The sequence below is a fragment of the Agrobacterium sp. 22-226-1 genome (assembly GCF_053522345.1).
Genome location: NZ_JBNWCP010000004.1, coordinates 56,987 through 171,473, shown reverse-complemented (window position 1 = coordinate 171,473; position 114,487 = coordinate 56,987). Strand labels below are relative to the sequence as shown.

The 114,487-nt window shown below is 60.4% G+C and carries 104 protein-coding genes and 2 other RNA genes (2 of these 106 cut by a window edge); 39 read left to right on the top strand and 67 right to left on the bottom strand.

The window, feature by feature from the left end:
- The 8 genes from ACQZ5K_RS08835 to ACQZ5K_RS08800 form a co-directional block, all read right to left on the bottom strand.
- Nucleotides 1-744 carry the 5' portion of an SDR family oxidoreductase gene (locus ACQZ5K_RS08835; protein WP_448740161.1) on the bottom strand. 6 nt of this gene lie to the left of the window's left edge, so 744 of the gene's 750 nt are visible here — the first part of the coding sequence; its start codon is at nt 742-744; its stop codon lies off the left edge, out of view.
- Nucleotides 745-834: 90 nt separating this feature from the next.
- Complete coding sequence (locus ACQZ5K_RS08830) at nt 835-2,379, bottom strand: Do family serine endopeptidase (RefSeq protein ID WP_065655840.1); 1,545 nt, start codon at nt 2,377-2,379, stop codon at nt 835-837.
- A gap of 212 nt (nt 2,380-2,591) precedes the next feature.
- Nucleotides 2,592-3,479, bottom strand: a complete 888-nt coding sequence (locus ACQZ5K_RS08825) for a DMT family transporter (protein ID WP_448740160.1) — start codon at nt 3,477-3,479, stop codon at nt 2,592-2,594.
- 131 nt (nt 3,480-3,610) lie between these two features.
- Nucleotides 3,611-4,534 (bottom strand): protease modulator HflC, encoded by a 924-nt coding sequence (hflC, locus tag ACQZ5K_RS08820; RefSeq protein ID WP_448740159.1) that lies wholly within the window; start codon nt 4,532-4,534, stop codon nt 3,611-3,613.
- Between the two features lies 1 nt (nt 4,535).
- Nucleotides 4,536-5,654, bottom strand: coding sequence for an FtsH protease activity modulator HflK (hflK, locus tag ACQZ5K_RS08815; RefSeq protein ID WP_003522368.1), 1,119 nt, complete (start codon nt 5,652-5,654; stop codon nt 4,536-4,538).
- A gap of 143 nt (nt 5,655-5,797) precedes the next feature.
- The gene (locus tag ACQZ5K_RS08810) at nt 5,798-6,325 is read right to left on the bottom strand and encodes a dihydrofolate reductase (protein ID WP_142779453.1); all 528 of its coding nucleotides are present in this window, start codon (nt 6,323-6,325) and stop codon (nt 5,798-5,800) included.
- Nucleotides 6,322-7,116: a thymidylate synthase gene (locus tag ACQZ5K_RS08805; protein ID WP_448740158.1), complete on the bottom strand. Its 795-nt coding sequence runs from the start codon at nt 7,114-7,116 to the stop codon at nt 6,322-6,324. Before ACQZ5K_RS08805 ends, ACQZ5K_RS08810 begins: the two co-directional genes overlap by 4 nt.
- A gap of 99 nt (nt 7,117-7,215) precedes the next feature.
- The gene (locus tag ACQZ5K_RS08800; RefSeq protein ID WP_003522365.1) at nt 7,216-7,524 is read right to left on the bottom strand and encodes a DUF2853 family protein; all 309 of its coding nucleotides are present in this window, start codon (nt 7,522-7,524) and stop codon (nt 7,216-7,218) included.
- A 142-nt stretch (nt 7,525-7,666) separates the two neighbouring features.
- Between ACQZ5K_RS08800 and ssrA the strand changes: the two genes are divergently transcribed.
- From ssrA to ACQZ5K_RS08775, 5 genes are all read left to right on the top strand, one after another.
- Nucleotides 7,667-8,041, top strand: a transfer-messenger RNA (tmRNA) gene (ssrA, locus tag ACQZ5K_RS08795).
- A gap of 229 nt (nt 8,042-8,270) precedes the next feature.
- Entirely contained in the window at nt 8,271-8,783 is a 513-nt protein-coding gene (locus tag ACQZ5K_RS08790) for an SspB family protein (protein ID WP_127757242.1), read from the top strand.
- A 44-nt stretch (nt 8,784-8,827) separates the two neighbouring features.
- Nucleotides 8,828-9,031 carry a DUF4169 family protein gene (locus tag ACQZ5K_RS08785; RefSeq protein WP_127757243.1) on the top strand — a complete coding sequence of 68 codons (204 nt, stop codon included), beginning with the start codon at nt 8,828-8,830 and terminating at the stop codon, nt 9,029-9,031.
- A 113-nt stretch (nt 9,032-9,144) separates the two neighbouring features.
- Nucleotides 9,145-9,354: a ribbon-helix-helix domain-containing protein gene (locus tag ACQZ5K_RS08780; protein WP_003522362.1), complete on the top strand. Its 210-nt coding sequence runs from the start codon at nt 9,145-9,147 to the stop codon at nt 9,352-9,354.
- A gap of 231 nt (nt 9,355-9,585) precedes the next feature.
- A complete protein-coding gene (locus ACQZ5K_RS08775) occupies nt 9,586-9,915 on the top strand; it encodes a hypothetical protein (RefSeq protein WP_448740157.1) in 330 nt (109 codons plus the stop codon).
- Between the two features lie 292 nt (nt 9,916-10,207).
- Here the strand turns inward: ACQZ5K_RS08775 and ACQZ5K_RS08770 are convergent, their stop codons facing one another.
- From ACQZ5K_RS08770 to ACQZ5K_RS08755, 4 genes are all read right to left on the bottom strand, one after another.
- Complete coding sequence (locus ACQZ5K_RS08770) at nt 10,208-13,933, bottom strand: AsmA family protein (RefSeq protein WP_448740156.1); 3,726 nt, start codon at nt 13,931-13,933, stop codon at nt 10,208-10,210.
- A gap of 91 nt (nt 13,934-14,024) precedes the next feature.
- Entirely contained in the window at nt 14,025-15,437 is a 1,413-nt protein-coding gene (locus ACQZ5K_RS08765; RefSeq protein WP_448740155.1) for an FAD-binding oxidoreductase, read from the bottom strand.
- A 133-nt stretch (nt 15,438-15,570) separates the two neighbouring features.
- Nucleotides 15,571-18,720 carry an efflux RND transporter permease subunit gene (locus ACQZ5K_RS08760; RefSeq protein ID WP_448740154.1) on the bottom strand — a complete coding sequence of 1,050 codons (3,150 nt, stop codon included), beginning with the start codon at nt 18,718-18,720 and terminating at the stop codon, nt 15,571-15,573.
- The gene (locus ACQZ5K_RS08755; RefSeq protein ID WP_003522358.1) at nt 18,717-19,868 is read right to left on the bottom strand and encodes an efflux RND transporter periplasmic adaptor subunit; all 1,152 of its coding nucleotides are present in this window, start codon (nt 19,866-19,868) and stop codon (nt 18,717-18,719) included. The genes ACQZ5K_RS08760 and ACQZ5K_RS08755 overlap by 4 nt, the downstream gene beginning before the upstream one ends.
- Before the next feature lie 239 nt (nt 19,869-20,107).
- Between ACQZ5K_RS08755 and ACQZ5K_RS08750 the strand changes: the two genes are divergently transcribed.
- From ACQZ5K_RS08750 to ACQZ5K_RS08730, 5 genes are all read left to right on the top strand, one after another.
- On the top strand, nt 20,108-20,518 hold the full coding sequence (locus ACQZ5K_RS08750; RefSeq protein WP_448740153.1) for a carboxymuconolactone decarboxylase family protein: 411 nt from the start codon (nt 20,108-20,110) through the stop codon (nt 20,516-20,518).
- 101 nt (nt 20,519-20,619) lie between these two features.
- Nucleotides 20,620-23,094, top strand: coding sequence for an ATP-dependent helicase (locus ACQZ5K_RS08745; RefSeq protein WP_142779460.1), 2,475 nt, complete (start codon nt 20,620-20,622; stop codon nt 23,092-23,094).
- Nucleotides 23,095-23,196: 102 nt separating this feature from the next.
- Entirely contained in the window at nt 23,197-24,009 is an 813-nt protein-coding gene (locus ACQZ5K_RS08740) for a glycosyltransferase family 25 protein (RefSeq protein ID WP_003522355.1), read from the top strand.
- Nucleotides 24,010-24,281: 272 nt separating this feature from the next.
- Entirely contained in the window at nt 24,282-24,764 is a 483-nt protein-coding gene (locus tag ACQZ5K_RS08735; protein ID WP_080816515.1) for a DMT family transporter, read from the top strand.
- Nucleotides 24,761-25,186, top strand: a complete 426-nt coding sequence (locus ACQZ5K_RS08730; protein ID WP_448736606.1) for a DMT family transporter — start codon at nt 24,761-24,763, stop codon at nt 25,184-25,186. The genes ACQZ5K_RS08735 and ACQZ5K_RS08730 overlap by 4 nt, the downstream gene beginning before the upstream one ends.
- 53 nt (nt 25,187-25,239) lie before the next feature.
- Here the strand turns inward: ACQZ5K_RS08730 and ACQZ5K_RS08725 are convergent, their stop codons facing one another.
- A complete protein-coding gene (locus tag ACQZ5K_RS08725; protein WP_448740152.1) occupies nt 25,240-26,526 on the bottom strand; it encodes a tlde1 domain-containing protein in 1,287 nt (428 codons plus the stop codon).
- 457 nt (nt 26,527-26,983) lie between these two features.
- Between ACQZ5K_RS08725 and pncA the strand changes: the two genes are divergently transcribed.
- Complete coding sequence (gene pncA, locus ACQZ5K_RS08720) at nt 26,984-27,610, top strand: bifunctional nicotinamidase/pyrazinamidase (RefSeq protein WP_137003763.1); 627 nt, start codon at nt 26,984-26,986, stop codon at nt 27,608-27,610.
- Between the two features lie 117 nt (nt 27,611-27,727).
- Here the strand turns inward: pncA and ACQZ5K_RS08715 are convergent, their stop codons facing one another.
- Complete coding sequence (locus ACQZ5K_RS08715) at nt 27,728-27,964, bottom strand: DUF2164 domain-containing protein (protein WP_448740151.1); 237 nt, start codon at nt 27,962-27,964, stop codon at nt 27,728-27,730.
- A 183-nt stretch (nt 27,965-28,147) separates the two neighbouring features.
- Here ACQZ5K_RS08715 and ACQZ5K_RS08710 point away from each other — a divergent pair, with 183 nt between their 5' ends.
- On the top strand, nt 28,148-28,867 hold the full coding sequence (locus ACQZ5K_RS08710; RefSeq protein ID WP_448740150.1) for an AzlC family ABC transporter permease: 720 nt from the start codon (nt 28,148-28,150) through the stop codon (nt 28,865-28,867).
- Nucleotides 28,864-29,178, top strand: coding sequence for an AzlD family protein (locus tag ACQZ5K_RS08705; RefSeq protein ID WP_448736603.1), 315 nt, complete (start codon nt 28,864-28,866; stop codon nt 29,176-29,178). Before ACQZ5K_RS08710 ends, ACQZ5K_RS08705 begins: the two co-directional genes overlap by 4 nt.
- Here ACQZ5K_RS08705 and ACQZ5K_RS08700 read toward each other — a convergent pair.
- Nucleotides 29,175-31,016 (bottom strand): aminopeptidase P family protein, encoded by a 1,842-nt coding sequence (locus tag ACQZ5K_RS08700; RefSeq protein ID WP_448740149.1) that lies wholly within the window; start codon nt 31,014-31,016, stop codon nt 29,175-29,177. The genes ACQZ5K_RS08705 and ACQZ5K_RS08700 overlap by 4 nt on opposite strands.
- A 293-nt stretch (nt 31,017-31,309) precedes the next feature.
- Between ACQZ5K_RS08700 and ACQZ5K_RS08695 the strand changes: the two genes are divergently transcribed.
- Entirely contained in the window at nt 31,310-31,483 is a 174-nt protein-coding gene (locus ACQZ5K_RS08695) for a hypothetical protein (protein WP_003522343.1), read from the top strand.
- 146 nt (nt 31,484-31,629) lie between these two features.
- Here ACQZ5K_RS08695 and ACQZ5K_RS08690 read toward each other — a convergent pair whose 3' ends face one another.
- The 3 genes from ACQZ5K_RS08690 to ACQZ5K_RS08680 form a co-directional block, all read right to left on the bottom strand.
- Nucleotides 31,630-32,508, bottom strand: coding sequence for a 50S ribosomal protein L11 methyltransferase (locus tag ACQZ5K_RS08690; protein WP_448740148.1), 879 nt, complete (start codon nt 32,506-32,508; stop codon nt 31,630-31,632).
- A gap of 94 nt (nt 32,509-32,602) precedes the next feature.
- Nucleotides 32,603-33,202 (bottom strand): cytochrome oxidase assembly protein Sco, encoded by a 600-nt coding sequence (sco, locus tag ACQZ5K_RS08685; protein ID WP_003522341.1) that lies wholly within the window; start codon nt 33,200-33,202, stop codon nt 32,603-32,605.
- Between the two features lie 141 nt (nt 33,203-33,343).
- Nucleotides 33,344-33,640 carry a hypothetical protein gene (locus tag ACQZ5K_RS08680; RefSeq protein WP_246666937.1) on the bottom strand — a complete coding sequence of 99 codons (297 nt, stop codon included), beginning with the start codon at nt 33,638-33,640 and terminating at the stop codon, nt 33,344-33,346.
- 87 nt (nt 33,641-33,727) lie between these two features.
- Between ACQZ5K_RS08680 and ACQZ5K_RS08675 the strand changes: the two genes are divergently transcribed.
- A complete protein-coding gene (locus tag ACQZ5K_RS08675) occupies nt 33,728-34,195 on the top strand; it encodes a chemotaxis protein CheW (RefSeq protein ID WP_003522339.1) in 468 nt (155 codons plus the stop codon).
- A 36-nt stretch (nt 34,196-34,231) separates the two neighbouring features.
- Here the strand turns inward: ACQZ5K_RS08675 and ACQZ5K_RS08670 are convergent, their stop codons facing one another.
- From ACQZ5K_RS08670 to gcvA, 3 genes are read right to left on the bottom strand one after another with little or no spacing between them, the layout of a single operon-like run.
- Nucleotides 34,232-34,723 (bottom strand): CreA family protein, encoded by a 492-nt coding sequence (locus tag ACQZ5K_RS08670; protein WP_448740147.1) that lies wholly within the window; start codon nt 34,721-34,723, stop codon nt 34,232-34,234.
- 46 nt (nt 34,724-34,769) lie between these two features.
- On the bottom strand, nt 34,770-35,378 hold the full coding sequence (locus ACQZ5K_RS08665; protein WP_448740146.1) for a 3'-5' exonuclease: 609 nt from the start codon (nt 35,376-35,378) through the stop codon (nt 34,770-34,772).
- Nucleotides 35,379-35,421: 43 nt separating this feature from the next.
- Nucleotides 35,422-36,324, bottom strand: coding sequence for a transcriptional regulator GcvA (gene gcvA, locus ACQZ5K_RS08660; RefSeq protein ID WP_448740145.1), 903 nt, complete (start codon nt 36,322-36,324; stop codon nt 35,422-35,424).
- 197 nt (nt 36,325-36,521) lie between these two features.
- On the opposite strand from gcvA, the gene ACQZ5K_RS08655 reads away from it, so the two are divergent.
- Nucleotides 36,522-37,448 carry a DMT family transporter gene (locus tag ACQZ5K_RS08655; protein WP_198939092.1) on the top strand — a complete coding sequence of 309 codons (927 nt, stop codon included), beginning with the start codon at nt 36,522-36,524 and terminating at the stop codon, nt 37,446-37,448.
- A 292-nt stretch (nt 37,449-37,740) separates the two neighbouring features.
- Complete coding sequence (locus ACQZ5K_RS08650) at nt 37,741-38,277, top strand: GNAT family N-acetyltransferase (protein ID WP_448740144.1); 537 nt, start codon at nt 37,741-37,743, stop codon at nt 38,275-38,277.
- A 6-nt stretch (nt 38,278-38,283) separates the two neighbouring features.
- Here the strand turns inward: ACQZ5K_RS08650 and ACQZ5K_RS08645 are convergent, their stop codons facing one another.
- The 9 genes from ACQZ5K_RS08645 to ACQZ5K_RS08605 all read right to left on the bottom strand — a co-directional run bounded on the left by ACQZ5K_RS08645 (nt 38,284) and on the right by ACQZ5K_RS08605 (nt 50,572).
- Nucleotides 38,284-39,177, bottom strand: coding sequence for an aminoglycoside phosphotransferase family protein (locus tag ACQZ5K_RS08645; protein WP_448740143.1), 894 nt, complete (start codon nt 39,175-39,177; stop codon nt 38,284-38,286).
- Nucleotides 39,178-39,241: 64 nt separating this feature from the next.
- Nucleotides 39,242-41,416, bottom strand: a complete 2,175-nt coding sequence (gene ligA / locus ACQZ5K_RS08640) for an NAD-dependent DNA ligase LigA (protein WP_448740142.1) — start codon at nt 41,414-41,416, stop codon at nt 39,242-39,244.
- A 114-nt stretch (nt 41,417-41,530) separates the two neighbouring features.
- Nucleotides 41,531-43,204: a DNA repair protein RecN gene (gene recN / locus ACQZ5K_RS08635; protein ID WP_448740141.1), complete on the bottom strand. Its 1,674-nt coding sequence runs from the start codon at nt 43,202-43,204 to the stop codon at nt 41,531-41,533.
- A 15-nt stretch (nt 43,205-43,219) separates the two neighbouring features.
- Nucleotides 43,220-44,086, bottom strand: a complete 867-nt coding sequence (locus tag ACQZ5K_RS08630; protein ID WP_003522209.1) for an outer membrane protein assembly factor BamD — start codon at nt 44,084-44,086, stop codon at nt 43,220-43,222.
- Nucleotides 44,087-44,319: 233 nt separating this feature from the next.
- Nucleotides 44,320-45,279, bottom strand: coding sequence for a UDP-3-O-acyl-N-acetylglucosamine deacetylase (gene lpxC, locus ACQZ5K_RS08625; RefSeq protein WP_003522208.1), 960 nt, complete (start codon nt 45,277-45,279; stop codon nt 44,320-44,322).
- Between the two features lie 265 nt (nt 45,280-45,544).
- On the bottom strand, nt 45,545-47,305 hold the full coding sequence (ftsZ, locus tag ACQZ5K_RS08620) for a cell division protein FtsZ (protein ID WP_137003770.1): 1,761 nt from the start codon (nt 47,303-47,305) through the stop codon (nt 45,545-45,547).
- Between the two features lie 92 nt (nt 47,306-47,397).
- Nucleotides 47,398-48,729 (bottom strand): cell division protein FtsA, encoded by a 1,332-nt coding sequence (gene ftsA, locus ACQZ5K_RS08615; protein WP_003513208.1) that lies wholly within the window; start codon nt 48,727-48,729, stop codon nt 47,398-47,400.
- Nucleotides 48,726-49,658, bottom strand: coding sequence for a cell division protein FtsQ/DivIB (locus ACQZ5K_RS08610; RefSeq protein ID WP_448740140.1), 933 nt, complete (start codon nt 49,656-49,658; stop codon nt 48,726-48,728). The genes ftsA and ACQZ5K_RS08610 overlap by 4 nt, the downstream gene beginning before the upstream one ends.
- Nucleotides 49,646-50,572, bottom strand: coding sequence for a D-alanine--D-alanine ligase (locus ACQZ5K_RS08605; protein WP_059756663.1), 927 nt, complete (start codon nt 50,570-50,572; stop codon nt 49,646-49,648). Before ACQZ5K_RS08605 ends, ACQZ5K_RS08610 begins: the two co-directional genes overlap by 13 nt.
- A gap of 543 nt (nt 50,573-51,115) precedes the next feature.
- Here ACQZ5K_RS08605 and ACQZ5K_RS08600 point away from each other — a divergent pair.
- Nucleotides 51,116-52,420 (top strand): MFS transporter, encoded by a 1,305-nt coding sequence (locus ACQZ5K_RS08600; protein WP_003522203.1) that lies wholly within the window; start codon nt 51,116-51,118, stop codon nt 52,418-52,420.
- Nucleotides 52,421-52,495: 75 nt separating this feature from the next.
- Here the strand turns inward: ACQZ5K_RS08600 and ACQZ5K_RS08595 are convergent, their stop codons facing one another.
- The 19 genes from ACQZ5K_RS08595 to ACQZ5K_RS08505 all read right to left on the bottom strand — a co-directional run bounded on the left by ACQZ5K_RS08595 (nt 52,496) and on the right by ACQZ5K_RS08505 (nt 73,130).
- Nucleotides 52,496-53,305, bottom strand: a complete 810-nt coding sequence (locus ACQZ5K_RS08595) for a GGDEF domain-containing protein (protein WP_448740139.1) — start codon at nt 53,303-53,305, stop codon at nt 52,496-52,498.
- A 182-nt stretch (nt 53,306-53,487) separates the two neighbouring features.
- Entirely contained in the window at nt 53,488-54,453 is a 966-nt protein-coding gene (murB, locus tag ACQZ5K_RS08590) for a UDP-N-acetylmuramate dehydrogenase (RefSeq protein ID WP_065655815.1), read from the bottom strand.
- Entirely contained in the window at nt 54,450-55,865 is a 1,416-nt protein-coding gene (gene murC, locus ACQZ5K_RS08585; protein WP_003522200.1) for a UDP-N-acetylmuramate--L-alanine ligase, read from the bottom strand. Before murC ends, murB begins: the two co-directional genes overlap by 4 nt.
- Complete coding sequence (murG, locus tag ACQZ5K_RS08580) at nt 55,862-56,998, bottom strand: undecaprenyldiphospho-muramoylpentapeptide beta-N-acetylglucosaminyltransferase (protein ID WP_448740138.1); 1,137 nt, start codon at nt 56,996-56,998, stop codon at nt 55,862-55,864. The genes murC and murG overlap by 4 nt, the downstream gene beginning before the upstream one ends.
- 6 nt (nt 56,999-57,004) lie before the next feature.
- Nucleotides 57,005-58,159 carry a putative lipid II flippase FtsW gene (gene ftsW, locus ACQZ5K_RS08575; RefSeq protein ID WP_003522198.1) on the bottom strand — a complete coding sequence of 385 codons (1,155 nt, stop codon included), beginning with the start codon at nt 58,157-58,159 and terminating at the stop codon, nt 57,005-57,007.
- A 5-nt stretch (nt 58,160-58,164) separates the two neighbouring features.
- Nucleotides 58,165-59,574, bottom strand: coding sequence for a UDP-N-acetylmuramoyl-L-alanine--D-glutamate ligase (gene murD, locus ACQZ5K_RS08570; protein WP_448740137.1), 1,410 nt, complete (start codon nt 59,572-59,574; stop codon nt 58,165-58,167).
- 3 nt (nt 59,575-59,577) lie between these two features.
- A complete protein-coding gene (mraY, locus tag ACQZ5K_RS08565; protein ID WP_003522196.1) occupies nt 59,578-60,678 on the bottom strand; it encodes a phospho-N-acetylmuramoyl-pentapeptide-transferase in 1,101 nt (366 codons plus the stop codon).
- 23 nt (nt 60,679-60,701) lie between these two features.
- Nucleotides 60,702-62,135: a UDP-N-acetylmuramoylalanyl-D-glutamyl-2,6-diaminopimelate--D-alanyl-D-alanine ligase gene (locus ACQZ5K_RS08560; protein ID WP_448740136.1), complete on the bottom strand. Its 1,434-nt coding sequence runs from the start codon at nt 62,133-62,135 to the stop codon at nt 60,702-60,704.
- Nucleotides 62,132-63,601: a UDP-N-acetylmuramoyl-L-alanyl-D-glutamate--2,6-diaminopimelate ligase gene (locus ACQZ5K_RS08555; RefSeq protein WP_448740135.1), complete on the bottom strand. Its 1,470-nt coding sequence runs from the start codon at nt 63,599-63,601 to the stop codon at nt 62,132-62,134. Before ACQZ5K_RS08555 ends, ACQZ5K_RS08560 begins: the two co-directional genes overlap by 4 nt.
- A 57-nt stretch (nt 63,602-63,658) precedes the next feature.
- Nucleotides 63,659-65,401 (bottom strand): peptidoglycan D,D-transpeptidase FtsI family protein, encoded by a 1,743-nt coding sequence (locus tag ACQZ5K_RS08550; RefSeq protein WP_003522193.1) that lies wholly within the window; start codon nt 65,399-65,401, stop codon nt 63,659-63,661.
- Nucleotides 65,401-65,955, bottom strand: a complete 555-nt coding sequence (ftsL, locus tag ACQZ5K_RS08545; RefSeq protein ID WP_020811527.1) for a cell division protein FtsL — start codon at nt 65,953-65,955, stop codon at nt 65,401-65,403. The genes ACQZ5K_RS08550 and ftsL overlap by 1 nt, the downstream gene beginning before the upstream one ends.
- A 1-nt stretch (nt 65,956) precedes the next feature.
- Nucleotides 65,957-66,982: a 16S rRNA (cytosine(1402)-N(4))-methyltransferase RsmH gene (rsmH, locus tag ACQZ5K_RS08540; protein WP_003522191.1), complete on the bottom strand. Its 1,026-nt coding sequence runs from the start codon at nt 66,980-66,982 to the stop codon at nt 65,957-65,959.
- A 14-nt stretch (nt 66,983-66,996) separates the two neighbouring features.
- Nucleotides 66,997-67,437 carry a division/cell wall cluster transcriptional repressor MraZ gene (gene mraZ, locus ACQZ5K_RS08535; protein WP_448736590.1) on the bottom strand — a complete coding sequence of 147 codons (441 nt, stop codon included), beginning with the start codon at nt 67,435-67,437 and terminating at the stop codon, nt 66,997-66,999.
- 401 nt (nt 67,438-67,838) lie between these two features.
- Nucleotides 67,839-68,240: RNase P RNA component class A (gene rnpB / locus ACQZ5K_RS08530), an RNA gene on the bottom strand.
- Between the two features lie 56 nt (nt 68,241-68,296).
- Nucleotides 68,297-69,487 carry an FAD-dependent oxidoreductase gene (locus ACQZ5K_RS08525; RefSeq protein WP_448740134.1) on the bottom strand — a complete coding sequence of 397 codons (1,191 nt, stop codon included), beginning with the start codon at nt 69,485-69,487 and terminating at the stop codon, nt 68,297-68,299.
- 59 nt (nt 69,488-69,546) lie between these two features.
- Nucleotides 69,547-70,734, bottom strand: a complete 1,188-nt coding sequence (locus ACQZ5K_RS08520; RefSeq protein ID WP_448740133.1) for an FAD-dependent oxidoreductase — start codon at nt 70,732-70,734, stop codon at nt 69,547-69,549.
- Between the two features lie 92 nt (nt 70,735-70,826).
- Entirely contained in the window at nt 70,827-71,366 is a 540-nt protein-coding gene (locus tag ACQZ5K_RS08515) for a lytic transglycosylase domain-containing protein (RefSeq protein WP_003522187.1), read from the bottom strand.
- A gap of 247 nt (nt 71,367-71,613) precedes the next feature.
- A complete protein-coding gene (locus ACQZ5K_RS08510) occupies nt 71,614-72,393 on the bottom strand; it encodes an N-acetylmuramoyl-L-alanine amidase (RefSeq protein ID WP_448732753.1) in 780 nt (259 codons plus the stop codon).
- On the bottom strand, nt 72,390-73,130 hold the full coding sequence (locus ACQZ5K_RS08505; protein WP_003522185.1) for a J domain-containing protein: 741 nt from the start codon (nt 73,128-73,130) through the stop codon (nt 72,390-72,392). The genes ACQZ5K_RS08510 and ACQZ5K_RS08505 overlap by 4 nt, the downstream gene beginning before the upstream one ends.
- 319 nt (nt 73,131-73,449) lie before the next feature.
- Between ACQZ5K_RS08505 and ACQZ5K_RS08500 the strand changes: the two genes are divergently transcribed.
- The 7 genes from ACQZ5K_RS08500 (at nt 73,450) to ACQZ5K_RS08470 (ending at nt 81,080) form a co-directional block, all read left to right on the top strand.
- Nucleotides 73,450-74,661, top strand: a complete 1,212-nt coding sequence (locus tag ACQZ5K_RS08500) for a pyrophosphate--fructose-6-phosphate 1-phosphotransferase (RefSeq protein ID WP_448740132.1) — start codon at nt 73,450-73,452, stop codon at nt 74,659-74,661.
- A 52-nt stretch (nt 74,662-74,713) separates the two neighbouring features.
- Nucleotides 74,714-75,349: a LysE family translocator gene (locus ACQZ5K_RS08495; RefSeq protein WP_448740131.1), complete on the top strand. Its 636-nt coding sequence runs from the start codon at nt 74,714-74,716 to the stop codon at nt 75,347-75,349.
- A 136-nt stretch (nt 75,350-75,485) separates the two neighbouring features.
- A complete protein-coding gene (locus ACQZ5K_RS08490; RefSeq protein WP_448740130.1) occupies nt 75,486-76,571 on the top strand; it encodes a transglycosylase SLT domain-containing protein in 1,086 nt (361 codons plus the stop codon).
- 198 nt (nt 76,572-76,769) lie between these two features.
- The gene (locus ACQZ5K_RS08485) at nt 76,770-78,020 is read left to right on the top strand and encodes a DUF3419 family protein (protein WP_448740129.1); all 1,251 of its coding nucleotides are present in this window, start codon (nt 76,770-76,772) and stop codon (nt 78,018-78,020) included.
- Nucleotides 78,017-78,736: a class I SAM-dependent methyltransferase gene (locus ACQZ5K_RS08480; RefSeq protein ID WP_448740128.1), complete on the top strand. Its 720-nt coding sequence runs from the start codon at nt 78,017-78,019 to the stop codon at nt 78,734-78,736. The genes ACQZ5K_RS08485 and ACQZ5K_RS08480 overlap by 4 nt, the downstream gene beginning before the upstream one ends.
- A gap of 215 nt (nt 78,737-78,951) precedes the next feature.
- The gene (locus ACQZ5K_RS08475; protein WP_035239183.1) at nt 78,952-79,731 is read left to right on the top strand and encodes a glycoside hydrolase family 25 protein; all 780 of its coding nucleotides are present in this window, start codon (nt 78,952-78,954) and stop codon (nt 79,729-79,731) included.
- A 122-nt stretch (nt 79,732-79,853) separates the two neighbouring features.
- Nucleotides 79,854-81,080, top strand: coding sequence for a lytic murein transglycosylase (locus ACQZ5K_RS08470; RefSeq protein ID WP_003522178.1), 1,227 nt, complete (start codon nt 79,854-79,856; stop codon nt 81,078-81,080).
- Between the two features lie 466 nt (nt 81,081-81,546).
- On the opposite strand, the gene metF is transcribed toward ACQZ5K_RS08470, so the two are convergent.
- The 3 genes from metF to ettA form a co-directional block, all read right to left on the bottom strand.
- Nucleotides 81,547-82,440 carry a methylenetetrahydrofolate reductase [NAD(P)H] gene (gene metF / locus ACQZ5K_RS08465; protein ID WP_003522177.1) on the bottom strand — a complete coding sequence of 298 codons (894 nt, stop codon included), beginning with the start codon at nt 82,438-82,440 and terminating at the stop codon, nt 81,547-81,549.
- A gap of 1 nt (nt 82,441) precedes the next feature.
- Nucleotides 82,442-83,455, bottom strand: a complete 1,014-nt coding sequence (locus ACQZ5K_RS08460; RefSeq protein ID WP_448740127.1) for an ArsR/SmtB family transcription factor — start codon at nt 83,453-83,455, stop codon at nt 82,442-82,444.
- Between the two features lie 159 nt (nt 83,456-83,614).
- Nucleotides 83,615-85,264 (bottom strand): energy-dependent translational throttle protein EttA, encoded by a 1,650-nt coding sequence (gene ettA, locus ACQZ5K_RS08455; RefSeq protein ID WP_003522791.1) that lies wholly within the window; start codon nt 85,262-85,264, stop codon nt 83,615-83,617.
- Nucleotides 85,265-85,412: 148 nt separating this feature from the next.
- Here ettA and ACQZ5K_RS08450 point away from each other — a divergent pair, with 148 nt between their 5' ends.
- The 4 genes from ACQZ5K_RS08450 to ACQZ5K_RS08435 all read left to right on the top strand — a co-directional run bounded on the left by ACQZ5K_RS08450 (nt 85,413) and on the right by ACQZ5K_RS08435 (nt 90,257).
- On the top strand, nt 85,413-86,363 hold the full coding sequence (locus tag ACQZ5K_RS08450) for an alpha/beta fold hydrolase (protein ID WP_448740126.1): 951 nt from the start codon (nt 85,413-85,415) through the stop codon (nt 86,361-86,363).
- A gap of 100 nt (nt 86,364-86,463) precedes the next feature.
- Entirely contained in the window at nt 86,464-87,666 is a 1,203-nt protein-coding gene (gene caiB / locus ACQZ5K_RS08445; protein WP_448740125.1) for a succinate--glutarate CoA-transferase, read from the top strand.
- A complete protein-coding gene (locus ACQZ5K_RS08440) occupies nt 87,663-89,315 on the top strand; it encodes a thiamine pyrophosphate-binding protein (protein WP_448740124.1) in 1,653 nt (550 codons plus the stop codon). Before caiB ends, ACQZ5K_RS08440 begins: the two co-directional genes overlap by 4 nt.
- Nucleotides 89,316-89,504: 189 nt before the next feature.
- Nucleotides 89,505-90,257 (top strand): HugZ family pyridoxamine 5'-phosphate oxidase, encoded by a 753-nt coding sequence (locus ACQZ5K_RS08435; RefSeq protein WP_448740123.1) that lies wholly within the window; start codon nt 89,505-89,507, stop codon nt 90,255-90,257.
- A 204-nt stretch (nt 90,258-90,461) separates the two neighbouring features.
- Here the strand turns inward: ACQZ5K_RS08435 and ACQZ5K_RS08430 are convergent, their stop codons facing one another.
- From ACQZ5K_RS08430 to ACQZ5K_RS08420, 3 genes are all read right to left on the bottom strand, one after another.
- On the bottom strand, nt 90,462-90,803 hold the full coding sequence (locus ACQZ5K_RS08430) for a RidA family protein (protein WP_003494829.1): 342 nt from the start codon (nt 90,801-90,803) through the stop codon (nt 90,462-90,464).
- A gap of 48 nt (nt 90,804-90,851) precedes the next feature.
- Nucleotides 90,852-91,190, bottom strand: coding sequence for a protein tyrosine phosphatase family protein (locus ACQZ5K_RS08425; protein WP_003522797.1), 339 nt, complete (start codon nt 91,188-91,190; stop codon nt 90,852-90,854).
- Nucleotides 91,191-91,307: 117 nt separating this feature from the next.
- Nucleotides 91,308-92,141, bottom strand: a complete 834-nt coding sequence (locus tag ACQZ5K_RS08420) for an aldose 1-epimerase family protein (RefSeq protein ID WP_448740122.1) — start codon at nt 92,139-92,141, stop codon at nt 91,308-91,310.
- Between the two features lie 155 nt (nt 92,142-92,296).
- Here ACQZ5K_RS08420 and ACQZ5K_RS08415 point away from each other — a divergent pair, with 155 nt between their 5' ends.
- Nucleotides 92,297-93,688 carry a L,D-transpeptidase family protein gene (locus ACQZ5K_RS08415; protein ID WP_448740121.1) on the top strand — a complete coding sequence of 464 codons (1,392 nt, stop codon included), beginning with the start codon at nt 92,297-92,299 and terminating at the stop codon, nt 93,686-93,688.
- A gap of 70 nt (nt 93,689-93,758) precedes the next feature.
- On the opposite strand, the gene ACQZ5K_RS08410 is transcribed toward ACQZ5K_RS08415, so the two are convergent.
- Genes ACQZ5K_RS08410 through ACQZ5K_RS08400 form a run of 3 tightly spaced genes read right to left on the bottom strand, consistent with a single transcriptional unit; the run spans nt 93,759 to nt 96,250 of the window.
- On the bottom strand, nt 93,759-94,964 hold the full coding sequence (locus ACQZ5K_RS08410) for an MFS transporter (protein ID WP_020813639.1): 1,206 nt from the start codon (nt 94,962-94,964) through the stop codon (nt 93,759-93,761).
- Between the two features lie 46 nt (nt 94,965-95,010).
- Nucleotides 95,011-95,658 (bottom strand): TetR/AcrR family transcriptional regulator, encoded by a 648-nt coding sequence (locus tag ACQZ5K_RS08405; protein ID WP_448740120.1) that lies wholly within the window; start codon nt 95,656-95,658, stop codon nt 95,011-95,013.
- Between the two features lie 37 nt (nt 95,659-95,695).
- Complete coding sequence (locus ACQZ5K_RS08400; protein WP_003522802.1) at nt 95,696-96,250, bottom strand: Crp/Fnr family transcriptional regulator; 555 nt, start codon at nt 96,248-96,250, stop codon at nt 95,696-95,698.
- A gap of 57 nt (nt 96,251-96,307) precedes the next feature.
- Between ACQZ5K_RS08400 and ACQZ5K_RS08395 the strand changes: the two genes are divergently transcribed.
- Entirely contained in the window at nt 96,308-96,826 is a 519-nt protein-coding gene (locus tag ACQZ5K_RS08395) for a Spy/CpxP family protein refolding chaperone (RefSeq protein ID WP_448740119.1), read from the top strand.
- A 48-nt stretch (nt 96,827-96,874) separates the two neighbouring features.
- On the opposite strand, the gene ACQZ5K_RS08390 is transcribed toward ACQZ5K_RS08395, so the two are convergent.
- The 7 genes from ACQZ5K_RS08390 to ACQZ5K_RS08360 form a co-directional block, all read right to left on the bottom strand.
- Entirely contained in the window at nt 96,875-97,591 is a 717-nt protein-coding gene (locus ACQZ5K_RS08390; protein WP_448740118.1) for a ParA family protein, read from the bottom strand.
- A 161-nt stretch (nt 97,592-97,752) separates the two neighbouring features.
- Nucleotides 97,753-98,127 (bottom strand): hypothetical protein, encoded by a 375-nt coding sequence (locus ACQZ5K_RS08385; RefSeq protein ID WP_448740117.1) that lies wholly within the window; start codon nt 98,125-98,127, stop codon nt 97,753-97,755.
- Nucleotides 98,128-98,145: 18 nt separating this feature from the next.
- The gene (locus tag ACQZ5K_RS08380) at nt 98,146-99,291 is read right to left on the bottom strand and encodes an iron-containing alcohol dehydrogenase (protein ID WP_448740116.1); all 1,146 of its coding nucleotides are present in this window, start codon (nt 99,289-99,291) and stop codon (nt 98,146-98,148) included.
- Nucleotides 99,288-100,676 (bottom strand): aldehyde dehydrogenase family protein, encoded by a 1,389-nt coding sequence (locus ACQZ5K_RS08375; RefSeq protein ID WP_448740115.1) that lies wholly within the window; start codon nt 100,674-100,676, stop codon nt 99,288-99,290. Before ACQZ5K_RS08375 ends, ACQZ5K_RS08380 begins: the two co-directional genes overlap by 4 nt.
- 18 nt (nt 100,677-100,694) lie before the next feature.
- Nucleotides 100,695-102,062: a glutamine synthetase family protein gene (locus tag ACQZ5K_RS08370; protein ID WP_448740114.1), complete on the bottom strand. Its 1,368-nt coding sequence runs from the start codon at nt 102,060-102,062 to the stop codon at nt 100,695-100,697.
- Between the two features lie 64 nt (nt 102,063-102,126).
- The gene (locus ACQZ5K_RS08365; protein WP_448740113.1) at nt 102,127-103,641 is read right to left on the bottom strand and encodes an amino acid permease; all 1,515 of its coding nucleotides are present in this window, start codon (nt 103,639-103,641) and stop codon (nt 102,127-102,129) included.
- 213 nt (nt 103,642-103,854) lie between these two features.
- The gene (locus tag ACQZ5K_RS08360; RefSeq protein ID WP_448740112.1) at nt 103,855-104,628 is read right to left on the bottom strand and encodes an N-formylglutamate amidohydrolase; all 774 of its coding nucleotides are present in this window, start codon (nt 104,626-104,628) and stop codon (nt 103,855-103,857) included.
- A gap of 174 nt (nt 104,629-104,802) precedes the next feature.
- Between ACQZ5K_RS08360 and ACQZ5K_RS08355 the strand changes: the two genes are divergently transcribed.
- The 6 genes from ACQZ5K_RS08355 to ACQZ5K_RS08330 all read left to right on the top strand — a co-directional run bounded on the left by ACQZ5K_RS08355 (nt 104,803) and on the right by ACQZ5K_RS08330 (nt 111,055).
- Nucleotides 104,803-105,681, top strand: a complete 879-nt coding sequence (locus ACQZ5K_RS08355; protein ID WP_448740111.1) for a MurR/RpiR family transcriptional regulator — start codon at nt 104,803-104,805, stop codon at nt 105,679-105,681.
- A 291-nt stretch (nt 105,682-105,972) separates the two neighbouring features.
- Nucleotides 105,973-107,079 carry an ABC transporter substrate-binding protein gene (locus ACQZ5K_RS08350; protein WP_003522812.1) on the top strand — a complete coding sequence of 369 codons (1,107 nt, stop codon included), beginning with the start codon at nt 105,973-105,975 and terminating at the stop codon, nt 107,077-107,079.
- 101 nt (nt 107,080-107,180) lie between these two features.
- The gene (locus tag ACQZ5K_RS08345; protein WP_003522813.1) at nt 107,181-108,065 is read left to right on the top strand and encodes an ABC transporter permease; all 885 of its coding nucleotides are present in this window, start codon (nt 107,181-107,183) and stop codon (nt 108,063-108,065) included.
- Nucleotides 108,062-108,844 (top strand): ABC transporter permease, encoded by a 783-nt coding sequence (locus tag ACQZ5K_RS08340; protein WP_142779502.1) that lies wholly within the window; start codon nt 108,062-108,064, stop codon nt 108,842-108,844. The genes ACQZ5K_RS08345 and ACQZ5K_RS08340 overlap by 4 nt, the downstream gene beginning before the upstream one ends.
- A 13-nt stretch (nt 108,845-108,857) precedes the next feature.
- Nucleotides 108,858-109,916, top strand: coding sequence for an ABC transporter ATP-binding protein (locus ACQZ5K_RS08335; RefSeq protein ID WP_448740110.1), 1,059 nt, complete (start codon nt 108,858-108,860; stop codon nt 109,914-109,916).
- A 95-nt stretch (nt 109,917-110,011) separates the two neighbouring features.
- Entirely contained in the window at nt 110,012-111,055 is a 1,044-nt protein-coding gene (locus tag ACQZ5K_RS08330) for a zinc-dependent alcohol dehydrogenase family protein (RefSeq protein ID WP_448740109.1), read from the top strand.
- Between the two features lie 28 nt (nt 111,056-111,083).
- On the opposite strand, the gene ACQZ5K_RS08325 is transcribed toward ACQZ5K_RS08330, so the two are convergent.
- A complete protein-coding gene (locus ACQZ5K_RS08325) occupies nt 111,084-111,731 on the bottom strand; it encodes a hypothetical protein (protein WP_448740108.1) in 648 nt (215 codons plus the stop codon).
- 342 nt (nt 111,732-112,073) lie between these two features.
- Here ACQZ5K_RS08325 and ACQZ5K_RS08320 point away from each other — a divergent pair, with 342 nt between their 5' ends.
- Complete coding sequence (locus ACQZ5K_RS08320; RefSeq protein WP_448740272.1) at nt 112,074-112,850, top strand: AAA family ATPase; 777 nt, start codon at nt 112,074-112,076, stop codon at nt 112,848-112,850.
- 78 nt (nt 112,851-112,928) lie between these two features.
- Complete coding sequence (locus ACQZ5K_RS08315) at nt 112,929-114,260, top strand: MFS transporter (RefSeq protein WP_448740107.1); 1,332 nt, start codon at nt 112,929-112,931, stop codon at nt 114,258-114,260.
- Nucleotides 114,261-114,331: 71 nt separating this feature from the next.
- On the opposite strand, the gene metH is transcribed toward ACQZ5K_RS08315, so the two are convergent.
- Nucleotides 114,332-114,487, bottom strand: partial view of a methionine synthase gene (metH, locus tag ACQZ5K_RS08310; protein ID WP_448740106.1) — the end only. The gene runs 3,618 nt beyond the window's last position; only the last 156 of its 3,774 coding nucleotides appear in the window; its start codon lies beyond the right edge, outside the window; the stop codon is at nt 114,332-114,334.

The window sequence follows — 114,487 nt, the reverse complement described above, 5'->3', positions numbered from 1 at the left end:
CACCGCGGCATTGCCGCCATCGGCGAACAGAGCGGCACCGGCGACGAAGCTCGCCATGGGGCTCGCGAGGAAAAGCGCTGCCCGCGCAATTTCCGGCGGCTCAGCGATACGTTTCATCGCGTGCAGGCCGGCGGCCCATTCCTTCTGGGCGTCATCTCCTGCGGCAGGTGTATCGACCCCGCCGGGCAGCAGCGCATTGGCGCGAATGCCCTTCACGGCATAATCGGCGGTGATGCCTTTCACCAGCCCCATCAACCCCGCCTTGGCCGCGCCATAAGCCGCCATGCCCGGTATGCCTGCACTGGTGCCGACAAAGCTCGAGGTAAAGACGATGGAGCCGCCACCCCGCATCAACATCGGCGGTACTTGGTAACGCGCGCCCAGAAAGGCGGAGGTGAGATTGACGTTGAGCGCATGATCCCATTCCGCAGGCGAAATCTCCGCCAGCGGTTTCATGGCTCCCACCGCTCCGGCATTGTTGACGGCGATATCGAGGCCACCGAAGACGCTTATGGCCTCATCCGCCAACCGTGAATGGGTTTCCGTAATACCGGCATCGCCGGCAACCGTGTGGACACGGCCGCCGGCCTCACGAATGTCTGCGGCAACCTCATGCAAGGCCTTTTCGCCGCGCGCATTGATGACAACGGCCGCACCTTCGGCGGCAAACAGCATCGCCGTCGCCCGGCCGATGCCGGATGACGCGCCGGTGATGATGGCAACCTTGTTTTCGAGTAATTTCATATTCTTGGCCTCCGTTCGATGGAGACCAAGAATTAGAGAGCGGCCGGTATCACAACCACCCGATTCCTGCCTGGCCGGGCGGAGAGCGCCTTATTCCAGCGGCAGCGCCACGACGCGCAGATTGCCCTGCGCATCGGCCACCATCATATGCGCATTCTTGCGGCCTTCGGATTTAAGGCCGTTGACGCGCACCAGCACGTCGCCCGGAACTTCCATGAAATCCTGCCCGACCTCGACGATGATATCGCCGGCCTTCATGCCCTTCTGCTCGGCGGGCGAGCCCGGATCGACGCTCGCCACCAGCACGCCTTCGACGCTTTCGGCAATGCCCTTTTCGGTGCGCAACTCGTTGCTCAACACCACGAGGTTCATGCCAAGCACGCTCTGCGGCGCCTCGCGAACTTCCGGAGTCTGGTCCTGCGCCTGATCGTCGGCGCCGCCATCATCTTCCGGTGCAACCACACCGCCATCGCCGTCTTCACTCTGCTGATCTTCGGCCGAGGCCTTTTCGTCGGTCGTATCCTGCAATTGCCCAAGCTTGACCTTGACGGTTTCCTCCTTGCCGTCTCGCAGGATCACCACATCGACCTCCTTGCCGACCGGGCTTTCCGCCACGATCCGCAAGAGGTCGCGCATTTCATGAATATCCTTGCCGTCGAATTTCAGCACGACATCGCCGGCCTGGATCGGGCCGTTCTCCACCGGTCCGCCCTTGGCGACGCCGGAGATCAGCGCACCCTTGGCGCTGTCCATGCCGAGGCTTGCCGCCACATCGTCGGTGACCGGCTGAACACGAACGCCGAGCCAGCCGCGGCGCGTCTCGCCGAACTCGATGAGCTGCTGGACGATATTCTGGGCAAGCTCCGTCGGCACGGCGAAACCGATGCCGATCGAACCGCCGCTCGGAGAAATGATCGCCGTATTGATACCGATAACCTCACCCTTCATGTTGAAGAGCGGACCGCCGGAATTGCCCTTGTTGATGGCCGCATCCGTCTGGATGAAATTGTCATAGGGACCGGCATTGATGTTACGGCCCCGCGCGGAAATGACGCCGACTGTCAGCGAGCCGCCAAGCCCGAAGGGGTTGCCGATGGCCATCACCCAGTCGCCGATGCGCATGCTGCGCGAATCGCCGAACTTTACGGCCTTCAGCGGCGTTTTCGGCTCCACCTTCAACACCGAAAGGTCGGTCTTGGTATCGGTGCCGACCAGCGTTGCCTTGAGCTTCGAGCCGTTCGGGAAAATCACCTCGATGGCGTCGGCGCCCTCGATGACGTGGTTGTTGGTGACAACGTAGCCGGCCGGATCGATGACGAAACCCGAGCCCAGCGAACTCACCTTTTCGCCACCCTCGGGCTTCTGGCTGTCGAAATAATCCTTGAAGAATTCCTGAAAGGGCGAGCCCTCCGGCAGACGCGGCGGAACCGGGCCCTTGCCCTCGGTCTTGACGTTCTGCGACGTGGAAATATTCACCACCGCATCGAGAAGCGGCTCGGCGAGATCGGCCACCGATTCCGGCCCGTGGCTCTGCGCTCTCGCAGCAACCGGTGCCGTCAGGCTACCTGCCACAAGCGCGATGCCCGCGACTGCGGCGATGCTGCTGCGAAAAGGCGAAAGAAGGGTCACGGCCATAAGCGTCCTCGCGTTTCAAATAGTCTTGCCCTGCATATATCGGCAAAGCATAAGGCGGAATGATGAAGTGTAAAAATACCTTTTCGTGAACAGGCAATTGATTCCGGCACCTCTTCGCGCACCTCAAAGCCGTACAGAAAAGCGCGCACGAGGCAAACACCTATTGTCGATTGTGATTGTTTCCAGAGAAAAACGCAGAGGATATGCGGAAATCATCGTACGGACGAAGCCTTCCGGCTGGCTATTACCCCAACGGCACCGCTCACGAGAACAAGACAATAACCCACCCACAAAACCGGAACGGGCCGCTCCGAGAAAAATAGGTAGCCGAATAATAAACTCCAGAGCAATTGGGTATATTGAACTGGCGCGATGACAGAAGACTGCGCCATCCGGATCGAAAGCGTCAGGCACAATCTTCCGATTGCGAGCAACGCACCTGCCCCAATGTAAAAGAGCCATTCGATCGGTGTCGGAGGCGTGTAGCGTTGCGGGAGAAGGATTCCGGTGATGAGAACGAGAATGACGACAGGCAGTAGGGTATCGGCCAGCGGAGTCGACTGGGCCCTCCATCGTCTCACCATGATCGTCGATGCGGATTGTGCAAAAGCGGCAGCAAAGGCTAGGACAACGGCCAAGCTGTCCATTGCGCCACTCGGCTGCAGAACGAGCAGGACGCCGACAAGGCCGAGACCGGCGGACAACCATTGAAGGCTGACAGGACGCTCGTTCAAAAACACCAGAGCCAGCAATATCGTGATGATCGGACTCGTAAAGCGGATCGAATAAACATCGGCGATTGGCATACGCGCGATCGCATAGAGCGTCAGCCATATCATGGCAACGGACATGAGCCCCCGCGCGGACACCACCGCCCATCCCTTCACCGAGTTAATTTTGAATCCACCCAATGGCTTGGCAAGCAACAAACCAAAAAAGACGGCAAAAACTCCGGAGAAAAAAAGCACTTGAGGAATAGAGTGCAAACCGCTGAGAATTTTTGAAGCGGCGTCCATCAATGAAAAAGCTGCAAATCCAAGTATGGTAAAAGTAAAAGCAGCTATATAATTGTCTCGATCATGCCCAAGTGCGCGCAGCATCTTCCATTCTTTCAGACTATTAAAGATCGAAGATTATTGTCGCTGACTCACAATTTTATGAACGTCACACCGCAAAGGCTCAAAAGAAAGGGCCGGTAAAACCGGCCCCTCCAAAATCATTTTTTCCGCTATCAGTTCGCCGGCGCTGGCGCAGGGACAGCCGGAGCGGCCGGGGCCGCACCGTCGATATTGTTGAAATAACGGAAGAAGGTCGAGTCCGGGGACAGAACCAGCGTCGTGCCGTTGCCGTTCAGCGCATTGGCATAAGCGGACATGGAGCGATAGAACTCGAAGAAGTTCGGATCGCGCTGGAAAGCCTCACCGAACACCCTGTTGCGTTCGGCATCGCCTTCACCGCGCAGCACTTCGGACTGACGGCGCGCATCGGATTCGAACTCGACAACCTGACGGTCGGCGATGGCGCGGCGGCGCTGCGCCTCTTCGTTGCCGCGGGCGCGGATCAGTTCGGCCTCGGCCAGACGTTCCGACTTCATGCGCTCGAAGGTCTGCTGCGAGACTTCCTGCGTCAGGTCGGTACGGCGGATGCGGACATCGACGATGCTGATGCCGAGCGATTCCGCATCGGGACGCAGATCGTCACGCACTTCCTGCATCATCGATGCACGGGCGTCCGAAAGCGCCGATTCGAAACCGCGCAGACCGTAGACCCGGCGCAGCGATGCGTCGAGACGGGTACGCAGGCGCGATTCCGCCGACATCTGGTCACCCGAGACAGTCTGCCGGAAGCGCCGCGCATCCGTGATGCGATAGACCACGAAGGCGTCGACCTCGTAGAACTTGCCGCCGGAAACCTGAACACGAATATTGTCGTGATCGAAGCGCAGCGCCCGGTTCTCGATATATTGCACCCGGTCGGCATCCATGAAGGCGAAGGGCAGCTTGAAATAGAGGCCCGGCGCGGTTTTCACATCCTGAATTTCACCGAAGCGGACGACGATGGCCTGCTGGCGCTCGTTGACGACGAAGATCGACGAATAACCGAGGAAAAGCACGACGGCGAGGCCGACGAGAATGGCAGAAAGACGGTTACCCATATCAGTTGCCTCCCTGCTGTGCTGCGCCCGGATTGTTGCGCATGATCTCGTTCAGAGGCAGATAAGGCACCACGCCCTGTTTTTCGTCGATGATGATCTTGTTGGAACCCTTCAGGACCTGTTCCATCGTTTCCAGGAACATGCGCTGGCGGGTCACGTCCGGCGCGGTGCGATACTGGTCATAGATGGAGACGAAGCGCTGCGCCTCACCCTGCGCCTCGTTGACGACGCGCGACTTGTACGCGTTCGCTTCTTCGAGGATCTGCGCGGCCTGACCGCGAGCGGCGCCGAGCTTCTGGTTGGCGTACTGGTTGGCTTCCTGAACGAAGCGGTCTTCGTCCTGTTCTGCACGCTGCACCTCGTCGAAGGCGTCGGCCACTTCGCGCGGCGGCGCCGCATCTTCGATGGCCACGGCATTGATGGAAATGCCCGCGCCATAACCGTCCATGGTGGACTGGATGATGGTGCGCACATCCGCCGCAATCGCCTGACGGTTATCGCGGAAAATGTCCTGTGCCGGACGACGGCCGACGACTTCGCGCATGGCGCTTTCGGAAACCTGCTGCAGGGTTTCGGCCGGGCTGTCGACGTTGAAGAGATAGGATTTCGGATCCGAAACCGTATAGAGCACCGAGAACTGCACGTTGACGATGTTCTGGTCGCCCGTCAGCATCACGCCGCTCGACGAAGACGACGAGGCGCGCGAACCGATATTCTGCTGCTGCTCGGTAACCTTGACGATTTCAACCGTCTCGATCGGCCACAGATGGAAATGCAGACCGGGCATCGAGATTTCGTCCTTCGGACGGCCGAAACGCAGCTCCACGCCGCGCTCGTCCGGCTGGACGGTATAGATGGACTGGATGCCGAGGAAAACCAGCACGACGAGAACCACGATGGCAACCGCGCCGCCGTTGAAGCCGCCGGGCAGTACATTCTTGAAACGGTCCTGGCTGCGCCGGATGATCTCTTCGAGATCGGGCGGGCCGCCATTGCCGCCGCCACCGCCGCGAGGCCGGTTAGGCCCCTGCCCCCATGGGCCGCCACCGCCGCCCTGGTTGTTTCCTCCACCGCCGCCGCCCCAAGGGCCGCCGCCGCCATTCTGATTGCTCCAGGGCATCAATACCTCTTTATAAAAGCCTCTCCCGGTTCCGTTCGAAAGCGATTGCTCGCGTGCGGCGGGAATATCGACCCGTTATAGGAAGGAGAAGCGTCCGTTTCAACGCAGAGGTGGTAACTAAATACCCAATCAGGGTAAATAGTTCACTTTGACGCGGCTCTTCGCACATAAGTGGTAAACAGAACCGGATAATTGTCCTTTTCCCCTGCGGGAGCTGGGATTTCCTCGGTTTTCTCAAAAACGGCAGGATCGATTTCCGGAAAAAAAGTGTCGCCATCGAGCTTTACCGCGACATGGGTGACGGAAAGTTGATCGGCGAAGGGCATGGCCTGACGGTAAATCTCACCGCCACCGGCCACGAAGACCTCATCCACACCCAGCTCCGCAGCCTTGCTTCTGGCAAGCTTCAAAGCCTCCTCCAGCGAGGAGACGACATCCACGCCTTGCGGCCGGTAATCGGCATTGCGGCTGACGATGATATGCGGGCGGCCCGGCAAGGGACGCTCGCCGACGGATAAAAATGTCTTGCGGCCCATGATGAGCGGCTTGCCCATCGTCATCGCCTTGAAGCGCTTGAGGTCGGTGGAGAGTTTCCACGGCATGTCGAGATCGCGGCCGATGACGCCGTTTTCGGACACCGCAACGATGATGGTGACGCGCGGCTCGCTCATACCGCGATCGGCGCCTTGATGCTTGAATCGGCCTCGTAGTTTTCCAGCGTAAAGTCTTCGAACTTAAAGGCGAAAAGGTCCTTCACATCCGGGTTGAGGCGCATCGTCGGCAGGGCCTTGGGCGTGCGGGTCATCTGCAGCTGCGCCTGTTCGAAATGATTGGCATAGATATGCGCATCGCCGAGCGTATGGACGAAATCGCCCGGCTTCAGGCCGGTGACCTGCGCCACCATCAGCGTCAGCAGCGCATAGGACGCGATGTTGAACGGCACACCGAGGAAAATGTCGGCCGAGCGCTGATAGAGCTGGCAGGACAGCTTTCCATCGGAAACATAGAACTGGAACAGGCAATGGCAGGGCGGCAGCGCCATTTCATCCACCAGCGCCGGGTTCCAGGCCGAAACGATGTGACGGCGGGAGTTCGGATTGGTTTTCAGGCCCTCGATCAAAAGCGCGATCTGATCGACATGGCGACCGTCCGGTGCGGGCCACGAGCGCCACTGCGCACCATAGACCGGACCGAGATCGCCGTTCTCGTCGGCCCACTCGTCCCAGATGGAAACGCCGTTTTCCTTGAGATAGGCGATATTGGTATCGCCCTTCACGAACCACAGCAGTTCATGAATGATGGAGCGCAGATGCAGCTTCTTGGTGGTGAGAACCGGAAAGCCTTCGAAGAGATCGAAACGCATCTGGTAACCGAATACCGAGCGCGTACCCGTGCCGGTGCGGTCTCCGCGGTCGGAGCCGGTTTCCATCACGTGCCGGAGAAGATCGAGATATTGTTTCATGCGTTCTGCCGCCGATTCCCTGATATCGAGGGAATATAATAGCACAGGGCGGCAGAACCAATCACCGGGGAAACGCTTATCCCCGCCTTTCAGGAAAAATCAGAGAGATTGCAGTTTCCCGAGTTCCTTGGCGACCAGGTAATAAAAGGTCACGCGCGATTTGGAGCGGTCCGCCGCCATGGCCTTGGCAACGGCATCGATTGCCTGATCGGCCGTACCGTCGGTCACGCCGAGCTTCTTGCCGCACCAGCTCGCCTTCACACGTGCAAGCTCTTCCGGATCGGAAGCGGACACCAGCGAGGAATCCCGGTTGCGCAGGGCGATGCCGAGATGCTTGACGATCTTGCCGACCACGGCTTCGTCGGCTGCTGCGTCGTATTTCTTCACATCTGCGAGATAGTCAGTCATGTCCACTCCTTCGTGTGTCCCCGGCCCGGTGTTGCTTCTGGTGACCGGTTGCATGGACAATGGGACAGCAATCCCTCGTCGTCAAGAATTGTCTAAAGTGCGGGCCGCAATCACGAAACCTTTTCATGGAATTGTCATCACCCCCCTTTTCTCAGGCGGTCGAAACGCCTATATGAGCCTTGCTGGGGCAACCCGGCTATGGCGATAAACGGTCGGTGTAATAAACCTATTGGACCCGGGGGCGGTACCCGGCGCCTCCACCAAAAACCGGCGGGCTTTCATGAAACGAAGGCCGGCTTTTGATGGGGGCGAAATAGGATCGACAAGGGCGTAAAGATCGAACTTTTGCTCGGCATGATACCGCCGTTATCGGGTCACAAGTGTAGTTGCAAACGACAACAACGCTAAGGAATATGCTCTCGCTGCCTAATGGCGGTGCGGGAATTCCGCTCTAAAGTCCTCACGGTTAGCCCCGTGAGGCGGGGTTCGGAGGTACCTGGCAACAGAAACCTCCACCTTCTCCATTTTGCCTGAATTGGTTATATGATAGCTGACTCGCAATCGGCATCGGCTTTTCCGTTGCTGCCGTTCAGGACATTGCGTATACTTGGCCAACGCGTGAGCGTCAGGATCGAAAATGATCCCGGCTCAAGGATTACGCGAAGATTCAAAGTGTTACAGCGTCCTTGGCGCGCAAGCCGCGCCGTGCATGAAAAGACGTTCGAATAAGGGAAAGACAGGACCGCATGGGGCAGGATCATATCCGTTACGACATTCTCGCACAGGATGCCCTTCGCGGCGTTATTCGTAAGGTTTTGGGTGAAGTGGCAGCAACCGGCCGTCTGCCCGGCGACCATCACTTCTTCATCACCTTCCTGACCGGCGCGCCGGGCGTGCGGATTTCCCAGCACCTCAAGGCGAAATATGCCGAGCAGATGACCATCGTTATCCAGCATCAGTTCTGGGACCTGAAAGTAACCGAAACCGGCTTCGAAATCGGCCTGTCCTTCTCGGATACGCCGGAAAAGCTGGTTATTCCCTATAACGCCATTCGTGGTTTCTACGATCCTTCCGTCAATTTCGAGCTCGAGTTCGATGTGCCTCTGGCCGAAGAGGAAGAAATCGAAGACGCGGAGATCACCGCTTATCCCGTTTCCCATGAGGCAAAGCCCGCTGCCGCTGCCGAGACGCCCAAATCCGGCGAGGAAAAGAAGGAGGGCTCGGTTGTTTCGCTGGATGCCTTCCGCAAGAAGCAATAACGGCTTTTACGCCGAGCTTACGAAACCCGAGGAGACATATCCCCATGGCGGCCGATATCGTCAATCTGCGCCAGTTTCGGAAACAGAAAGCCCGTAGCGAAAAAGAAAAGCAGGCGGAGCAGAACCGCCTGTCCTTCGGCCGCACCAAGACCGAAAAAAATCTCACCTCGGCCCTGAACGAAAAGGCCGGAAAGGCGCTCGATCAGGGGCGGCTCGAAAAAAACGATGACGGGACCGGCAAAGACTGACCTGCCGGCCGGACGTCGCGGATTTCGGGACTATCGGAAAAGAATCGCAAAACAGGGACTTGCCGGGGAGACATGATTCAGACCTCCAACCGGTTTCACCGGAGACCGATCTGATGATCCGCAAGCACTCCGCGACGCTGCACGGCCACCGCACCAGCATTTCACTCGAGGACGCCTTCTGGGACGAGCTGAAAACCATTGCGGAAAGACGCAAGATCAGTTTCGCGGCCCTGCTTGCCGAAATAGACGACAACCGCTCCGCCGACAGCAATCTGTCCTCGTCCCTGCGGGTCTATGTGCTGAACTGGCTGAAAACCCGCTGACCTTCCGCAACCTGTCTGTCAAAGAGGCTGCTGCCACGAGCGGGCATCTCGCCGCCGGATTTTACCCATCAGCCACTACGAAAAATTCCGCCGAAAACTCGTAACGCCGTGAAAGTATTCATTAAACATTAGCGGCATAATCTGCGCTCCAAGGCATCCCCGTATTGCGTAGCCTTGCTTCCAGATTTTGTTTCATATCCTTCCATTCCACATATCCGCCACGAGGCGACCATGGTTTCTGCCGTTTCGGGAACGAGCGCCGCCGTTTCCCTGCTTTCTTCTTCATCCACATCGTCTTCAAACGTCTCCGAACTGAAAGCACAGATTGCCGAAAAGCAGTCGGAGCTTGCCCAAACCACGGAAGCGAAAGCACAGGAAGAGCTGAAGAGCGCAATCGCGTCGCTCAAGGCTCAGCTCGAGGCGCTCGAAAACAGCGCCGACAAATCGGCATCGTCGAGCGAGAATGCGGAAAAGCCAAGCCTTTCCGGCGAAAGCGCCAGGATCGGCGCCAAAAATTTCGACGCCGACACACCATTCGGCGAACGCGAAACCTGGGTTTGACAGTTTCGTCGGGATTTTTCCGTCAAAGCGATTGACGGGCAGCGCAAAATGCTCGCCTCGGAAGACCGCAAATCTTTTGCGAGATTTGGCCTTATCGCTAGGTCAAGCCATTGCTGTCCGGCGCCCTTAAAGTCGCCGGTGAAGACCCCATATTCGTTCGACGTCCTCGGAACTGCGCCAAAAATCTAAACGCATCAACAAACAGGCCAGAGCATGATGCGGCATACGGAGGGAAGCCCCGCGCCGTCCGTCAACTAGCTTAAAGGGAAATCGGCCTCCCTGCCACGCAAGCTTACGGCGTGGCGGGAGCGTTTTCCGGCGCCAGTTGCCGGATGGCGTTTTCCGTCGGAGGCACCACCAGAACAGGCGCGGATTGCCGCTCGGGCGTCGGCTGTTGCCCCTGTTGCTGTTGCTGCTGTTGCTGTTGCTGTTGCAACCGCTCCTGCTGTTCCTTTTCCTGACGCAGACGTTCTTCGGCCGCAGCCTTTAAACGCGCCTCTTCTTCCGCCTTGGCCTTGGCTTCCGCCTCCGCCCGTTCCTTCTCGGCCTGCCGCTCGGCCGCCTGAGAGCGATAAAGCGCCACTTCCCGGCGCAGGCGCTGCTTTTCGAGAACGCTGGCCTGCATGGCCTCCACCCGGCGGCGCTCCTTTTCGAAAGCCCGGAGCGACAGGTAATTGCTGAGCGCCGAAACGTCGGTCGTCAAAGCCGGCGCGGCAAGCGGGCCGTTATAATTCAGACGCACCGAAGGCTCGGCCCCCGCAACCGTTTCGGTGCCGGGATTGAACAGGAGATCGAGGTCGCCATTCACCGTCGAAGCCGCAAGATCGACCGTCGCATCGGCCGTCAGCGTTACCGGATCGATCCCCGCCCGCAGATTCTTGAAATGAAGCGCGCTGCCATTCAGCGAGAACGGCAGGGCCACATCGCCGAGACCGATTTCACCCTGCCACAGGCTCTGGTCCACCAGCGGCCGCACCTTGGGCGCGTCGATCGGTTGCTGCAACCCATCGGCCGCCTGCAGGATCGGCGGCAGGGCACCGGGATTTAGCCCCTTCAGCACCAGCCCACCGACCCGGATTTCACCCGAACCGCCTGCCGACTTCAGCATTTCACCGACGCTCTTGCCGGTCGATTCGGCCGTCAGGTCGATGGCGACCCGGCCTGCCGCGACCGGCCCGTTGGCATTCGCCCACAGGATCGGCTCCGGATTGGCGTCGGTCACCGCGATCTTGGTGCGGAAAATGCCCGCCCCCTCGCCCGTCGACATTGCGAGCCGTCCCGTCAGCTTGCCGCCCATGAAGGTGCCGGCAACATCATCGAGCGAGAGACTGCCCGCATCATGCGTGACCTTGGCCGAAACACCCGTGACCGTGCCGAAGGGCCCGGCCTCGAAGCTTTCCGCTTTCAAGGCAAGCGAAGCCTTGAGCTGCGGGAACGCGGCCATGGCCAGCGGCTTGGCATTGAGCGCCCCGGTTTCCGGATCGATCACCGGCCCATAGATCGCATCGCCCAGCCAGGCGAGATCGGCCGTTCTAACCGCAAGATCGCCGGTGACGGGATAGGGCGCGGCGCGCTGGAAGGTCAGATTGCCCGAGAACGGATTTCCGCCCGCCTGCCCGCCTATCGAGGAAAGCGCGATCTTTTGCCCATCCACCGCCACTTTCGCATTGGCCTTCAACGCCATGCCGCCGCCAAGCTGCGGCAGGCCGACGGCGTTCATGATGAGATAGGGCTCGATGTCAGCGCTTTCGAGCGCCACGTCGGCGCTGCCCTCACCGAAATTGGCGGCCGCAACGGCAAAGGAACCATTCATCGAAAAATGCGTGCGCTCCGTCGAGAAGCGCAGTTCCGTCTGGGCGGGCGAGCCGAGCGTGCCGTTGAGCTTGACGGATAAAAGCCCCTCGCCATCCGCATCGAAGGGCAGTGGATCGAGCCCCGCCTGCCCGAACAGGATGGCCGTCGACTGGTTTTTCAGAACCGCTTCCAGCGACATGGCGGTATCATCGGTGATCGACAGGAAATCCGGCATCTTGGCCACGGCCGACAGCCGGCTGCCATTGACGGTGCCGGAAACGGCGACATTGGCGCCGCCATTTTCGCTATTGACCGAAACATCCATTGAGAGATCGGAATTGGCGTACCACGGCGCGCTCGCCGCCAGACGGTTGAGGAATGGATGGTTCGGCAATTTCTGTTGCAGCATGGTGAAGAACGGCTGCATATCCGCCGCATGCAGGTTCACCGTGCCCTTGCCCGCATATTTCAGCAGCGAACCCTGCAGCTCACCCCTTGCCCTGACCTCCGCACCGGCGATGTCTCCGGCCGTCATGTTCTCCAGCGAGAGAACGCCGCCCGCCATGGTGAAGGCGGTCTCGACATGATTGGCGGTCACACCGGCCATATTGAACCGGTCGGCCTTGAATTTTGCGGTAATGCGGTGGTCGAGGACGGAGCTGCCGACCTGATCGCCAAGCGCCAGACTGCCGAGCGCCTTCAGCGCATCGAGATCGATTTCGTTACCGGCAAGATCGATGGAAAGATTGGAGGTCTTGCCGTCGGAACGTCGCTCCAGCTCACCCTTCAGCGACGCATCGCCAACTGCAAGCTCCAGATTGTCGAAACGCTGGTTGAGCGTCGTCAGCGAGACATCGGCAGAAAAACCGGCGGCATTGAGCTGGCGGATCGCCGGATCGACGGAACCGGAAAGCCAGTTCGCCAGACCCGAGGGCTGGTTTGAGGCGAGAAGCAGATTGCCGTTGAAGGCGGGGCCGCCGAGAAGCGTCAACGATCCCTTGGCTTCGAGCTGCGTCCTGCCCGGCAGGGTCGCCACGGCATTCACCACCTGCCAGCCGCTGCCTTCAGGGCGCACATCCAGCCTGATGTCACGAATGGTCGTGTCATCGGAAACGAGCGCCGGAAGGCTGATGCTGGCCTTGCCCGGCACCGGCGGCACCGGAATGCGGGCCACCATGGCCGCAAAGGCCTCGATACGCTGGCGAACCGAGGCGGTGGGCTGGCGCGAGGTCTTGCCCGCCTGCACGACGGGCGGCGCAAAGCGGGCGACATCGATCTGCTGGCCATCGGCGGTCAGCAGGAATTCCGGCTTGGCGCCGGTATCGAGCGTCGCTTCCCCGGTCACGACATAGGGATTTTCACTGCCGCCGAGCTCCATTCGGTAGCTCGGGATACGCACGCTCTCATTGGTGAGTTCAAAGCTGCCGCGGGTGCGCGGCGAGGAAAACAGCGATTGTCCGGCCTGCTGCTTCTGCTTTTCGTCTTCGCGGAAACTGAAAGCGAAAGAACCGCTATAGGCAGGCTTGCCCGCTGTTGCAGCAATCGCCCCATCGAGATCGACCTCGACCGGATGCTCATCCGGCACCACCCGCACCCTGAGCCCCATGCGGCCGGCGGCATAATCCGGCTCGCTGCTGGAGAGCGAAAAGGAGCCCGGATGGCCATCGACGGCGGCGCGTCCCTCCGCCTTCCACGGCCCGGCCAGCGAATTGGCGGACATGTCGGCACTGAGGCCGGTCATGACACGGTTGCGGCCGGATTGTTCATCGATGAATTCGATCTGCCCGCCTTCGATCTGTACGCTTTCCAGAACCACGGTGCGGGCGGGAATTTCCGCCCGGCTGCCGCGCATCCAGTCCAGCGTGCCGTCCTTCAGCAGCCTTATCCTGGCCTTGGGTTCCTCGATGCGCATGTCGAAAATGCGCGCCTCGCCGGAGAGGAAAGGCGCAAGCTCGGCATCCATGGAGAAACGCGCAACCTGAATGAGCGGCGATCCATCCGCATCCGTTCCGGCGCGCACATCGTGCAAAGTTACCGAAGGGAAAGGCAGGATACGGGCTTCAACCCGGCCATGCACCACCACCTTCTTGCCGAGAATACGGCTCGCCTGATCCTCGAAATCGCGGCGGAAATCCGTCCAGTCGACGAAATAGGGAATAAGCAGCGCCGAAAACAGCACCACGGCCAGCAGTCCGCCCAGAAAAACCAGAATACGTCCGAGCACTGACCTGCATCTCCCTTCGCGAACGCTGCAAACCTATTCTTTTCTGCCTTAACGGCAAGCAGCCTTTTGTACCAATCAATTGTGAGAATGATCAGACAAGCCGGAACAACTTGCCCGGATTGAAGATGTTATCGGGATCGAGCGACGTTTTGATGGCGCGCATCAGATCCAGTGCATTACCGGCCTCTTCGGCGAGGAAACTCATCTTGCCCTGTCCGATGCCGTGTTCGCCGGTGCAGGTGCCGTCCATGGCGATGGCGCGGCGGTTGAGACGGGCGACGAAGGCTTCGGTTTTCGCCACACTTTCCGCGTCCTTGCCATCGAACAGAATAAGGACGTGGAAGTTCCCGTCGCCCGCATGACCCACGATCGGTGCGAGAAAGCCGTTTTCCTCGATATCCCGCTGTGTTTCCACAACGCAGTCGGCAAGACGCGAAATCGGCACGCAGACATCGGTGGAAAGCCCGTCGAGATGGGGGGCAAGCGCCCGCGAGGCCCAATAGGCGTCGTGCCGCGCTTTCCATAGCCTGTTGCGCTCGGCCGCATCGCCTGTCCAGCGGAAGTCGACGCTGCCGCATTCGGCCGCGATTTCGGCGAACTGCTGCGATTGCAGCGCCGCCGTTTCCTCGGTGCCGTGGAACTCCACAAAGAGTGTCGGCTTCTCCGCATAGTTCAGGCCGGAATAGGCGTTGCAGGCCCGCACCTGCACTTCGTCCAGCAATTCGATGCGGGCGACCGGAACCCCCATCTGGATCGTCATGATGACGGCATCGCAGGCCGCCTTGATGCTGTCGAAAGTGCAGACCCCGCCGGCGATTTTTTCCGGAATACCCTGCAAGCGCAGCGTAACGGAGGTAATGACACCCAGCGTTCCCTCTGCACCGACGAAAAGCCGCGTCAGATCGTAACCGGCGGACGACTTGCGGGCGCGGCGGGCAGTGCGGATTTCCTCGCCAGTGGCGACGACGGCGGTGACGGCCAGCACATTGTCTTTCATCGTGCCGTAACGCACGGCATTGGTGCCGGAGGCCCGCGTCGAGGCCATGCCGCCGATGGAGGCATTGGCGCCGGGATCGATGGGGAAGAACAGGCCGGTATCGCGCAGATAGACATTCAGGTCCTCGCGCGTCACACCCGGCTCCACCGTCACGTCAAGATCTTCGGCATTCACCTCAATGATGCGATTCATCCGGCTGAAATCGATGCAGATTCCGCCGTTCGGCGCATTCACCTGCCCTTCCAGCGAAGACCCCGTTCCGAAAGGAATGACCGGCACCTTATATTGCGCGCAGACCTTTACCACGGCCTTCACATCATCGGCGCTCTCGGCAAAAACGACGCCGTCAGGGGCCTGCAGCGTCAGATAGGTGGTGGTGTGGCCGTGCTGTTCGCGGAACGCCTGTCCGGTCTGGAGCCTGTCTCCAAGCTGCTGCTTCAGCACCGCGAGTGCCGACGCGATGCCCTCTTCGTTCCGCTTTCCCGCCACCACATCTTTCAGCGCCATCGTCCGTCTCCACCGCAACATCTGCCCGTAAAGGATTCGATCCGTTACGAAATTCCGTCAGGTGGTATGGGATAAGGTTAACGCTTTGTCCAGCATCGCGATTGCGCCAAACACCGTTTGGCGGCAACCGTTTTTATTCCGCCGCCAGCAGCGGCTTGTCCTCTTCCAGCGCCTTGCGGCGGGCGGCAAGTTCAAGCTCGCGGTGAAGACGGATTTCCTCATCCGCCTGCGGTTTCGCGAAGCGGGCGATCAGCAGGTAGGAGACCGGCGTGATGTAAAGCGTCACCAGCGTCGCAAAGCCGAGGCCGCCGACGATGACCCAGCCGAGCGCGATGCGCGCTTCCGCGCCGGCACCCTGCGCCAGCACCAGCGGCACACCGCCGAGAATGGTCGCAATCATCGTCATCATGACAGGGCGCAGGCGAATGCTCGTCGCCTTTTCAATGGCTTCCCGCACGGTTGCGCCCTGATCGCGCAGATGATTGGCGAATTCCACGATGAGAATACCGTTTTTCGCCATCACCCCGACGAGCAGCACGAGCCCGATCTGGCTATAGACGTTGAGGCTTGAACCGGTAACGAGCAGCGCGATGACCGCGCAGGCAAGGCCTAGCGGCACCGTCGTCATGATGATGACCGAGCTCAGCACGCTTTCGAACTGCGCCGCCAGCACGAGGAAGATGATGGCGATGGCAAAACCGAAGGTCAGCAACATGCCGCTCGAATTTTCCTCCAGCGTCGCAGCCTCACCCAGCGGCAGCAGGCGTGCGCCGGGCGGCAGGACGGATTGCGAGAGCTCATTCACCTTTTGCAGGGCCTCACCCAGCGAAACGCCGTCCTTGAGGTTGGCGGTAAAGCCAACGGAGGGAAGCTGCTGCTCGCGGTTGAGCTGCGGCGCAACCGCATTTTCCTTCAGCGTGGCGATGACCGACATCGGCACGATCTTGCCATCGCCCGTCTTCAGAAAGACGTTTTCAAGATCGGTCGGATCGTTGATCGGCCGGGTGGAGGACAAAAGCCGCACCGGGATCGCATCGCCATCCACGAAGACGTCGACAATCGAGCGTCCTTCCAGCAGCGACTGCATGGCGCGCGACAGGCCGGTGATATCGATGCCGAGATCCGACGCACGCTCGCGGTCGATGGAGACGGAGATTTGCGCCTGATTGGGCTCATTGTCGAAACGCGGCGTATCGAACAGGCCGCTTTCCTCCATGGAAAGCAGCAATTTCTGCGTCGCCTCGGTCAGCGCCGCATAGTTGCTGCCAACCATCGCCATCTGCAGGCCGTTGCCGGCACCGCGAATTCTGAGGCTGTTCGGCTGCATCGCATTGCCGCGCAGCGCCGGCACCCTGTTGGCGGCAGAAGTGACATCGGCGGCAATCTGGTTCTGTGTGCGCTCACGATCTGCCCAGGGCGCGAGCGTCAGCACCATGAAACCGGTATTGGACGAGCCGTTCATGCCGGTGATGGAGTAGATATTGCGGATTTCACCGCTGTCGCGCAGCGGCTGCAGGTTTTCTTCGATCCGCTGCAACTGGTCGCGGGTATATTCGAGGCTGACGCCCTGCGGCGCGGTGACCCGCATCATGATCGAGGCGCGGTCCTCGCGCGGCGTCAACTCGTTCTGGATCATGCCGAAGGCGATCCACGACAGGCCGGAAAAGATCAGCGCCACGACGATGACGATCAGTGGATTGTTGAGGCAGGCGGAAAGCGTCGTTTTGTAGGTGGAGGCAAAGACATTGCCGAACCATGCGAGCGGCCCCGTCGGCTCTTTCAGCCCCTCTTTCAGCATACGCGAGGCGAGCATCGGGCAGAGCGTCAGCGCCACGATGGAGGACAAGCCCACCGCGAAGGCCAGCACGAAACCGAATTCGCGGAACAGACCGCCAAGCTGGCCCGGCAGGAAGGAAAGCGGAATGAACACGGCGGCAAGCGTCGCCGTCGTCGCGATGACCGCGAAAAAGACTTCCTGCGTGCCAAGAACGGCAGCGGCCCGCGGCCCCATGCCTTCCGCCCGGCGGCGCACGATATTTTCCAGCACCACGATGGCGTCATCGACCACGAGACCGGTCGCCAGAACGATGGCAAGCAGCGTCAGAATATTGACCGAGAAGCCGACCATATAGATGGCGACAATGGTGCCGATCAACGCGACAGGCATGGTGATCGCCGGAATGAGGGTGGCGCGCCAGTCGCGCAGGAAGAGATAAAGCACGACGACGACGATGATCGCCGAGAGACCGAGCGCCAGCTCGACCTCGTGCAGCGCGCCTTCGATGAAGACGGCATCGTCACTGGTGACGACGATACGCGTACCTTCGGGCAGATTGGCCGACATGGCGTCGACGGCGGCCTTCACGCCGGTCGAGATACTGAGCGTGTTCGACTGCGCCTGCCGGATGACACCGAGACCGACACCCTGCACGCCGTTGGAGCGCAGCGAGGTGGATTCATCATCCGCGCCCAGCATGACGGTCGCGACGTCCCTGAGGCGGATATTGTTCTTGATGAGAAGGTTGGAAAAGTCTTCGGGCTTCGTCAGGCTGGCGGTGGCGCGCACGACGATGTCCTGCGTCGTGCTTTTCAGCGACCCCGCCGGCACGTCGAGGGCTGCGCTGGCAAGCGCGTTCGAAACATCGGTCACCGTCAAACCGCGGCTGGCGAGCGCCGCCTGATTGAGATCGACCCGGAAAACCTTTTCCTGATCGCCGTAAAGCTCCACATCGGCCACGCCGTCGACGGCGGCCAGACGGTCGATGATCTCGTCATCCACCAGCTTGGTCAGGTCTTCCATGCTGAGCGTGGAGGAAGTGACGGCAAGGCGCATGATCGGCTGGCTGTCGGAATCCGCCTTGATGATCTGCGGCTCGTCGGCATCGTCCGGCAACTGGTTGGTAACGCGGCCGATGGCGTCGCGCACGTCATTGGCGGCAACCGCCAGATCGACATTGTCGCCGAATTCCAGCGTCACGCGGCTGGTGCCGAACTGCGAGTTGGACGAGATGGACTTGACGCCGCTGACCCGCGCCACCGCACCTTCGATGGTCTGCGTCACTTCCTGATCGATGGTTTCGGGCGCCGCCCCCTCATAGGTGGTCCTGACGCTGATCGTCGGCCGGTCGACATCAGGCAGTTCGCGCACTTCAACGCCCACCAGCGCCGCAAGGCCGGCAACGACCAGAAGCGTATTGAGAACCGCCGCCAGAATCGGCCGGCGCACGAACAATGCCGTAAAGGCGAGTTTGGAATCCTGCCCAGAGGGTGGCTGCGTCGTCATTGGCTGGCAACCTCTTCAGGCTTCGGCTGGTTGCCAACGCGGACCGCGCCGCCTTCCCTGACACGCTGAAGGCCCTCGATCACGACAGGTTCGCCATCCGCCAGCTCCGCCTTGACGAGAACGGCATCGGGATTGCGCTGCACGATCTGCACCCGCACTTTGTTCGATTTATTGTCGGCCACGCGCCAGACGTAAGAGCCTTCTGCATCCCATTGCACGGCCAGTGGATCGACCGAGGCATAGGTTTCCCCGGCAAAACGCATGGTCACGCCGAAGGACATGCCCGCCCTCAGCTCGTCCTTCTCATTGCCGAACTTCGCCCGGATACGGATCGTGCGGCTCGCCTCATCGACGCGGTTGTCGACAGCCTCGATCTCGCCCTTGAAGGTCTCACCCGGCCGGGAAATGGACGTCGCCTCCACCGGCATGCCGACCTTGATCGCGGTTGCGAACCGCTCGGGGGCCCAGAAATTGACGAGAATTTCCGAACGATCATCGATGCTGACGATGGTTGACTGCGTGGTGACGTTATCGCCGATATTGGCGGCGACAATGCCCGCCACACCCTCTATCGGCGCAACGATGTCGCGCCGCTTGAGATTGAGTTCGGCGGTGCTCAGCGCAAGCTTGGCGGCTTCTTCGGCAATCTGCGCATCCAGCACATCGAGGCGGGAGACGGATTTGAGGTTCTTGTAGGAATTGGATTTTTCAACGGCGCTGCGCAGCGCCACCTGCGCCTTGTCGCGCTCGATCACCTGCTCTTCATCGTCGAGCCGCGCCAGCACCTGGCCCTTCACGACACGAGCGCCGGACGACGTGCGAATTTCGGAAAGCGTGCCGGAAGCCTGCGGCATGACGACAACCGACTGGATCGCCTCGCCATTGCCGATGGCATTCAGCCGGTCGTTGACCGTGCCTTTCTTTACCGGGGCCGTCACCACCAGTGTGGCGTTGCCGTTGCGGCGCGCACCGCCGGCGTTTTGACCCGAACCGGGCGTAGCGGCGGCAACCTCGACGGCGCCGGCAGGCGTTTTGCCAACCCCCATGCTGGCGAGCACATTGCGGGCTTCGGGCGAATAGAAGCCCCAGAGACAGAGCCCCGCTCCCACCACGGCAACACTGACACCCACCTGTTTCCAGACCCGCATATATTTCTCCGGTTGATCCGCGCAGTATAAAGCATTCCCGAAAACCTGCGTTCCGGGACAGATGCAGTATTCCTGCTTGGCTGAGGCAAGGCAACGCACAAATCCGTTCCTTACGTAATTGTAATTTGGGCGCAAATGCCGCCCGGCGCAGCCACACGGCCCTCTAGGCCACGCATTCCTGTCGCAAATATCCGCCATTGGGCTAATCTGCCCCCGAGACGCCATAACCGGAGGAAGCCATGAGCACCGTGACGAAGACCGAAAACCCGGAAACCGACCCGCGCGTCAAGGCGGTGTTCGATGACATCCGCGCCACCCGCAAATCGGATTTCATCAACAATATGTGGCTCTACCTCGCCTTCGATGCCAATCTGCTTGAAAAGACATGGGGTGAGGTCAAGGCGGTGATGGCGACACCTTCGGCGCTCGATCCCGTGGTGAAGGAAATGCTCTATATCGCCGTTTCCGTCACCAATGGCTGCTCCTATTGCGCCCATTCCCACACGGCAGCAGCAAAAGCCAAGGGCATGACCACCGAACAACATGCCGATTTGCTGCGTGTCATCGCGCTTACCGCCAAGACCAACCAGCTTGCGGTGGCGCTGCAAGTGCCCGTTGACGCCGCTTTCGACGCTGACAGGCAGGCATGAAACGAAAAAATGCCTTGGAATGGGCGTTTTGACGGTTGATACCGGAATAAAAGCAGAACACGGTTCTGGCCTTTATATCCCGAATCACTACATTGGGCCGCATGAGCAACAGTTTTGACGATATGCCGTTCTTCGATGAGGAACCCGCCGCACCGCGCAGGGCAACGAACAATGCCGGTGCGGAAAGCGGCGGCGGGCTTGGCATTGCCGCCCGCGCCATGGCGGCGCGCGATCAGACGCGTGCTGCGCCCGACTATCTTTCCGGCCTCAATCCGGAACAGCGCGAGGCCGTGGAAACGCTTGACGGACCCGTTCTCGTGCTCGCCGGCGCCGGCACCGGCAAGACCCGCGTTCTGACGACCCGCATCGCCCATATTCTGGCCACCGGCCGCGCCTATCCGAGCCAGATTCTTGCCGTGACCTTTACCAACAAGGCTGCCCGCGAGATGAAGGAACGTATCGGCGTTCTGGTCGGCGGCGCTGTCGAGGGCATGCCCTGGCTCGGCACCTTCCACTCCATCGGCGTCAAGCTCCTGCGCCGCCATGCTGAACTCGTCGGCCTGAAATCGGACTTCACCATTCTCGATACCGATGATGTCGTGCGGCTGATCAAGCAGCTCATTCAGGCAGAAGGGCTGGACGACAAGCGCTGGCCGGCAAAACAGTTCGCCGGCATGATCGACGGCTGGAAGAACAAGGGCCTGACACCGCCGGATATTCCGGAGGGCGACAGCCGCGCTTTCGCCAATGGTAAGGGCCGCGAACTTTACACCGCCTATCAGAACCGCCTGAAAACGCTGAACGCTTGCGATTTCGGCGACCTTCTGATGCATCCCATCAGCATCTTCCGCCGCCACACCGATATTCTGAAGGAGTATCACCAGAAGTTCCGTTACATTCTGGTGGACGAATATCAGGACACCAATACGGCGCAATATATGTGGCTCAGGCTGCTTGCCCAACGCGCCAAGGGTGAGCCGCAGAATGTCTGCTGCGTGGGTGATGACGACCAATCGATCTATGGCTGGCGCGGCGCGGAAGTGGACAATATCCTCCGCTTCGACAAGGATTTCCCCGGCGCCAAGGTCATCAAGCTCGAACGCAACTACCGCTCCACGGAGCATATTCTCGGCGCGGCCGGCCATCTGATCGCCCATAATGAGGGCCGTCTCGGCAAGACGCTGTTCACCGAACGCAGCAGCCCCGACGATGAAAAGGTCGTGGTGCATGCCGCCTGGGATTCCGAGGAGGAAGCCCGCGCTGTCGGCGAGGAAATCGAACAGCTTCAGCGCAAGAACCATAATCTGAACGACATGGCGATCCTCGTTCGCGCCTCCTTCCAGATGCGCGAGTTTGAAGACCGTTTCGTCACGCTTGGCCTCAATTACCGCGTCATCGGCGGCCCGCGCTTTTATGAGCGCCTCGAAATCCGCGACGCCATGGCCTATTTCCGCCTTGTCTGCCAACCGGCCGACGATCTCGCCTTCGAGCGGATCGTCAACACGCCGAAGCGTGGTCTTGGCGATACGACGATCCGTAACCTGCACGACTATGCCCGCGCCCGCGATATTCCGATGCTGGCAGCGGCCGCCGACATCATCGAGACCGACGAGCTGAAGCCGAAGGCGCGCAAGGCGCTGTTTGATGTGGTGCAGGATTTCCGCCGCTGGCAGGGTCTGCTGGAAAACACCGAGCACACCACCCTTGCCGAGCAGATTCTCGACGAAAGCGGCTATACCGCCATGTGGCAGGCCGACAAGACGGCTGAAGCGCCCGGACGGCTTGAGAACCTGAAGGAACTCATCCGCTCGATGGAGGCCTTCGAGAGCATGCGCGGCTTCCTTGAGCACGTAGCCCTCGTCATGGATGCCGAACAGAACGAAAATCTCGATGCCGTCTCCATCATGACGCTGCATTCCGCCAAGGGTCTGGAATTCGACACCGTCTTCCTGCCCGGCTGGGAAGAAGGTCTGTTCCCGCACCAGCGGGCGCTGGACGAAGGCGGGCGCTCCGGTCTGGAAGAAGAACGCCGCCTCGCTTACGTTGGCATCACCCGCGCCAAGAAGCTCTGCCATATCTGGTTCGTGTCGAACCGGCGCATTCACGGGCTGTGGCAATCCACCCTGCCCTCGCGTTTCCTCGATGAATTGCCGCCCGCCCATGTGGATGTCGCGGCATCCGACAGCAGTTACGGCGGTTATGGCGGACGCGGCGGCTACGGCCAGTCGCGCTTCGACAAGGCCGATCCCTTCACCAACAACTATTCCACCCCCGGCTGGAAGCGCGCGCAGCAGAACCGCAGCGACGCCACCCGTGACAATTGGGGCACCCGCTCCGGCCATGCGGTGGAACGCATCGGTTATGGCGAAAGCGGCCCGCGCACCCGCACGATCGACGGCGAACTAGTGGCGAAATCCGTTGCCGACACGCCATCGAAATTTTTTGTCGGCGACCGCGTCTTCCACCTCAAATTCGGCAATGGCAACATCTCCGCCATCGAAGGAAACAAGCTGACGATCGACTTCGACCGCGCCGGCCAGAAGCGCGTGCTGGACGGATTTGTGGAAAAGGTCTGATTCGACAACCATGAGTGCCTGAAGGCTGCTTTTTCCATAGCCCGCGTCATGCCGTTGCAATAAAGGAGTTGCAATGGGGAAGTGGAACTGGCGAGGACAGCTTTGCATATATTACCGAAAAGCCAGCGCAGGCTCGCCGTTTTCCTGATCAATATGGACAGCGCCACCAAACGCCTCGCGGATATGACCGCGCGCCTCGATGCCATGGGGCTCAAGGCGGAGCGTGTCCCCGGCGTCAATGGCAGGGAACTGAATTACCCCATCCCGGAATTCAGCGAGATTTCCTACATGCTCATGCATGGCCGCCGTACCTCGCCGCCGGAAATCGGCTGCTATCTCAGCCATGTCGCCTGCGCCAATAAATTCATGGCGGGCGATGCCGATATCGCGCTCATCCTTGAGGATGACGTGGTCTTCGACGATGATTTTCTCAACGCCATCGACGAGGCGGTGCTGAACGGCGGCGACTGGGATTTGCTGCGGCTCACGACCGTCAGCAATGGCCGGAAATTCCCGTTCCGCCCGCTTTCCAACGGTCGTTCGCTCGCCATTGCCATCACGCGGGAAAAAGGGTCGGGAGCCTATCTCGTCAACCGCCGCGCCGGAAAATGGATATCGAAGCTGATCCCCATGCGGCTCGCTTATGACATCGCATTCGATCTTGAATATCTCGCGGGGCTGAAGGCGGCCTTCCTCTACCCGCTCTGCGCCACGCAGGATGCGGACGGGGAAAGCCAGATCCAGAACAATCTGCGCATCTACCGCCTGCCGCGCTGGCGCTATTTCACCGTTCTGCCCTATCGCGCCTATCTGGAAACCAGCCGGTTCCTGTTGCGCGGCATTCGCTTCGCCGTCGCCAAAGTGTGCGTTGCGATGGAGCGCGGCAAGGGCAAGACCGCCCAGGCCGGTCATTGATCGATCAGTCTTACACTTCGCCGGGCGTGAAGCCGACGAGATAGACCGCCGCGACCACGGCTGCGAGAATGAAAAGAGAAATGACGAAAATCGTCATCCGGTTCAATGGTTTGCGCGTCGTTTTCTTCATGGTGGAATAATGCGTGGCCGCATCGCTTGTTCCGCAACGCACAGGATAATGTCGTCTAAAACCGTGAGCCGGCGCAATTCGATTCCGCTTCAGGCACATATGGGCTAAAGCTCGTCTCCATCTTCAGCTTTGCCGGCCCGCCATGACAGACACGACGCATCCACGCCTCAACCCGCTGCATCTTGCCGCCGCCTTCGCCAGCGGCTGCCTTTTGACATTAATGGTGCATTTCAACGGTCAGCTTGCCCATTACGGCAATGCGCTGTTTTCCTCCTGGACGGCGCATGGCACCGGCACGGTGGCGGCGCTGATCTATCTCGCCATCATGCGCCCAAAGAAAGACGTGGGCGCGGCAGAAAAACCGAAAGCGCCGCTCTGGGCCTATTGCGGCGGGGTCGTGGGTGCCGCCATCGTCATCCTCACCTCCACCGCCGTCAATTCACCACTGGCGCTTTCCGGCACCATTGCGCTCGGGCTTGGCGGACAGGTGATCTTCAGTCTTCTCGCGGATCTTTTCGGCCTCTTCGGCCTGCCCAGAAGAAAGCCGGACCTGCGGGACATGGCGGCGGTGGCGCTGATCCTGTGCGGCAGCGCACTCATCATCCTTGTCGGGAGAACGGCATGATTGTCTGGATCGCCATGGCCTTTACCGGCGGCGTCTTCGTGGCGCTGAGCCGCCAGATCAACGGCCGCCTCAGCCTGTCCAACTCGCCGCTCATCGCATCGTTCTGGAACCACATTGTCGGTTTTGCCGTGCTGACGGTCATCGGCCTCACCGTCGGCGGCCTCATTCCGCCGGGCGCGGCCGATGCGCCTTGGCTTGCCTTTATCGGCGGGCCGATCGGCGTCGTCTTCATCGCTTCGGGAAGCTGGCTCATTCCGCGCATCGGTGCGGTCAATACCGCCCTTCTGGTCATCAGCGGCCAGATGGTTTCAGGCGTGGTTCTCGATCTTTTCGGCGATCATCCGCCGAAACTCTGGGCAAGCGCACTCGGCATCCTGCTCATCTTCGCCGGCATGGTGCTGACACAGCGGCGCGGTCGCTAGAGCATTTCCAGTAAAAGTGCGCAGCGGTTTTACATCAGGAAAATGCGGAAAGCTCAGGAATCGCTGCCGCGCGAAAACATGCCGAGCAGGGTCTTGCCGCCGCTTTTACCGCCGCTGCTCGCAAGTGTCGGCCGGTTGCCGTTCAACTTCGGCACTACGACCATGCGCTTGACTTCGCCGCGCTTGAAGGCCGCAAGAAAGCGCGGGTAATCCCGGAACACCACGCAGCCATTCGATTCGCCGCGTTTCGCCAGCATGTAGGTATGCGCCAGAAGGCCGTCGCGACCGTGCGGGTTGACGCCGTTTTCCGGCGTCAGGCGAATGGCCTCGACGCCATGGAACCGCGCCTCGCGCATCGTCAGACGATAGCTGGAAGGCGGCGTCGAACCGCGCATTCTCACATGCACGTAATCGGGATTGTCGCGCATCTTGCCGATGCCGGAATGCGCTTCGAGCTTCTCGCCATTCGGCATGTGCACCACGCCGGAGGAAATATCGTAGATCGCTGTACCGGCGCCGCGATCCGGCCACGGAACCGCATCCATCTTGCTCGGCTCGCGCATCGGATTGTCAGGTTTTGCAAAGGCGAGCATGGCGCCGGTGCTCTGCTTCGGCGGCGCAGGCGCGCGAAGGGGAACCGGCGCATCGAAAGCCGGTGCCGAAGCGACGGCCGGAACATGGTCCTCGGTCTTTGACGGCGTCGCGGGACGCGGTGACGGCTCGACCGTCTGAGCCGTCGCAACCTCGGGACGGAAGCTCGGCAGCGGCACATCATCGGGCAGCAGGCTGCTTGCCTCTTCCTCGATCTGCGGCCGCGCCAGCGCCACTTCAAATGCCGGGTGCTGCGGAACGGCGCTCTGATAGGCAACCTCGGAGGTGCGACCCAGCGCCGAATCGACGATCGCCGACGGCTTGAGCGCGGCAAGCTGCTTCACCGTCGCCTGCCCTTTTGCGTTGGCAGCCACGCCGAAGCGCTCGCCGAATTCCTTTGCACCGATCTCGGGCATGATGCCAGCGAGGCGAACCGCCTTCTGCTGGCCATGGCTATGGTCGCTCAGACGGGAAAACTTGCGCACGTGAATATCCCGCGCGGCCGCGTGGGCAATTGCCGTCTCAGTGGAAGCAAATCGCGTCACCAGCGTCTTTTCAAACTGCCCGACACCATGCGAAGCGGCGGCCATGCTGTGCAGCGAGGCAAAGGCGGCGAAGGCGAAAAGGCCGGCAAAGGCGCCGCCGCCGAGAAGGGCGGACATTCGGCCAAACGCAAAGGATTTGCCTCTCTTGACGGAAGACGAACCGGCAAGACCGGCGCCATTATAGGCCGCAGCAGAAAACGCCATGATACTCGTTACTCGAACCGTTCACGCACACCCGGCCGACGCCGGAGGGATTTTGGGACATCCGAAGGGCGGGCAAACACCACGCCGGTTTCGGAACTGACTGGTTCGAAGCATGACGAATTATGGTAACCAAAGTGTTTACGAGTCCTTGCAAAAATAATTCGTTAAGGTCTGCGCATTGTAAGGCGAAGGCAAAACAATGACTTGCGCCGAAACTGCGTGCATCCGCACTGCATCTTCCCGGGAAATGCCCCTTAAAGGGTCGTCATCGGCCTAAAAAATTTCCGTCGCCGCATTGTCAGGTAAATTCCGACTTGGCCGGAAATTTGCTGCAAATGCGGCAGGACTGCGACAGGGCAAGCCCCTGCCCGAAACACCCGTGCCTGCCGGAGAGGTCGAAAGGGGCTTGATCCGTTAAAGCCGGCTTGGCATCCTGCCCTAAAAAGGGAGGCACATCATGAAGGCGCTGCTGCTTGTCGATATCCAGAACGGTTTTTGCCCGGGCGGCAATCTGGCCGTTGCCGATGGCGACAGGGTCGTGCCCATCGCCAATGCCCTGATCGACAATGGCGGCTACGATCTCATCGTCGCCTCGCAGGACTGGCACCCGGAAAATCACGGCAGCTTCGCCTCCCAGCATCCCGGCAAGAAGCCCTTCGACATGGGCGAACTCTCCGGCAAACCGCAGATGATGTGGCCGGATCATTGCGTGCAGGGCACGCCAGATGCGGAATTCCATCCCGACCTCAAGACGGACGCCTTCGATTATATTCAGCAGAAGGGCGAAAACCCCGCCGTCGACAGCTATTCCGCCTTTCGCGACAATGACCAGGGGGCGACGACGGGACTGGCCGACTATCTGAGCCGTCAGGGTGTCACGCAACTCGACGTCTGCGGCCTTGCCACCGATTATTGCGTCAGTTTCTCGGTGCTCGATGCCCTCGACATGCTGCCCGGTGTGAATGTCCGCTTCATCGAAGATGCCAGCCGCGGCATCGATCCGCAGGGCATCAAGGCCGCGATTTCGACGATGCGGGAAAAAGGCGCGGCCATTCTCAAAAGCCGCGACATATTGCGAGACTAAGGCCCGTCGCGTTTAAAAACGAACGCTACCGGACAGGGCACAAACGTCCTTTTCCCGGCGGATCCCCACTCCCGCTCATTCCTGTGCTCGTCACAGGGATGAGGAAGGAGAGCGCCATTAGCGCGGCTTCGGCTTCTCCAGCACGTCGATATCGCCTGCTGCATCCTCAAGGCGTCTCAGGATCGCGACATGTGCATCCCTGAGCCCCTCATTATAAAAAACGTGACCCAGCTCCTCGGCCAGAAAATCCACGAAGATTTCCGCCTGCAGAAGGCCGATTTCGGTTTCGGTCTCCCGGGCAAGATAGTCCCGGATACGTGCGGCCAGGGCGGCCTTTTCCTGCTTTTCCAGCATCGATCTTCCATCGTCTGACTGTTGAGGGGTACGGGAGGAAGGCGGTGAAACCATCCGCCCGGCACCGGCCATATGGGGCGTTACCGTAACGGAAGGTTCAAGGGAATCAATCGATCCATTCATGCAATTCGTTTGCCAGCCAGGCGGGACGGCGATAGAGCGGCGGGCAAGGAGTTTCCAGAAATGTTCAATGCAGATTTTCGCGAGGGATTGAAGAGCGGTTTCCCGATCGCCCTCTCCGCCGCCCCCTTCGGTGCGCTGTTCGGCGCGGTCGCCGTCGATAACGGGCTCAGCGTCACCGAAGCCACGATCATGAGCGGCACCGTCTATGCGGGCGCGAGCCAGCTCGTGGGTATCGAATTGTTCGGCCAGAAGGTTGCCCCCTGGCTGATCGTTCTTTCCGTCTTCGCCGTCAATTTCCGCCATATCCTCTATTCGGCCGCCATTGCCAGAATGATCTCGAACTGGTCTTTCCTGCAAAAGGCCGCGGGCTTCTTCGTGCTGGTCGATCCGCAATTCGCCGAATCGGTCAGGAAATACGAAAATACCGGCACGGTCGGCTTTTCCTGGTACATGGGCTTTGCCGCGCCGGTCTATGTGCTGTGGCTGGCCATGACCATTCTCGGCGCATCGCTTGGCAATATGGTCGGCGATCCCAAAGCCATCGGTCTCGATGTGCTGCTGCCGATCTATTTCATGGGTATGGTCTTGAGCTTCCGCCAGCGGGAGAATTTCTACCCTGTCATGCTGGCAAGCGCGGTGGGCGCAACGGTTGCTTATCACGTCGTCGGTTCGCCATGGCATGTGAGCCTCGGCGCCGTCGCCGGAATTCTCGTCGCGGTCCTCTATCCGCCGAAACCGAATGGCACGGCGAATTCTGAAAGCGGGGTGGAAACGCCATGAGCGACATGCTGCACGCCGATACGCTGATCCTGATCGCGCTCGCCGCCATCGCCACCTATCTCACCCGCATCGGCGGTTATGTGCTGATGACGCGGATGAAATCCATCCCGCCGCGCATGGAGGCGGGACTGAACGCCGTTCCCGTAGCGGTTTTGACCACGCTCGTCGCACCCGCCTTTTTCGAAGGCGGATACGAGGTGAAGATCGGCATGGCGGCAGCACTTCTGGTCTGCCTGCGCTTTCCCGGCCTGACGATGCTGGCCGTCGGCTGGGCCATCGTCATCGCCATCAGGCATTTCGGGCTGCTCTAAGCGACCCGCTCCAATGGCTTCGTGGCGGCAACGAGCCACGCCTTAACCTCCCCGTCGGTGATCAAGGGAGAAAGCTTCTCCAGAACCCCGGCGTGATACGCGTTCAGCCAGTCCAGTTCTTCATCGGTCAGGAGAGCGGCGACGACCAGCCTGCGGTCGATGGGGCACCAGGTCAGCGTCTCGAAGGAGAACATCGGCTGGTCGCCGCCGGCCACCTCCTCCGCCTCGCATACATAGATGAGGTTCTCGATGCGGATGCCGAAAGCGCCGGGCCGGTAATAACCCGGCTCGTTGGACAGGATCATGCCGGGCAGAAGCTCCTGCGTCGAAAGCCGCGAAATACGCTGCGGCCCCTCATGCACCGAAAGATACGACCCGACGCCGTGGCCGGTGCCATGGGCATAATCCGCTCCCGCCTTCCACAGCGCAATGCGCGCCAGCGGATCGAGATCGCAACCGCGCGTTCCCTTCGGAAACCGTGCGGTGCTGATGCCGATCATGCCCTTCAGCACCAGCGTGAAGAAACGCTTCTGCTCTTCCGGAACGGCACCGATTGCGACGGTACGGGTGATATCCGTGGTGCCGTTGACATATTGCGCGCCGGAATCGACGAGGAACATCTCGCCGTCCGCAAGTGTGCGGTCGGTATCGGTGGTGACGCGGTAATGGATGATGGCGGCATGTTCGCCGGCGCCTGAAATCGTATCGAAAGACACGTCCTTGAGCGGGTTTTGCAGCCCCTGCCCCACCTTGACCCGAGCGGCCTCCAGCGCCTTGACGGCGGCGATTTCGGTGACGCTGCCCGGTTGCTGGCGGTCCAGCCAGCAGAGATATTCGACCATGGCCGCGCCATCCTGCACATGGGCGGCTGCCGAGCCGGCAAGCTCCGCCTTGTTCTTGCGCGCGCGCGGCAGGCGAACGGGATCGGCCTCCTCGATAAGCGAGCCGCCCGCCGCCGTGATTGCGCCGGTCAGCGCCACCGGAGTCAAATCCGCATCCACCATGACGCGGCCCTTGGCGCTGGCGATGGCATGCAGACGGTCAGCGATCTTCGACGGCGGCAATTGTGTCGCGAGCTGCGCCAGATAGGCCTCAGTCTCGATGCCGGTCTTGCGCTTGTCGAGAAAAATATCCGCCCTGCCATCGGCATAGATGATGGCGCGGGCGAGCGGATGCGGCGTATGCGGCACATCATTGCCGCGAACATTGAAAATCCAGGCGATGGAGGATGGATCGGTAACCAGCAGGGCATCCGCGTCCCTTGCCGAGACCGTCTCCGCCAGCGAGGCGATCTTTTCCTTCGCCAGCTTGCCGGTAAAGGCCTCCGGCTGGATAACGACGGGCTCCAGCGGCTCGGAGGGACGGTCCTGCCAAAGGGCATCGAGCGGGTTCTTTTCCAGAAGAACGACCGAACCGCCCTTGCCGGCAAGCACCTTTTCCAGCCGCTTCAACTCCGCGCCGGTGTGCAGCCATGGATCGATGCCGAGCCGGAAACGCTTTGGAGCATGTTCGGCCAGCCAGACGGAAGGCGGCGCGCCAACCAGATCGCCGCCGCTGAAGACCGATTGATCGACCTGCGACGTGAGCTGCGTCGTATAGCGGCCATCGACAAAAACCACCGCCTCCGTGCGCGTCACCAGCGCAATGCCGGCGGAACCGGTAAAGCCGGTCAGCCAGGACAGGCGCTCGGCGCATTCCGGCACATATTCTCCCTGATATTCATCGGCGCGCGGCACCAGAAAACCGTCGATACCAAGGGCATCGAAACCGGCGCGCAGCGCCTCGACGCGGGCCTTGCCAAATTGCGGCGCGGATTTGTTTTCGAAGGTCTGGAACATGGGCGTCTTTCGGGAACTGTCATGAGAAAAGCTGCAAGGTTGCGCCGTCAAATCATTGGCGCGCAACGACAATGCCACGCGGACAAAGCCGGTTTCAAGCCATATATGACAGACCGGATTGCGGCGATAAATTGTGCACATTTTGCGAAATAAGTAATACTCAAGGCAAAGTGACATGCGATAAATGCATATCTACCCTGAGATATCCCCTCTAACTAAACAAAAACACATCGCTTATCTTCAGATCAACACAGCGAGAGAGACACTCTCCTGGCAAACAAGGATTTGAAGCAATGGCAAAATCTTTCCTCCGCACCGCCTTCGATCGCGTCGTTGAAGCACGCGAGCGTCAGGTCAGCCGCCATGTCAACGCCGCCCTTCTGAACCTCGACGACAAGTCGCTGGAAGCGCTCGGCATGAACCGCGCCGATCTTCGTCGCAAGGCAAAGTCCAGCTACGTATTCTGATGACGTCCGGCGCGGCGATCCTCCCTCCACCGCGCCGAACAGGAATACGTCGACCCGCTTGAGCAAGCTCCTCCCATGCTCGCGGGTTTCCAGGCGGCGCGAAAGCGCCGCCTTTTCTTTTGCCCGAAAGGGATGCTGCCGCTGGTTCAGTCTTTACGCAGATGCAACGTGACCCAGCCGTTGCGCCAGATGGTGCGGACATGGGAAAGCCGGGCGCCATTATAGGCGGAAAGCACCTTCCAGCGCTGTGACGCCAGAATGCCGGACAGGATGACGGTGCCGCCGGGCGCCAGATGCGTGACGAGCTGCGGCGCCATCTTGATGAGCGGCCGCGCCAGAATATTGGCGATGATGAGATCGAACGGACCATGCTTGCGGAAGGCGTCCGAGTGGAAGCCCGGCGCGGTCTCCAGCGCCATCCCGGAGACGATGCCGTTCAGACGCACATTCTCCTTCGCCACCTTGACGGCGATGGGGTCGATATCCGTCGCCAGCACGGGAATGGGGCGCATCTTGCGCACCGCAATTGCCAGAACGCCGCTGCCGGTGCCAAGATCGAGCGCGTTACGCACGGTCCGCGCCCGCAGAACCTCCTCGATCATCTCAAGGCAGCCGGCCGTCGTGCCGTGATGGCCGGTGCCGAAAGCCTGCCCCGCCTCGATCTCGATTGCCAGATCGTTCGCCCGCACCTTGTCGCGATCATGCGCCCCATGAACGATGAAACGCCCTGACCTGACCGGTTTCAGCCCCTCAAGCGACTTTGCGATCCAGTCGACATCCGGAACGGTCTCCTTCTCGATGACGAGATCGGGAAAGGCCGGAGCAAGCAGGGCGCTGACACGCTCGCGGAACTCTTCCTCCTGTTCGGCCATCAGGTAGACGGAGGCTTCCCAGATATCACGCTTCTCATCCACCTCGGTCGTGGCAATCGCAACATCCTCCTCGCCGAAATAGTCCGACATGAGATCGAGGATTTCACCCGCCTGGATTTCGGTCGTGGTGACGTAAAGTCGGATTTCGCTCACGGCGGGCTGCTTTCTCTGGATGAGGTTATTGTTCTTGCCTTTGCCACAAAACCTCGGCCAGTCCAATAAGCCAGGCGCAATTATGCCGCCTCTATCAGCCCTTCAGAAGATTCTGAAGCTTCTGCTCGGCGACTTCCGGGTTTTCGCCATAAGCAATGGTGCCGGAAAAACGGCCATTGGCATCGAGCAGGATAACGGACGCCGTGTGATCCATGGTGTAATCGCCATTCGGATCCTTCTCGTCCACCGGCACCTTCTTGGCATAGATGCGGTACCCCTTCAGCGTCTCGGCGATCTTGTCGGCCGGGCCGGTGATGCCGGTGATGCGCTTCGAGACGTTGGAGACATATTGCTGCATGATTTCAGGCGTATCGCGCTCGGGATCGACGGAGACGAAATAGGCCTGCAGCTTGTCGCCGGCCGGGTCCACCTTCTCCATCCAGCCGTTCAGCTCGAAAAGGGTCGTCGGGCAGACTTCCGGGCAATGGGTGAAACCGAAGAACAGCGCTGTCGGCTTGCCCTGAAAGGCCTTTTCGGTGATCGGCTGGCCGTTTTGCGCCGTGAGTTGGAAGGGCACACCATAGGCCGTCTCCACCATTTCATTACGCGTCTTCGTCATTTCGATCGTCAACCAGCTGACAACGCCGGCGAGAACGAGCACGACGGCCCACAATACGATGCGAATATTTCTCATTGTCCAATCCTACCCCGAAAGCCGGCGGCATATCGCAGGCCCTGGCAGACAGATAACGAAAGGCGACGGGGACGGCAAATCAACTGGGCGTATTTGCGGGAACCGCGCTGATTTGTCACAAATCCGCAGCCGGAAAACACGTCACAGGCACCAGGCGATGCCGCTCTGTACCGTGGACAGGAAAATATCCGTGCCGTGCCGCACCCAGCCGTCAAAGGCAAGAAGCACGATGGCAAGCGAGGCCACAGCGGCAAGACTAGCCAGAATAAACTTCAGCGGATGGGAAACGAGCGCGTTCATATGCCCATCATAACCTGTTTGCGTGAGCGCGAAAACCGCCAAAATACTGGGTTTTGCCGGCGGGGCAGCAGCAATTGTTAGGGAAAGTTTAAAATCTTGCTGTGCATTATGACCATAGCGGTTTTTAAGCCTCGACATGATGTCTCCCGGTCCATTCTCCGGCCACCGCATAAAGCTCAATCCTGCGCGGGCCTGTTAGAGAGCCATCAGAGGAACCCTGCCGTCATGTCCAACGCCATCAAGCAATCCGGCGCATATCTCGAAATCGTTTCCTTCCATCTGGGCGATCAGGAATTCTGCATCGACATCATGGCGATCCGCGAAATCCGCGGCTGGGCGCCGGTTACCCCGATGCCGCACACCCCGCCTTACGTTCTCGGCCTCATCAACCTGCGCGGCGCCGTCATTCCCGTCATCGACATGGCCGGCCGCCTCGGCATGAAGATGACCGAACCCTCCGAACGCTCCGCCATCATCGTCACCGATATCGGCGGCAAGCTGGTCGGCCTTCTGGTGGAACAGGTCTCCGACATGATGACCATCCGTTCCGAAGACCTGCAGCCCGCACCCGATATCATTCCGGAAGAACAGCGCAGCTTCTGCCGCGGCATCGTGGCGCTGGAAAAGAGCATGGTCTGCTTCCTCAACCTCGACACCGTGATTGCGGACGAGCTGGCACGCGAAGCAGCCTGATCCAGGCATCTATAACGCAATTGAGAGGGGCAGGCCTTACGGCTTGCCCTTTTGCCATGTGACCTGCTGGTTATAGAGCGGCACCGTGGAAATCGCCATCTTGGCCGAACCGTCGGTCAGCTCCCGCGCATGCACCAGATAGATCAGCGTGTCATTGGCCCTGTCATAGACGCGGCTGACGACGAGCTTCTTCCAGACCAGCGACATGCCCTGCCGGAACACCTCTTCCCCGCCCTTGGAGAGATCGATATCGCCGATCTCCACCGGTCCCGTCTGGCTGCAGGAAATGGCATTGTTGGAAGGGTCTTCGAACCAGTTGCCGTTCTTCAGCCGGTCGATGACGCCGCGCTCGAAATAGGTCACATGGCAGGTCACGCCCTTGATCTTCGGATCGGCGATCGCCTCGATGACGGTATCGTTGCCGATCCAGTCGACGCCGACCTCGCCCACCACCTGCGAATGCGCCGCTGTCACCGGAAGCAATGCCAGAAAGCCCGCAAACAAACCCGACAGAGTTTTCATCGTCATCGCATCTTCTCCGTTACGCTGCTTTAAACATAAGTGCGCGGAACGGTTACGCAACCCGGGAGACGGCGCGTTTTTTCATGCTGCAGGGCTGGTAACCGGTAGAGGTGAGACGCCCCGCGACCATGCCGATCTTTTCCGGTAGATCGCGGATATGGGCAACGCGCAAAGCCTTGGCCGCCGCAATCGAAGCGGCCGCGCAGACGACGGCATCTTCCGCTGCATTGTGGTGCACGAAACGCAGCTGGAGGTGATGGGCGATGACATTCAGCTTGTGCGAAACCAGATTGGGCCAGACATGCCGGGCGATCTTGACGCTGCACAGATAGGAAAGATCGGGATAGGACTGCCGGTATTTATCGAAGGACGCCCGCATGACGCTGAAATCGAAGGCGGCATTATGGGCGATCATGGTGGCGCCGTGGAAGTCGTCGATGAACTCCTCCATCACCTCGGGAAATTCCGGCGCATCTTCGACATCGGCCGGGCGGATGCCATGCACGGCGATGTTGAAGGGCGAAAACCGCATGTCCTTCGGCCGGATCAGCCGTTCCTCGACGCGAACGATCTCGCCGCCTTCTATCCATGCAAGCCCGACGGAGCAGGCGCTGCCCCGTTCCTCATTGGCGGTCTCGAAATCGATGGCGATGGTTTTCAAGAGTGATTCCCGTTGTTTCATTCCGGCATAGACCGGATTGACGTCAAAGAGAACCGGCCTCGGCAGAACCCGCTTCCGAAAGCATCCAGTCGATGAGCGTCACCAGATCGGGATTATCCAGCATGCGCCGCGGATAAACGAGGAAATAGGCAAGCGTGCTGGCCATGTCCTTGCCGAAGGGCGCAATCAATGCGCCTTCCGCAAGCTCGCGGGAAACCAGCGAACGCCGGGTTAGCGCAATGCCGTGCCCGGCCTTGGCCGCATCCAGCGCGCCGTTGCTGTCAATGAAGACGGTACCGCCGGAGGCATCCACGTCCGATGCTCCCGCCGCCTCCAGCCAGCGCCGCCATTCATTGCGGTTTTCATCGTGCAGAAGCGGAATGGATTTCAGGTCGCCTGCCTCCTGAAGCGACCCATGTTTCTCCAGAAGTTGCGGCGAACAGACCGGCAGGGTGCTGTCATCGATGAAGCGGATACTCTCCAGCCCTTCATACCGACCGAACCCGTGCCGCACCGCCAGATCGACATCGTCCCTTGAAAAATCCACCAGCCGGTTCGTCACGCTGATGCGGACATCCACCTGCGGGTGTTGCTGCTGGAAGGCAGGCAATCGCGGCATCAGCCATTGAACGGCGAAAGTCGGCGTGCAGCTCAGCGTCAGAACCGTGATCTCGGAGCGCGTCGTCAGTTCCGCCGTCGCCTCGCGCATCATCCGGAAGGCGGTGCGAAGCGCGCCGTAATAACGCTCCCCCTCACGCGTCAGCTGGATGCTGCGTGGCTTGCGGAAAAACAATTGCACGCCAAGCCGCGCCTCCAGCTCCCGGATTTGCAGGCTGACGGCACCGGGCGTGACATTCAACTCATTGGAGGCAAGCGTGACGCTGCGATACCGCGCTGCGGCCTCGAAGGCCTGCAACCCTTTCAGAGAAGGAAGTTCGGCTGCCATAGTTTAGCTCATCTCAATTATCGAACGAGAAACAATCGTTTGAAAACATCATAAAACAGGGAGTAAATAGACGCAACAAGACCTGAAGCGCGGTGAAAACCACCCATCTCCAGTTTGAGCTAAGCTCAACCGATATCGGGTGGATGGCGGCGAGCCCGCCTGCGATCATGTCGATACTCATGCTTTGGGAGATGACCATGGCGATACAGAAACAGATGGATGCCGGTGAATGGGCGATGCTCGTCGCGCTTTCGCTTCTGTGGGGCGGATCGTTCTTTTTCATCGGTGTCGCAGTCAAGGAACTGCCGCCCGTCACCATCGTCACGCTGCGCGTCAGCCTGGCGGCAATCGCGCTTCTGATCGTCTGCCGCATCATGGGCCTTCGCCTGCCGCGTGAATGGGCGGTGTGGCGCGCCTTTTTCGGCATGGGTCTGCTCAACAACATCATCCCCTTCTGCCTGATCGTCTGGGGCCAGACCCATATTGCCAGCGGACTAGCCTCGATCCTCAATGCCACCACGCCCCTCTTCACCGTCATCGTCGCCCATTTTCTCACCGCCGACGAGAAGATGACCGGCAACAAGCTCACCGGCGTGCTGATCGGCTTTGCCGGCGTGGCGACCATGATCGGCCCGGCCGCCTTCACCGGCTCATCCGGCCTCTGGGGCCAGATCGCCATTCTCGGCGCGGCCATCTCCTATTCCTTCGCGGGCATATTCGGCCGCCGTTTCAAGGCCATGGGCGTGCCGCCGCTGATGACCGCCACCGGCCAGATCTCCTCTTCGACACTGATGCTCATCCCGGCCGCCCTTCTTATCGATAAACCATGGACGCTCGCCATGCCGGGCCTCGGAACCTGGGGCGCCCTTGTCGGCATCGCCCTCTTGTCGACGGCGCTCGCCTATCTCATCTTCTTCCGCATCCTCGCCAGCGCCGGCGCCACCAACCTCGCCCTCGTCACCTTCCTCATTCCCGTCAGCGCCATCCTGCTCGGTTCGCTGCTCCTCGGCGAGCAGCTGGAGATGAAGCATTTCGCCGGCATGGCGATGATCGCCGCCGGTCTTGCGGCGATCGACGGCAGGCTGCTTTCCAGATGGCGTCAGCCCCGCGCGAGGCCGCAGTGACGGCAGGAGAACTGAGGCCGCTCCGACAAAAGGTGGCCTCACGTTCCTCATCCTGAAATTTCCGGGACTAAACGTAGCCTTGCCGTCTTGACGCTGAGCGACGCCTCTGGCCTTATGCCCGCCATGATCGGTTTTGCTATCCATATGCGCCTCACCGCAACCATTCGCCCCGCAGGGCGTGTGGCGGTATCGGCGCGTTAGTCAGTCGGTCATCCCGTCCACCACCCTGCCGCATATTGGCAGGGTGCGGTGTTTCCGCTCTGCCTCGGCTGAAAAACGAAGGAGAGCAGACATGCCGGATTTCGATATTTCCCCGCCACTCGACCCCGACGCGCGCTGGCCCGAAGGCCTGTGCATTCGCGCACGCACGCTGGCAGATGCGCCGGGGATAACAGCACTGCACAATATGGCCGGATATCGCTACGGGACGCTGCGCTGGCCGCATCATACTCCGGAAGATATTCGCAAGGGGATCGAAACCCAGCCGGCCAACAGCTTTGCGCTGATCGCCATCCTCGACGGCAAGATCGTCGGCGATATCGGCCTGACGCGCCACAGCAACCGCCGGGCGCATGCGGGCAGCATCGGCATGGGCGTCCATGACGCCTATAAGGGACGCGGTATCGGCAGCGCCATGATCGGCGAAATCCTCGCCATAGCCGATCGCTGGCTGGACCTGAAACGGATCGAACTGACCGTTTTCACGGACAATGAACCGGCGGTGGCGCTTTATCGCAAATTCGGCTTCGAGGTCGAGGGACACCTCAAATCCTTCGCCTTCCGCGACGGCGAGTATATCGATGCCTATTGCATGGCGCGTCTTCGATAGTTCCGGTCAGTTGTCCAGGTGATCCGCAAACACTTCCCGAATGGTCCGCCGTGACCATTCGGCCATTCTGTCGTTACGGCCGCGCTCCGCATCCAGCACGATCAAAGCCTTCCACAGCGCCCAGCCGCGCCCGCGCTGCCATGTCGCCTCATCCAGATCCAGCGCCTGGCGAAAAACGGCGCGGCTTTCCACATCGAGCACATTCCAGGCGAGGATGAGATCGGAAGACGGATCGCCGACGCCGGAACTGCCGAAATCGATGACGGCCGAAAGCCGGCCGTCCTTCAACAGCAGATTGCCCTCGGCAATGTCTCCATGCACCCACACTCCCCGCTTGCGCCAATGGCTCGAAAGTGCAAGCTGCCATATCTCCATGGCCAGCGCCTGATCCACCTCATCGGCAAGCCGCGCCGCCGAAGCCTTCGCCTCCCCGTCATAGACCGAAAGCGAGCCGCCGCGATGGAAGTTATGCGCGCCTGCGGGTGGGCCGTCCGAAGCGTCCACTCGATGCAACGCCTTTAAAAAAACGGCAACATCGATGGCGATGGTTGAAAGATCAACGCGATCCAGATGCCGGGCGAGCGGTTCGCCCTCAAGCCAGCGATAGACGGACCAGCGGAACGGATAACCCTGTCCCGGCTGCCCGAGCGCCAATGGCGCAGGAATCGGAAAAGACAGGAGCGGCGCAAGCGCCGGCAGCCACCGATGCTCCTTCTCCACCTGCGCAACATACCGGGCGGCACTTGGCATGCGGATCAGCATGTCATCGCCAAGACGGAAGCTGCGATTGTCCCAGCCGCTCAGTTCCACCGGCCGGATATTTAACCCCGCCCATTGCGGAAACTGGCTGTCAACCAGCGCCCGGACCTGCTCTGTGCTGACGACAATGCGGTCATCCATGCTGTGCTCTCCGTGTCAGGCGCAAAGCTCTAGCGGCAGATGACAACATTGCCGTGACTATGCATCAGCCGCCTATCAAGGCCAGCCACTCGTCCTCGTCCATGGTCTGCACGCCCAGTTCCGTCGCCTTGGCAAGCTTGGAGCCGGCTCCCGGTCCTGCCACCAGAATATCGGTCTTTTTGGAAACCGAGCCGGCCACTTTCGCGCCGAGGCTTTCGGCGCGCGCCTTGGCCTCGTCACGGGTAAATTTCTCCAGCGAGCCGGTAAACACCACTGTCTTGCCCGCCACCGGACTGCCATCGGTCGAGGGCTTTTCGGCCTCCTTCGGGCGAAGCTCCCGTATCAGCCGGTCGATGACATCGAGATTGCGCGGCTCCTTGTAGAATTCGATGATGGCGCGGGCCACCACCTCGCCGATGCCGTCGATGCTGTTGAGTTCGGCCCAGGCATCGCTCGCCGGATCGACCGCCGCCTTCATGCTCTTTTCGAAATGCTCATAGGTGCCATAGGAGCGCGCCAGAAGCTTCGCCGTGGTCTCGCCCACATGGCGGATGCCGAGCGCGAAGATCAGCCGGTGCAGATCAATCTCGCGGCGGGCATCGATGGCGTCGAACAGCTTTCTGACGCTGACCTTGCCGAAGCCATCGATATTTTCGAGCTTGGTCAGATGGGAGGCTTCCTGCCGCGCCTTCAGGGTGAAAATCTCGGGCGCAGTCTTGATCGAGAGTGCCGGATCGTCGCTTTCGAAGAAGAAATCGATCTGCTTCGTGCCGAGCCCCTCGATGTCGAAGGCATTGCGCGAAACGAAATGTTTGAGATGTTCCATCGCCTGCGCCCGGCAGACGAAACCGCCCGTGCAACGCGTGACCGAATCGAGCTTGCCGGTTTTTTCATTGCGCTCCCGCACCGCATGGCTGCCACAGACGGGGCATTTCTCCGGGAAGGCATATTTCACCGCCTCAGTCGGGCGCTTTTCCAGAAGCACGTCCAGCACCTGCGGAATGACATCGCCGGCGCGCTGCACGATCACCGTGTCGCCGATGCGGATATCGTGGTCCTCCGGGCGGATACGCTCGCCGCTATTGCCGATGCCTTCGATATAATCGGCATTATGCAGCGTCGCATTGGTGACGACGACACCGCCGACGGTGATCGGGGTGAGACGCGCCACCGGCGTCAAGGCACCGGTGCGTCCCACCTGGATTTCGATATTCTCGACGGTGGTAAACGCCTGCTCGGCCGGAAATTTATGGGCGGTGGCCCAGCGCGGGCTGCGCGAGCGGAAGCCCAGCCGTTCCTGCAGATCGAGCCGGTCGACCTTATAGACCACGCCATCGATATCGTAATCGAGATCGGGTCGGGCGACGCCAATTTCATTATAATGCTCAAGCAATTGCTCGGCGGAGGTGAATCGCTTCATCAACGGATTGACCGGAAAGCCCCACTCCCGGAATTTCTCGACGATACCATATTGCGTATCGGCGATCCGCGCCGGCTGGCCGCCATTCGAGACTTCACCCAAGGCATAGGCGAAGAACCGCAGCTTGCGTTTCGCCGTCACATTGGCGTCGAGCTGGCGCAGCGAACCGGATGCCGTGTTGCGCGGGTTCACATAGGTCTGCTTGCCTTCAGCCTCCATCTGGGCGTTGAGCGCCATGAAGTCGCTCTTGGCCATGTAGACTTCGCCCCGCACCTCTACCACATCGGGCACATCGGCGGGCAACTCGTTCGGAATTTCCTTGATGGTCCTGATATTGGCGGTGACATTTTCACCTGTGGTGCCATCTCCGCGCGTCGCCGCCGTCTTCAGCCTGCGGTTCTCATAGCGGATCGACATGGAAAGCCCGTCGATCTTCGGCTCGGCGGTGAAGGCGATGGAATCGTCCGGCAGATGCCCGAGGAAGCGATAGACGGAACTCACGAAATCCCGCAAATCCTCTTCCGAAAACGTATTGTCGAGCGACAGCATCGGCCGCGCATGCACGATGGGCGCAAAGGTCGGAAGCGGTGCGAAGCCGACTTTTTTCGACGGGCTGTCGGCCCGCACCAGCGCCGGGAAAGCCGCTTCGATGGCATCGTTGCGCCGCTTCAGCGCGTCATAGTCCGCGTCCGAAATCTCAGGCGCGTCCTTGCCGTGGTAAAGCGCATCGTGGCGGGCAAGCTCGGCCGCCAGAAACGCAAGCTCGGAAGAGGCTTCAAGCTCGGTGAGGTTTTCGACGGATTTCTGGTCTTTCGACATGACGGCCTCTTTTCGGAATTACCGAACGCTTTTAGCCGAAATAACAAACATTAAAAACAGTTTTGCCGTTGGACTCACAAGCCGAATCCGCTCGCGCAACGCTATCGGCAGCCGTCAGTCCTTGGCCGCCAGCAGGCGAGCCGCCGCAGCCCTCGCCTCGTCCGTCACCGACGCGCCGGCGAGCATGCGGGCGATTTCTTCGGTGCGGTGCTTCGGCTCCATGGTGGCCACGCGCGTGGCGATACGCTCGCTGCCATCGCCGGATGGGCCCTTGGAGATGAGAAGATGGGTCGCCGCCCGTGCCGCCACCTGCGGCGCATGGGTAACGGACAGAACCTGCACGGTTTTCGACAGGCGGCGCAGCCGCTGGCCGATAGCATCCGCCACCGCGCCGCCGACACCCGTATCGATTTCGTCGAACACCAAGGTCGGTGCCGAACCGCGATCCGCCAGCGCCACTTTCAGCGCCAGCAGGAAGCGGGATAATTCGCCACCCGAGGCCACCTTCATGATCGGTCCCGGCCGTGTGCCCGGATTGGTCTGGACATGGAATTCCACCGTGTCGATGCCGTCGGCCGTCGCCTGTTCGGCATCGGAGGTCACCTCGACGGTAAACCGCGCCCGCTCCAGCTTCAGCGCCGGCAGTTCTGCCATCACCACATTGGAAAGCGCATCCGCCGCGTGGTGACGTTTGTCGGAAAGCGATTGCGCGGCACGGTCGAAATCGGCCTTCACCACGCCGAGATTGGCCTCGAGCTTGCCGAGCTTTTCTTCGCCGGCATCGAGATCGGCGAGATCGGCCACCATTTTTTCGGCGAGAGCCGGCAAGTCTGGCACGGCAACATTATATTTGCGCCCGGCGGCGCGCAGCGCGAACAGCCGCTCCTCCACCCGCTCCAGCTCACGCGGATCGAATTCGGTGCGGCGCAGCGCCGCCTCCACTTCCATCTGCGCATTGGAAAGGCTGTCGAGCGCGGCGTCCAGCAATTGCACCGTGTCTTCCAGCAATCCCGGCGCTTCATGGCTCTTGCGCTCCAGACGCCGCATCATCGAGGCGATGACAGGCACGGGCGACGCATTGCCGTTCAGAAATTCGCTTGCCTCGGCGATATCGCCGGCAATGCGTTCGGATTTCTGCATCACCGCCCGGCGTTCGGCCAGCTCGTCCTCTTCACCGTCGCGCGGGGAAAGCGTTTCCAGTTCCTCGACGGAGGAGCGAAGGTAATCCGCCTCGCGGGCCGCCGCTTCCACCTTGGCGCGGTGCGTCTTCAGCGCACGGTCAGCATCCTTCCAGGTGCGATAGAGGCCCTGAACGGCACGAGCCTCATCGCTCAGCCCGGCAAAGGCATCCAGCAGCGTGCGGTGTGCATCGGTATCGACAAGCGCGCGGTCGTCATGCTGGCCGTGAATCTCGACCAGCAATTGTCCGAGCTGGCGCATCATCTGCACGCTGATGGCCTGATCGTTGATATAGGCCTTGGTGCGACCGTCAGAGGATTGCACCCGGCGGAAAATCAGGTCGCCATCGTCGTCGAGACCGTTTTCACGCAGGAGAAGCCGTGTCGGGTGATTGTTCGGGACTTCGAAAGTGGCGGTCACCTGCCCCTTCTCTTCCCCGTGCCGCACAAGGCCGCCATCGCCGCGGCCGCCAAGCGCCAGCGAAAGACTATCGAGAAGAATGGATTTGCCCGCACCCGTTTCGCCCGTCAACACGGAAAGGCCCGCCTCGAAACCGAGGTCGAGCCTTTCGATGAGAACGATATCGCGAATCGAGAGCTGGACCAGCATGGCCTATGCCCCGTCTCAGGCGCCGATGAGCTTCTTGCCGGCGCGCGAAATCCAGGACCCCTTGTTTTCCCGCGGCTCCAGCCCGCTGCCCTTCAGCAGCTTGTAGGAATCCGAATACCATTGGCTGTCAGGATAGTTGTTGCCGAGAACGGCGGCCGCGGTTTGCGCTTCGTCCACCAGGCCCATCGCATAATAGGCTTCCGTCAGACGCGCCAGCGCTTCCTCGATCTGGTTGGTGTTCTGGTACTGCTCGACGACGATGCGGAAACGCGAAACGGCAGCGAGATATTCCTTGCGCTCAAGATAATAACGACCGACCTGCATTTCGCGGCCGGCGAGCTGGTCGCGGGCGAAACGGATCTTGGCCTGCGCATCGGCGACATATTCCGAATCGGGATAGTCGTTGACGACCTTGTTCATCGCCTCGACGGTGCGCTGTGCAGCGCGCTGGTCCTGCGTCACGTCGGAAATCTGCTTGGAATAGGCAAGACCGATCATGTACTGAACGTAAGCGGCATCCTTGGAGCGCGGATATTGCCGCAGGAACCGGCTGCCGTTGGTAATGGCCACATCGTTCTTGTTGGTGCGCGTGGCAATGAAGGTCTGCATCACCAGCGCCTTCTGGCCCCATTCGGTGAACGGGTACTGCTTGTCGATCGCCTCGAACTTGCGTGAGGCTTCCGTCATGTTGCCGGCGTTCATGTTGGCAAGCCCCTGCTTGTACAGAACATCCGGCGGATCGGTCTCGACGCCGAGCTTGGTGATGTCGATATCCGGATCGGACTGGCAGGCCGTGACGGCGACACTCGCGCCGACCAACATCAACGAGACGGCGATCCCCCGCATCGTACCCTTCATTGCACCAGACCCTACATGCTTCATTCGACAGTTCCCACTTCCCGCGCAAATACATAAGCATCGGCTTTGCACTGGCGTTCTAGCCATAAAAGCATCCGCAGGGCAACGCAATGATGACGCATTAACGCATTTTTATGGCATCGACCCGTGCAATCGCATGAATATCAGGCGATATTACGCAACTTCTTGTTCGCATCACGAAAAAGCCGCCCCAAAGGGAGCGGCTTTTTCTGTCAATTGATAGCCTGCGAAGGAATTCACGCAGACCAGGGTGCGAATTCCGGCATGTTGACCGCAACGAATTCGCGGGCGCGCACCATCTGGTTGCGGGCGGCCGGCGCTTCGACGATCTCATAGGCGGTGCGGTCGCTCAAAAGCGCCTTCAGCGCATTCGCATTGACCTTGTGGCCGCCGCGATAGGAGCGGTAGCAGCCGATGAACTGCGCACCGGCAAGCGCCAGGTCGCCCACGGCGTCCAGCGTCTTGTGACGGACGAATTCGTCCTTGGCATAACGCAGGCCTTCCATGTTGATGACGCTGTTGTCGTCGGAGATGACGACCGAGTTCTCAAGCGAGGAGCCGAGTGCATAACCGGCGGCCCAAAGGCGCTCCACATCACGCATGAAGCCGAAGGTGCGAGCGCGCGACAGCTCGTTCTTGAAGCTCTCCGCCGTCAGGTCGCCCTTCCAGGACTGCTTGCCGATCAGCGGCGTGTCGAAATCGATATCGACCTCGAAGCGCGTACCGTCATAGGGACGGAACTCCGCCCAGGAGGCGCCCGAATCGATGCGCACCGGCTTGGTGACCCGAATATAACGGCGCTTCACGCCGAGGCTCTTGATGCCGACCGATTCGATCGCTTCGATGAAAGGTGCGGAGCTGCCGTCCATGATCGGCGCTTCCGGACCGTCGACTTCAACGATGAGGTTATCGAGGCCCATGGCGTAGATGGCAGCCATGACGTGCTCGATCGTCGCCACCGACTGGGAAAGCGAACGGCCGAGCACGGTGCACAGGTCGGTATTGCCGACATTGGCCGAAACCGCCTTCAACTCGGTAACGCTGCCATTGTCATGAAGGCGGTGGAAGACGATGCCCGTTCCGGCTTCTGCGGGCTGGAAGGTCATCGAAACCGGATTGCCGGAATGCACGCCAATGCCTTTGAGCTGAACAGCATTTGCGATAGTTGTCTGAAATCCGAGCAGTCCGATAGTCATGCGAATATGCCTTGTTTTGCAAACCGCGCCGCTTGAGCGCCGTTCAAGTTTTCGAGCCGGTCTGGCAACCGGCCAAGTCCGTGTTTTCCTTTACCCAGCCTCATACATACGCACATGTAGGTGCCACGACAAATCACTGTTCGTTTCGGATTGTTACACGCGTAAACCTTTGAAAAAACGAATTAATTTAGTGTTAATAACGTAAAATAAACAAAACGCCCGGATCGTGAAACCCGGGCGTTCGAAGAGGCGGATGGAATCGCCCTTAGTTGGACTGGCGGCGCAGGAAGGCCGGGATTTCCAGCTGGTCGTCGTCGTGATGGCTGGCCGAAGAAGGCGTTGCGCGGCCGTGGTCGTCAAGCTGGCCACGACGCGGTGCGTAGAGGCTGGCTTCCGGCGAAAGCGGGGCGCGGCGCTGCTGCGGCGCCATGCTCGGCGCATCCATCATGTCGGACGGAACTTCTTCTTCTTCGCGGCGACCAAGCGAGTTGGTGATGCGCTTCAGAAGACCCATCGGGCCACGCTCTTCCTGTGCGGCAGGAGCGGCGTGGGTGCGGTGGTCCAGCTCGGCCTTCACGACCGGCGGGAAGTCTTCGACCTTTGGCATGCGTACCGGCTCGGGCTGGCGGGCAACCGGTGCGGGTTCCTGATAAACAGGAGCCTGCGGCTGCTGCATGCGCGGCGCCGGAGCGGCAACCTGTTCCGGAGCATGGTATACGGGCGCCGGAGCGACCGGTGCCGGAGCGGCCTGCTGAACCGGCTGAGCCGGACGGAGAGCCGCCGGCGCTTCAGCCGGAGAAGATGCGAACAGCTTGCTCTGCGGACGGAAATCCTGAGCCGGCTGCTGGTGTGCGGCGAAACCGAGTTCGCGTTCCATTTCGGCTTCCGCCGAACGGATGGTCTGGGCGATCGGGTCTACGGCCTTCTGTGCCTGCGATACTGCTGGAGCAGGCTGAACTGCGGCCGGAGCGGAAGCAACGGCCGCGGAAGGACGGATAAGCGGCTTGGCAACGGCTGCTGCGGCACGCATATCGGCAACGTTCTGCTCGCCGACGCCAGCAACGCGGTCGATGCCGGTCGCCACGACGGAGACGCGGATGAGACCTTCCAGAGCTTCATCGAAGGTTGCGCCGAGGATGATGTTGGCATCCGGATCGACTTCTTCGCGGATACGGGTTGCAGCCTCGTCGACTTCGAACAGGGTAAGATCGCGACCGCCGGTGATGGAGATCAGCAGGCCCTGTGCGCCCTTCATCGAGGTTTCATCGAGCAGCGGGTTGGCGATTGCCGCTTCCGCAGCCTGCATCGCACGGCCCGGACCGGAAGCCTCGCCGGTGCCCATCATCGCGCGGCCCATTTCACGCATGACCGAGCGAACGTCGGCGAAGTCGAGGTTGATGAGACCTTCCTTCACCATCAGGTCGGTGATGCAGGCAACGCCCGAATAGAGAACCTGGTCGGCCATGGCGAAGGCGTCGGCGAAGGTCGTCTTGTCATTGGCAATACGGAAGAGGTTCTGGTTCGGAATGACGATCAGCGTATCGACGGACTTCTGCAGTTCCTCGATGCCCTGTTCGGCAAGACGCATACGGCGGCCGCCTTCGAAGTGGAAAGGCTTGGTGACGACGCCGACCGTCAGGATGCCCTTGTTGCGGGCTGCCTGGGCGACGACAGGAGCAGCACCCGTGCCGGTGCCGCCGCCCATGCCGGCGGTGACGAAGCACATGTGGGTGCCGTTCAGGTGATCGATGATCTCATCGATGCATTCTTCAGCGGCGGCGCGGCCGACTTCCGGCTGGGAACCGGCGCCGAGGCCTTCGGTGACGTTGACGCCGAGCTGGATCACCCGGTCTGCCTTCGTCATGGTCAGCGCCTGCGCATCCGTGTTGGCGACGACGAAGTCGACGCCCTGGAGGCCGGCCGTGATCATGTTGTTGACAGCGTTACCACCACCACCGCCGACACCGAAAACAGTGATGCGTGGCTTCAGCTCGGTGATATCAGGCTTTTGCAGCTGTATCGTCATTTTAGCATTCCTTCTTTCTCTGGCCGCATCGCCCCGCTGGCCGATTCTTGAAAACTCAACTCTGAAACCTCCGGTTTACGCCACGAGGCCACTCAAAAACTCTCTTTCAGCCATTGCCCCACCCGGGCTATCCGGCCGCTACCCGTACCAAACGGCGAGAACATTCCGCCTTGCGCCGCATGAATTTCGATGTCCGCCACCTGCGGATAGATCATCAGTCCGCAGGCGGTTGAAAATGCCGGTCCCTTCGCCGCGACCGGAAGACCGGCCACACCCATGGGGCGGCCGATGCGAACGTTGCGGGCGAGAATGCGCCGTGCCGTTTCCGGCAGCCCCGTCAGCTGGCTTGCGCCGCCGGTCAGGACAACGCGCTTGCCGACGATGGGGCTGAAGCCGGACTTCTGGATACGATCACGGATCAATTCCAGCGTCTCTTCGATACGCGCCCGCACGATGCGGGTTACAAGTGCTCTTGAAACTTGCGATGGTTGATCGCGATCATCTTCGCCAATCGGCGGGATCGAAATCATGTCGCGCTCATCCGCGCCATTCAGCAAAGCCGAACCATGCACCACCTTCAGTCTCTCCGCATCTTCGATTCGTGTCGAGAGGCCACGTGCAAGATCTGTCGTAACGTGATGGCCGCCAAGGCCGATCGCGTCGGTGTGAATGAGGCGGCCTTCGGCGAAAACCGAGATCGTCGTGGTGCCGCCGCCCATGTCGATGGCCGCGCAGCCGAGTTCGACTTCATCGTCGACCAGCGCCGCCAGACCGCTGGCATAGGGCGTCGCCACCATGCCCTCGACCGAAAGATGGGCGCGGTTGACGCAAAGCTCGAGGTTCTTCAGCGCCGTGCGCTCGACCGTCACCACATGCATGTCGACACCGAGAAGATCGCCATACATCGACAGCGGATCGCGAATGCCGCGCTCGCCGTCCAGCGAATAGCCTGTCGGCAGCGAATGCAGAATCGCCCGGTCCTGGCGCATGGACTGCTGGCTTGCCGCCACCAGAACCTTGCGCAGGTCGCTTGCTTCCACTTCCTGGCCGCCGAGATCGATGCTCGCGGTATAGATATCGCTCGCCAGCCGTCCGGCGGAAACATTGACGATCAGGCTGTCGACGGTAAGGCCCGCCATGCGCTCGGCCGCATCGACAGACAGACGGATCACGCCTTCCAGCGCGTCGAGATCGGCGATCACGCCGGATTTCACGCCGCGCGAACGCTGATGGCCGATGCCGATGATTTCGACCTTATGGGTACGGCCGGGCAGGATTTCGCTTTCCTGGCGCGGCGTCAGCCGGCCGATCATGCACACGACCTTGGTCGAGCCGATGTCGAGCACCGAAACGATGTGGCTGCGCTTGGAAGAAAGCGGCTTCAGGCGAGGCAGGCCGAAATGGGAAGAACCGAAAAAGCTCATGTGTTCTTCTCCGCCTTCTTGAGAGCCTTGGTGCGCGCATCGACAGCGGCCTGACGGCGTTCCGTGGCACCCTCGGTCAGCTGGATCGTGGTGCGGTCAGCGAGCCGGAGATCGACGGCGGCGACATCGCGCGACAGCACCTTTTCCTCGAGATCGAGCCGCGCCAGCAGTTGCAGCGCCTGCGGCAGGTTTTCTTCCGGCAACTTGACGACGATGCCGTTATCGAGATGCAGATCCCAGCGGCGGCCGGCAATGCGGACATAGGCGCGGACACGGTTGCGGATTTCCGGCCAGTCGGCCAGCTGCTCGACGAAACCGGCGGCACCCGTTTCCGCGTCGCGGCCGACGAAGAGCGGCAGGGCAGCGAATTTATTGTCCCGCAGCGGCGCAATGACGCTGCCGCTTTTTTCGATGAGCGACAGTTCCGTTCCATGCTGCCAGATGCCGAAGGCCTGACGCTCTTTCAGCCGGACTTCCACGGTCTTGGGGTACACCTTGCGGATATCGACATCTTCCACCCAGGGAAGCTGCACCAGCTTGCGGCGCGCCGCATCGATATCGAGCGCGATCAGCGAGGTGCTGCCATCGAGGCCAAAAAGCTGGAACACTTCGATTTCGGAGGTCTGCAGATTGCCGGAAACCTTCACGTCCTCGACCGCAAAGCCTGCGGCCGATGTCGTGGTCTGGGTAACGATATTGGTGTGCCCGCCGAGCGACATGCCGTAAAGCCCGGTCACCGCGTAAAAGGCGACGGCCGAAATCGTACCGGTATGGGCAGGAATGTGAATGCGTCCGGTCGCAAGGCTGACACCGAAACGCACGAAGCGACGCAGAGGACGCGGCAATACCATGCGGTCGTCGGCGCTGGCCGCCGCCGCGAATTGTTCGCGCTTTTTTGCCGTCGACTTTTTGCCGATCACCGCAAACACGAAGCGTCCTCCACCATCCAGCTGACAAGGTTACCAAAGGAGCGGCCAGCATGAGCCGCCATTTCCGGCACCAGGGAGGTCGGCGTCATGCCCGGCTGCGTATTCACTTCAAGCCAGATAACTTCGCCATCTTCTGAGAAGCGGTCGTCGTAACGAAAGTCTGAACGGCTTACGCCACGGCATCCGATCGCCCGATGCGCCATAACCGCCAGTGTTTGAATTTTTTGGTAAATTTTCGGTGAAATTTCTGCGGGAATGACATGTTTCGAGCCACCAGCCGCATATTTCGCATCATAATCATAGAAATTGTGACCGAGCGGCACCACTTCGGTGACGCCCAGCGCCTCGCCGTCGAGTACACCGCAGGTCAGTTCGCGGCCGTGAATATAGCGCTCGACCATCACCTGATCGCCGTAGCGCCATTCCGACGAGGTGAGGATTTGCGGCGGATGCGACTGGTCTTCCTTGACGATCACGACACCGAAGCTCGAACCTTCACGCACCGGCTTCACGACATAAGGGGGTGCAAGCGGATGCTCGCTGGTGAAATCGAAGCGGTTCATGACGCGCTCGGCGGCCACCGGAATGCCGGCAGCAGCGGCAACCTTCTTGGCCTGCGCCTTGTCCATGGCGAGTGCGGAAGCGAGCACGCCGGAATGCGTATAGGGAATGGCGAGATATTCGAGGATGCCCTGAATGGTGCCGTCTTCGCCAAAGGGACCGTGCAGCGCATTGAAAGCCACATCCGGGCGCAGCTCGGCAAGTACGGCGGCGATATCGCGCCCCACATCGACCCGGGTGACCTTGTAGCCCTCGTCTTCCAGAGCCTGCGCGCAAGCGTTGCCCGACGACAGGCTGACCGGCCGCTCCGACGAAAATCCACCCAAAAGAACAGCTACGTGCTTGCCGCTCATCGATACCTCTGACACCAACTCTCCGTTACGAACCACGCTCCGAACCGACCGAATTTGACGAACGGTGATTCTGGCACATGACCCTTGGGATCAGTTAAACGCCATTAAGGTTAATGAATCGTTTACTTTCGTTAACCGCCGCGTCCAACGTGCCGAGTTTCGTTAAAGAATCAGCACCGATCCGGATTCCCTCCTTGGAATCAGAGAGTTGCATGGATTGCAACATGCAGGTTTTCAATGATCGGAAATAAAACGGTGCTCGCGCGTCTGCTGGCCCGCGATAAAGGCAAGGCCGAAACGTTAACAGACGGGATTATTCCCCAGGGAAAATTATCTGGCGTTTCAGCGTTTTAAAACCGCGGCCTGAATCAGTCTCTCAATCGCCAAAGCATCCCCGAGAGGCATAACCACACGTGTCGCACTGATGGATCACATTATCTGCATTATTTCTTTTTTAGCATTCCATAAGAACAAAAATTGCGTTAACGCAGTCGTCGCCTCCCAAGGCATGACATTGCAATCATCCAAAATGGAACCAATACCATGACCGACGCGATATCTCCGGTATCGCCGACCGCTGACACTTCGAACGTTGTAAAGACAAATTCGCCTGCACGAGTTCTCACTGCCAGCCTGGTCGGCACGACCATCGAGTTTTTCGATTTCTATGTTTACGCCACGGCCGCAGTGCTCGTGTTCCCCACTTTGTTCTTCCCGAACAATGACCCGATGACGGCGCTTCTGGCGTCCTTCGCCACCTTCTCCATCGCCTTTTTCGCCCGCCCGCTGGGCGCTGTGGTCTTCGGCCACTATGGCGACCGCGTCGGCCGCAAGACTACCCTTGTCGCCGCCCTGCTCACGATGGGCGTCTCGACGGTCGTGATCGGCCTCCTGCCCTCCTATGAGACCGCCGGCGTTCTGGCCCCGCTGCTGCTCGCGCTTTGCCGCTTCGGTCAGGGTTTCGGCCTCGGTGGCGAATGGGGCGGCGCCGTCCTGCTCGCTACGGAAAACGCACCTCCGGGCAAGCGCAGCTGGTACGGCATGTTCCCGCAGCTCGGTGCCCCCGTTGGCCTGTTCCTTTCGTCCGGCGTGTTCTGGATCCTGCTGCACTTCATGTCTCAGGAAGCGCTTTTGAGCTGGGGCTGGCGCATTCCCTTCGTCGCTTCGATCATCCTGATCGCGGTCGGCATGTGGGTTCGCCTGTCGATCACCGAAACGCCCGACTTCCAGAAGGCAATCGAAAAGGAAGAGCGTGTAGCCGTGCCGGTCGCGGAACTGTTCCGCAACCACAAGCGCAGCCTCGTGCTCGGCACCTTCGTGGCGCTGGCCACCTTCGTGCTCTTCTACATCGGCACTGCCTATCTTCTGTCCTACAACGTCAAGGTCCTGAAAATCCCGTTCCTCGACGCGCTGGAAGTGCAGATCCTCGGCTCCATCGTTTTCGGCATCTTCATTCCGATCGCCGGCAAGCTCGCCGAAAAATTCGGTCGCCGTGAAATCCTGATCCTGACGACGGTGCTGATCGGCCTGTTCTCCTTCCTGCTGCCCGGCCTGATGTCCGGTGGCGAAGGCTCGATCTTCGTTTTCGCGGCTCTGGCCATGATGCTGATGGGCATGACCTATGGCCTGATCGGAACGGCGCTCGCCGCCCCCTTCCCGACCCGCGTGCGCTACACCGGCTCGTCCATCACCTTCAACATGGCCGGCATCTTCGGCGCATCGCTGGCGCCTTACATCGCCACATGGCTGCAGGTGAATTACGGCATGGGTTATGTCGGCTATTATCTCTGCGTATCGGCGCTCATCACGCTCGCCTGCATTCTTCTGTCCCGCAAGGACGAAGTCTGATCCGAACGGATTGCCAGACATTAAAAAGCCCGCGAAACCTTCGTTTCGCGGGCTTTTGTTTGCCTGTTTTAACGCTTACGCTACAGCTTGGCGCCGCTCCACATGACCGGTCATGCAGACGCGATTGCGCCCTCCTTCCTTTGCCCGATAGAGCGCCAGATCGGCATTGTGCATGACCTTGTCGAAAATGTCGGCGTCGCCGCGAAACGCCACGCCAATCGAAATCGTCACCGTGATCCGCAAATCCTGATACTCCACCGGGGTGGTCTCGATGGCTGCGCGAACCCTTTCACACATCTGCAGAAAGGCGAGCGGGCTGGTTTCCTGCACAACGACAAATTCCTCGCCACCCAGGCGGGCGACATGCGCAGAAGGATCGAAATGCTCCCTTATCCTGCGGGCGACGTTCGAGATGACGAGATCACCAGCAAGGTGGCTGTATCTGTCATTCACCTTCTTGAAATGATCGATATCGAGAAAGGCGACGCAATAGTCGCTGCCCAGTTCAGCGCATGCAGCATAAAGGCCGAGCCGGTTGCTGAGGCCGGTCAGGGCGTCCGTGTGGCTCAGATGCAGGAAGCGCTCGTGGGATTGCACGAGAATTTTCACTTCCCTGGAATTCAGCCAACAGACCAGCAATGTAATCGTAAACGCCACCGTCCCGCCGAGCGTCACACTCAACATGATGCCGTTGAAGAGATCGGTTACCAGCCCGAACCGCGCGAGAAGCGTCAGGCCACCTATGCACATCAGGATGACAATGATCGTCACGAGACAAGCGATACGAATGGAGAATTCCAGTGGCTCGAGCCGCCTGCGGCCATCCGACGTGGCGACCGAAAAACTTATCATTTCGATCGGTTTTTTCCAAAGACCCAACATCATGCTCAAAAGCGCCTAGATCACGTAATGCCGTTGGTATTTCCTGATAAAAAGTAATTTAATAGAAGGACGAGACGTCGCTTCGCCCCGATAATATGGCAAAAAATGTTGATTGACCGTTACGATACATGAAACGGCCAAATCAACAGCAGGTTTTTCTTGCAATTGGCAGCATTCGCCGAGGCTTAAGCCCCGAGGAACGGCTCCACTTCCCGGCCCGGCATGAACAGGCCAAGGCGCTTGATTTCCCATTCCAGCCGGATGCCCGACTTTTCGAACACGCGCTTGCGAATGGTCTCACCCAGATATTCAAGATCGTAACCGGTTGCATGGCCGGTATTGATCATGAAATTGCAGTGCAGCGACGACATCTGCGCCCCGCCGATGACCAGACCGCGACCACCCGCCTCATCGATCAGTTCCCAGGCGGAATGACCTTCGGGATTCTTGAAGGTGGAACCGCCCGTCTGCTCACGGATCGGCTGCACGGTTTCGCGGTGGTGGCGCACGGCATCCATATCGGCACGGATTTTCGCCTTGTCTTCGGGATAACCCTCAAACAGCGCGCCGGTAAAGATCAGACCTGCATCAGCGCCGGAATGGCGATAGCTGTAGCCCATATCGGCATTGGAAAGCACATGCTGGTTGCCCTGACGGTCGACCGCATAGACCTCCACGACACGCTCGCGCGTTTCGCCGCCATTGGCGCCCGCATTCATGCGCAGCGCACCGCCGATGGAGCCGGGAATGCCGTAATAGAAATGGAAACCGCCGATGCCATTATCCATGGCCATAGCGGCAATATGCTTGTCCGGGCAGATCGCGCCCGCCTTGATGCGGTTTTCGCCGGCAAGCTCCACCTGGCCGAAGCCCTTGGCCGACAGACGGACGACAACGCCCGGAATGCCGCCATCGCGCACCAGAAGGTTCGAGCCGACACCAACCACGGTCAACGGCACGTCTTCCGGCAGAATTTTCAGGAAGGCAATCAGATCGTCGGTATCGTGCGGCTGGAACATGACTTCCGCAAGACCGCCAGCTCTGAACCACGTCACGCGGTCCATGGGCGCATCCGGTGTCAGACGTCCCCGCAATTCATTTACCCCGTCGCCGAGCCTCCCCAGCAATTTAACCCCATCGACCTGTCTCATTCAGACTTTCCTGATATGCTCTTCAATTCCGAAGGCAGTACTGCTGCCCATTGCGTGATATTTCCAGCCCCCAAGAGAACCACGAAATCACCCGGATTCGCAATGCCTGCAACCACTGAGGCGAGATCTTCCCGTTTCTCGAGAAAACGGGCGTCACGGTGGCCGGCGGCCTTGATGGCCGAAACCAGCGCTTCCGAGCTTGCGCCCTCGATCGGATCTTCGCCCGCGGCATAGACCGGAGCAAGGATAATCGTGTCGGCATCGTTAAAACAATGCGCGAAATCGTCGAACAGGCTGGAAAGGCGGCTGTAGCGGTGCGGCTGGTGCACGGCGATGATACGGCCCTTGCAGGCCTCCCGCGCCGCCTTCAGCACGGCCTTGATCTCCACCGGATGGTGGCCATAGTCATCGAAGACCTGCACCCCATTGGCTTCGCCCGTCAGCGTGAAGCGCCGCTTGACGCCGCCGAAGGAGGCAAGGCCCTTCTTGATGTCGGCTTCCGAAATGCCGAGACGATTGGCAACCGCAATCGCCGCCGTCGCGTTCGAGACGTTGTGGCGGCCGGGCATCGGCAGGACGAGGTCCTTGAAGGAGAATATCTTGCCGGTGCGGCGACGGCGGATTTCCACGTCGAACACCGAGCGCGTGCCGTCGATGCGCACATTCGAAAACCGCACATCGGCCTGCGGGTTCTCGCCATAGGTGATGACCTTGCGGTCCTCGATGCGGCCGACCAGTGCCTGCACTTCCGGATGATCGAGGCACATGACGCCAAAACCGTAGAAAGGCACGTTCTCGACGAATTGACGGAAGGCAGCACGCACGGCATCGAAATTGCCGTAATGGTCGAGATGTTCCGGATCGATATTGGTGATGACGGCCACATCGGCCGGCAGCTTCAGGAAGGTGCCGTCGGACTCGTCGGCCTCCACCACCATCCACTCGCCCTCGCCCATGCGGGCGTTGGTGCCGTAAGCATTGATGATGCCGCCATTGATGACGGTCGGGTCGAGATTGCCGGCTTCCAGCAAGGTCGCGACCATGGAGGTGGTCGTGGTCTTGCCATGGGTGCCGCCGATGGCGATGGCGTTACGGAAACGCATCAGCTCGGCCAGCATTTCGGCCCGGCGAACGATCGGCAGGTGCTTTTCACGCGCCGCGATGAGTTCCGGATTGTTCTTTTTAATGGCGGTGGAAACGACCACGACCTCGGCATCGCCGATATTATCCGCCGTATGACCGACGAAAACCTCGATGCCCTTGTCGCGCAGGCGCTGCACATTGGCGCTGTCGGCCTGATCCGACCCCTGAACGCGATGGCCGAGATTGTGAAGCACTTCGGCAATGCCGCTCATGCCGATCCCGCCTATGCCGATGAAATGCACAAGGCCTATGGCTTTCGGCATCTTCATGCCCCAACTCCTTCATTCTTCTTCTTGAATTCCTGCACGGACCGGCCGGAAGCAATCGCCTCCACCAGATCGGCCAGCACATCCGCCGCATGCGGTTTGCCCGTCGCCTTTGCCGCCGCTGCCGTTGCCGAAAGACGATCCGGCTCAGAAAGCGCTGAGGACAGCAGGCCGGAGAGCTTCTGCGGTGACAATTCCGCCTGCTTGATGACGCTTGCCCCGCCAGCCGCCGAAAGCGCTGCCGCATTGGCGGCCTGATCGTGATCGAGCGCATGCGGATAAGGCACGAGGATCGACGGGCGGCCGATCACCGAAAGCTCCGATACCGTCGACGCGCCCGAGCGGCTGATGACCAGATCGGCCTCGCCGATGCGCGACGCCATATCGCCGAAGAAGGGTGAAACATCCGCTTTCACGCCGAGCTTCTGATAGGAGGCGATCACGCTGTCCTTGTCTTCCGGCCGCGCCTGCTGGGTGACGACGATGCGCTTGCGCTGCTCATCCTTCAGCAGGCAGATCGCCGCAGGCACCGCGCTCGAGAAGAACTGCGCACCCTGGCTGCCGCCGAACACGACAAGCTGGAATGCCTCACCCGTCTGCGAGGGCGTATAGGGTATCTCCGACGCCGCCAGCACCGCCGGGCGTACGGGATTTCCGGTCGCCACCGTCTTGTCGGAATATTGACCGTTGGTGGGCGGCAGGAAACCGCCGGCAATCGCTTTCACCCGGCCTGCCAGCGCCTTGTTGGCGCGGCCCATCACCGCATTCTGCTCGTGAATGATGGAGGGAACGCCAAGCCCGGTGGATGCCAGAAGCGGCGGCACGGTGGGATAACCGCCGAAACCGACAACTGCGACAGGCTTCAGTTTCGCCACCAGCCGGCGCGCGGCGCGCAGACCAACCCACAGCTTCCAGAGCGAACGCGCCACGGAAATCGGGTTTTTCGAGCCGATGGTGGCAGACGGCACAACATGGATTTCATCCGCCGGGAACTTGCCCGCATACCGCTCGGCGCGGCTGTCGGTGACAAGGTGCACCTGATAACCGCGCGCTTTCAGCGTGTGCGCGAGCGCCTCGGCTGGAAAGACATGGCCGCCGGTTCCCCCGGCGGCAAGAAGAACAATACCCTTGCTCATGATCGTTTACTCCGCGGGAACGCCGGAACCGACGCGGAAGAAACTCCGCTCCTGCGCCCGCTTTTCGGGTCTGTGGCGTGTCAGCGCCAGAAGGAAGCCGGCGGTCACGCAGATCGCCATCATCGACGAACCGCCATAGGAAATCAGCGGCAGCGTCATGCCCTTGGCGGGCATCAGTTCCAGATTGACGCCGATATTGATCATAGACTGCATGCCGATCTGCAGCACGAGGCCGGCCACGGCGAAGCGGCAGAAATCGTCCTTTTCCTTGAAGGCGTGCGACAGGCCGCGCAGCACGATGAAGGCGAAGATCGCCACCAGGAACATACAGAAAACGATGCCGAATTCTTCCGCAGCCACCGAGAAGATGAAGTCGGTATGGCTGTCGGGAATGATGCGCTTGACGATGCCCTCGCCCGGTCCGCGTCCGAACCAGTCACCGCGAATGATAGCCTCACGCGCCGTATCCACCTGGAACGTATCGCCTTCGCCCGTCCAGAAACGGTCGATACGACCGGCCACGTGCGGCAGCATCAGATAAGCGGAGATGATGCCTCCGACGCCGACGCCGCCGAGCATGATGATCCAGAACCACGGCACGCCGGCCATGAAGAACATGCCGCCCCAGACCACCGACGTCAGGATCGTCTGGCCGAAGTCCGGCTGGGCGATCAGGAGCGCCGCCACGATGCCGAAGGTGATGATGGCGAAGAGATTGCCGGGAATTTCAGGATGGCGCGCCCGTTCGGCAAACAGCCAGGCGCAGACGATGACGAAAGCCGGCTTCATGAATTCCGACGGCTGGATCGAGAAGGTGCCGATGGAAATCCAGCGCCGTGCACCCTTGACCTCGATGCCGAAGAATAGCGCGAAGATCATCATCAGCAGCGAAGCGATGAGCATGATGACCGCGACGCGTCGCACCTGACGCGGCGACAGGAAGGACAGGCCGACCATGATCGCCAGCGATGGCACCATGAACATCGCCTGACGCTCGACGAAGAAGAAACTGTTGAGGCCGATGCGCTCGGCAACCGCCGGTGACGCCGCAAAGGACAGCATCAGGCCGATGCCCATCAGCGCGATGAACGCCGCCAGAAAGAAACGGTCGATGGTCCAGAACCACTCCGCGACCGGACCGCGATCAACTCGGCTTACCATGGCCTTCAGCCCCCTTTTCCAGAGTCAACCAGCATCGTCATGCCATCGAGCGCCGCGACCTGCGCGACGAACGAATCGCCTCTGATCTCAAAGTTCTTATATTGATCGAAGCTTGCGCAAGCCGGGGATAACATGACGATATTGCCGGCCGTCGCATCTTTTTCCGCATCCGCCGCCGCATGCTGGATCGCTTTGTCCAGCGTGCCGGATATTTCATAAGGCACTGCCTCGCCCAGCGTCGCCGCAAATTCGGCTGCCGCTTCGCCGATCAGATAGGCCTTGGCGATGCGCGGGAAGAGCGGCGAAAGGCTGGTGATGCCGCCCGCTTTTGGCAGACCGCCGGCGATCCAGTAGATACGGTCGAAACTTGAAAGCGCGGGTGCCGCAGCATCGGCATTGGTGGCCTTGCTGTCATTGACGAAGGTGACATTGCCACGTCGGCCGACCGGCTGCATACGGTGCTTGAGGCCGGGGAAGGATTTCAGGCCTGCGCGAACTTCCTCTTCGGAAACGCCGACCGCAAGGCAGGCGGCGATTGCCGCCGCAGCATTCTGCGCATTGTGGCTGCCGCGAAGGGTCTGGATACCGTCGAGATCGGTGAGCAGCGAAGAAGCGCCGCCATGCGCGCGGAAAATGCGGCTGCCTTCGGCATAGAGACCTTCGGAAACGACATTGCGCTTGGAAATGCGCTCCACCTTGACACCGGTGCGTTCGATACGGTCGGCGATCAGTGTCGAATGGCTGTCATCGACGCCGACGATAGCCGTGCCGCTGCCTGCCACGAGCCGCTCCTTGACATCGGCGTAGTGCTGCATCGTGCCGTGACGGTCGAGATGGTCAGGCGTCAGATTGAGCAGAATGCCGGCGGTCGGATTGATCGTCGGTGCGAGATCGATCTGGTAGGACGAGCATTCGACAACGTAGAAACGCTGCGCCTTCGGCGGATCGAGGCTCAGTACCGCCGTTCCGATATTGCCGCCGAGCTGCGTATCGCGGCCGGACGCCTTGAGAATATGCGCGATCAGCGCCGTCGTCGTGGACTTGCCGTTGGTGCCGGTAATCGCGATGAAAGGGCAATCCGGCGCATGCGCACGGCGCTCGCGGATGAAAAGCTCGATATCGCCGATGATCTCGACGCCCGCAGCCTTCGCAAGGTCGACCGACCAATGCGGTTTCGGATGCGTCAGCGGCACGCCGGGCGCCAGAACGAAGGAAGAGAAGCTCGGCCAGTCAATCGTCCGAAGATCCGCCGTCTTGATGCCTTCGGCCTCGGCCTTCGCGACACTGTCGGGATTGTCGTCGAAAGCAACGACATCCGCCCCACCCGCGACCAGCGCGCGGGCCGTGACGAGACCCGAACCGCCAAGCCCGAAGAGAGCGACCTTCTTACCTTTGAACGACGTGACCGGGATCATCGCTCACCTCAGCTTCAGGGTGGCGAGGCCAAGCAGCGCGAGACCCACGGAGATGATCCAGAAACGGATCACCACCTGGCTTTCCGTCCAGCCCTTTTTCTCGAAATGGTGATGGATCGGCGCCATCAGGAAGACGCGCCTGCCGGTGCGCTTGAACCAGAAGACCTGGATGATGACCGACAGGGTTTCCATGACGAAGAGACCACCGACGATGACCATGACGATCTCGTGCTTGGTCGCGACAGCGATGGAGCCGATCAGGCCGCCGAGCGCCAGCGAGCCCGTATCGCCCATGAAGATGGCGGCGGGCGGCGCGTTGAACCAGAGGAAGCCGAGGCCAGCGCCGATGACCGCGCCGACGATAACGGCGAGTTCACCCGTGCCGGGCACGAAATTGATCTGCAGGTAATTGGCGAAAACCGCGTTACCGGCGAGATAGGCGATCACGCCGAAAGTGGCGGCCGCGATCATGACCGGTACGATGGCGAGCCCGTCGAGACCATCCGTCAGGTTCACGGCATTGCCCGCACCGACGATGACGAAAGCACCGAACAGCACGAAGAAGTAGCCGAGATTGATCACGAATTCCTTGAAGAAGGGAAAGGCGATGGAGCTGCCGAGCGTGCCGCCATGCGGGGCGGAAGCAAGCGCCATCTTCATCATGAAAAACACGGCAATCGCCGCAATCAGGAATTCGATGCCGAGACGGGCCTTGCCGGAAAAGCCCTTGTCGCTCTGCTTCGTCACCTTCAGATAATCGTCGTAGAAGCCGATGGCTCCGAAACCGAGCGTCACCATCAAAACGGCGACGACATAGACGTTCGACAGATCGCCCCAGAGCAGAGAGCCGCCGAGAATGCCGGCAAGGATCATCAGCCCGCCCATGGTCGGCGTGCCGGCCTTCTTGAAATGCGTCTGCGGCCCATCGGCGCGGATGGGCTGGCCCTTGCCCTGGCGCACGCGCAGCGAATTGATGATCGCCGGTCCGAACAGGAAGACGATCAACGCAGAGGTGAACATCGCAGCACCCGCCCGGAAGGTGATGTACCGGAACAGGTTGAAGATTTGAATTTTATCCGACAGTTCGACGAGCCAGATCAGCATAATTGCCCTTTCAAAAGGCTATTTCAGACTTGGCGTTCCGTCTCGGGGAATGCCGGATACTTGTCAAGCAGGGCGGCGACAATCTTGCCGAAACCGAGGCCAAGTGACGATTTTACCATCAGCGCGTCTCCCGGTTGCACCCATTGCAGGGCGAAATCGGTCAGTTCCGCCGTCGTCGGGAACCAGATGACGGTCACACTATCAGGCAGCGCATCGCGCAGCGCCGCCATCGCCTCACCCGCCAACCAGACATGCTCAATACCGGCGGCGAGCAGTGGGCCCGCCAACTCTTCATGCAACTGCGCGGAAAACTCGCCCATCTCCAGCATGTCGCCGAGAACGGCGACGCGCCGACCGTGACCCTGCGTTTCCGTTTCCGCCAGCACGGCAATCGCGGCGCGCATGGAGGCCGGATTGGCATTGTAGCTTTCGTCGATCAGCAGGAAGGTGCCGCCGTTGATTGCCAGCTGATGGCGCTGGCCGCGCCCCTTTACCGCCTCGAGCGTTCCCAGCGCCTCGAAGGCGCGGTCGAGATTGGCGCCGGTGACGGCAACGGCGCCCAGCACGGCCATGGCGTTATCGGCAATGTGCCGGCCGGGAATATTGATGTGCAACTCGCTGGTTTCGCCGTTCAGGATCGCCCAGATCGTCGAGCCCGTCGTCGTGCTCTCGAAATCCGCGAGGCGGAAATCCGCCTTGGCATGCTGCCCGAAGGTGAGGATATGTTCGATGCCCTGTTCCTGCGCCGCTTCTTCAAGCTGTTCGAACTGGGCGTTATCGCGGTTGAGGATGACGGAACCGCCCTCCTCCAGACCCTCGAAAATCTCCGCCTTGGCGCTAGCGATCTCTTCGATGTTCTTGAAATTGCCAAGATGGGCCGGGGCGATGGTCGTGATGATCGCCACATGCGGGCGCACCAGCTGCACCAACGGCCGGATTTCGCCGGAATGGTTCATGCCGATTTCGAACACGCCGAATTCGGTGTCCGCCGGCATACGCGCCAGCGTCAGCGGCACGCCCCAATGGTTGTTGAAGGAAGCCACCGCCGCATGCACCCGGCCTGAAGGGGCGAGCGCCTGCCGCAGCATTTCCTTGGTCGTGGTCTTGCCGACCGAACCGGTCACCGCAATGATGCGCGCCGACGTTCTTTCACGCGCCGCGATGGCGAGCTTGCCGAGTGCGGCAAGCACGTCTTCCACGACGATCATCGGCACGGTCAGGCGGCCGAGTGCCGGCAGCTTGGCCTCGGCAACGACCAGAAGCCCCGCCCCGTTCGCAACGGCGAAGCTGGTGTAATCATGACCGTCCACCCGGTCGCCCTTGATGGCGAAGAACGCTTCGCCCGGCTTGACCGTCCGGCTGTCGATGGAAATGCCGGTGATTCCGGTCGGCAGGTTGCCCACGGGGCGTCCTGCCGTGATGGCGATCATGTCGGCGACTGTCCATAACCAGCTCAAATCTTGGATCCTTCCAGCCCTGCCAGTGCAGCGCGCACCTGTTCATGATCGGAAAACGGCAGCGTTACCGAACCGACGATCTGCCCCTCTTCATGCCCCTTGCCCGCGACGATCAGCGTATCGCCATGCGAAAGCAGCGAGACTGCATGGCGGATAGCGTCCGCCCTGTCGCCGATTTCCAATGCGCCGGGTGCCGCCGCCATGACTTCGGAACGGATCGTTGCAGCATCTTCCGAACGCGGATTGTCGTCGGTGACGATGACGATGTCGGAAAGCCGCGTCGCAACCTCGCCCATGATCGGGCGCTTGCCCTTGTCGCGGTCGCCGCCGCAGCCGAAGACGGTGATGATGCGGCCCGAGGTGAAGGGCCGGACCGAGGTGAGCACATTTTCCAGCGCATCCGGCTTGTGGGCATAATCCACATAGGCAAGCGCACCGTTCTTCGTCTGGCCTACGAGTTCCAGACGGCCGGCAGCGCCGATCAGCTTTTCAAGCGCCTTCAGCGCGGTTGCTGCGGGAACGCCGGTGGACATGGCAAGACCGGCTGCGACGAGAGCGTTCGCAACCTGAAAATCACCCGCCAAGGGGATGTCGACTTCATAAATCTCGCCGTCATGATGCACTTCGATCATCTGCTTGTGACGGAAGTGCTCGACACGCTTCAGGGCCAGATAGTCGCCCTTGCGACCGACCGTGCGCACATCGAGGCCGGCTTCGCGCGCCGCACGGATCGCCTGTTGCGACCATGGATCGTCGGCGAAGATCACGGCGGGAGCGCCCTTTTCCATCAGCGTATCGAAGAGCCGCATCTTCGCGGCCATATAGTCCTCGACGGTGGGATGATAATCCATGTGGTCGCGGCCGAGATTGGTGAAACCGGCGGCCGCCAGCCTCACTCCGTCGAGACGGCGCTGGTCGAGACCATGGCTGGACGCCTCCATCGCCGCATGCGTCACACCTTCGGCCGCAAGTTCTGCCAGAAGCGCATGCAGCGTCACCGGATCGGGCGTGGTGAGCGCGCCGTAATCCTCGCGGCCGGGTGCAATCACACCTGTCGTGCCGATCTGTGCGGCGGCATGGCCGGCGAAAGCCCAGATTTGCCGCACGAAGGAAGCAACGGACGTCTTTCCTGCGGTGCCGGTGACGGCGACCATGGTTTCCGGCTGTTTTCCATAAAAACGGGAAGCGGCAAGGGAGAGATAAAGGCGTGGATCGGTGACGGAAAGCACCGGCACATCGGCATCCAGCGCGTGTCCGGAAACGACGGCGACCGCGCCCTTGGCAACCGCGTCCTTCACATAGGCCGCGCCATCCGCCCTGGTGCCCGCAACCGCCACGAACAGGCTGCCGGGCGCAGCCTTGCGGCTGTCTGCGGTGATCCCCCCGATTTCGATCGCCCCGATCTCAGACAGGAGCAATTCTTTCAATTCCGGAAACGCATTTCCGGATATATCTCGCAAATTCATCGACTGTGTCCGTCTTGTCCCCCCGGCGCGAATCGCCGGAACATCATAAGCTAACAATCAATAAGACACGAGCAAGGCCGAGCCATCCTTGCCGAACTTCGGCTTCACGCCCAGCACGGCCGCCGTGCGGGTGATGATATCGCGCACCATTGGCGCTGCGGATGTGCCGGCGAGTGCCGCGCCATTGCCCTTGTCCGTCTTCGGCTCGTCGATGAAGGACAGCACGACATATTGCGGATCGTCCATTGGAAAGGCCGAGAGGAAGGCGTTGAAGTTCTTGTCGTGCACGTAACGTCCGTTGACGACCTTGTCGGCCGTGCCGGTCTTGCCGCCGACGTTGAAACCATCGACGCGCGCGTTGCGGCCCGAACCGTTGACCCCGTTCCACTCGAACAGGAAACGCATGTCCTTGCTGGCGCCCGGTTTCAGAACCTGCTTGGCCACCTGATCGGCCTGTTCGCGGGTGCGCGGCAGGAAAGTCGGTTCGATCAGTTTGCCGCCATTGACGAGTGCAGCGCCGGCAACCGCTGTCTGCAGCGGTGTCGTGGAAACGCCGTGGCCGAAGGAAATGGTAATCGAGTTGATCTTCTTCCATTCGCGCGGCTGCGACGGCAGCGCCACTTCCGGCAATTCGGTCTGCATGCGGGTCAAAAGGCCAAGCCGGGTGAGGAATTCCTTGTGGCCTTCCGTTCCCACCGTGTCGGCAATCTTGGCCGTACCGATGTTGGAGGAATACTGGAAGATTTCCGGCACCGAAAGCATCCGGCCCTTGCCGTGGAAGTCCTTGATGGTGAAACCGCCGATGCGGATCGGATAACGCGCATCGAAGGTATCGCCGAGACGAACGCGGCCCGAATCGAGACCCATGGCAATCGTGAAGGATTTGAATGTAGACCCCATTTCGAACGTGCCGTTCGACATGCGGTTGAGCCAGCCTTCCTTGGCGCCTTCGGCCGGGTTGTTCGGATCGTAATCCGGCACGGAGGCCATGGCGAGGACTTCGCCGGTATGCACATCCAGAACCACCGCGCCGGCGCCGATCGCCTGGAACTTGGTGATGGCCGAGGTCACGACTTCGCGGACAATGGACTGCACGCGCAGATCGATGGAAAGCTTCACCGGCTCCAGCGGCTGGTCGCTGGTCATGCCGAGCGCGGTCAGATCGGCAAGGCCCTGGCTGTCGACGTAACGTTCCATGCCGGCAACGCCGCGATTGTCGATATTGACGTGACCGACGACATGCGCAGCGGTCGGCCCGCCGGGATAAAAGCGGCGCTTTTCCGGGCGGAAGCCGACGCCTGGAATGCCGAGCGCCAGAATCTGGCTCTGCTGCTTCGGCGTCAGCTGGCGGCGCAGCCACTGGAAGCGCGAATTGGAAGAAAGCTTCTGATAGGTGCTGCGCTGGTCGAGATCCGGCAGAACCGTCCGCAGCTTCTCGATAGCTTCATCGATATCGACGATGCGATGCGGTTCGGCAAACAGCGAGACGGTGCGAATATCGGTGGCCAGAACCTCGCCATTGCGGTCGAGAAGATCGGGGCGCGACGCCATCAAGCGGTCGGCGGGTGCGATGCTCGACACCGTTTCCTGCTCCGCCATGCCATATTGCACGAGACGCCCGCCAACGACGGCGTAAAAGGCGACGAAACCGAAAATGATCAGGCCGACGCGGCTTTTCGCCTGGGCGGCGCGCTTCTTGCGCGCGCCTTCAAAGGCCGCATGATCGGTATAGACGCCGGTGGTGCTGGCGGAAAAATGAGCCTTGCTCTTCAAAACCATGACGCGGGAGAGAAAAGACATCAGCGGTTCACCGATCCTGTTATCGTGTCATCCATGTCGTCGGTTTCATCGCCCGCGACGGCGGAGACGGCCGGAGCCGCTGTGGGACGGGAAACACGCGCCCGGGGTGTCGGAACCGGAGTGCCGTTGACGGCAATCTGGCCAGCCGGCGGTGATTTCTTTTTGGTGGCCGCGCCAAGCGTCGCACCCGGCTTGGAGCCGTTGACGGCGGCGGCAATGACATCCTCGACGCTCATGCCTTCCGGCTCGGGCGGCTGCGGCAGTTGCGAGCGCAGCATGGGCAGCTCGCGCGGCTGCGCCAGTTGCGTCGGCAGCGTCGGCGAAAGGCCAAGCTCATCCTGATAGGCATTCACGAGCCGGTGCAGACGGTTCGGCTGCGTCAGGAGCGCCCAGTCGGCCCTCAAGAGATCGATCGTATCCTTCTCAAGCTTGATCTCGGCCTCCAGCTTGCGGACCTCCTCAAGCTTCAGATCGGCCTTGTGCTTGATCGAATAGGTCACGACGGCCGCGGCGACCATCACACCCATCAAGATGACATCGAAAGTGCGCAGCATATCAGCCTCCCATCTTTTCAAGGCTGGCGAGATCGGGAAGCTCGAAGATCGAATAATCCGCCGCGCGCGCCGGGGCGGTCGTGCGCAGACCGGCCCGCAATTTGGCGGATCGGGCGCGCGGATTGAGCTCCGCCTCCTCATCGCTGGCGGCGATCATCGGCTTACCGATATTATCGAAAATGGCGGGCTTGTCCTCCACCATCGGCAGGTGCCGGGAACCGGCGGCCTTGCCCGAACGGTCGGAGAAGAATTTCTTGACGATACGGTCTTCCAGCGAATGGAACGTGACGACGACCAGCCGGCCGCCGGGTTTCAAAACCTGCTCGGCGGCAAAAAGCGCCTGCGCCAGCTCGCCCAGCTCGTCATTGACAAAAACGCGCAGCGCCTGAAACACCCGCGTTGCGGGATGAATCTTGTCTTTGGCCTTACGCGGCGTGACGATTTCGATGAGGCCCGCCAGATCGCGGGTGGTGCGAAACGGCTCTTCCGCCCTCTTCTTCTCGATGGCGCGGGCGATGCGGCCCGGCTGCTTTTCTTCACCGAGAAAACCGAAGATGCGGATCAGATCGCTGACCTTCGCACGATTGACGACATCGGCCGCCGAAACGCCGGAACCCGACATGCGCATATCGAGGGGGCCGTTTTTCTGGAAGGAAAAACCGCGCTCGGCCTCGTCGATCTGCATGGAGGAAACGCCGATATCCAGAACGACGCCATCGAGCCCGCCTTGCGGGGCATGCTTCGCGAGATCGGAGAATTGCGACTGGATGAGGCTCAACCGGCCGCCATTGGCGGCAACCATCGCCTGACCGCCGGCGATCGCGGTCGGATCGCGGTCGAGCGCGATGACATCAGCGCCCTGATCGAGAATGGCCTGGGTGTAGCCGCCGGCGCCGAACGTGCCGTCGAGAATGATCTTGCCGGATGATGGCTCCAGCGCGGCAATGACTTCGCGAAGCAGGACCGGGATGTGACGCTGAGGTCCGCCATCGGCATCAGAAGATCGTCCGCCAGAATTCGCCGCCATTCCGTGTCCCCGTCCTAGGCGGGGCGAGCAGCCGAAAAACCGCGCCCCGCTCTTGCTTCCGTCTGCGCCGCCAAAAACGCATTCGGTTGCCAAAGCTGAAAATGATCCGCCCGTCCGACGAAGGTGACTTCGGTGGATATGCCGGTGAATTCCCGCACGAAATCCGTCACCATCAATCGACCTTCCTGGTCGAGCTTCATGAAAACGCCGCCGCCGTGAACCAGCAGCGACATCGCGTTCGCCTCGGGCGAGAAGGCATCCATCGACGCAATCTGCCGCTCGTAGCGCTCCAGCAAATCCGGACCGCCGACACTGATGGCCGGAAAGGCGAAATCCTGAAGACAATAAAGCTCCTGAATGCCGCGCCTGACCAGCACCGAACGAAACGGAGACGGAACCGAAACGCGCCCCTTGGCGTCGATCCTGTTCGTCACGTTCGATAAAAAGCGGTCCATTACTCAACTCGCCAAAACCGCATTCCGCAAAGCGAACCATCCACTTCACAGACGACACCGGTACGCACGACACATCGCCAAGCGCCAGGGCGACGTGCCCTGCAGCAGCCCCTCGCAGGCTCCTCACTCGTTTCAGCGATTGCGGGTCAAAAACACGACCCAATGTGGTGTGCATTTGGGATATCATGGGACACTATGGGCGTCAATGGGAGAAGCCGGCACGATACCGACTTCGCATCGGAAATTCATAAGCCGTTAAGTTTAACGAATGGTTTACTTTGCGCGCGGCGATGCGCTTTCGCTGGGCGGAAATTCGCCGCAAAACAACCATTTCTCTTTTATGAAGCAACGGGATAACCAAATCCCACATGAGCCCCGCAATTCAGGGTCGGAAAGGAAAATTCGCCAGTTGGCCTGTAAGCCGGGTTCTGTATGGCCCCGGTTTGACCCGGAACGTGGCAGCCATTCATCTGGGACGGCATTTGCATGCCGCCTCGCGCAACCCACCCGGATGACGGGCCCGGAAACCGGCTGTGAACGGGCTTTCGCCCGCCCCGTGTCATCCCTATTCGGTCTTGCTCCCGGTGGGGTTTACCTTGCCGCCGCTGTTACCAGAAGCGCGGTGGGCTCTTACCCCACCCTTTCACCCTTACCATGCGATGCATGGCGGTTTACTCTCTGTGGCACTTTCCCTGGGGTCGCCCCCGCCGGACGTTATCCGGCACCGTATTTCCGTGGAGCCCGGACTTTCCTCACCTTACCGTCTTTCGACATTGGTAAAGCGCGGCTGCCCGGCCAACTGGCATGGGCTGCATAACCATGTTCCGAGGCGAAAGCCACCGAAAAGCGCAGGCAAGGATCAAAGAAATGCCGGTTTGAAATCCGTCGAAAAGGCGCTGTCGGCGATTTTTCCTTCCCGCAGCAGCACAGCGCCGAGCCGTCCGATCTCATCGGAACTCTTGGCCGCCGTACCGTTACCGCCGGTCAGAACCGCAATCTTCGGCGAGGCGGTGAAGCCGATGGCCGGATAACCGCTTTGCGTTTTGGAGACGACGCAGGCGGCCATCGAGACACGCGAGAGATCGATGGAAGGCACCAGCGATCCGACGATCTCCGAGAGATGATCACGCACACTTTCGCGTCCGCCGGAGCGGAACCATTCCCGGATTTCCGGGTCGCTGCCGAGCCTCTTGTCATCGGGATCGCCGCCGATCTTCAGATAGAATTTGCCATCGGGATAACGCACCGGCGGCAGAAGATAGATATGTTTCGTTGTGTCGCGCGGCTCATAGATCAGCGACGGCATGTCCGCATATTGATCCAGATCGCCCTCATCTACCTCGAAGAAAGCGACGGTGCGTGCATAGACATCGAGGGCCACCGGCTGCGGCAGCAGATCTTTCGTAATCGAGAAGCCGCCGGCCGCCACCAGCACCCGGTCTGCGGTATAAACCGCACCCGAGGCCGTCTCCACCCGTGCGCGACCATCCTCTTCCCGCGCCGAGACGACGATATCGTCAATGAGCGTGACACCCGCCTTTTCAGCGAGAACAGCCTGCGCCTTCACCAGCGCACGCGGATTGACGTATCCGGCATTGTTTCTCTCACATACCCCCTCGCAACCCGGCTCGAAGGAGAAATAGGGAAAGCGGCTTTCGAGGTTTTCTCCGCCCAACAGTTCCGTGGACACGCCGAGCCGCGCCGCCGCCTTGCGGACATCGTCGACAAAAGGATTATCGCCGCCCCGTTCGGGCCCCACCATCAGGCAACCGACCGGCGCATAAAATTCAACGCCGCTTCGTGCGGCAATATCGGCGTAACGCGCTATCGAGCGGTTGGCGAGCAGCGCCCAGTCGGCATCGCCGTCGATGGTACGGGTAATCCGCGCCTCGTCATAGTGACTGGCGAAGACACCCTGATGCGATTTGATGTCGGCAGGTTCGCCGGGGCCGATCAGCGCGACGCCATCCACCGTTTCAGCCAGGTGGCGGGCGGCGGCGGCACCCATCATGCCGCGACCCACGACGATGTATCTGAAATGTCCCGACATGCCGCCCTCTTCACCCGCTCACTTCCATCGCAACCTTTTAGCTGCTTCGCCCCTGAATGTCAGACGAAAACCGGCGACATTTCGGCGGCGAATTCATCTTCGGTCAACTGACCGTTCAAAAGCAGCATGGCGCCCAGCCGGCCGATTTCGTCCGACGACTTTGCGGAGACGAAATTGCCGCCAGTCAGAATCGCGATATTGGAGGATTGCGTATAGCCAATATAGGGATAGCCGCTGCGGGTAATGGAGGCGACACAGGAGCCTGAGGTCACCGGGCAGCCGGCAAGCTCCGGCATCAAGGAGAGCGCCCGCTTTTTCAGAAACTCCACCTCACCCGGCGTGCCGTCCGAATGGAACCAGTCAACCGCGTCAGTGAGCGTTTCAAGCCTGCCTTTTTCGCTTTCGCCACCGATTTTCAGATAGACCTTGCCATCGGGATAACGCACCGGCGGCAGGATATAGACGATGTCGTCCTCTGTTTCCGCCAGTACGATGGTGGAAGGCATCGCACCGAACAGCGTCTGCCGCGCCTCATCCAGCTCGAAAAAGACGATGGTGCGGCCCGTGGCCGCCATATCGACCGGAGAAGGCAGAAGCTCGGCCATGTTGGTGAAACCCCCGGCCGCTACGATGACCTTTTCAGCCGTATGAACCGCCCCTTCCCGAGTGGAAACCTCGACGCCATCGGAAGTATCGCGAATATGCGCCGCCGTCTGGCGCACAAGCCGCGCGCCCTGTGCGACGGCAATCGTGCATTGCGCCTTCACCAAGGCGCGCGGATTGACGTGGCCGGCATATTGCGCCTCGAAATAACCGCTGTGATCGGCCGGCAGGGAGAACATCGGAAACCGGCCAGCCAGCGCATCAGTGCCGAGTGTCTCGACGGCGAGACCGAGACGGTCGGCCGAGACGAGCGCACGCGAGACATAGTCCCCCGCAAGCCCCTTACCGTTTCCGGTGAACAGGCAGCCCGCTTCCGTAAAAAAGCGGATGCCGCTTTTGGCCTCGATCTCCGCATAACGGCGGATGGAGCGCTGCGCGAGTTCCGCCCAGACCGGATCGCCATCAAAACCGCGGGTAATACGCGCTTCGTCGTAATGGCTCGAAAACACACCCTGATGGGTCTTGCGATCGGCGGGTTCGTCCGGGCCGATCAGCGCCACGCCATCCGTTTGCACTGAGAGATGCCGCGCCGCAGCCGCTCCCATCATTCCGGCCCCGACGACGATATATTTGAAATCCGGCATGCCATGCTCCGTATTAGATTTGCTTCTGACTACAGCATGCCGGGCCGAACCGGAATCGCTTTTCGCAATTCCGCAGACGATCGATGGCGGCCTCAGCCGGCCAGCAGCGCCTGCACCTTGCCGCAATAGCGCTTGGAGACCGGGTTCATCCGGGTGGCGCCATGGCCTGCATTGTAACGCAGGATCGTGCTGCACACCTGGCCGCCGCCAAGCTGATGCGCCGTCGCCAGATATTGCATGCCCCAGCGAATATTGGTCTCAGGATCGTAGAGCGCCTTGGTCGTGCCGCGATAGCCCATCATCCGCGCCGTCGCCGGCTTGATCTGCATCAGCCCAACCTCGCCTGCGCTGCCGCGGGCTTTCGGATTGAACTTGCTTTCCACCGAAACCACGGCATGCGCCAGATTGGTGGGAACGCCGTAACGCTTGGCATATTTGACGATCAGATCGGAATAGTCGTTCCTGAGCGAGGAAGGCAGGCTCTTTTCGGGAATGGGATAACCGGGCTTGCGGAAGAAGGTCTCCAGCGTCACGGTTTTGGTCTTGACGTCCTCGTCTTTGGCAAAAGCAATCCCCGCCTGCGAAGCGAGCATAACAACGCCCGCGACGACAGCAACAACAACCCTGTTCATATGTAGAAAAAGTCTCCAGATCGGATGACAGAAACAATGAAGCGACACAAATAATCTGCGCCCGGAAAGTCGATCACGACCTTCCGCTGTCCGGTCTCCTTGATTGATATTGACGGCAGGTTCCCCTGAAGAACGACACCGCATGCAGTGACGTTCTTAAACTTCCTCAATGCGGATTAACTGTGGCACGGTAAAAAAAGCGACTTGAACGGCAAGAAAACCGGGAACGATTTTCCAGGATTCGCGTTCAGCCGGCCGAAAATCTCGGCAGGCTGGCGATCAGCCGATGCAACGTGTCGATGGTGGAGAAATCCGCGATGCCATCCACCAGAGCGGGACGGAAATGCCGCTGGAAGGCAGCCACGGCGCCTTCGGTTTTCTCGCAATAAGCGCCTGTAATTTCAACGCCATAACCATAGATGGACAGCATCGACTGCAGCGCTTCGACCGGCTGGCCATGATCGCCGCGCTGAAAAAAGCGGCCGCCACGGATCGGCGCAGGCTCCACCCAATGGCCGACACCGTGCTGCGACAGGATGTCCCACGGGAATTTTTCACCCGGATCGACCTTGCGGATTGGCGCGACATCCGAGTGCGCCAGCACCCTTTCAGGGGCGATAGACCAGCGCTGGCCGCAATCGCGACACAATTCGATGACGGCTTCCACCTGTTTCTTCGGAAATTCCGGCAGGCCGCCGGGATGGCCCTGATTGGCGATCTCGATGCCGATGGAGCGGGAATTGATGTCCTCATCCCCCGCCCAGATGCTTTTGCCCGCGTGCCAGGCACGGCGGGTTTCAGGAACCATCTGAATGACGCGCCCGTCCTCGAAGACGAAATAATGGCTGGAAACCTGACTTTCCGGATTGCAGAGCCACGACAGCGCGCCGTCGGCCGTCGTCATGCCGGTATAATGCAGCAGGATAATATCGGGGCCGGCCACACCCAGCCTTTCGCCATGGTTAGGCGAAGGCGCAACGGCTGCGCCCCCGAAATCCGGGGTAAAATCCGGCAGACATTCACTCATGCGACGCGGCGTTCTTTCTCGATGGCCGCATAGGCGGCGTTGAGAGCCGCCATACGCTCATTCGCGGCCGCATGCAATTCCATGGGAACGCCGCGTGCAATGAGCTTGTCAGGATGGTGTTCGGCAACCAGCGAACGATAACGCCGGCGAATATCGGAAAAATCGTCGGAAGGCGAAACGCCGAGCACGCGATAGGGGTCGCGCCCGTCCATATGGACATGCCGCGCCATGATCGTTTCGAAGTGATCTTCGGTGATACGGAAGATTTCCGCGATCCGGCCGAGGAAGGCCAGTTCCCGCTCATGGATCAGCCCATCGGCCTTGGCGATGTGGAACAGGCCGTCGATGACGCTTTCCAGCATCTCGCAATTGGCATGTCCGGAACCGCACAAACCGGCAAGCCGCTCGGCATAGGCCTCGTAACCGGCAACGTCCTGACGGGCGAGATTATAAAGACGGGCGACGTTCTTGGCTTCTTCTTCCGGAAAATCGAAGATTTGCCGGAAGGCGCGCACTTCGGCATCGTTGACGACACCGTCTGCCTTCGCCATCTTGGCGGAGAGCGCGATGATGGCCACGGAAAAGGAAACCTTGCGGCGCGTCTCCGGATCACCCTCGAAAAGGGTGCGGATGGCTTCCACCACGCGCCCGAGCGCACCGCCTGCCGCGTCGCCGATTGCGCCGAGCAGACGTTCCCACAGGGATGAAATTTGCAGACAGGCGAAATCGAACATCATGCGACAAGCATGACGGGATATTGCCGCGAATGCAATATGTCCAGCGGACCAGCGGCATTAACTTTTATTCATCTTTGCGACAGTTTTGCTTCAGGAACAAGAGCGCGCCAGACGATGACGCCACAGTTTTCCACAGATGGCGGGAAGCCAACCACCGGCTATGCCGATTGAAACGATTATATTCCGCCACTTTGCTCAAGCCGCTGAAAAACCGCGAGAAATCGGCGTTTTTCTTCATAAATTCACTTTACACCTACACGCGGCTGTCGCATCCATTTGCCAGACATGTCTTTGGGTATATGTGAAAAGGAGAGCCATGATGGCCAAACAGAAAGTCGCAATGCTGACCGCGGGTGGCCTTGCGCCCTGTCTCTCTTCGGCCGTGGGCGGCCTGATCGAGCGTTATAGCGACATTGCGCCTGATATCGACATCGTGGCCTACCGCTCCGGTTATCAGGGCGTGCTTCTGGGTGACCGTATCGAGATCACCAGGGATATGCGGGAAAAGGCGCATCTGCTGCACCGCTACGGCGGCTCGCCGATCGGCAACAGCCGCGTCAAGCTCACCAATGCAGCCGATTGCGCCAAGCGCGGTCTGGTCAAGGAAGGCGACAATCCGCTTCGCGTCGCGGCTGACCGGCTGGCGGCTGACGGCATCACCATTCTCCACACCATCGGCGGCGACGACACCAACACGACGGCTGCCGACCTTGCCGCCTATCTCGGCGCCAACGGCTACAATCTCACCGTTGTCGGCCTGCCGAAGACGGTGGATAACGACGTGGTGCCGATCAAGCAGTCGCTCGGCGCCTGGACGGCCGCGGAAGTCGGCGCCGCCTTCTTCGACAATGTCAGCAACGAGCAGAGCGCGGCACCGAAAACCTTCGTTATCCATGAAGTCATGGGCCGGCATTGCGGCTGGCTGACGGCCGCCACCGCCCGCGCCTATATCCAGAAGACCAGCGGCAATGACTATGTCGAAGGCCTGATGATGAACACGCAGATGAAGAACATCGACGGCATCTACCTGCCGGAAATGGCCTTCGACATCGAGGCGGAAGCCGAGCGCCTGAAGGAAATCATGGACAGGAACGGCTATGTCACGCTGTTCGTTTCCGAAGGTGCGGGCCTCGATTCCATCGTCGCCGAACGCGAAGCCTCCGGCGAGGCCGTCAAGCGCGACGCTTTCGGCCATGTGAAGATCGACACCATCAATGTCGGCGGCTGGTTCCAGAAGCAGTTCGCCAGCCTCATCGGTGCGGAACGCTCCATGGTGCAGAAATCGGGCTATTTCGCCCGCTCCGCCGCCGCCAATGGCGACGACCTGCGCCTCATTCAGGGCATGGTCGATCTCGCCGTCGAAAGCGCGCTCAACAAGGTCTCCGGCGTCACCGGCCATGACGAAGACCAGAATGGCAAATTGCGGACCATCGAGTTTCCGCGTATCAAGGGCGGAAAGCATTTCGACCTCTCTGCAAAATGGTTTACCGAAGTGATGGAACACGTCGGTCAGCCGTTCACAGCGGCCTGATTTTACGATAGGCTAAAATAATACGGCGACAGGGAGGGCAAGGAGGAAGAGAATGTCTGGACAGGCCTGGCTGATTTTTTGTGCAGCATGTGCCGTTGTGTTCGCACTCCCCTCTCCCCTTGTATTCTCTGTCGCCTCTTATGCCGCCATTCGCGGCAAAAAGACGGTCTTCGCCTCCGTCATCGGCGGCGCGCTCGGCATCGTCACGGCCATGACGATTTCCGCCATTCCGGTGGCCGGTCTCGTCTGGCTGCCGCAATCCTTCGTGGAAATCGTGCAATGGGCCGGCATTGGCTGGCTGATGCTGTTTCTCCTGTGGACCTTCGCCACACCTGCCGCCCAGGCCGCCAATGCCGATAATGACAACCTGCCGGGCAAATCCTGGAGCGGTATTTTCCGCGATTGTTACGCCATTGCCGCCCTGCGCCCGCGCTACTTCGCTTTCTTTCTGGCGTTGCTGCCGCAATTCGTGTCCACCTCCGGCAATGCAATTGAAACGCTTGCCATGGCGCAGGCCGCCATCCTGCTTCTGGTGCTGGTGATTCTGACCGCGCAGGCGCTGTTTGCCGGGCCTACTCTGGCGATGGTGCGCCGCATGTCGGGCGATAAAAAAATCCGGCCGAAATACCGCACCCACTTCATTTCCGGCCGCGCCGTCAGCGCCGGATACAGGCGCATCGCGGCCTGAAAAACCGCCCGAAAGCCGGGGAGAAACGTCCCGGCTTGCCGCTATCCTTACAATAGGTTAATGAAGGCGCGACGGGACACTGCCTGCTTCGCTCGACGCGGGGGTATCGAAAGACAGGCATAACGAAGGCGGCAACATGCGAAATTCGGGAAAATTCCGCGGAAGAAGTGCACTTCTTCTGTCTTCCACCGTGGGTCTGGCACTGGCATTGAGCGCATGCACCAGCGTCGAATATACCGCCAAGGAAGGGCCGAACGGCCCGAAGATCGCAACGGTCAATCCGGCGACCACTCCTGCGCAAACATCGGCGCAGCCGGCAACGGCCGAAGCAGCAGCGGGCGCGACCCCGGTAGCAGCAGCAACGGTGCAGACCGCCGAAACCGCAACCCCTTCCCAGCCTGCAGCACTTCCCACCGCAGTCGCCGTCAAGGGCGGACGCGTGGCGCTGCCGCCGGCTTCTGAAATTGCTGCAGCCGCAGCCATCACCGCCCAGATGCAACCGCAACAGAACGAAGTCGCCCAAGCTGGTGTGACGACATCTGCGCCGACCACGGCCACGGCGCTCGCACCGACAAGCGCCACTCCGGCGGCCACAGCCATCGAAACGGCTGACGTGGTGGCCAAGCCGGCTGCCCATAATGCCGCCGCCGATCTGCCGCAGGTGGTTGCCGTCAAGGGCAGCTTCCCGCCTGCACCGCCGCCGCCCGGCTCGCCCTCCATCGGCACCGAACTGACGGCGGAACGCAAAGTCATTCCGCTGCCGAAGCCGGACAGCACGGTTCTGGCCTATGCCGCCGGCCCCACCAATGCCGCGCTGGCCGCCATCCGCCAGAACGAATCGATGACGGCGCCGCTCAATTCCGCCCCGGCCGGACGTGAAAAGCTGAGCGGCCTTATTACCAAATACGCCACCATGTATGATGTGCCGGAAGATCTGGTTCACCGCGTCGTGCAGCGCGAGAGCCGATATAATCCCGGCGCCTATAGCAGCGGCAATTTCGGCCTGATGCAGATCCGGCACGCCACGGCCCGCTCCATGGGCTTCGATGGCCCCGCCTCCGGCCTTTTCGATGCCGAAACCAACCTCAAATACGCCGTCAAATATCTGCGCGGCGCATGGGTTGTGGCCGGCAACGACCGCGACAACGCGGTCCGGCTTTATGCGCGCGGTTATTATTACGACGCCAAGCGCAAGGGCATGCTGCACGTTCTGCGCAAGTGATTGCCTCCGCTCCGTTATGCGAATGCAACCGCGCGGCTTTTCTCAAGCCGCCGGGTGTTTTCATTTCGTCATCCTGATTGGGCGGCGCGGGCTGGTTTTCCACCGACACCCCTATTCCCCCGCTTTGCCCACAGCCCCTGTCATCAAATTGTAGTGTCACGGCTGTAGACGCCTCTCAATCGACTGAGAGGTGAACATATGACGAGTGCGGCACCCAAGACCGGCTTCAGCAAGAACACGAAACTGAAGTCCGCATTGCTCCAGCACAAGGCACTCTCCAAAAGCGGTCTGTCCGAGCGCTTCTTCGGCGTCCTCTTTTCCGGCCTCGTCTATCCGCAGATATGGGAAGACCCGGAAATCGACATGGAAGCGATGGAGCTTGGCGAAGGTCATCGCATCGTCACCATCGGCTCGGGCGGCTGCAACATGCTGGCCTATCTCTCCCGCAATCCGGCCAGCATCGATGTCGTGGACCTCAACCCGCACCACATCGCGCTGAACAAGCTGAAGCTCGCCGCCTTCCGCCATCTGCCCGCCCATCAGGACGTGGTGCGCCACTTCGGCCGCGCCAATACGCACAGCAACAGCCACGGCTACGACCGCTTCATCGCCGAGCATCTCGACGCCACGACCAAGGCTTACTGGTCGAAGCGCACCCTTTCCGGCCGCCGCCGCATCTCTGTCTTCGACAGGAATATCTATCGCACCGGCCTGCTCGGCCGCTTCATCGGCGCCGGCCATCTCATGGCCCGGCTGCACGGCGTGAAGCTCACCGAAATGGCCAAAACCCGCACGCTGGACGAACAGCGCCAGTTTTTCGACAGCAAGGTGGCGCCATTGTTCGACAAGCCGGTGGTGCGCTGGCTGACGAAGCGCAAAAGCTCGCTGTTCGGCCTCGGCATTCCGCCCCGGCAATATGACGAACTGGCCAGCCTTTCCGCCAATGGCACGGTTGCATCCGTGCTGAAGGAGCGGCTGGAAAAGCTCGCCTGCAACTTCCCGCTCAGCGACAATTATTTCGCCTGGCAGGCCTTTGCGCGCCGTTATCCCGAACCGCATGAGGGCGCGCTGCCCGCCTATCTCAAGCCGGAATATTACGAGACGATCCGCAACAACACCGCCCGCGTCGCGGTTCACCACGCCACCTATACCGAGCTTCTGTCCAGAAAGCCGGCAAGCGCCGTCGACCGTTATATCCTCCTCGATGCGCAGGACTGGATGACGGACACCCAGCTCAACGAATTGTGGTCGCAGATCAGCCGCACCGCCGCGCCCAGTGCGCGCGTCATCTTCCGCACCGCGGCCGAAAAGAGCGTCATCGAAGGCCGGCTTTCGCCTGACATCCGCAACCAGTGGGTCTATCTCGAAGAGCGCTCCAACGAGCTCAACGCCATGGACCGCTCGGCCATCTACGGTGGCTTCCATATCTATCAGAGGGCTATGGCATGAAAACCATCGGCGAGAATGTGGGCCTTGCAGACAGCGCGCATGCGAGCCTGATGGACCGCATGTATCGCCACCAGCGGCATATCTACGATATCACCCGCAAATATTACCTTCTCGGCCGTGACCGGACCATTTCCGGCCTCGATGTGCCGAAAGGCGGCACGCTGTTGGAAGTCGGCTGCGGCACCGGCCGCAACCTGCTGCTGGCCAGCCGCAAGTTTCCGCAGGCAAGACTGTTCGGCCTCGACATTTCCGCCGAAATGCTGCTGACCGCAGCCGAGAATTTCGCCGGCAAGGCGGAACGCCCCATTCTGCGCGTGGCCGATGCCACCGCTTTTCGCGCCTCCGAATTCGGCCAGCCCGACGGCTTCGACCGCGTCATGATCCCCTATGCCCTGTCGATGATACCGGACTGGGAAAAGGCGATCGAACAGGCGCTCACGGCGCTGAAACCCGGCGGCTCGCTGCATATCGTCGATTTCGGCCAGCAGGAACAATTGCCGAAGTGGTTCCGCACCCTTCTGCAAGCCTGGCTCACCCGTTTCCACGTCACGCCCCGCGCCAATCTCCGCTATGTTCTGGCCAATATGGCCGGCCGTTTTGACGGTAATCTCGAATTCGAGGAAATCGCCCGGGGTTATGCCTGGCGGGCTGTCATCACGCTTCCGGCTGCCGAAGCGCAGCAGCCGAAAATCCACCGCATCTTGGCCGACGCCTGATTCTCTGCGGTACTAAGGGGCGTCGCGTTCGAGGCTCCTGCCACGCCGGATTTCGTCGCTGAAACCGCAAATCGCTTCGAATCCAGCGACTTGCCGGGTGCAAAAGCACGTTGCCACTTGCCATATCAGTTTGTTTACCATGTTATGTGTAAATCGGGAGATACGGCGCGCCATTTTGCGGCCGTGGGATGGGCAACATTTTCATCAGGATTCCAATGCGGCTGCGTTTATCGGCACTATTGTCGGCTTTGCTGTTGATCGGCGGCTGCACCTCCACCAGCTATGACCTGCTGGAAACCGCATCCGTTTCCAGGCCGAAATTTTCCGATACCGATCCGCAGGATTTCGGCACGAACAACCCGCACCGCCATGAGGTGCACGGCATCGACGTTTCCAAATGGAATGGCGATGTCGACTGGCCGACCGTGCGCAAATCAGGCGTGTCCTTCGTCTTCATCAAGGCGACGGAGGGATCGGATCGCATCGATCCGAAATTCGGCGACCATTGGCGCAGCGCGGCGGCGGCAGATGTTCTGCACGCGCCCTACCACTTCTATTATTTCTGTTCGACAGCAGACGCCCAGGCCGACTGGTTCATTCGCAACGTGCCGAAGGAAGCCGTCACCCTGCCCCCGGTTCTCGACGTGGAATGGAACCCGGCCTCGCCCACCTGCAAAACGCGCCCGGCGCCCGGCATCGTTCGCGCCGAGATGCAGCGTTTCCTCGACCGCATCGAAGCCCACTATGGCAAGCGTCCGATCATCTATACCTCGGTCGACTTCCACCGCGACAACCTCGTCGGCCAGTTCAAGGATTACCATTTCTGGGTCCGCTCCGTCGCCGCCCATCCGGCCAAGATTTACGAAGACCGCAAATGGGCCTTCTGGCAATATACTGCAACCGGCGTCGTGCCCGGCGTGAACGGTCCGACCGACATCAATGTCTTTGCCGGAACGGAGAAAAACTGGCGGAAATGGATTGCTTCCGCCAAATAACACGGCCAAGAAGCAACACTTTTGAAAAATCGGCGTTGTTCTGCAACGTCAGATCATTCGGTCCGTTTTTTTGTCGCAAACATATGGGTAAAGCGGGCTAACAACCTATCGAGGAAATTCCCATGCCCACGTTCCGGTCGCGCAGCATCGTTTTTGCCGCCGCTTTGTCGCTTCTTTCCACCGGCTCCGCCCTCGCCACACCGCCAGTGGCCGCGCCCGATGATCCCAAGCAGGTTGCCTGCGGCGGCGATCTCGGTGCATTCCTCGAAGGCGTGAAAGCCGATGCGCTTGCCAAGGGCATTCCGGCCGACGCTATCCAGAAGGCGCTTGCCGGCGCGCAGATCGACCCGAAGGTGCTCTCGCGTGACCGCGCCCAGGGCGTCTTCCGCCAGACCTTCCTGGAATTTTCCCAGCGCACCGTCAGCCAGGCCCGTCTGGATATCGGCCGCAAGAAACTTCAGGAACTCTCCTCCACCTTCGCCCGCGCCGAAAACGAATTCGGTGTACCGGCCGGCGTCATCGCTGCCTTCTGGGCCATGGAGACGGATTTCGGCGCCGTTCAGGGCGATTTCAACACCCGCAACGCGCTGGTGACCCTCTCGCATGATTGCCGCCGCCCGGAACTCTTCCGCCCGCAGCTGTTGGCGCTGATCGAAATGGTCCAGCACGGCGATCTCGATCCCGCCGCCAATACCGGCGCATGGGCCGGTGAAATCGGTCAGGTGCAGATGCTGCCCAAGGACATCATCGCCTTCGGCGTCGATGGCGACGGCGACGGCCATATCAACGTCAAGAGCAGCGCCCCGGATGCGATCCTGACGGCTGCGAAGTTCATCCAGCATCTCGGCTTCAAGAAGGGCGAACCCTGGATTCAGGAAGTCTCGCTGCCGGAAAACCTGCCCTGGGAAAAATCCGGCCTCGGCGGCCCGCTGACCGCCGGTGACTGGTTCGCACTGGGCGTCACCCCGCGCGACGGCAACAGAAACTTCGCCACCCTGCCCGCTGCCCTCATCATGCCGCAGGGACGCAAGGGACCGACCTTCATCACCTATCCGAACTTCAACATCTATCTGGAATGGAACCAGTCGTTCATCTACACGACCTCGGCCGCCTATTTCGCCACCCGCCTCATGGGCTCTCCCGTCTACAACAAGGGCAACCCGGAGCCCGGTTTCGACGATGCGACCATGAAGGAGCTTCAGACCAAGCTCGAAGCGCGCGGACACAATGTCGGCAAGGTGGATGGCATTCTCGGTTCCGGCACCCGCGTCGCCATCCAGAAGGAGCAGCAGCGTCTCGGACTGCCCGCCGATGGCTGGCCTTCGACCGCACTTCTGCAGGCGCTTTAAGCAATCTTAACGGCGCCTTCCGGCCCTTAATCTGTCGGACGGAATCAAGGCATAAAGTGTTAATCTCGACCTGATGACTGGGGATAACACCCCGGTCATTTACTTTTTTTAAACATATGAAGCACTGCGTGATAAGAAAATAATCTTTTATTTTCAAATAATTACAGAAATTTCTTTTTTATGTCGTCTGGAGACGTGCTGCACTGCATCACAAAAACCGCTTTTCAACCGCCACAAAACGGTCATATTATCGAACCTGTCAACAAGAGGAGGCACCCATGGGACTTACAAAATCTCTCAATGCCTTGGCAGTCGGTTTGGCGTTTTTGTTCGTAGCGATGATGCTTTTCATCTGACGAGACGTGAAGACCAAACGCAGATAAGAACCGTAGATGACACGAGTTTAAAAAGCGCAGGCCCTGAGGGACCTGCGCTTTTTTCATGTCGGTAATCCGCTGTGGTAAAATCAGGCGGCGCTGCGGCGCAGACGCTCCAGCCCGAGATTTTCAAGCACCGCATCGACCAGCGGCGCGCGGTTCATGGTGTAGAGATGGAACTCATTGACGCCACGCCGCTGCAGATCGGCGATCTGCTCGGCGGCAACCTCCGCGGCCACGCGGGCGCGACCTTCCAGATCGTCGTCATAACCTTCGAAACGCTCATCCAGAAAACCGGGAATGCTGGTGCCGCATCGGCCGGCGAAACGCTTGAGCTGGGTGAGGTTCTGGATCGGCATGATGCCCGGAACCACCGGAATGGTGATGCCTGCCGCCGTAACCCTCTCCATATAGCGCTCGAACACGTCATTATCGAAGAAGAACTGCGTCAGCGCCCGCGTCGCGCCATTATCAGCCTTGCGCTTCAGCATATCGATATCGACCGCTTCGCTTGCGCTTTCCGGGTGCTTTTCCGGATAGGCCGACACGGAAATCTCGAAATCGGCAATTTCACGCAGCCCCTTCACAAGAGCGGCAGCGTTCTCATACCCTTCCGGATGCGGCTTATAGGCCGTACCGATGCCCGTGGAGGGATCGCCGCGCAGCGCCACGAAATGACGAACGCCGGCATTGCGAAACTCTTCAATGACCTGATGCACGTCCTCACGGCTGGCATCCACGCAGGTCAGATGCGCGGCAGTCGCCAGATGGCTGTCGCCGATCATGCGGCGCACCGCATCCAGCGTCGGCGCCTTGGTGGAACCGCCAGCGCCATAGGTGACGGACACGAAATCCGGGTTCCATTTCTTCAGCTCGGCAACCGTTTCCCAGAGCTGGGTTTCCATCTCGGGATTCTTGGGCGGGAAAAACTCGAAAGACAACCGGATATCGCCATCACGGCGCGCGGTTTCCGACCTTAACATATCATGCCCTCCCGGAGCCAAGTAAAACCACCTCTTGCACCACATCGTCTGCCATCAGCAGCCGCTGGTCACGGGCAACCCAAATCGTAACATCCAGAGCTTCGTCGGACGCTTTTTCAGAATGAAGATCGACGGCGCGCTCTAGAGAAAGTCCGGCCTTCTTCAGCCACTCTTCCATCAGCGGATGCGAGAAACCGAGCCGCACATGCGCATGTTCGTCGCGCAGATATTCGAAGGAATGCGGCGCAAGATCGATAACGATCAGCCGCCCGCCGGGACGCAGCATGCGCGCGGCCTCGGACAGCGCAATCTCCGGCTGGTCGAGAAAATGCAGAACCTGATGGATGACGATCAGATCGAAATCCTGCCCTTCCAGCGGCAGATTGAGAATATCGCCATGGCGAACCGAGGCATTGACCACGCCCGCCTTGTCGAGATTGGCACGCGCCACCGAGAGCATGTCACGGCTGGCATCGACGCCGATCGCGCGGCGATAGATACCGCTCAGAAGCTGCAGGATGCGGCCGGTGCCGGTGCCGAGGTCGAGCAGCGAATCGACCGGCGTGGTGCCCACCAGCTTCAGGAGCGCACCTTCCACGGCCTCGTCGCTGACATGCAGGCGGCGCAGCTCGTCCCAGGCGGAGGCGTTGCGGCTGAAATAATCCTGCGCCCGCTCCGCCCGCACCCGCTTGACGGTGGCAAGCCGTTCGCTGTCGCGCTGGAGAACGGCGTCGGAGGGCGATGCGGCCCCAAGCAGCTGCCGGACAACATTGGCGGGCTCACCATCCTGCCGCAAACGGAAATAGGCCCATGCACCTTCCTGATAACGCTCGATCAGCCCCTCTTCCGTCAAAAGCTTCAGGTGGCGGGAGATGCGCGGCTGCGACTGGCCGAGAATTTCGGTAAGGTCGGTGACCGTCAGATCGCCGGCCGAAAGAAGCGCCAGCAAGCGAAAGCGCGTGGGCTCACCCGCCGCCTTCAGAAGATCCACCAATTTGTCCAGACCGAACGCCACTCTGCTGCGCCTCGCAAGCTAATCAAGATATAAAGATATCTTTATGTCGATGTGGCGTTCGATGCAAGCGTAAAGTGTCGTGAGACACGATCATGTCCGCTTATTACACGGAAAAAGGCCCGCTTTACGGCGGGCCTTTCTGAGATATCTGGAAAGGGATCAGCGCGTCAGGCGCTTGTAGCTTACGCGGCCGGGCTTGATGCTTTCCGGGCCGAGGCGGCGGACCTTGTCCTTTTCATAGTCTTCGAAGTTGCCTTCGAACCATTCCACATGGCTGTCACCCTCGAAAGCGAGGATGTGGGTGGCCAGACGGTCGAGGAACATGCGGTCGTGGCTGATGATAACGGCGCAACCGGCGAAGGCTTCCAGCGCTTCTTCAAGTGCTGCCAGCGTTTCCGTATCAAGGTCGTTGGTCGGTTCGTCGAGTAGCAGCACGTTGCCGCCGGCCTTCAGCATCTTGGCGAGGTGCACGCGGTTACGCTGACCACCCGAGAGATTGCCGACCTTCTGCTGCTGATCGCCGCCCTTGAAGTTGAAGGCGCCGCAATAGGCGCGCGAGTTCACTTCGAACTTGCCGAGCTTGATGATGTCGTTACCGCCGGAGATTTCCTCCCAGACGGTCTTGTCACCCGCCAGCGTATCGCGGCTCTGGTCGACATAACCGAGCTGCACCGTCTCACCGACAGTCACAGAACCGCTATCCGGCTTTTCCTGACCGGTGATCATCTTGAACAGCGTGGACTTACCCGCACCGTTCGGACCGATGACGCCGACGATGCCGCCGGGCGGCAGCTTGAAGGACAGGTTTTCGATCAGCACGCGGTCGCCATAGGACTTCGTCAGATTGTCGGCTTCGATGACGACGCGACCGAGACGCTCTGCAACCGGAATGACGATCTGCGCATCGCCGGGACGACGGTTTTCCGCTGCTTCCACCAGCTCGTCATAGGCCTTGATACGTGCCTTGGACTTGGTCTGGCGTGCCTTGGGGCTGGAGGCGATCCACTCGCTTTCGCGGCTGATGGCCTTCTGGCGCGAGGCGTCTTCACGGGCTTCCTGCTGCATACGCTTGGCTTTCGCCTGCAGGTAAGCGGAATAGTTGCCTTCGTAAGGAATGCCGCGGCCACGGTCGAGCTCGAGAATCCAGCCCGTGACGTTGTCGAGGAAGTAGCGGTCGTGGGTGATCATCATCACGGCGCCGGGATAGTCGCGCAGGTGCTTTTCAAGCCATGCGATGGTTTCCGCATCGAGGTGGTTGGTCGGTTCGTCGAGCAGCAGCAGGTCCGGCTGGGACAGCAGCAGGCGGCAAAGCGCCACACGACGGCGCTCACCACCGGAAAGACCGGTTACAGCCGAGTCGCCGGGCGGGCAACGCAGTGCGTCCATGGCCATCTCGACCTGGTTTTCCAGATCCCACAGGTTCTGGCTGTCGATGATGTCCTGAAGCTTTGCGCCCTCATCCGCCGTTTCGTCGGAATAGTTCATCATCAATTCGTTGTAGCGGTCGACGATGGCCGTCTTGCTCGCCACGCCTTCCATGACGTTTTCCATCACGGTCTTGTTTTCGTCGAGCTTCGGCTCCTGCTCGAGATAACCGAGCGTCGCACCTTCGGCCAGCCATGCCTCGCCGGTATATTCCTTGTCGAGGCCGGCCATGATTTTCAGAACAGTCGACTTACCGGCGCCGTTCGGGCCGAGGATACCGATCTTGGCGTCGGGGTAGAAGGAGAGATGCACATTCTCCAGAACCTTCTTCGCACCGTAGGCCTTGTTCAGCCCGGCCATGTGATAGATGAATTGACGTGCCATTGTAGCGAATGCTCCACATCGGATTTTTAAGAGTACGTATCGGGAAATTTGCCGCTATGTAGGGTAAATAGGACCTTGGGGCAACCTCTGGCACGATTATGACCCCATGATTATGACAAGGGATGTTATGGCAGGGACAGGCGCGATCATGAATGAAACGACCGACGACTTGGCCTTCAGCCGTATTCAGAGGCTGGAAGCCCCCTCCGGCGCATCCATTGCCTTTCGCCACCAGCCCTCCGCTCTTGCCACTGTGCGCGGCGTGCTAATGATCTGCCACGGGCTGGTTGACCACGCGGGCCGTTATCGCCGGCTCGCGGATGTTATGTCGAAGCAGGGTTTCGAAGTCTATGCCCACGACCATCGCGGCCATGGTCGCACGAGAGCGGCGGACGCGCCTCTCGGCCGTTTTGGCTGGAAGGACGGTGCGGAAAAGGTCGTTGCCGATGTCATGGCGATGCGCCGGATGGTCGGCGAAAGGCATCCCGGCCTGGCCACGATCCTGTTCGGTCATTCCATGGGCGGCCTCGTGGCGCTTAACACCGCCGTCAGCCATCCGGATGCCTTCGATGGCCTGTCCATCTGGAATTCCAACCTCAATCCCGGCTTCATGGGCCGTTTGGCACAGGTTCTGCTGCGGCTGGAAAAAATGTTGAAAGGCTCGGACGTGCCGAGCGCCATTCTGCCGAAGGCAACCTTCCGCGTGTGGAATGCGAAAATGCCGGAAAAACGCACCCATGCGGACTGGCTGAGCCACGACAGGGCGGCGGTGGACGCCTATGTGGAAGACCCGCTCTGCCAGTTCGAGGCGAGCGTGTCTTTATGGCAGGATGTCTTCGAACTCTCCTATCGTGGGCCAAAACTCATCGAGCGCCTGCCAAAAACCCTGCCGCTTCTGCTCGTCAGCGGCGACCAGGACGCCGCGACCAATGACGGCAAAGAGATCGTCTGGCTGGCGGAGCGTTTCCGCGAGGCAGGTTTCAGCCATGTCGAGCACACGATCTACAAGGGCATGCGGCACGAGACCTTGAACGAAATCGGCTGGCAGCCCGTCGCGGCGGATTTCGCCGCCTGGTGCGGCCGCGTCGTCGCCGATTGAGGGGCCTTTGCCGAAACGGAATAAGTCCATGAGATAAAATCACATGCGACGCGGCAAGCAGCGGTCTATAAACCGGCAGACACAAAATACCGGGGGACAGATGACCGACATGCCAAACAGGAAACCGCCGCTATCAGGCATTCGCGTCATCGAACTGGCGCGGGTTCTGGCCGGTCCCTGGGCAGGGCAGATGCTGGCCGATATGGGGGCTGACGTCATTAAGGTCGAAAACCCCGAGGGCGGCGACGATACCCGCGCATGGGGACCGCCTTTCGTCGAAAGCGATGATGGAGAAAACCTCTCCGCCGCCTATTACCACGCCACCAATCGCGGCAAACGCTCCATCGTCGCCGATCTGAAAACGCCCGAGGGCTGCGAGCTGGTGCGCCGGCTAGTGCGCACCGCCGATGTCGTCATCGAGAATTTCAAGCGCGGCGGGCTTGCCAAATATGGCCTCGACTACGAGAGCCTGAAGGCGCTCAATCCGAAGCTAATCTATTGCTCCATCACTGGCTTCGGTCAGACCGGGCCTTATGCCGATCTCGCCGGATACGACTATATCGTTCAGGGCATGTCCGGCTTCATGTCGATAACAGGTGAAGCGGATGGCCAGCCGATGAAGGCGGGCGTGGCGGTTGCCGATATCTTCACCGGCATCTATTCCGTGTCAGCCATTCAGGCGGCGCTGATCCACGCCATCCGCACCGGCGAAGGCCAGCATATCGACATGGCGCTTCTCGATGTGCAATCGGCCGTGCTTGCCAACCAGAACATGAATTACCTGATTTCCGGCAAGCCGCCCGTTCGGCTCGGCAACGCCCACCCGAATATTTCCCCCTATGAGGTGGTGCCGACGGCCGACGGTTTCCTGATCCTTGCGGTCGGCAATGACGGCCAGTTCCGCCGCCTCTGCACCATTCTCGGCATCGGCGCGATTGCCGATGACGAACGTTACGCGACGAACAAGGCCCGCGTGGCCCACAAAGCGGAAGTCCGGCAGATCGTTTCCACCGAAACGCTGAAATGGCAGAAGGGCGATCTTCTGACCGCCTGCGAAAAGAACGCCGTCCCCGCCGGGCCGATCAACTCCATTGAGGAAATGTTCGCCGATCCGCAGGTGAAAGCCCGTGGTCTTCGCGTCGATCTGGAGGCGGAAGACGGCACCGTCATCCCTGGTGTCCGCACACCCATTATCATGTCGCAAACGCCGCTGCGCTATGAACGCCCGAGCCCCAAGCTCGGCGAACATCAGGCGCAGGTGCTGGCCGAACTGGAAAACATCGAAAGGACCACGACGCCATGAAAAGAACAGGCGGGCAATTGATCGTCGACGCGCTGAAGGCCAATGGCGTCTCCCGCGTTTCCTGCGTTCCGGGCGAAAGCTATCTCGCCGTGCTGGATGCGCTTTATGAAAGCGGCATCGAAACCGTGGTCTGCCGCCAGGAAGGCGGCGCCGCCATGATGGCAGATACATGGGGCCGGCTGACGGGCGAACCCGGCATCTGCATGGTGACCCGCGGACCGGGCGCCACCAACGCCTCGGCGGGCCTGCACATTGCGCGGCAGGATTCCATTCCGATGATCCTCTTCATCGGCCAGGTGCAGCGCGAAGCGCGTGAGCGCGAGGCGTTTCAGGAAGTGGAATATCGCCGCGCCTTCACCGAATTCGCCAAATGGGTGGGTGAGATCGACGATGCCCGCCGCATTCCCGAATTCGTCACCCGCGCCTTCGCCGTCGCCACCTCAGGCCGCCCCGGCCCGGTGGTGCTGACGCTGCCCGAAGACATGCTGGTGGAAGAGGTCGAAGCGCCCAAGGCAAAACTCTATACCCCTGTCGAAGCGCATCCCGGCCCGTCACAGATGGCCGCCTTCGCAAAAATGCTGGGCGAGGCGAAGCGCCCGGTCTTCATCATCGGCGGCACGCGCTGGTCCGAGGAAAGCGTCGCGGGCTTCAAGGCTTTTGCGGAAAACAACAAGCTGCCTGTCGGCTGTTCCTTCCGCCGCCAGATGCTGTTCGATCATCTGAGCCCCTCCTATGCGGGCGATGTCGGCATCGGCATCAATCCGGCGCTGGCCAAGGAGATCAAGGAGGCCGATCTCGTGGTGCTGCTCGGCGGCCGTCTCTCCGAAATGCCGTCTTCCGGCTATACGCTGCTCGACATCCCCTACCCGTCGCAGAAACTCGTCCATATCTATCCGGAAGCCGAAGAGCTTGGCCGCGTTTACCGTCCCGATCTGGCAATCTGCGCCGCACCGGACGATTTTATCGCCGCCCTCTCCTCCATCACAATCTCCGGCAGCGCCGCATGGGCCGATCGCACCGCCGCCATGCATGCGGCCTATCTCACCTGGTCCACCCCGCCGAAGACCGGCCCCGGCGCTGTGCAGATGGGTCCGATCATGGACTGGATCGAGGCCAATGTGCCCGAGGACGCGATCTTCACCAATGGCGCCGGCAACTATGCCACCTGGGTCCATCGCTTCCACCGTTTCCGTCGCTACAATACACAATCGGCCCCGACATCAGGCTCGATGGGTTACGGCCTGCCGGCGGCCGTCGCCGCGAAGCACCTTTTCCCGGAACGCGAGGTGATCTGCTTTGCCGGCGACGGCTGTTTCATGATGCACGGACAAGAATTCATCACCGCCGTGCGTTACGGCCTGCCGATCATCACGGTACTGATCAATAACGGCACCTACGGCACGATCCGCATGCATCAGGAGCGGGAATATCCCGGCCGCGTCAGCGGCACCGATCTCGTCAATCCGGATTTCAACGCCTTTGCCAAAGCCTATGGCGGACACGGCGAAACGGTGGAGAAGACCGAGGACTTCGCCGACGCCTTCGAACGGGCACGGGCAAGCGGCAAGCCGGCCATCATCGAGGTGAAGCTGGATGCCGAAGCGATCACGCCGACGCGTACCCTGACGCAGATCAGGACCGGAAGCTGATATTACGCATAGACACGGCTCCGGCATGGTGTAAATCCTGACGCTCGCACGACGTCATCCTCGGGCCTGTCCCGAGGATCCAATCACGTATCGTAAAGTTCATCGGTTGCAGATGTTCGGCACAGGCCCGAGCATGACGAAGGAGGGGTCTCACACTTCTTCCAGCAGCCCTTTGGATCAGGAAACGACATGCCGGATGCAGTCTCTCCCGTCATCACCCCGCGTGGCGCAAAAATCGAACCCTCTGCGGGTGCGCCTTTCGAGGCCGTGCGTGTAGCCCGGGATGTCCTGCACACTTCCCGCACGGCAGCACTCGCGACCCTCGATCCCGTCAGCGGCTATCCCTATACGACCGCCACCAATATCGGCATCGAGCCGGACGGCACGCCGTTCTTCTTCGCGGCGGGGCTGACGCTGCACGCCCGCAACATGGAGGCGGACCCGCGCATCTCGCTGACGCTCGCCCCCTTCGGCAAGGGAGACGCGCTAACGCTGCCGCGGCTGACACTGGTGGGCAAGGCGGAACAAATCGGCCCGGATGAAGTGCCGCTCGCCATCGCGCGCTACATTGCCCGCTACCCCAAAGCGAAACTTTATCTCTCCCTTCCCGACACGCGGCTTTACCGGCTGCGGACGGAAGGTGTGCAGATCAATGGCGGCCCGGCCCGCAATGCCAGCAACATCACCCCGGCCGATCTGCGCACCGATCTGTCAGGCGCAGACGAACTGATGGCGGCCTCGGAAAGCGAAGCGATCCGCCTCAACGCCATCAAGGGCGAAGCATCCCGGCTCGCCGTTCTCGCCGGCGCAAAGAATGGCCGCTGGACGATCACCTCCATCGACCCGGATGGCATCGATCTCGCCTCGGCCAGCGATCTGGCGCGGCTGTGGTTTGCGGAGCGGGTGACGACGTTGAAGCAATTTGAGAAGGCGCTTGCTTAGCCGGTGAGGTGACGGGCGCAAGCGATTCAAAAACCATGAAAATTGCTTCTACTTGGCATTTTGTGGCCATGTCGCCACGCCGCGCCGTGGCTGGATGCCGGGCCAAGCCCGGCATGACGGGGAGAGTTTTTTGGCGCCATCTCATCAAAAAAGGCCGGGCCGCTTTCCGCGACCCGGCCTTTTCTTAAAAATTCAAACGGATGCTCAGAGAGCAGCGGTCACGATGAACTCGACCTTGTAATCCGGCGTTGCCAATGGTGCGCCGCTGGTGGCGCGGGCCGGCGGGTTTGCCGGGTCGATCCAGCCTTCCCAGACGGCGTTCATTTCGCCGAAGGTGGACATGTCGGAGAGGTAGATGATGGTCTGCAGGATCTTCGACTTGTCCGAACCCGCAGCGGCCAGCAGGCGGTCGACTTCAGCGAGAGCGGACTTGCTCTGTTCCGTAACGCTCGTGCCTTCGCCAACCTGGCCGGCCAGATAAACGGTGTTGCCGTGAACGACGGCGCCGCTCATGCGCTTGCCCGGCTCGATACGCTTGATGGTCATGGAAAACTCCTGTTGATTGGCATTTAAAATAGAAAGATGCGCGGAAAATCAGCCGCGCAGGTGATGGGTCTTTTCGTAGATCGCCGTCGAGCGCGCACCGGAACGGCAATAGCCGAGCATCGGGCGCTGCAATTCGTCCAGCGCATCCACCATGCCGGCAACGGCATCCGCATCGACGCCGTAACGGCCGACCGGCACATGCATGATGGTGAGGCCAAGCTGTTCGGCACGCTCGGCAATATCGGCGAAAAGCGGCTGGCCGTCTTCTTCGCCGTCAGGGCGGTGGCAGACGATCGACTTGAAGCCGAGCGCCTTGATCTCGTCGAGATCGGCGACGCTGATCTGTCCCGTTACCGAATATTCGTCGTCTATGCGCCTGATATCCATCTTATGCCTCCGCTGAAACCGGCGTCCGCGCCGCTGGCTGTCACCCTTGAAATCCGCATCCGATGTAAGCGGTCAAGCCCCGTGCGTCAATGATGGCGCACAGTCATTCGCTACAGTTCAGAGGATGGAAAAGCGCAGGCCGAAGGAACGGCTTTCGCCCGGCTGGAGAATATTGAACTCACCGGAAACCTCAAGCTCGCTCCGCCCGACCCAGCGATGCGAAACCGGCTCGATGCCGAGCACATTGGCCGGCGCCTGCTGGTTGCGCCACATCTGCAGATAGGGCAGCGTTTCCGTGCGAAAACGCACGGTCAGCGTCTTCCCGCCGATGGCCGCAATCGGTCCGAGCGCGAGCGAAGCCCACTCGTCATCACCGGCGGGAACGCAGAAAACGGTGCCCGGCTCTTCGCCGAAACGCCAGCCGTGGCCGCCACCATCCAACATCGCGCCTTCAAGCCGCACGGCATCGTCGAAGAGGCGCGCGCCGACATTCATATGATACATCAGGAACACCGGGATGGGCCGCTCGGACGTGTTGACGATCTTATCATCGACGCTGACCTCGCCGCTTTCCCCGTCGATACGCCATGTCCGTTCCAGAAGGGCCGTGCCGCCATCGGCAAGCTTCACGGGAACCTCGACGCGCGCCAATGCATTGGACTCTTGAACATCGAACGCAATGACCGTCGCGGGATGCGAGGAAAAGGACCCATGCAGCGGATATCGACGTCCCTCACCGTCGCCATCGATCGGCTCGGGATGGCGGATATGGTCGGGGCCGCAGGTGAACAGAAAGCCTTCCAGAGAGTGGTCGATGCGCGCATCGCCATCGTCGGGAATGGCGCGGCCGGGCGCGATATCGATGCCATCGACGACGCAGGAGCCGATATCGAAGACGGAGGTTTCATCGAGGAAAATGCGTGGCGATCTGCCAGCCTGAAACGAACGCAAGATAACCTCCCTGTGACCCTAAAAACGCATGCTTCACGGAAACGCTACTAACCGTGACGGAAATTAAGATTGCATTAACCGCGAATTCACCTTTTTCACAATAGGGTCAAGATTGCGGTGTGTTTATCGGTGAACAAGCAAGGGATAGCAGAATCGTGAAACAGTTTCTTAACGCAGCTCTGGGTCTGACAGTCGCGCTGGCGGCAGCTATCGCCCCGCTACAGGCTGGCGCGCAGCAGCGTTATGGCGATCAGCAGACGATGCTGGTGACCCCTGATGGTCGCGTGCTCGACTTCATGCCGGAGCGCGGCGATATCGTCATCAGCCGCGATTCCATGGGACGCACGGTGTTTTACGACCAGTACGGCAATCTCCTCGCCACCGAAATGCCCTCCGGCTACCAGCAGCAGCGGCAGCAGGCGCGCCAGCGCGACACCACCTATTATCCGCCCGCCCCCGGCGGCCAGTATCGTGAGCCGCAACGAGACTACGGCTATCAGGACAATGGCAGCGTGCGCGATTACCGCGAATATCGCGGCGACGGTTCCGACGAGAATTTCTATACCGGCTCCGTTCCCGCACCCGGTGCGGTGGAAAGCGGCCCTCTCGGCCAGCCGATGCCGGGCGAAAGCACCACGGCCGCCGTTCCGCAGCCGGACCACCTGATCGAGCGCCATACGCCGGTGACAACGCCGGTCAATCGCTCGCGCCAGGAAATCGTCGCGCTCCAGACATTCCTCGACCGTGAAGGCATCTCGCCCGGCGTTATCGACGGCAAGATGGGCGACAACGTCAACAAGGCGATTGCCGCCTGGCAGGACATGACCGGCGAGAAGCTCGACCCCAACAATTCCGATGACATTCTGGAGCGTCTGCGCGCTTCCGGCGGCATGCCGATCGTCGACTACACCATCACCGCCGCCGACGCCGCCGGCCCCTATGTCGCCTCCATCCCGGACGACTATGCCGAGAAATCGCAGCTGCCTGCCCTCTCCTTCACCTCGACGTCGGAAGCGCTCGCCGAACGCTTTCACATGGATGAGAACTATCTGAAGGAACTGAACCCCGGCATCGATTTCTCCGTGCCCGGCACCATCATCAAGGTCGTCAATCCCGGCGAGACGAAAAAGGGACAGGTGGCCCGCATCGTCGCCCATAAGGGTATCAAGCAGGTCTTCGCCTATGGTCAGGACGGCAATCTGATTGCCGCCTATCCCGCCACAATCGGTTCCACGGATACGCCCTCGCCGAGCGGCACCCACACGGTGGAGCGTATCGCGCTCAATCCCGGCTACACCTATAATCCGAAGATCAACTTCAAGCAGGGCCAGAACGACAAGATCCTGCAGATTCCCCCGGGTCCGAACGGCCCGGTCGGCACGGTCTGGATTGCCCTGTCGAAGCCGACCTACGGCATTCACGGCACGCCGGAACCCTCGAAGATCGGCAAGACCAACAGCCACGGCTGTATCCGCCTGACCAACTGGGATGCGACCGAACTGGCAAAAATGGTCCGCCCCGGCGTGGTGGTCGAATTCGCGGAATAGGATCGACCGAAAGAAAAAAGAAAAAGCCCGGCGGTTTGGTTCGCCGGGCTTTTTTTCATTTAATGGCGTTTCAGTCCCGTTTTTCCGTGAGGAAATAAAGCAGGGCTGCCACCGGCAAGGCGAAGCCGATCCACGAGGCGGCTTGCCATTCGCCGACGGCATAGGCCCAGCCGCCGACGGCGGAACCGATTGCGCCTCCCATGAAGAACGTCGCCATATAGATGCCGTTCAGGCGGCTGCGAAATTCCGCTCCGAGCGTGAAGATGGCGCGCTGGCCAAGCACCAGATTGGTGGTGACGCCGAAATCCAGAACGATGGCGGCGACGACCAGAATGGCGAGCGCCAGATGCGAGCCTTCAGGCGCAAGATGCGTGACGGCGAAGGAGAGCGCCACCGCCACCAGGGCAAAGAAGGTGGCCGCACGCGTCCAGCCACGATCCGCCATCCGCCCGGCAATCGGCGCGGCCACGGTGCCCGCCGCACCGGCCAGCGCAAAGAGCGCGATCTCACCCTGGCTAAGATTGAAATGCGGTCCGCTCAGATAAAGCGGCGTCGTGGTCCAGAACAGGCTGAAAGCCGCAAACAGGAAGGCGTGATAGATCGCCCGCCGCCGCAGGATCGGCGTGTGCAGCGCCAGCCGGCCCATCGAAGCCATCAGGGCCCCATAGCTCAGCCGGGCATCGGGCATACGGGCAGGCAGAAGCCGGAAAAGCACCACGGCAAGAAGCGCCATGACGGCCGCCGAGGTCAGAAACACACCGCGCCAGGAGACCACTTCCGACAGAAGGCTGGAAACCGGCCGCGCCAGCATGATGCCGGCCATCAGCCCGCTCATGACATTGCCGACCACCCGCCCGCGAATGGCGTGCGGCGCCATATGGGCGGCATAGGGAACGATGACCTGCACCGCCACGGAACTGACGCCGACCAGAAAGGCCGCAATCAGAAACGGGGCCGCATGCGGCGCGAATGCCGCCGCCACAAGGGAAAGCACCGCCATCGCAACGGCGCTGACCACCAGCTTGCGGTTTTCAACGAGATCGCCGAGCGGCACGACAAACAGCAGACCGATACCATAACCGATCTGGGTCAGGGTCACGATCAGCCCCGTCGCACCGGCAGAAAGACCAAGCTCCGCCCCGATGATGCCGGCCAGCGGCTGGCCATAATAAAGATTGGCGGCAATCAGTCCGCAGGCTGTCGCCAGCAAAAAAGTCAAGGCCGGGGAAATGGATGTTGCCTCGACATCATCCCCTTCAATTACACGCGTCGTCATCATTTTCTCCAATATGGAAACAATCGTTTCCTAAATAGTCACAAAATCACTCGGCAAGCTTCATGGCGATATCCACCACGGCCACCATGTCTTTGAGGCTGCGCCCCGTCTTTCCCACCACGCGCATGCCGTACATCATGCATAGCATCGCCCGGGCGAGATCATCGGGATCGGCCTTCGAACGCACGGAACCATCCTTCTGCCCTTCAGCAACGAGGCGGGCGACAATTCGCTCCCTCGCCTTCACGGCCCGCTCGACCACGATTGCAATATCGTCATCCAGAGCCGCCAGATCGGCAGCAGCACCAACCACCAGACATCCGTCAGAGCCGACACCGCCATGCGACCGTTCCGCATAGAACATCAGGCCTGCTCTCAGGCGCTCATAACCGGTGTCACAACCGGCCACCGCCGCCTCGAAACGCTCGGTCTGCACGATCCTGTAGCGTTCCATCGTGGCGATGAAGATGGCTTTCTTGTCCTTGAAGGCCTTATAAAGACTGCCCTGCGCCAGTTCCATGGCATCGGTGAGATCACCGACGGAAGTGGCGTGATAACCGCGTCGCGAAAAAACGCGGATCGCCCCATCGAGCGCACGGTCGACGTCAAACTCACGCGGCCTGCCGCGATGGCGCTGTTCCGGTGAATTGGTGTGGTTGATATTGCTCATGGTCGGAATATAGGAAACGATCATTTCCAAATCAAGCGAATAATTTTATCCTCTGTACGAACTAGCGCGATGAAGCCGGGCGCCTGGCTATTTCCCGATACAACGCCTCGGGAGAAACGCCTATTTCAGCAGCGAGGCTCTTCCATTGCCCCTTGGGCGGAAGCAGACCTTCATTGACGGTGATCCAGGCATCGAGCCGCGCGCCAACCGAGCGCAGCGCCAATATTTCCGCCCGCGTCCTGACCTTTTTTAGCTCGCCGGAGATATGATTTATCCATTCGAGTGCGAATGCAGGTTCGCGTTCCAGCAATTGCCGCAGCGTGCCGATAGGCACGAACAAGGCACGTCCGGCCGTCATGGCGATGGCGTCGCAGTGATATTTCTCCGAAAACACCGAGGCTTCGGCAAGAACCGTCATCGGCCCTGCCCGTTGCAACACGGCACTATGTCCATCCTCCTGAAACCGCATCAGATGGACATAGCCCTCGACCACCAGCGCCAGCACATGAATGGAATCGCCTTGATGAAAAAGGTATTCGCCTTTTTCAAAGGATCTGGACACGGACGCCTTCGGGCGAAGCTGGTCAAAAATCGAACTCGACATGATTTCTATCATGTCCGGCAAACGGGCCGGCTGACAAGCTCAGGGGATCGCAACAATCCGAGTAGCCCCATGAAATCCACGGTTCTTGTCTTCCTCACCGCTCTTCTCCCCCTCTCAGCCGCCGGGGAAGAGCAGCATCTCCACCAATCTCCCTATGCGGGCCAGCAGAGCCGAACCATCAAGAGCCTGTCGGCTGAAGATATTGCCGAACTGGAACAGGGAGGCGGATGGGGCTTTGCGAAAGCCGCCGATCTCAACGGTATGCCGGGTCCTTCACATGTCAGCAAGATGGCGACCGAACTGGCGCTGACGACCGAGCAGGCCGCCGCCGTCCAACAGCTGTTTCAAACCATGCGGAAAGATGCTGCGACAGAAGGCAGGCAAATGATCGCCGGCGAAGCGGCACTGGATGCAGGCTTCCGCAATGGCTCAATCGATGCGGATCAATTGCGAGCGCAACTCGACCGTATTGAAGAAAGCCGCGCCAGACTGAGATACATCCACCTTGCCGCTCATCTCGAAACGGTAAAGCTGCTGACCAAGGAGCAGGTCGCACGTTACAACAGGCTACGCGGCTATGAGCCTTAACGAGCACGCGGACGGAGCCAGTTCCTGCCCTGGCGGCAGCTCCGGCTCTCAGGCGGCCTTGCGGGTGAAAAGACGCGCGGGTTGCGTGCCGAGCCGCAAAAGACGTTTCGGAAGCAGGCCGACGACTTCGGTGGCGAAGGCTTTCGCGTTCTCCACCGCCTTGTCGATATTGCTGACCTTGTCCTTGTCGAGACAGAGAAGCGTGCCGCCATAGTCGAAAATATCGCGATAGGCCGCTCTCTCGACAATCGGCGTATTGAGCACCGAGACGCTCTTTTCCGCCAGCAGCATTTTGACCAGCAGCAGGGAGCGCGTCGCCACCATGGCGTTGACCCGTGTCAGTACGATCGAATGGGCGATAGCCTTACCCATCTTGCGGTTCAGGAATTCGATGTGGTCCAGAACTTCGGCAGCGCCGCGCGCATCCATGGCTGAGCCCTGCACCGGGATCAGCACGTGATCGGAAATACCGAGCGCCATGGTCAGCAGCGGGCTTTTCGACCCAGGCAGATCGATGATGAAACAGTCGGTATTGGTTTTATTCTCGCGAATATGGCCTTCAAGCGAAGCCATCGTCACATGCGAAATCACCGAGAGATTCTCGATCTCGCCGGACAAGTCGTGCCAGCGGGAAATCCACAATTGCGGATCGGCATCCAGAACCGTCACGCGGTGGCCACTGCGGGCAAGTTCGGTTGCCAGAAGCAGCACGGCGGTCGTTTTTCCGGCGCCGCCCTTGGTGTTGGCAAAAGTAATGACAGGCATGATATCCCCGATTGATCAGAGCCATTTCATGCTCATTCACGCACCGAGCCGATCATGGTGCTTTCCATAACCTTAACGAACATGGTTAAGAAAAGACTAAGATCGTTTTTAGGGACAACAAAAAGCCCGCGATAAGTCGCGGGCTTCTGCCATACGATTGATCACGCCAGCTTTCGGCAGGACCCCACATCGTCCGCGCGCAGGCGGCCGGCTTTGAGATCTTCGTACTTTGGCAAATTCAGGGAGTTGCCCAGGCTTTTCTCAACTGTTGCACGATCAAGCGTGATCATGCGTCCGGCGCTGGTGAAGGATACCATGCCACTCTTTCCGGAATACGCCATGGTCGCGCGCATTTCACAAAAATAGCGGTCGGAGCCCTTGGACAAGTTCCATCCCCGGATTCCCGCCTTGTTGCTCGATAGGGTTCCGACTTTGTAACCCTGACCGGAAAGCTCCTTAAAAGAAGCGGCCTGCGCCACAAAAGGCAGACTTAAGAACGCCACTGCCAGCAATGGCGACAATGCTGAAAATCTCATGGTTGCCACAACGATCCTTTAAAAGCAGTCCTCGAACAACTTCTTCGTATTCTCCAGCGTCATCGGCACCGGATTACCGCCGCAGCTCGGATCCTTGATCGCCTCCGCCGCCAGTTCGTCGATACGATCCGGCTTGATGCCCATGGCGGTCAGGTTTTCCGGCACGCCGAGTTCCTTGCGAAGCTCCAGCACGTAATCATAGAAGCCGTCGAAGCCGCCAGAGATACCGAGATAGGCGGCCGCGCGGGCAATCTTGTCTTCGATGGCAGGACGATTGAAGCGCAGCACCGCCGGCATGACGACGGCGTTGGTCATGCCGTGATGGGTGTTGTAGACCGCGCCGATCGGGTGCGAGAGCGAGTGAATGGCGCCGAGACCCTTCTGAAAGGCGACCGCCCCCATCGCCGCCGCTGCCATCATATTGGTGCGCGCTTCGATATCCGTGCCGTCCCTATAGGCGCGCGGCAGGAATTCCTTGACGAGCCGCAGCCCCTCCAGCGCCACGCCGGCGCTCATCGGATGATAGAAGGGCGACGAATAGGCCTCGAGGCAATGGGCAAAGGCATCCATGCCCGTTCCCGCCGTGATGACCTTCGGCATGCCGACCGTCAGCTCGGGATCGCAGATGACGACGCCGGGTAAGAGCTTCGGATGGAAGATGATCTTCTTCACATGCGTTTGCGAATTGGTGATGACGCTGGCGCGACCGACTTCCGAACCGGTGCCCGCCGTCGTCGGAACGGCAACGATAGGCGCGATTTTGGAAGCGTCCGCCCGTGTCCACCAGTCGCCGATATCTTCGAAATCCCAGACCGGGCGGGTCTGCCCGGCCATGAAGGCAATGGTCTTGCCGAGATCGAGCCCGGAACCGCCGCCGAAAGCGACGACGCCGTCATGGCCGCCATCGCAATAGGCCTTCACGCCGGCTTCCATGTTGATTTCGTTCGGGTTCGGATCGACCTCGGCGAAGATCGCCCGGCCGAGACCCGCCTCTTCCAGCACATCCAGCGCATGCGCGGTAATCGCCATATTGGCAAGACCGCGATCCGTCACGAGAAGCGGCTTCTTGATACCAAGCGTCTTGCAGGCTTCCGCCAGTTCCTTGATCCGGCCACGGCCAAGCTTGACGGCGGTGGGATAACTCCAGTTGGCGACGATATTCATTTCGTGACTTTCTTCAGATGGTAGGATTTCGGGCGGGTCAGGTTCTGGAAACCGAGGACGGAAAGCGAACCGCCACGGCCGGTTTCCTTGACGCCGGTCCAGCAAAGGGCGGGATCGAGATAATCCGCGCGGTTCATGAACACGGTGCCGGTTTCGATTTCGCGGCCGATGCGCCCGGCCCGGGCGGCATCCTGCGTCCACAGCGAGGCGGTGAGGCCATATTTGCTGTCATTCATCAGCGCGATGGCTTCATCGTCGTTCTTCACCTTCATGATGCCGACGGCCGGGCCGAAGGTTTCTTCGGTCATGAACTCCATCGAGTGATCAACATTGACAAGCACTTGCGGCGCGACATAAGCGCTCCCGCCGTCATCGGCGGGGAAAAGCTTCGAATCGACCAGCGCTTTAGCGCCCTTGGCGACAGCATCAGCGACCTGCGCGCGCACCACCTTTGCGAAGCGCTTGTTGGCCATCGGCCCGAGCGTCGTTTCCTGCTCCAGCGGATTGCCGAGCTTGTAGTTGGACACCCACGCCACCGACTTCTCGACAAAGGCGTCATAGAGGTTTTCATTGACGTAGATGCGCTCGATACCGCAGCAGCATTGCCCGGAATTATAGGTGGCGCCATCCATCAGCGTATCGACGGCGGCGTCGAGATCGGCGTCCTCCATCACGTAGCCAGGGTCCTTGCCGCCGAGTTCAAGCCCGAGACCGGTGAAGGTGCCGGCAGCGGCGCGCTCGATGGCGCGGCCACCTTCCACCGAACCGGTGAAGTTGACGAAGTTGAAAAGGCCTTCGGAAATCAGCGCCGAGGTCGTGCCATGGTCGAGGAATAGATTGATGAAGACATCGTCAGGCACACCCGCCTCTACGAAGGCCCGCACCATGCGCTCGCCCACCAGCAGCGTCTGCGCCGCATGTTTGATGACGACCGTATTGCCGGCCATCAAGGCGGGTGCGACGGTGTTGATCGCCGTCATGTAGGGATAGTTCCACGGCGCGATGACGAAGACCACGCCATGCGCTTCGCGCTCGATGCGGCGTTCGAAATTCCCGCTTTCCTCGATGACGAGCGGCGCCAGCGCATCGGCTGCAATGGAGGCGACATAGTTGGAGCGCTCGTTGAAGCCTTTGAACTCGCCGCCGTAACGCACCGGACGGCCCATCATATGCGCCAGTTCGGGCACCACCTCCGCCACCATTTCATTGAGGCGGGCGACACCTTTCAGAACAAGCTGAACGCGGTCCTCAAGCGGACGCCGCGCCCAGTCCTTCTGCGCCTTGCGCGCTTTCGAAACGGCGGCGCGCGCCGCCTCCAGCGACATCGCCTCCCGCTCGGCATAAACCGAGCCGTCGATGGGCGAGATATTCTGGATCATGATCATGATGTTTTCCCGTAATGATTAGGCCCGTTCGAAACCGCGCGCCACTTCCCAGTCGGTCACGCGGCGGTCGTATTCTTCCTGCTCCCACCGTCCGGCATGGACGTAATGATCGATCACATCGTCGCCAAAGGCGTTGCGCAGCATTTTCGATCCGTCCAGATAGGCCGTGGCGTCACGCAGGGTCTTGGGTATCTCGCGCACGTCCTTGCCGCCATAGGCATCGCCGACAAAAGCGGGCTCAAGTTCGAGTTTATTTTCGATGCCGTCAATGCCTGCCGCAAGCAAAGCCGCCATGGCGAGATAGGGATTGAGATCGGAGCCGCCGACGCGGCATTCGATACGGATACCCTTGGTGCCTTCGCCGCAGAGGCGATATCCCGCCGTGCGGTTGTCGAGGCTCCAGATCGCCTTGGTCGGCGCAAACGTTCCGGCCATGAACCGCTTGTAGGAATTGATATAGGGCGCCAGAAAATAGGTTATCTCGCTGGCATGGGCCAGAAGCCCGGCAACATAATGCCGCATCAGTTCCGACATGCCATGCTTGGCATCCTTGTCAAGGAAGGCCGGCGTCTTGCCATCGAGGCTCCACAGCGACTGGTGGATGTGTGAGGAGCTGCCGGCGGAGTTATAGTTCCACTTGGCAAGGAACGTCACCGCTTTGCCCTTGGACCAGGCGATCTCCTTGGTGGCGTTCTTGATGATGGCGTGCCGGTCGGCCATGGTCAGCGCTTCGGCATAACGAACGTTGATTTCCGCCTGGCCGGGAGACGCCTCGCCCTTGGAGTTTTCAACCGGAATGCCGGCACCCTGCAGACCCTTGCGCAGCGCCCGCATGACGTCCTCTTCCTTGGTGGTCTGGAAGATATGGTAATCCTCGTTGTAACCACTGGCGAGATTCAGCCCCTTGTAGCCGCTGGCGCGCGCCGCATCGAAGGTCTGGTCGAACAGGAAAAATTCCAGCTCGGTCGCCATGAAGGCTTTCAGCCCCATGGCCTCCAGCCGCGCCACCTGCTTTTTCAACAGCGCGCGCGGCGAATGCGGCACTTCTTCATGGGTGTGATGGTCAAGCACATCGCAGAGCACCAGCGCCGTGCCTTCCAGCCATGGCACCCGTCGCAGCGTCGAAAGATCGGGTTTCAGCACATAGTCGCCATAACCCTTTTCCCAGCTGGAGGATTTATAGCCGGGAACGGTCTCCATCTCCATGTCGGTGGCAAGCACGTAATTGCAGCTATGGGTTTCCTCAAAGGCGCTTTCAACGAAGAATTCGGCCTGAAATCTCTTGCCCATCAGACGCCCCTGCATGTCGACAAGGCAGGCCAGAACCGTGTCGATGCGCCCCTCGGCGACATCCATTTTAAGCGCGTCGAATGTGTAGCTCGTCATTTTGTCCGTTCCCTTTATTGTCGTGGCCGGGCGGCCGGGATGCGGCCGCCCGTTTGTTTGAGCATCAGGCCTTTGCAGCCGCTGCGGCAACCGCAGCCTGCTTGTGCTCCATCGCGAATTCCTCTTCCGGCGACAGGATGAGGCGATGGCGTCCGACAAAGGCGAAATAGGCAATCGCCACGGCGAACCAGACCGCCACCCAGAGCACGCCCTTGGTGAAGTTCGGATCCTGGATCTGGTAAAGCAGCGTGACGATGGCGATGATGACCGTCAGCACCGCGCCCGGAATGCCGAAGGGCGAACGGAACGGCCGCTCGATATGCGGCAGGTTCTTCCTGAGCAGAATGAAGGAAATCGCCTGCATGATGTAGGAGAACATCGCACCGAACACGGCCATGTTCAAAAGCACGCTGCCGATGATGCTGCCGCCCTGTTCCGCACCCAGCGCGAACCAGATGACGAGCATGACCGCCAAACCGACAATCGCGCCGGTGATGTTGGCAACGTATGGCGTGCGATACTTGGAATGAGTGATCGACAGCACGGTCGGGAAGTAACCCGCACGCGACAGCGAATAGATCTGCCGGCCCTGTGCATAGAGGATCGTATGGAAGCTGGCGATCAGGCCGGTAAGCGCAACGAGACCGAGCACCACCACGCCGCCATCGCCATAGATCGCCTTGAAACCATCGAGCAGCGGCTCAAGCGAGGAGCTGAGATGGAAGGCGCCAACGCCCGGCAGGGACGGGTTGAGCAGCACGATCATGAAGGCCGAAACCATCAGCGTTACCATGCCGAGGATGATGCCCTTCGGCATGTCGCGCTTGGGATCGACCGATTCTTCCGCCGCCAGCGGCAGTTGCTCGATGGCGAGGAACAGCCAGACCGCGAAAGGCAGCGTGGCGAGAACGCCCGAGAACCCGAAGGGGAAGAAGGAACCGCCGCCCTCAGGCAGCTCCACCGCCTTACCGTCAGGTCCGACACCGATATTGAGCGCGAAACGCGAAAAATCGATGTTGGGAATGGCGCTGATCCAGAAGAACACCAGAACGGCAAGCGAAATCAGCGTGATAACCAGCGTCACCTTGAAGGAAAGCTCAAGCCCGAAGACATTGAGCGCAAGGAATATCGCGTAAAACGCTATCCACACGAAGGGTGAATAGGCCGGATCGAGGCCGAGAATGGAGTTCACATAGGCCGTGATGAAGGTGACGACGACCGCCGGCGTCAGCACATATTCGACATTCTCGCAAAGCCCGGTGATGAAGCCGCCCCATGGGCCCATGGCCGTGCGGGCAAAGGAATAGGCCGCACCGGTATGCGGCAAGGCCGGGCTCATTTCCGCAATCGAAAATGTCAGCCCGAGATACATGATGGCGATGATGATGCCCGCCACCAGCATGCCGCCCCAGCCGCCGGTGGAAAAGCCGAAATTCCATCCGGAAAAATGCCCGGAAATGACCGCGCCGACGCCGAGCGACCAGAGCGACCACACGCCCGCATAACGGGATAGTCCGCGTTTTTCGAAATAGGATGCATCAGCCTTCTTGTAGCTGACGCCTGACGATGAACTGTCCATGCCCTTCTCTCCTGAATAAGAAAAAAACAAGCCAGTCAGCCGTTATTGGCCGATTGTGCCCCAGTTTTCAGCACCTGCGGAAGGTTTCCGCGTTGTGCCGCACGCACTTGCTGTTCCCTTGCCGCCTCATGCCTTTCCGGCTTTCCTTGAATGTCGGCAGTCTCATCTGGCAGCCGACCCCGGTGTTTTCACCATCGGCCGGCCATAGCTCCCTCACTCATCGATCGATGAGAGCGCCTTCCCCATAAGCTCGTAAAGAAAACCGGCGATTGCCGCCTGCTCTCCTTCATTGGTGATGAGATCGTTGCGGATCTCGATCATGACGTTCAAAAGCCCATCCGGCAGCGCATGCAGCCGCAGCGTATGCGTCACGCCGTCTTCCGGGCCATAGGGATCGTTGCGATTGACCGTGAGCGCGGACCCTTCGGCGCCCGCCAGCATCGCATCCGCGAGGCGGCTGTCGGTATCGTGCAGGATGCCGATCTCAACCTTTCGGAACCGGCCGTGATAGACCGGCGTGAAACTGTGGATGGTCACCACCACCACGTTACGGCCATCCGCCTGCCGCGCGGCGATGATCTCGCTCACCCGGTCATGAAACGGCACATAAAGTGCTGAGGTGCGGGCGAACCGCTCCGCGTCGCTGAGATCGAAATTGCCGGGAATATCGTAAATCTCGCTTTTCACCGGCATGGCGGAAGGCGATTCGGGCGGCCGGTTGCAATCATAGACGAGACGCGAAAACCGCTGATAGACGAGCGTGGCGTCAAGCTTTTCCGAAAGCAGCCGGGCAACGGCCAGAGCGCCCGGATCCCAGGCCGCATGGCTCGAAAGCACCTCCGGCGAAAGACCCAATGTGCCGAATTTCTGCGGAATGGTGGCGGAGGCATGTTCGCAGACGAGAAGGACGTCGCCCTTCGCCGCCGCATTCTCGATGCCGACGGCCTGCCCTTCCGCTTCTGTGAAAAACCGTGACCGCAGCGTCATGCACGAACCCCACCCGGAACCCCCGCGTTCCGTCAACGCCGAAAAGAATTCTTCACATTATTGCGAGTGTCAAATGGAATTTTGAAATTTTCTCTTCATTTTCCCATTGACTCGATAGCTGGCACAGATGTTTATTTTAGCCATGCACCGGCAGAAGACCGGAAGGGGAAAAATTTGCGCAGCACGACGGCGACCGTGTCGGATGTCATTCATGCCCATTACGACGCACTGACCCGTTCGGAAAAACGGCTGGCGGAGAGCCTGCTCGGCAACTACCCCGTCTCCGGCCTCGGCAGCATCACCACCATTGCGGAAAATGCCGGCGTTTCGACGCCGACGGTGGCGCGCATGGTGCAGAAGCTCGGCTACAAGGGCTACCCGGAATTTCAGGCGCATCTGCACCAGGAACTGGAAGCGACGATCTCCGGCCCCATCGCCAAACATGACCGCTGGGCAACCAATGCGCCCGGCCTGCACATTCTCAACCGCTTTGCCGATGCCATCACCGGCAATCTGCGCGATACGCTGAGCGATCTCGACACCGCCGTCTTCGACAATGCCGCAGCGCTGCTTTCCGACCGCAAGCGCAGCATCTATTTCGTCGGCGGACGCATTACGGGTGCGATTGCCGAATATTTCTTCACCCACATGCAGGTGATCCGGCCGAAGACGACGCTGATGTCGTCGAATTCCAGCGCCTGGCCGCAATATATGCTGAACATGAGCGCCGGCGACATACTGGTTATCTTCGACATCCGCCGCTACGAGCACGACATGACGACGCTGGCCGAAGTGGCCAAGGCAAACGGCGTGCAGATCATTCTCTTCACCGATCAATGGACATCGCCGGTGGCGCGCCACGCGCTGCACACTTTCCGCGTCAGGATCGAAGCTCCCTCGGCATGGGATTCCTCGGTCGTCACGCTGTTCGTGGTCGAAGCGCTGATCGAAGCGGTGCAGAACGGCACCTGGGATGAAACCAGGGAACGCATGAACGCGCTTGAAGGCCTGTTCGAACAGACGCGGCTGTTCCGCAGGCCGGACAAAACATGAAACTACATAGCCGGGCAACTTGCTTGACGCGGATGCCGCACGCTGATTGGATACCTGTCATCGCTACCAGCACGATAAAACAGGATAAGAAACCAAGCTGGGGAACATATCTGGCCACCACGGATCATGAGGGGAATCTCCCGCAATTGCAGGCAAAAAGCCGGGTGATGGCGGAAAACGGGCGTAAAGTGACGGAATCCGGATAAATAAATTGCAATCCAGCCGTCACATTAGCTTCATCGAGAATCCGTATCAGCGTCCGCAATATGAGAACACGAAGAGGAGAAAAAAGTGATCTCTCACTGCCGCCGACTGCTCGCTACGACCACTGCACTGGTCATCGCCTCCACCGCAATTGCCGCCGCTGAACCGAGCGCCGAGCTGATCGCCGCCGCCAAGAAGGAAGGCATGCTGACCACCGTCGCGCTGCCGCACGACTGGTGCGGTTACGGCGACGTGATTGCCGCCTTCAAGGCGAAATATCCGGAAATCACCGTCAACGAACTGAACCCCGACGCCGGCTCCGCCGATGAAGTCGAAGCGGTGAAGGCCAACAAGGACAACAAGGGCCCGCAGGCGCCTGACGTCGTCGACGTCGGCCTCGCCTTCGGCCCGCAGATGAAGGCCGAAGGCCTGCTGCAGCCCTACAAGGTTTCCACCTGGGACGAAATTCCGGACAACGTCAAGGATCCGGAAGGTTACTGGTACGGCGATTATTACGGCGTGATGTCCTTCTTCGTGAACAAGGACCTCGTCAACAACGCACCGAAGGACTGGGCCGACCTGCTGAAGCCGGAATATTCCGGCCAGGTGGCGCTCGCGGGCGATCCGCGCGCTTCCAATCAGGCCATCCTCGGCGTTCTCGCCGCCGGCCTTTCCACCGGTGCGAAGTCCGGCAAGGAAGCCGGTGAAGCTGGCCTGAAATATTTTGCCGATCTCAACAAGGCTGGCAACTTCCTGCCGGTTATCGGCAAGGCAGGCACGCTGGCGCAGGGCGCGACCCCGATCATCGTCGCCTGGGACTATAACGCCCTTTCCTGGAAGAAGACGCTGAACGACAACCCGCCGACGGAAGTCATCGTTCCTGAGAAGGGCGTTCTGGCCGGCGTCTACGTTCAGGGCATTTCCGCTTACGCGCCGCATCCGAACGCTGCCAAGCTGTGGATGGAGCACCTCTACTCCGACGACGGTCAGCTCGGCTGGCTGAAGGGCTATTGCCACCCGATCCGCTTCAACGCCATGGTCAAGGCCGGCAAGGTTCCGCAGGAACTGATCGACAGCCTGCCGCCGGCAGCAGCCTATGAAAAGGCGATCTTCCCGACACTCGAGGAAGTCGACGCCAACAAGGCTGCCGTTACCGGTGGCTGGGACAGCGTTGTCGGCGCGAATGTGAAGTAAACTGTTGAAAATGCACCCCGGCCGATCAAAAGCCGGGGTGCTTCTTTTATGATGTAGACCTTTATATACAGACCGTTTGAAAACGGCGTTTGGGGACAAGGATGCCATCAACCAACACCGGCGGACCATCCGACGCGGGCAGGAAACTGCCGCTGCACTGGATTGGCGTCGTACCTTTTGCCGTTTTTGTTTTGCTGTTTCTGATCCTTCCGACGATGAAGATCGTCATCGGCGCATTCCAGCATGCCGATGGCAGCTTCACGCTGGAAAATATCGCCGGGCTTTTCACCTCCTCCATCCTTGCGGCCTACTGGATTTCGATCAAGATCAGCCTCGCCTCGGCAGCTCTCGGCTGCCTGATCGGCTTTGCCGTCGCCGCCGCCGTGGTACTGGGCGGATTGCCGCAGCGCATTCGTGGACCGCTTCTGACCTTTTCGGGCGTTGCCTCGCAATTCGCCGGCGTGCCGCTCGCCTTCGCCTTCATCGCCACGCTTGGCCCGGTCGGCCTTCTCACCGTCTTCCTGAAGACGCAGATCGGCATTGATCTGAGGCTGCTCGGCTTCAACATCCTGTCCTTCTGGGGCCTGACCGTCACCTATCTGTTCTTCCAGATACCGCTGATGATCCTCATCATCACGCCGGCGCTGGACGGGCTGAAGCGCGAATGGCGCGAGGCGGCGGAAATTCTCGGCGCAACCGGCCTGCAATATTGGCGCATGGTGGCCTTCCCTATCCTTTTGCCGTCGCTGCTCGGCACCATGTCGCTGCTCTTCGCCAACGCCTTCGGCGCGGTGGCCACCGCAATCGCGCTCACCGGCTCCTCGCTCAACATCGTGCCTATCCTGCTCTTCGCGCAGATTCGCGGCGATGTTCTGGGTAACCCGCATCTCGGTTACGCCCTTGCCTTCGGCATGATCGTCGTCACCGGCATTGCCAATGCGCTTTATATCTGGCTGCGCGCCCGCAGTGAAAGGTGGCTGAAATGAAGCGTTTCTTCGCCTGGGGCGCGCTGATCTTCGGCCTGCTCTATTTCGCCCTGCCACTGATCGGCATGACCAACTTCTCGCTGAAAATGCGGCGCGGCGAATATTCCTTCGACGCTTACGCCAGGGTGCTCAGCGATCCGCGCTTTCAGGAAACCTTCAGCTATTCGGTGGTGATGGCGCTGTTCACCATCGTCTTCGGGGTTCTGCTGGTGGTGCCCACCGCCTATTGGGTGCGCCTGAAACTACCGGGCCTGCGCCCCTATATCGAATTCATCACGCTTTTGCCGCTGGTCATCCCGGCCATCGTCATCGTCTTCGGTTATATCCGGCTCTATAACACCTCGAGCTGGCTGCCACTGACCGGCACGAGCTTCGGCACCAACCTGCTTTTGATGTTCGGTTATGCCACACTGGCCTTGCCCTATATGTACCGCGCCGTCGATACCGGCCTCCGAACCATCGATGTCGCAACACTGACGGAAGCGGCGCAGAGCCTCGGCGCGGGCTGGACGACCATCCTTTCGCGCATCATCCTGCCCAATGTTCTGGTCGCCGTGCTGTCAGGTGCGTTTTTGACCTTCGCCATCGTCATCGGTGAATTCACCATGGCGGCCCTTTTGAACCGCCCGGCCTTCGGCCCCTATATGCAGCTGCTCGGCGCCAACCGCGCCTATGAACCGGCCGCACTTGCCGTGATTTCCTTCGGCATCACCTGGGGTTGCCTGGGTCTGATCCAACTCGTTTCACGCTACCAGAAGGGCGCGCCTCCCAAGGCCTGAGGACAATATTTTCATGAGCTTTTTGACACTTAGCAACATCAAGAAATCCTTCGGCTCCGTGCAGGTCGTGCATGATTTCAACATGGCCATCGAAAAAGGCGAATTCGTCTCCTTCCTCGGGCCTTCGGGCTGCGGCAAGACCACCGTGCTGCGCATGATCGCCGGCTTCGAAACGCCGAGCGGCGGGTCGATCGTCATCAACGGCAAGGACCAGACGGCGCTCAGGCCGAACCAGCGCAATATCGGCATGGTGTTTCAGGCCTATGCGCTGTTCCCGAACATGAATGTCTATGAAAACGTCGCCTTCGGGCTGAAAGTCGCCGGCAAACCGAAAGCCGAGATCGACGCCCGCGTGAAGGAAATGCTCCAGCTCATCCATCTGGAGCATCTGGCGGACCGTTACCCCTACCAGATGTCGGGCGGCCAGCAGCAGCGCGTGGCGCTCGCCCGCGCGCTCGCGCCGAAGCCGGAGGTGCTTTTGCTGGACGAGCCGCTCTCCGCGCTCGACGCCAAGATTCGCGTGTCGCTGCGTGAGGAAATCCGCCAGATCCAGCAGAAACTCGGCATCACCACCATTTTCGTGACCCACGATCAGGAAGAGGCCCTGTCGATTTCCGACCGCATCGTCGTCATGAATGGCGGCCGCGCCGACCAGATCGGCTCCCCCTTCGATATCTACAACAAGCCCGCGACCCGCTTCGTCGCCTCCTTCGTCGGCACGCTGAACCTCATCGACGCCACCGTGGTCGATTCCTCCTCCAACACCATCCGTGTCGGAGAGCAGCAGATCACCCTGCACAAGCCGGTCAATGTGGCGAACGGCGAAAAAATCACCCTTGCCCTGCGACCGGAAGCGGGCTCGCTCGGCAGCGATGCGAAAGGCGATGTCGCCATTTCCGGCCTCGTCACCTCCAGCCAGTTCCTCGGCTCCGTCATCCGCACCCGCCTCGATCTCGGCGGCTCGACCCTGTCTTTCGACATGTTCAACGATCCCGGCACAGCACCGCCCGCCGTCGGCGAGCAGGTGACGCTGAAATTCGCTGCCGGCGACCTGATGGTCATCAAGGACTAAAGCGCTTTTCCAGCCGCAAAACCGCTTCGCCCATTTGCGGGACATGGTAGAGCAGGTATGACTTCGAACCTGCATACCAACCATGTGAGGCCATGATGCGCGCGCTTTTTTACGAACTGTTCGGCGAAACCCCGGTTGTTGCGTCCCTGCCAGATCCGGAACCGACCGATGGCGGCGTGGTCATCGAGGTAAAGGCGACCGGCCTCTGCCGCAGCGACTGGCACGGCTGGATGGGACATGATCCGGATATCCGCCTGCCGCATGTTCCCGGTCACGAATTCGCAGGTGTGGTCGCCGCCGTCGGCAAAAACGTCACCCGCTTCAAGACCGGCGACCGCGTTACCGTGCCCTTCGTTTCCGGCTGCGGCCATTGCCATGAATGCCGCTCCGGCAACCAGCAGGTTTGTGAAGCGCAGTTCCAGCCCGGCTTCACCCATTGGGGCTCCTTCGCCGAATATGTCGCCATCGATTATGCCGATCAGAACCTCGTGCATCTGCCGGATACGATGAGTTACGCCACCGCCGCCGGCCTCGGCTGCCGTTTCGCCACCTCCTTCCGGGCCGTGACCGATCAGGGACGCCTGAAGGGCGGCGAATGGCTGGCGGTGCATGGCTGCGGCGGCGTCGGCCTCTCCGCCATCATGATCGGCGCTGGCCTCGGCGCGCAGGTCGTCGCCATCGACATTGCCGAAGACAAGCTCGAACTTGCCCGGCAGCTGGGCGCGACCGCCACCATCAACAGCCGCTCGGTTGCCGATGTTGCCGAGGCGGTTCGCCAGATAACGGGTGGCGGCGCGCATGTCTCTGTCGATGCGCTCGGTCACCCGCAGACCTGCTGCAACTCAATCAGCAACCTACGCCGGCGCGGCCGCCATGTGCAGGTGGGGCTGATGCTGGCAGACCACGCCATGCCCGCCATTCCCATGGCCCGGGTGATCGCCCACGAGCTGGAGATTTACGGCAGCCACGGCATGCAGGCATGGCGTTACGAGGACATGCTGGCAATGATCGAAAGCGGCAAGCTTGCGCCCGAAAAACTGATCGGCCGCCACATTTCCTTGACCGAGGCCGCAACCGCCCTGCCCGCCATGGACAGTTTCAAGGAAAGCGGCATCAGCATCATCGACCGGTTCGAATGATCGACGGTCGCAGCCATTAATCTTCGCCTCAGGCGTTCCTGCGTCCGAAAGACCGGGCCGGGCCGCCTGTCCGGGGAGATGCCTGCACCGTCGATGGTGCCGGGCTGCGCGCGGTATGATCCGTCTGGCTGTCGCTCCACTGGCGTTTCACCAATTGCTTCTTGCGAACCTCCAGCGGATCGAAAACCTCGTCCGCCGAGCCATTGTCAGCAGCAGCAGCGGCAGGCGTCGTCAAGGATCGCGCGAGCCACCGGATGAGATGCAGCCCCTTGTGGATGAACACAAAAAAACCGACCACCAGCACGGCGATGAAAACCACAAAGCCCCAGCGACTGCTCTCCTCCTTCCAGGCCGCCCGTTCCATGCGGTGCTTGGCCGTCGGATCGAAACCAAGGGTCGCCTTCAGCCTCGCAATATCCGCATCGCTGAGCTTGGTATAACGGTCGCCTTGATAAAGAACATAGCCGCTGCCATTGTCGCCGTTCAGATAACCGAGATCGAGCGCCTTTCCCTCGCGAAGGAAAGCTGCGGTGTTCGGCAGATCGTAGACGAGATCGATCGTCTCCCCGCCGCCAAATCCGGGAATGGCAAAGACTCGAACCTTCCGCGCCTCCGCCTCACCCGCGAATATCGCGGAAAACAGAGCAGCGGCAGAAAATAGCGCAATATAATTCATCCATTCCCCACAACAGCAACGAGAATGAACGACGATTGACATGACTGTATTAATGTGAAGTTTATACTCAAAATAATCTTTTAATTACATGATGACTAACCGGATAAACAGTAATTTAAATGACTATACAATCAATAATTCTGAATTATTATTTTATAATAGACTAAATTATTACAAAGATCAGCGCTGAAGATTTGATACTGCCATAAGCCCACGCCATTGGCGCAGACCACGCACCGCGTTAAACTCGAAGCACAATCACACACCTCAATGCCGAGCCCGGACGATGCGCCAGGGCGCAGCGCCTCCGAACAGGATGGATTTACTGGCAAGGACCGCGACATGCTGTTTCTCGACAGCGTAACCATGAAGGAAAGCCCGGACGGAAGAGACGACTATCCCTTCTCCGTTCCGGCGCTGCGCCATCTGGAACGCCTCGAATTCAAGACGCCGATCACCTTTTTTGCCGGCAATAACGGCTCTGGCAAATCGACGCTGCTGGAAGGGCTGGCGGCGGGAATGACGGCCTATGCCATCGGCAATCACGGCCAGGTTACCGGCGACCTTTACCTTCAGCATGCCGAGACCGTGGCGAAGTCCTTCTATTTCGCCCGCAAGAAATATCCGAAAATCCGCATGTTCATGCGCGCGGAAGACGTGCTTGGTTATATACGTCGGCAGAACGAGGACACGCTCGACGATTTTCGCTGGGAGCGGGAAAAGGCCCTCAAGAAGGGCGAAGACTTTCCGGAAGAAACCCCGGATACCTTTCGCAGGATCGTCAGGAACAATGTCATCGACCGGCGTTCGCATGGCGAAGGATTTCTCGATATCATGCAACAGCGGCTGCATGGCGCCGGTCTCTATTTTCTCGACGAACCGGAAAGCCCGCTTTCGCCGCAAAAGCAGCTCGAACTGGCAGCCCTTATCCGTGACGCCGCCGATAGCGGCGGGCAATTGATCATTGCTACCCATTCGCCGGTGCTTTTGGCCATTCCCGAGGCGACCATCTATCATTTCGACGCGGACGGCATCACCGAGCGCCTCTATGACGAGCTGGAAAACATCAGTTTCCTGCGCCGCTTTCTTGATCGTCCCTCGAAATACCTGAGCGATTGACCGTCGATAAGGCTTGAAATCGCGCCGCGCTTGCCGCATGCCCGTAAGTACTACGTAATTTAGAAAAGAAGCAGGCTCATGTCTCCCACCACCACACCGGCGGCAGCCCGGCCCCTCAACGGTCAGGATTACAGAACTCTTGGCCTTTCGGCCCTCGGCGGCGCGCTGGAATTTTACGATTTCATCATTTTCGTATTTTTCGCCACCGTCATCGGCCATCTGTTCTTCCCGCCGGAAATGCCGGACTGGCTGGTGATGATCCAGACCTTCGGCATCTTTGCCGCCGGTTATCTGGTGCGGCCACTGGGCGGCATCGTGCTGGCGCATTATGGCGACCGTTACGGCCGCAAACGGGTTTTCGCCTTCTCCATCCTGCTGATGGCGCTCTCGACCCTCGGCATGGCGCTGATGCCGACCTATGCGACCATCGGCGTGGCCGCCCCCATCCTGCTCATCATCCTGCGCATGCTGCAGGGCGCGGCCATCGGTGGTGAAGTGCCGGGCGCATGGACCTTCGTTGCCGAACATGTGCCCTTCCGCCGCGTTGGCCTCGCCTGCGGCTTCCTCACATCCGGCCTTTCCTTCGGCATCATGCTCGGCTCGCTGATCGCCTTCGCCATCAACTCGCTCTTCACACCGGAAGACGTGGCCGGTTACGCCTGGCGCATTCCCTTCCTGCTCGGCGGCATTTTCGGCCTCATCGCTGTCTATCTGCGCCGCTGGCTGGAAGAAACGCCGATCTTCATGGAGATGAAGAAGTCGAAATCGCTGACGGACAAGCTGCCGCTCGGGCTGGTGCTGAAGCACCATATGCGCGGCGTGGTCATTTCCGCCCTGCTGACCTGGGTTCTCTCGGCCGCCATTGTCGTCACGACGCTGATGACGGCCACCTTCCTGCAGAAGCTTTACGGTTATACCCCGACACAGGCGCTGGCCGGCACCAGCTTCGGCACGCTGTTCCTGATCTTCGGCGTCATCATCGCCGGCGCGCTGATCGACCGCGTCGGCTCCGGCATCTTCTTCATGGGGGCGAGCATCTTCTTCGGCATCGCCACCTTCACCTTCTACAGCTATGCCGGCACGTCGCTTCAAACCATGTTCGTGCTGTACGGCGTCATGGGCCTTTCGGTCGGTATGGCGGGTGCGGTGCCCTATGTCATGGTGCGCGCCTTCCCGGCCTCGGTGCGCTTCTCCGGCCTCTCCTTCGCCTATAACGTCTCCTATGCCGTCTTCGGCGGGCTGACGCCGATTGGCGTGACCACGGCGCTCGCCGTCAACCCCATGGCCCATGCCTGGTATCTTGTCTTCATCGCCGTCCTCGCCTTCGCGATCGGCCTCTATCTCCATCTGCGCGGCAGCGAGGTCGAGAGCCATGTCGGCATCGAGGAACTGGCGGCGTTACGGTCTTAAACAACCCAATGAATGCAAAAAGCGCGGGCAAGACCCGCGCTTTTTTTATTGAATGGCAGCACACCGGAACATCAGGCCGCGCTGTCGATTTCCTCTGCGCCGTTCGTCGGCACGTAGTTGAGGACAGGGCCGAGCCAGCGCTCCACCTCTTCCACCGGCATGTCCTTACGGCGCGCATAATCGAGAACCTGATCGCGCTCCACCTTGGCGACACCGAAATAATAGCT

Bases quoted from the DNA above. Each gene is read 5' to 3' on its own strand.
- ACQZ5K_RS08810 (WP_142779453.1), bottom strand. From the start codon at position 6,325: ATGAGCGAGCCGCGCGTCACCATCATCGTTGCGGTGTCCGAAAACGGC.
- ACQZ5K_RS08335 (WP_448740110.1), top strand. From the start codon at position 108,858: ATGAGCTTTTTGACACTTAGCAACATCAAGAAATCCTTCGGCTCCGTG.
- ACQZ5K_RS08600 (WP_003522203.1), top strand. From the start codon at position 51,116: ATGACCGACGCGATATCTCCGGTATCGCCGACCGCTGACACTTCGAAC.
- ACQZ5K_RS08400 (WP_003522802.1), bottom strand. From the start codon at position 96,250: ATGATAGAAATCATGTCGAGTTCGATTTTTGACCAGCTTCGCCCGAAG.
- ACQZ5K_RS08735 (WP_080816515.1), top strand. From the start codon at position 24,282: ATGACAGACACGACGCATCCACGCCTCAACCCGCTGCATCTTGCCGCC.
- ACQZ5K_RS08495 (WP_448740131.1), top strand. From the start codon at position 74,714: ATGTCTGGACAGGCCTGGCTGATTTTTTGTGCAGCATGTGCCGTTGTG.
- ACQZ5K_RS08725 (WP_448740152.1), bottom strand. From the start codon at position 26,526: ATGGCGTTTTCTGCTGCGGCCTATAATGGCGCCGGTCTTGCCGGTTCG.
- ACQZ5K_RS08315 (WP_448740107.1), top strand. From the start codon at position 112,929: ATGTCTCCCACCACCACACCGGCGGCAGCCCGGCCCCTCAACGGTCAG.
- ACQZ5K_RS08510 (WP_448732753.1), bottom strand. From the start codon at position 72,393: ATGAGTGAATGTCTGCCGGATTTTACCCCGGATTTCGGGGGCGCAGCC.
- ACQZ5K_RS08450 (WP_448740126.1), top strand. From the start codon at position 85,413: ATGAATGAAACGACCGACGACTTGGCCTTCAGCCGTATTCAGAGGCTG.
- ACQZ5K_RS08330 (WP_448740109.1), top strand. From the start codon at position 110,012: ATGCGCGCGCTTTTTTACGAACTGTTCGGCGAAACCCCGGTTGTTGCG.
- ACQZ5K_RS08405 (WP_448740120.1), bottom strand. From the start codon at position 95,658: ATGATCGTTTCCTATATTCCGACCATGAGCAATATCAACCACACCAAT.
- sco (WP_003522341.1), bottom strand. From the start codon at position 33,202: ATGAGAAATATTCGCATCGTATTGTGGGCCGTCGTGCTCGTTCTCGCC.
- ACQZ5K_RS08790 (WP_127757242.1), top strand. From the start codon at position 8,271: ATGGGGCAGGATCATATCCGTTACGACATTCTCGCACAGGATGCCCTT.
- ACQZ5K_RS08675 (WP_003522339.1), top strand. From the start codon at position 33,728: ATGTCCAACGCCATCAAGCAATCCGGCGCATATCTCGAAATCGTTTCC.
- ACQZ5K_RS08780 (WP_003522362.1), top strand. From the start codon at position 9,145: ATGATCCGCAAGCACTCCGCGACGCTGCACGGCCACCGCACCAGCATT.
- ACQZ5K_RS08520 (WP_448740133.1), bottom strand. From the start codon at position 70,734: ATGCCGGATTTCAAATATATCGTCGTCGGGGCCGGAATGATGGGAGCG.
- ACQZ5K_RS08390 (WP_448740118.1), bottom strand. From the start codon at position 97,591: ATGCCTGTCATTACTTTTGCCAACACCAAGGGCGGCGCCGGAAAAACG.
- ACQZ5K_RS08700 (WP_448740149.1), bottom strand. From the start codon at position 31,016: ATGTTCCAGACCTTCGAAAACAAATCCGCGCCGCAATTTGGCAAGGCC.
- ACQZ5K_RS08365 (WP_448740113.1), bottom strand. From the start codon at position 103,641: ATGGACAGTTCATCGTCAGGCGTCAGCTACAAGAAGGCTGATGCATCC.
- ACQZ5K_RS08745 (WP_142779460.1), top strand. From the start codon at position 20,620: ATGAGCAACAGTTTTGACGATATGCCGTTCTTCGATGAGGAACCCGCC.
- ACQZ5K_RS08630 (WP_003522209.1), bottom strand. From the start codon at position 44,086: ATGAAGCATGTAGGGTCTGGTGCAATGAAGGGTACGATGCGGGGGATC.
- ACQZ5K_RS08705 (WP_448736603.1), top strand. From the start codon at position 28,864: ATGAGCGACATGCTGCACGCCGATACGCTGATCCTGATCGCGCTCGCC.
- ACQZ5K_RS08360 (WP_448740112.1), bottom strand. From the start codon at position 104,628: ATGACGCTGCGGTCACGGTTTTTCACAGAAGCGGAAGGGCAGGCCGTC.
- ACQZ5K_RS08645 (WP_448740143.1), bottom strand. From the start codon at position 39,177: ATGGATGACCGCATTGTCGTCAGCACAGAGCAGGTCCGGGCGCTGGTT.
- ACQZ5K_RS08475 (WP_035239183.1), top strand. From the start codon at position 78,952: ATGCGGCTGCGTTTATCGGCACTATTGTCGGCTTTGCTGTTGATCGGC.
- ACQZ5K_RS08750 (WP_448740153.1), top strand. From the start codon at position 20,108: ATGAGCACCGTGACGAAGACCGAAAACCCGGAAACCGACCCGCGCGTC.
- mraZ (WP_448736590.1), bottom strand. From the start codon at position 67,437: ATGGACCGCTTTTTATCGAACGTGACGAACAGGATCGACGCCAAGGGG.
- ACQZ5K_RS08555 (WP_448740135.1), bottom strand. From the start codon at position 63,601: ATGAATTTGCGAGATATATCCGGAAATGCGTTTCCGGAATTGAAAGAA.
- ftsA (WP_003513208.1), bottom strand. From the start codon at position 48,729: ATGAGCTTTTTCGGTTCTTCCCATTTCGGCCTGCCTCGCCTGAAGCCG.
- ACQZ5K_RS08755 (WP_003522358.1), bottom strand. From the start codon at position 19,868: ATGCGGGTCTGGAAACAGGTGGGTGTCAGTGTTGCCGTGGTGGGAGCG.
- ACQZ5K_RS08760 (WP_448740154.1), bottom strand. From the start codon at position 18,720: ATGACGACGCAGCCACCCTCTGGGCAGGATTCCAAACTCGCCTTTACG.
- ACQZ5K_RS08385 (WP_448740117.1), bottom strand. From the start codon at position 98,127: ATGAGATTTTCAGCATTGTCGCCATTGCTGGCAGTGGCGTTCTTAAGT.
- ftsZ (WP_137003770.1), bottom strand. From the start codon at position 47,305: ATGACGATACAGCTGCAAAAGCCTGATATCACCGAGCTGAAGCCACGC.
- metF (WP_003522177.1), bottom strand. From the start codon at position 82,440: ATGTTAAGGTCGGAAACCGCGCGCCGTGATGGCGATATCCGGTTGTCT.
- ACQZ5K_RS08480 (WP_448740128.1), top strand. From the start codon at position 78,017: ATGAAAACCATCGGCGAGAATGTGGGCCTTGCAGACAGCGCGCATGCG.
- ACQZ5K_RS08430 (WP_003494829.1), bottom strand. From the start codon at position 90,803: ATGACCATCAAGCGTATCGAGCCGGGCAAGCGCATGAGCGGCGCCGTC.
- pncA (WP_137003763.1), top strand. From the start codon at position 26,984: ATGAAGGCGCTGCTGCTTGTCGATATCCAGAACGGTTTTTGCCCGGGC.
- ACQZ5K_RS08325 (WP_448740108.1), bottom strand. From the start codon at position 111,731: ATGAATTATATTGCGCTATTTTCTGCCGCTGCTCTGTTTTCCGCGATA.
- lpxC (WP_003522208.1), bottom strand. From the start codon at position 45,279: ATGACTATCGGACTGCTCGGATTTCAGACAACTATCGCAAATGCTGTT.
- ACQZ5K_RS08320 (WP_448740272.1), top strand. From the start codon at position 112,074: ATGCTGTTTCTCGACAGCGTAACCATGAAGGAAAGCCCGGACGGAAGA.
- ACQZ5K_RS08380 (WP_448740116.1), bottom strand. From the start codon at position 99,291: ATGAATATCGTCGCCAACTGGAGTTATCCCACCGCCGTCAAGCTTGGC.
- ACQZ5K_RS08595 (WP_448740139.1), bottom strand. From the start codon at position 53,305: ATGATGTTGGGTCTTTGGAAAAAACCGATCGAAATGATAAGTTTTTCG.
- ACQZ5K_RS08490 (WP_448740130.1), top strand. From the start codon at position 75,486: ATGCGAAATTCGGGAAAATTCCGCGGAAGAAGTGCACTTCTTCTGTCT.
- murD (WP_448740137.1), bottom strand. From the start codon at position 59,574: ATGATCCCGGTCACGTCGTTCAAAGGTAAGAAGGTCGCTCTCTTCGGG.
- ACQZ5K_RS08375 (WP_448740115.1), bottom strand. From the start codon at position 100,676: ATGATCATGATCCAGAATATCTCGCCCATCGACGGCTCGGTTTATGCC.
- murG (WP_448740138.1), bottom strand. From the start codon at position 56,998: ATGAGCAAGGGTATTGTTCTTCTTGCCGCCGGGGGAACCGGCGGCCAT.
- ftsL (WP_020811527.1), bottom strand. From the start codon at position 65,955: ATGCTGCGCACTTTCGATGTCATCTTGATGGGTGTGATGGTCGCCGCG.
- ACQZ5K_RS08525 (WP_448740134.1), bottom strand. From the start codon at position 69,487: ATGTCGGGACATTTCAGATACATCGTCGTGGGTCGCGGCATGATGGGT.
- ettA (WP_003522791.1), bottom strand. From the start codon at position 85,264: ATGGCACGTCAATTCATCTATCACATGGCCGGGCTGAACAAGGCCTAC.
- ACQZ5K_RS08505 (WP_003522185.1), bottom strand. From the start codon at position 73,130: ATGATGTTCGATTTCGCCTGTCTGCAAATTTCATCCCTGTGGGAACGT.
- ACQZ5K_RS08800 (WP_003522365.1), bottom strand. From the start codon at position 7,524: ATGACTGACTATCTCGCAGATGTGAAGAAATACGACGCAGCAGCCGAC.
- ACQZ5K_RS08470 (WP_003522178.1), top strand. From the start codon at position 79,854: ATGCCCACGTTCCGGTCGCGCAGCATCGTTTTTGCCGCCGCTTTGTCG.
- ACQZ5K_RS08515 (WP_003522187.1), bottom strand. From the start codon at position 71,366: ATGAACAGGGTTGTTGTTGCTGTCGTCGCGGGCGTTGTTATGCTCGCT.
- ACQZ5K_RS08730 (WP_448736606.1), top strand. From the start codon at position 24,761: ATGATTGTCTGGATCGCCATGGCCTTTACCGGCGGCGTCTTCGTGGCG.
- ACQZ5K_RS08550 (WP_003522193.1), bottom strand. From the start codon at position 65,401: ATGTCTTTTCTCTCCCGCGTCATGGTTTTGAAGAGCAAGGCTCATTTT.
- ACQZ5K_RS08765 (WP_448740155.1), bottom strand. From the start codon at position 15,437: ATGGCGCTGAAAGATGTGGTGGCGGGAAAGCGGAACGAAGAGGGCATC.
- ACQZ5K_RS08680 (WP_246666937.1), bottom strand. From the start codon at position 33,640: ATGTCGAGGCTTAAAAACCGCTATGGTCATAATGCACAGCAAGATTTT.
- ACQZ5K_RS08650 (WP_448740144.1), top strand. From the start codon at position 37,741: ATGCCGGATTTCGATATTTCCCCGCCACTCGACCCCGACGCGCGCTGG.
- ACQZ5K_RS08670 (WP_448740147.1), bottom strand. From the start codon at position 34,723: ATGACGATGAAAACTCTGTCGGGTTTGTTTGCGGGCTTTCTGGCATTG.
- ACQZ5K_RS08435 (WP_448740123.1), top strand. From the start codon at position 89,505: ATGCCGGATGCAGTCTCTCCCGTCATCACCCCGCGTGGCGCAAAAATC.
- ACQZ5K_RS08655 (WP_198939092.1), top strand. From the start codon at position 36,522: ATGGCGATACAGAAACAGATGGATGCCGGTGAATGGGCGATGCTCGTC.
- ACQZ5K_RS08500 (WP_448740132.1), top strand. From the start codon at position 73,450: ATGGCCAAACAGAAAGTCGCAATGCTGACCGCGGGTGGCCTTGCGCCC.
- ACQZ5K_RS08830 (WP_065655840.1), bottom strand. From the start codon at position 2,379: ATGGCCGTGACCCTTCTTTCGCCTTTTCGCAGCAGCATCGCCGCAGTC.
- ACQZ5K_RS08345 (WP_003522813.1), top strand. From the start codon at position 107,181: ATGCCATCAACCAACACCGGCGGACCATCCGACGCGGGCAGGAAACTG.
- ACQZ5K_RS08410 (WP_020813639.1), bottom strand. From the start codon at position 94,964: ATGACGACGCGTGTAATTGAAGGGGATGATGTCGAGGCAACATCCATT.
- ACQZ5K_RS08710 (WP_448740150.1), top strand. From the start codon at position 28,148: ATGTTCAATGCAGATTTTCGCGAGGGATTGAAGAGCGGTTTCCCGATC.
- hflC (WP_448740159.1), bottom strand. From the start codon at position 4,534: ATGGGTAACCGTCTTTCTGCCATTCTCGTCGGCCTCGCCGTCGTGCTT.
- hflK (WP_003522368.1), bottom strand. From the start codon at position 5,654: ATGCCCTGGAGCAATCAGAATGGCGGCGGCGGCCCTTGGGGCGGCGGC.
- ACQZ5K_RS08440 (WP_448740124.1), top strand. From the start codon at position 87,663: ATGAAAAGAACAGGCGGGCAATTGATCGTCGACGCGCTGAAGGCCAAT.
- ACQZ5K_RS08340 (WP_142779502.1), top strand. From the start codon at position 108,062: ATGAAGCGTTTCTTCGCCTGGGGCGCGCTGATCTTCGGCCTGCTCTAT.
- ACQZ5K_RS08825 (WP_448740160.1), bottom strand. From the start codon at position 3,479: ATGCTGCGCGCACTTGGGCATGATCGAGACAATTATATAGCTGCTTTT.
- recN (WP_448740141.1), bottom strand. From the start codon at position 43,204: ATGCTGGTCCAGCTCTCGATTCGCGATATCGTTCTCATCGAAAGGCTC.
- gcvA (WP_448740145.1), bottom strand. From the start codon at position 36,324: ATGGCAGCCGAACTTCCTTCTCTGAAAGGGTTGCAGGCCTTCGAGGCC.
- ACQZ5K_RS08370 (WP_448740114.1), bottom strand. From the start codon at position 102,062: ATGACGAGCTACACATTCGACGCGCTTAAAATGGATGTCGCCGAGGGG.
- ACQZ5K_RS08395 (WP_448740119.1), top strand. From the start codon at position 96,308: ATGAAATCCACGGTTCTTGTCTTCCTCACCGCTCTTCTCCCCCTCTCA.
- ACQZ5K_RS08805 (WP_448740158.1), bottom strand. From the start codon at position 7,116: ATGAAACAATATCTCGATCTTCTCCGGCACGTGATGGAAACCGGCTCC.
- rsmH (WP_003522191.1), bottom strand. From the start codon at position 66,982: ATGGCGGCGAATTCTGGCGGACGATCTTCTGATGCCGATGGCGGACCT.
- ACQZ5K_RS08605 (WP_059756663.1), bottom strand. From the start codon at position 50,572: ATGAGCGGCAAGCACGTAGCTGTTCTTTTGGGTGGATTTTCGTCGGAG.
- mraY (WP_003522196.1), bottom strand. From the start codon at position 60,678: ATGCTGATCTGGCTCGTCGAACTGTCGGATAAAATTCAAATCTTCAAC.
- murB (WP_065655815.1), bottom strand. From the start codon at position 54,453: ATGAGACAGGTCGATGGGGTTAAATTGCTGGGGAGGCTCGGCGACGGG.
- ACQZ5K_RS08695 (WP_003522343.1), top strand. From the start codon at position 31,310: ATGGCAAAATCTTTCCTCCGCACCGCCTTCGATCGCGTCGTTGAAGCA.
- caiB (WP_448740125.1), top strand. From the start codon at position 86,464: ATGACCGACATGCCAAACAGGAAACCGCCGCTATCAGGCATTCGCGTC.
- ACQZ5K_RS08785 (WP_127757243.1), top strand. From the start codon at position 8,828: ATGGCGGCCGATATCGTCAATCTGCGCCAGTTTCGGAAACAGAAAGCC.
- ACQZ5K_RS08425 (WP_003522797.1), bottom strand. From the start codon at position 91,190: ATGGATATCAGGCGCATAGACGACGAATATTCGGTAACGGGACAGATC.
- ACQZ5K_RS08775 (WP_448740157.1), top strand. From the start codon at position 9,586: ATGGTTTCTGCCGTTTCGGGAACGAGCGCCGCCGTTTCCCTGCTTTCT.
- ACQZ5K_RS08485 (WP_448740129.1), top strand. From the start codon at position 76,770: ATGACGAGTGCGGCACCCAAGACCGGCTTCAGCAAGAACACGAAACTG.
- murC (WP_003522200.1), bottom strand. From the start codon at position 55,865: ATGAAGATGCCGAAAGCCATAGGCCTTGTGCATTTCATCGGCATAGGC.
- ftsW (WP_003522198.1), bottom strand. From the start codon at position 58,159: ATGGTAAGCCGAGTTGATCGCGGTCCGGTCGCGGAGTGGTTCTGGACC.
- ACQZ5K_RS08715 (WP_448740151.1), bottom strand. From the start codon at position 27,964: ATGCTGGAAAAGCAGGAAAAGGCCGCCCTGGCCGCACGTATCCGGGAC.
- ligA (WP_448740142.1), bottom strand. From the start codon at position 41,416: ATGTCGAAAGACCAGAAATCCGTCGAAAACCTCACCGAGCTTGAAGCC.